Origin of the sequence: Salegentibacter sp. 24 (assembly GCF_004362395.1) — a bacterium.
GTDB lineage: Bacteria > Bacteroidota > Bacteroidia > Flavobacteriales > Flavobacteriaceae > Salegentibacter.
Genome location: NZ_SNWE01000004.1, coordinates 1 through 115343, shown reverse-complemented (window position 1 = coordinate 115343; position 115343 = coordinate 1). Strand labels below are relative to the sequence as shown.

Annotated in this window: 110 protein-coding genes and 2 pseudogenes; 58 read left to right on the top strand and 54 right to left on the bottom strand. The window is 36.8% G+C overall.

Annotation, left to right across the window (positions count from 1 at the left end; genetic code table 11):
• Positions 1-101 precede the first annotated feature (101 nt).
• The 3 genes from DET49_RS04030 to DET49_RS04020 all read left to right on the top strand — a co-directional run bounded on the left by DET49_RS04030 (position 102) and on the right by DET49_RS04020 (position 2254).
• Complete coding sequence (locus DET49_RS04030) at positions 102-281, top strand: hypothetical protein (RefSeq protein ID WP_133546815.1); 180 nt, start codon at positions 102-104, stop codon at positions 279-281.
• 96 nt (positions 282-377) lie between these two features.
• Positions 378-1154 (top strand): RNA polymerase sigma factor, encoded by a 777-nt coding sequence (locus tag DET49_RS04025; protein WP_133546814.1) that lies wholly within the window; start codon positions 378-380, stop codon positions 1152-1154.
• Between the two features lie 2 nt (positions 1155-1156).
• Entirely contained in the window at positions 1157-2254 is a 1098-nt protein-coding gene (locus tag DET49_RS04020) for a transposase (RefSeq protein WP_133546813.1), read from the top strand.
• Positions 2255-2464: 210 nt separating this feature from the next.
• Here the strand turns inward: DET49_RS04020 and DET49_RS04015 are convergent, their stop codons facing one another.
• The gene (locus DET49_RS04015) at positions 2465-3424 is read right to left on the bottom strand and encodes a hypothetical protein (protein WP_166636537.1); all 960 of its coding nucleotides are present in this window, start codon (positions 3422-3424) and stop codon (positions 2465-2467) included.
• Between the two features lie 825 nt (positions 3425-4249).
• Between DET49_RS04015 and DET49_RS04010 the strand changes: the two genes are divergently transcribed.
• From DET49_RS04010 to DET49_RS03995, 4 genes are all read left to right on the top strand, one after another.
• On the top strand, positions 4250-4597 hold the full coding sequence (locus tag DET49_RS04010) for a single-stranded DNA-binding protein (protein WP_133546907.1): 348 nt from the start codon (positions 4250-4252) through the stop codon (positions 4595-4597).
• Positions 4598-4699: 102 nt separating this feature from the next.
• Positions 4700-5149: a JAB domain-containing protein gene (locus DET49_RS04005; RefSeq protein ID WP_133546811.1), complete on the top strand. Its 450-nt coding sequence runs from the start codon at positions 4700-4702 to the stop codon at positions 5147-5149.
• A 437-nt stretch (positions 5150-5586) separates the two neighbouring features.
• Positions 5587-5979, top strand: a complete 393-nt coding sequence (locus DET49_RS04000; RefSeq protein ID WP_133546810.1) for a BfmA/BtgA family mobilization protein — start codon at positions 5587-5589, stop codon at positions 5977-5979.
• The gene (locus DET49_RS03995) at positions 5979-6659 is read left to right on the top strand and encodes a hypothetical protein (RefSeq protein ID WP_133546809.1); all 681 of its coding nucleotides are present in this window, start codon (positions 5979-5981) and stop codon (positions 6657-6659) included. The genes DET49_RS04000 and DET49_RS03995 overlap by 1 nt, the downstream gene beginning before the upstream one ends.
• Before the next feature lie 125 nt (positions 6660-6784).
• On the opposite strand, the gene DET49_RS03990 is transcribed toward DET49_RS03995, so the two are convergent.
• From DET49_RS03990 to DET49_RS03935, 12 genes are all read right to left on the bottom strand, one after another.
• A complete protein-coding gene (locus tag DET49_RS03990) occupies positions 6785-7153 on the bottom strand; it encodes a type II toxin-antitoxin system RnlB family antitoxin (RefSeq protein ID WP_133546808.1) in 369 nt (122 codons plus the stop codon).
• 4 nt (positions 7154-7157) lie between these two features.
• Positions 7158-8201: a type II toxin-antitoxin system RnlA family toxin gene (locus DET49_RS03985; RefSeq protein ID WP_133546807.1), complete on the bottom strand. Its 1044-nt coding sequence runs from the start codon at positions 8199-8201 to the stop codon at positions 7158-7160.
• A 101-nt stretch (positions 8202-8302) separates the two neighbouring features.
• Positions 8303-10318, bottom strand: coding sequence for a BREX system Lon protease-like protein BrxL (gene brxL / locus DET49_RS03980; RefSeq protein ID WP_133546806.1), 2016 nt, complete (start codon positions 10316-10318; stop codon positions 8303-8305).
• 11 nt (positions 10319-10329) lie between these two features.
• Positions 10330-12834, bottom strand: coding sequence for a BREX-1 system phosphatase PglZ type A (pglZ, locus tag DET49_RS03975; RefSeq protein WP_208109615.1), 2505 nt, complete (start codon positions 12832-12834; stop codon positions 10330-10332).
• On the bottom strand, positions 12831-14393 hold the full coding sequence (locus DET49_RS03970) for a S1 RNA-binding domain-containing protein (protein ID WP_133546805.1): 1563 nt from the start codon (positions 14391-14393) through the stop codon (positions 12831-12833). The genes pglZ and DET49_RS03970 overlap by 4 nt, the downstream gene beginning before the upstream one ends.
• A complete protein-coding gene (locus DET49_RS03965) occupies positions 14383-17328 on the bottom strand; it encodes a nuclease-related domain-containing protein (RefSeq protein WP_133546804.1) in 2946 nt (981 codons plus the stop codon). Before DET49_RS03965 ends, DET49_RS03970 begins: the two co-directional genes overlap by 11 nt.
• 68 nt (positions 17329-17396) lie before the next feature.
• Complete coding sequence (locus DET49_RS03960; RefSeq protein ID WP_133546803.1) at positions 17397-18260, bottom strand: hypothetical protein; 864 nt, start codon at positions 18258-18260, stop codon at positions 17397-17399.
• An 8-nt stretch (positions 18261-18268) separates the two neighbouring features.
• A complete protein-coding gene (gene pglX / locus DET49_RS03955; RefSeq protein WP_133546802.1) occupies positions 18269-21799 on the bottom strand; it encodes a BREX-1 system adenine-specific DNA-methyltransferase PglX in 3531 nt (1176 codons plus the stop codon).
• Entirely contained in the window at positions 21799-25302 is a 3504-nt protein-coding gene (gene brxC / locus DET49_RS03950; protein ID WP_133546801.1) for a BREX system P-loop protein BrxC, read from the bottom strand. Before brxC ends, pglX begins: the two co-directional genes overlap by 1 nt.
• A 2-nt stretch (positions 25303-25304) precedes the next feature.
• Positions 25305-25883 carry a DUF1788 domain-containing protein gene (locus DET49_RS03945; protein WP_133546800.1) on the bottom strand — a complete coding sequence of 193 codons (579 nt, stop codon included), beginning with the start codon at positions 25881-25883 and terminating at the stop codon, positions 25305-25307.
• Positions 25883-26485 (bottom strand): DUF1819 family protein, encoded by a 603-nt coding sequence (locus DET49_RS03940; protein WP_133546799.1) that lies wholly within the window; start codon positions 26483-26485, stop codon positions 25883-25885. The genes DET49_RS03945 and DET49_RS03940 overlap by 1 nt, the downstream gene beginning before the upstream one ends.
• A 320-nt stretch (positions 26486-26805) precedes the next feature.
• Positions 26806-27006, bottom strand: coding sequence for a hypothetical protein (locus DET49_RS03935; RefSeq protein ID WP_133546798.1), 201 nt, complete (start codon positions 27004-27006; stop codon positions 26806-26808).
• Between the two features lie 338 nt (positions 27007-27344).
• On the opposite strand from DET49_RS03935, the gene DET49_RS03930 reads away from it, so the two are divergent.
• From DET49_RS03930 to DET49_RS03800, 27 genes and pseudogenes are all read left to right on the top strand, one after another.
• Entirely contained in the window at positions 27345-28553 is a 1209-nt protein-coding gene (locus DET49_RS03930) for a site-specific integrase (RefSeq protein WP_133546797.1), read from the top strand.
• A 273-nt stretch (positions 28554-28826) separates the two neighbouring features.
• A complete protein-coding gene (locus tag DET49_RS03925) occupies positions 28827-29726 on the top strand; it encodes a helix-turn-helix domain-containing protein (RefSeq protein WP_133546796.1) in 900 nt (299 codons plus the stop codon).
• Positions 29727-29817: 91 nt separating this feature from the next.
• The gene (locus tag DET49_RS03920) at positions 29818-30615 is read left to right on the top strand and encodes an SDR family oxidoreductase (RefSeq protein ID WP_133546795.1); all 798 of its coding nucleotides are present in this window, start codon (positions 29818-29820) and stop codon (positions 30613-30615) included.
• Positions 30616-31113: 498 nt separating this feature from the next.
• A complete protein-coding gene (locus DET49_RS03915) occupies positions 31114-31617 on the top strand; it encodes a lipocalin-like domain-containing protein (RefSeq protein ID WP_133546794.1) in 504 nt (167 codons plus the stop codon).
• Positions 31618-31820: 203 nt separating this feature from the next.
• Positions 31821-32675 carry an RteC domain-containing protein gene (locus DET49_RS03910; RefSeq protein WP_243729514.1) on the top strand — a complete coding sequence of 285 codons (855 nt, stop codon included), beginning with the start codon at positions 31821-31823 and terminating at the stop codon, positions 32673-32675.
• A gap of 279 nt (positions 32676-32954) precedes the next feature.
• Positions 32955-33239 (top strand): helix-turn-helix domain-containing protein, encoded by a 285-nt coding sequence (locus DET49_RS03905; protein WP_072879973.1) that lies wholly within the window; start codon positions 32955-32957, stop codon positions 33237-33239.
• A gap of 3 nt (positions 33240-33242) precedes the next feature.
• Complete coding sequence (locus DET49_RS03900; RefSeq protein WP_133546792.1) at positions 33243-33962, top strand: hypothetical protein; 720 nt, start codon at positions 33243-33245, stop codon at positions 33960-33962.
• Entirely contained in the window at positions 33946-34608 is a 663-nt protein-coding gene (locus tag DET49_RS03895; RefSeq protein ID WP_072879969.1) for an ATPase, read from the top strand. Before DET49_RS03900 ends, DET49_RS03895 begins: the two co-directional genes overlap by 17 nt.
• The gene (locus DET49_RS03890) at positions 34605-35120 is read left to right on the top strand and encodes a hypothetical protein (protein ID WP_013073485.1); all 516 of its coding nucleotides are present in this window, start codon (positions 34605-34607) and stop codon (positions 35118-35120) included. Before DET49_RS03895 ends, DET49_RS03890 begins: the two co-directional genes overlap by 4 nt.
• Before the next feature lie 1333 nt (positions 35121-36453).
• Positions 36454-37044 (top strand): TetR/AcrR family transcriptional regulator, encoded by a 591-nt coding sequence (locus DET49_RS03885; RefSeq protein ID WP_072879965.1) that lies wholly within the window; start codon positions 36454-36456, stop codon positions 37042-37044.
• Positions 37045-37075: 31 nt separating this feature from the next.
• A complete protein-coding gene (locus tag DET49_RS03880; protein ID WP_133546791.1) occupies positions 37076-38131 on the top strand; it encodes an efflux RND transporter periplasmic adaptor subunit in 1056 nt (351 codons plus the stop codon).
• Positions 38132-38142: 11 nt separating this feature from the next.
• Positions 38143-41268, top strand: a complete 3126-nt coding sequence (locus DET49_RS03875) for an efflux RND transporter permease subunit (protein ID WP_133546790.1) — start codon at positions 38143-38145, stop codon at positions 41266-41268.
• Positions 41269-41275: 7 nt separating this feature from the next.
• Positions 41276-42580 (top strand): TolC family protein, encoded by a 1305-nt coding sequence (locus tag DET49_RS03870; RefSeq protein ID WP_243729513.1) that lies wholly within the window; start codon positions 41276-41278, stop codon positions 42578-42580.
• A gap of 173 nt (positions 42581-42753) precedes the next feature.
• Entirely contained in the window at positions 42754-43716 is a 963-nt protein-coding gene (locus tag DET49_RS03865) for an adenylate/guanylate cyclase domain-containing protein (RefSeq protein ID WP_243729511.1), read from the top strand.
• Between the two features lie 1202 nt (positions 43717-44918).
• The gene (locus DET49_RS03860; RefSeq protein ID WP_133546788.1) at positions 44919-45206 is read left to right on the top strand and encodes a hypothetical protein; all 288 of its coding nucleotides are present in this window, start codon (positions 44919-44921) and stop codon (positions 45204-45206) included.
• A gap of 36 nt (positions 45207-45242) precedes the next feature.
• Positions 45243-45527: a hypothetical protein gene (locus tag DET49_RS03855; protein ID WP_133546787.1), complete on the top strand. Its 285-nt coding sequence runs from the start codon at positions 45243-45245 to the stop codon at positions 45525-45527.
• The gene (locus DET49_RS03850; RefSeq protein WP_133546786.1) at positions 45514-47916 is read left to right on the top strand and encodes a TraG family conjugative transposon ATPase; all 2403 of its coding nucleotides are present in this window, start codon (positions 45514-45516) and stop codon (positions 47914-47916) included. The genes DET49_RS03855 and DET49_RS03850 overlap by 14 nt, the downstream gene beginning before the upstream one ends.
• 4 nt (positions 47917-47920) lie before the next feature.
• Positions 47921-48499 carry a conjugal transfer protein gene (locus DET49_RS03845; protein ID WP_133546785.1) on the top strand — a complete coding sequence of 193 codons (579 nt, stop codon included), beginning with the start codon at positions 47921-47923 and terminating at the stop codon, positions 48497-48499.
• A gap of 15 nt (positions 48500-48514) precedes the next feature.
• Complete coding sequence (locus DET49_RS03840; protein WP_133546784.1) at positions 48515-49360, top strand: hypothetical protein; 846 nt, start codon at positions 48515-48517, stop codon at positions 49358-49360.
• Positions 49361-49370: 10 nt separating this feature from the next.
• Positions 49371-49988 (top strand): conjugal transfer protein TraK, encoded by a 618-nt coding sequence (locus DET49_RS03835; RefSeq protein WP_133546904.1) that lies wholly within the window; start codon positions 49371-49373, stop codon positions 49986-49988.
• A 23-nt stretch (positions 49989-50011) separates the two neighbouring features.
• Positions 50012-50938, top strand: coding sequence for a conjugative transposon protein TraM (gene traM / locus DET49_RS03830; protein ID WP_133546783.1), 927 nt, complete (start codon positions 50012-50014; stop codon positions 50936-50938).
• A 31-nt stretch (positions 50939-50969) separates the two neighbouring features.
• Positions 50970-51671, top strand: a complete 702-nt coding sequence (locus DET49_RS03825; protein WP_133546782.1) for a DUF4138 domain-containing protein — start codon at positions 50970-50972, stop codon at positions 51669-51671.
• 12 nt (positions 51672-51683) lie between these two features.
• A complete protein-coding gene (gene tnpA / locus DET49_RS03820; protein ID WP_133546781.1) occupies positions 51684-51950 on the top strand; it encodes an IS66 family insertion sequence element accessory protein TnpA in 267 nt (88 codons plus the stop codon).
• Complete coding sequence (tnpB, locus tag DET49_RS03815) at positions 51950-52303, top strand: IS66 family insertion sequence element accessory protein TnpB (protein ID WP_133546780.1); 354 nt, start codon at positions 51950-51952, stop codon at positions 52301-52303. The genes tnpA and tnpB overlap by 1 nt, the downstream gene beginning before the upstream one ends.
• A gap of 42 nt (positions 52304-52345) precedes the next feature.
• On the top strand, positions 52346-53821 hold the full coding sequence (gene tnpC / locus DET49_RS03810; RefSeq protein WP_133546779.1) for an IS66 family transposase: 1476 nt from the start codon (positions 52346-52348) through the stop codon (positions 53819-53821).
• Positions 53822-53832: 11 nt separating this feature from the next.
• Complete coding sequence (locus tag DET49_RS03805) at positions 53833-54330, top strand: DUF6398 domain-containing protein (RefSeq protein WP_133546778.1); 498 nt, start codon at positions 53833-53835, stop codon at positions 54328-54330.
• A gap of 58 nt (positions 54331-54388) precedes the next feature.
• Positions 54389-54601 (top strand): annotated as a pseudogene (locus tag DET49_RS03800) (DUF4138 domain-containing protein); the annotation flags it as partial.
• Positions 54602-54639: 38 nt separating this feature from the next.
• Here DET49_RS03800 and DET49_RS03795 read toward each other — a convergent pair.
• Positions 54640-55554 carry a helix-turn-helix domain-containing protein gene (locus DET49_RS03795; protein ID WP_133546776.1) on the bottom strand — a complete coding sequence of 305 codons (915 nt, stop codon included), beginning with the start codon at positions 55552-55554 and terminating at the stop codon, positions 54640-54642.
• A 31-nt stretch (positions 55555-55585) separates the two neighbouring features.
• Positions 55586-56344, bottom strand: a complete 759-nt coding sequence (locus DET49_RS03790; RefSeq protein WP_133546775.1) for an SDR family NAD(P)-dependent oxidoreductase — start codon at positions 56342-56344, stop codon at positions 55586-55588.
• Positions 56345-56690: 346 nt separating this feature from the next.
• Between DET49_RS03790 and DET49_RS03785 the strand changes: the two genes are divergently transcribed.
• Entirely contained in the window at positions 56691-57056 is a 366-nt protein-coding gene (locus DET49_RS03785) for a DUF4878 domain-containing protein (RefSeq protein ID WP_133546774.1), read from the top strand.
• On the opposite strand, the gene DET49_RS03780 is transcribed toward DET49_RS03785, so the two are convergent.
• The 9 genes from DET49_RS03780 to DET49_RS03735 all read right to left on the bottom strand — a co-directional run bounded on the left by DET49_RS03780 (position 57053) and on the right by DET49_RS03735 (position 67633).
• The gene (locus tag DET49_RS03780; protein WP_133546773.1) at positions 57053-58123 is read right to left on the bottom strand and encodes a helix-turn-helix domain-containing protein; all 1071 of its coding nucleotides are present in this window, start codon (positions 58121-58123) and stop codon (positions 57053-57055) included. The two genes, DET49_RS03785 and DET49_RS03780, sit on opposite strands and share 4 nt — an antisense overlap.
• A gap of 2 nt (positions 58124-58125) precedes the next feature.
• On the bottom strand, positions 58126-60675 hold the full coding sequence (locus DET49_RS03775) for a sacsin N-terminal ATP-binding-like domain-containing protein (protein WP_133546772.1): 2550 nt from the start codon (positions 60673-60675) through the stop codon (positions 58126-58128).
• Between the two features lie 28 nt (positions 60676-60703).
• Entirely contained in the window at positions 60704-62563 is a 1860-nt protein-coding gene (locus tag DET49_RS03770) for a hypothetical protein (RefSeq protein ID WP_133546771.1), read from the bottom strand.
• 43 nt (positions 62564-62606) lie between these two features.
• Positions 62607-64181 carry a type IV secretory system conjugative DNA transfer family protein gene (locus DET49_RS03765; protein ID WP_133546770.1) on the bottom strand — a complete coding sequence of 525 codons (1575 nt, stop codon included), beginning with the start codon at positions 64179-64181 and terminating at the stop codon, positions 62607-62609.
• 15 nt (positions 64182-64196) lie between these two features.
• Positions 64197-65228, bottom strand: coding sequence for a MobB family relaxase (gene mobB, locus DET49_RS03760; protein WP_133546769.1), 1032 nt, complete (start codon positions 65226-65228; stop codon positions 64197-64199).
• Between the two features lie 11 nt (positions 65229-65239).
• Complete coding sequence (locus DET49_RS03755) at positions 65240-65641, bottom strand: BfmA/BtgA family mobilization protein (RefSeq protein ID WP_133546768.1); 402 nt, start codon at positions 65639-65641, stop codon at positions 65240-65242.
• An 812-nt stretch (positions 65642-66453) separates the two neighbouring features.
• Positions 66454-66903, bottom strand: a complete 450-nt coding sequence (locus DET49_RS03745; protein ID WP_013073400.1) for a JAB domain-containing protein — start codon at positions 66901-66903, stop codon at positions 66454-66456.
• Positions 66904-66978: 75 nt separating this feature from the next.
• Positions 66979-67329: a single-stranded DNA-binding protein gene (locus DET49_RS03740; RefSeq protein WP_013073401.1), complete on the bottom strand. Its 351-nt coding sequence runs from the start codon at positions 67327-67329 to the stop codon at positions 66979-66981.
• A gap of 37 nt (positions 67330-67366) precedes the next feature.
• A complete protein-coding gene (locus tag DET49_RS03735) occupies positions 67367-67633 on the bottom strand; it encodes a hypothetical protein (protein WP_013073402.1) in 267 nt (88 codons plus the stop codon).
• A 53-nt stretch (positions 67634-67686) separates the two neighbouring features.
• Here DET49_RS03735 and DET49_RS03730 point away from each other — a divergent pair, with 53 nt between their 5' ends.
• The 21 genes from DET49_RS03730 to DET49_RS03620 all read left to right on the top strand — a co-directional run bounded on the left by DET49_RS03730 (position 67687) and on the right by DET49_RS03620 (position 82765).
• Positions 67687-67917, top strand: a complete 231-nt coding sequence (locus DET49_RS03730; protein ID WP_013073403.1) for a hypothetical protein — start codon at positions 67687-67689, stop codon at positions 67915-67917.
• Positions 67918-68316: 399 nt separating this feature from the next.
• Positions 68317-68832, top strand: a complete 516-nt coding sequence (locus tag DET49_RS03720) for a DUF1440 domain-containing protein (RefSeq protein ID WP_013073404.1) — start codon at positions 68317-68319, stop codon at positions 68830-68832.
• A 162-nt stretch (positions 68833-68994) separates the two neighbouring features.
• On the top strand, positions 68995-69366 hold the full coding sequence (locus DET49_RS03715; RefSeq protein ID WP_037314308.1) for an ArsR/SmtB family transcription factor: 372 nt from the start codon (positions 68995-68997) through the stop codon (positions 69364-69366).
• Between the two features lie 42 nt (positions 69367-69408).
• Positions 69409-70032: a mercuric transport protein MerTP gene (gene merTP, locus DET49_RS03710; protein WP_037314311.1), complete on the top strand. Its 624-nt coding sequence runs from the start codon at positions 69409-69411 to the stop codon at positions 70030-70032.
• Positions 70033-70048: 16 nt separating this feature from the next.
• On the top strand, positions 70049-70411 hold the full coding sequence (locus DET49_RS03705; protein WP_229792233.1) for a heavy-metal-associated domain-containing protein: 363 nt from the start codon (positions 70049-70051) through the stop codon (positions 70409-70411).
• Between the two features lie 221 nt (positions 70412-70632).
• Complete coding sequence (locus DET49_RS03700) at positions 70633-71355, top strand: hypothetical protein (protein ID WP_013073410.1); 723 nt, start codon at positions 70633-70635, stop codon at positions 71353-71355.
• Between the two features lie 50 nt (positions 71356-71405).
• The gene (merA, locus tag DET49_RS03695) at positions 71406-73049 is read left to right on the top strand and encodes a mercury(II) reductase (RefSeq protein ID WP_013073411.1); all 1644 of its coding nucleotides are present in this window, start codon (positions 71406-71408) and stop codon (positions 73047-73049) included.
• Complete coding sequence (locus DET49_RS03690; protein WP_075325754.1) at positions 73039-73656, top strand: DUF2652 domain-containing protein; 618 nt, start codon at positions 73039-73041, stop codon at positions 73654-73656. Before merA ends, DET49_RS03690 begins: the two co-directional genes overlap by 11 nt.
• A gap of 19 nt (positions 73657-73675) precedes the next feature.
• A complete protein-coding gene (gene merB, locus DET49_RS03685) occupies positions 73676-74287 on the top strand; it encodes an organomercurial lyase (RefSeq protein ID WP_013073413.1) in 612 nt (203 codons plus the stop codon).
• Positions 74288-74393: 106 nt separating this feature from the next.
• Positions 74394-75740 (top strand): dihydrolipoyl dehydrogenase family protein, encoded by a 1347-nt coding sequence (locus DET49_RS03680; RefSeq protein ID WP_013073414.1) that lies wholly within the window; start codon positions 74394-74396, stop codon positions 75738-75740.
• A 13-nt stretch (positions 75741-75753) separates the two neighbouring features.
• Positions 75754-75960, top strand: a complete 207-nt coding sequence (locus DET49_RS03675; protein WP_075325753.1) for a GDCCVxC domain-containing (seleno)protein — start codon at positions 75754-75756, stop codon at positions 75958-75960.
• A gap of 62 nt (positions 75961-76022) precedes the next feature.
• Positions 76023-76397, top strand: coding sequence for a metal-sensitive transcriptional regulator (locus DET49_RS03670; RefSeq protein ID WP_011709211.1), 375 nt, complete (start codon positions 76023-76025; stop codon positions 76395-76397).
• A 158-nt stretch (positions 76398-76555) separates the two neighbouring features.
• Positions 76556-76828, top strand: coding sequence for a thioredoxin family protein (locus DET49_RS03665; protein WP_013073416.1), 273 nt, complete (start codon positions 76556-76558; stop codon positions 76826-76828).
• Positions 76829-77175: 347 nt separating this feature from the next.
• Entirely contained in the window at positions 77176-77388 is a 213-nt protein-coding gene (locus DET49_RS18390; RefSeq protein WP_156858131.1) for a hypothetical protein, read from the top strand.
• A gap of 172 nt (positions 77389-77560) precedes the next feature.
• Entirely contained in the window at positions 77561-78760 is a 1200-nt protein-coding gene (locus tag DET49_RS03655) for an MFS transporter (RefSeq protein ID WP_013073418.1), read from the top strand.
• A 506-nt stretch (positions 78761-79266) separates the two neighbouring features.
• Positions 79267-79614 carry a hypothetical protein gene (locus DET49_RS03650; protein WP_013073421.1) on the top strand — a complete coding sequence of 116 codons (348 nt, stop codon included), beginning with the start codon at positions 79267-79269 and terminating at the stop codon, positions 79612-79614.
• A 134-nt stretch (positions 79615-79748) separates the two neighbouring features.
• A complete protein-coding gene (locus tag DET49_RS03645) occupies positions 79749-80126 on the top strand; it encodes a heavy-metal-associated domain-containing protein (RefSeq protein WP_013073422.1) in 378 nt (125 codons plus the stop codon).
• A gap of 25 nt (positions 80127-80151) precedes the next feature.
• Entirely contained in the window at positions 80152-80550 is a 399-nt protein-coding gene (locus DET49_RS03640; protein WP_013073423.1) for a hypothetical protein, read from the top strand.
• Between the two features lie 11 nt (positions 80551-80561).
• A complete protein-coding gene (locus DET49_RS03635) occupies positions 80562-81401 on the top strand; it encodes a hypothetical protein (RefSeq protein ID WP_013073424.1) in 840 nt (279 codons plus the stop codon).
• 41 nt (positions 81402-81442) lie between these two features.
• Positions 81443-81928, top strand: coding sequence for a heavy-metal-associated domain-containing protein (locus DET49_RS03630; RefSeq protein WP_041579141.1), 486 nt, complete (start codon positions 81443-81445; stop codon positions 81926-81928).
• A gap of 306 nt (positions 81929-82234) precedes the next feature.
• Positions 82235-82765 (top strand): hypothetical protein, encoded by a 531-nt coding sequence (locus tag DET49_RS03620; RefSeq protein WP_013073426.1) that lies wholly within the window; start codon positions 82235-82237, stop codon positions 82763-82765.
• Here the strand turns inward: DET49_RS03620 and DET49_RS18910 are convergent.
• The 4 genes and pseudogenes from DET49_RS18910 to DET49_RS03605 all read right to left on the bottom strand — a co-directional run.
• A pseudogene (locus DET49_RS18910) lies at positions 82714-82929 on the bottom strand (hypothetical protein); the annotation flags it as partial. The gene DET49_RS03620 and the pseudogene DET49_RS18910 sit on opposite strands and share 52 nt — an antisense overlap.
• A gap of 173 nt (positions 82930-83102) precedes the next feature.
• On the bottom strand, positions 83103-83753 hold the full coding sequence (locus tag DET49_RS03610; protein ID WP_013073427.1) for an arsenic resistance protein: 651 nt from the start codon (positions 83751-83753) through the stop codon (positions 83103-83105).
• A gap of 12 nt (positions 83754-83765) precedes the next feature.
• Positions 83766-84053, bottom strand: a complete 288-nt coding sequence (locus tag DET49_RS18560; protein WP_013073428.1) for a sodium/bile acid symporter family protein — start codon at positions 84051-84053, stop codon at positions 83766-83768.
• A complete protein-coding gene (locus tag DET49_RS03605) occupies positions 84054-85961 on the bottom strand; it encodes a cytochrome c/FTR1 family iron permease (RefSeq protein WP_057482991.1) in 1908 nt (635 codons plus the stop codon).
• Positions 85962-86229: 268 nt separating this feature from the next.
• On the opposite strand from DET49_RS03605, the gene DET49_RS03600 reads away from it, so the two are divergent.
• Complete coding sequence (locus DET49_RS03600; RefSeq protein WP_133546766.1) at positions 86230-86481, top strand: hypothetical protein; 252 nt, start codon at positions 86230-86232, stop codon at positions 86479-86481.
• A 98-nt stretch (positions 86482-86579) separates the two neighbouring features.
• Positions 86580-86807, top strand: coding sequence for a heavy-metal-associated domain-containing protein (locus DET49_RS18650; protein WP_229792205.1), 228 nt, complete (start codon positions 86580-86582; stop codon positions 86805-86807).
• A gap of 437 nt (positions 86808-87244) precedes the next feature.
• On the opposite strand, the gene DET49_RS03590 is transcribed toward DET49_RS18650, so the two are convergent.
• The 26 genes from DET49_RS03590 to DET49_RS03470 form a co-directional block, all read right to left on the bottom strand.
• A complete protein-coding gene (locus DET49_RS03590) occupies positions 87245-88408 on the bottom strand; it encodes a PQQ-dependent sugar dehydrogenase (protein WP_198036139.1) in 1164 nt (387 codons plus the stop codon).
• Positions 88409-88657: 249 nt separating this feature from the next.
• Positions 88658-89725, bottom strand: a complete 1068-nt coding sequence (locus DET49_RS03585) for a PepSY-associated TM helix domain-containing protein (RefSeq protein WP_013073433.1) — start codon at positions 89723-89725, stop codon at positions 88658-88660.
• Positions 89726-89797: 72 nt separating this feature from the next.
• The gene (locus DET49_RS03580; RefSeq protein ID WP_041579150.1) at positions 89798-92182 is read right to left on the bottom strand and encodes a TonB-dependent receptor; all 2385 of its coding nucleotides are present in this window, start codon (positions 92180-92182) and stop codon (positions 89798-89800) included.
• 331 nt (positions 92183-92513) lie between these two features.
• Positions 92514-93038: a sigma-70 family RNA polymerase sigma factor gene (locus tag DET49_RS03575; protein ID WP_013073435.1), complete on the bottom strand. Its 525-nt coding sequence runs from the start codon at positions 93036-93038 to the stop codon at positions 92514-92516.
• 426 nt (positions 93039-93464) lie between these two features.
• Positions 93465-94718, bottom strand: coding sequence for a hypothetical protein (locus DET49_RS03570; protein WP_037317188.1), 1254 nt, complete (start codon positions 94716-94718; stop codon positions 93465-93467).
• On the bottom strand, positions 94690-95127 hold the full coding sequence (locus tag DET49_RS03565) for a ubiquinol-cytochrome c reductase iron-sulfur subunit (RefSeq protein WP_013073437.1): 438 nt from the start codon (positions 95125-95127) through the stop codon (positions 94690-94692). The genes DET49_RS03570 and DET49_RS03565 overlap by 29 nt, the downstream gene beginning before the upstream one ends.
• Entirely contained in the window at positions 95124-96332 is a 1209-nt protein-coding gene (locus tag DET49_RS03560) for a di-heme oxidoredictase family protein (protein ID WP_013073438.1), read from the bottom strand. The genes DET49_RS03565 and DET49_RS03560 overlap by 4 nt, the downstream gene beginning before the upstream one ends.
• 886 nt (positions 96333-97218) lie before the next feature.
• Complete coding sequence (locus DET49_RS03555; RefSeq protein WP_013073440.1) at positions 97219-98040, bottom strand: universal stress protein; 822 nt, start codon at positions 98038-98040, stop codon at positions 97219-97221.
• A gap of 57 nt (positions 98041-98097) precedes the next feature.
• Positions 98098-98454, bottom strand: coding sequence for an STAS/SEC14 domain-containing protein (locus DET49_RS03550; protein WP_008615606.1), 357 nt, complete (start codon positions 98452-98454; stop codon positions 98098-98100).
• 18 nt (positions 98455-98472) lie between these two features.
• On the bottom strand, positions 98473-98649 hold the full coding sequence (locus DET49_RS18385; protein WP_013073441.1) for a hypothetical protein: 177 nt from the start codon (positions 98647-98649) through the stop codon (positions 98473-98475).
• Positions 98650-98658: 9 nt separating this feature from the next.
• Positions 98659-99975 carry an APC family permease gene (locus DET49_RS03545; RefSeq protein WP_013073442.1) on the bottom strand — a complete coding sequence of 439 codons (1317 nt, stop codon included), beginning with the start codon at positions 99973-99975 and terminating at the stop codon, positions 98659-98661.
• Between the two features lie 18 nt (positions 99976-99993).
• Positions 99994-100179 carry a hypothetical protein gene (locus tag DET49_RS03540; protein WP_013073443.1) on the bottom strand — a complete coding sequence of 62 codons (186 nt, stop codon included), beginning with the start codon at positions 100177-100179 and terminating at the stop codon, positions 99994-99996.
• A 3-nt stretch (positions 100180-100182) separates the two neighbouring features.
• Positions 100183-101181 (bottom strand): sodium:calcium antiporter, encoded by a 999-nt coding sequence (locus tag DET49_RS03535; protein ID WP_013073444.1) that lies wholly within the window; start codon positions 101179-101181, stop codon positions 100183-100185.
• A gap of 2 nt (positions 101182-101183) precedes the next feature.
• A complete protein-coding gene (locus DET49_RS03530) occupies positions 101184-101864 on the bottom strand; it encodes a lipoprotein signal peptidase (protein ID WP_041579156.1) in 681 nt (226 codons plus the stop codon).
• Between the two features lie 45 nt (positions 101865-101909).
• Entirely contained in the window at positions 101910-102710 is an 801-nt protein-coding gene (locus tag DET49_RS03525) for a cation transporter (protein ID WP_013073446.1), read from the bottom strand.
• A gap of 1 nt (position 102711) precedes the next feature.
• The gene (gene nhaA / locus DET49_RS03520) at positions 102712-104061 is read right to left on the bottom strand and encodes a Na+/H+ antiporter NhaA (protein ID WP_057482990.1); all 1350 of its coding nucleotides are present in this window, start codon (positions 104059-104061) and stop codon (positions 102712-102714) included.
• A 97-nt stretch (positions 104062-104158) separates the two neighbouring features.
• Positions 104159-105562, bottom strand: a complete 1404-nt coding sequence (lpdA, locus tag DET49_RS03515; RefSeq protein WP_057482989.1) for a dihydrolipoyl dehydrogenase — start codon at positions 105560-105562, stop codon at positions 104159-104161.
• Between the two features lie 89 nt (positions 105563-105651).
• Positions 105652-106080 carry a Fur family transcriptional regulator gene (locus tag DET49_RS03510; RefSeq protein WP_057482988.1) on the bottom strand — a complete coding sequence of 143 codons (429 nt, stop codon included), beginning with the start codon at positions 106078-106080 and terminating at the stop codon, positions 105652-105654.
• Positions 106081-106115: 35 nt separating this feature from the next.
• Complete coding sequence (locus DET49_RS03505; RefSeq protein ID WP_057482987.1) at positions 106116-108668, bottom strand: heavy metal translocating P-type ATPase; 2553 nt, start codon at positions 108666-108668, stop codon at positions 106116-106118.
• A gap of 277 nt (positions 108669-108945) precedes the next feature.
• On the bottom strand, positions 108946-109707 hold the full coding sequence (locus DET49_RS03500) for a helix-turn-helix domain-containing protein (protein WP_057482986.1): 762 nt from the start codon (positions 109705-109707) through the stop codon (positions 108946-108948).
• 57 nt (positions 109708-109764) lie between these two features.
• Positions 109765-109983: an SHOCT domain-containing protein gene (locus DET49_RS03495; RefSeq protein ID WP_008615618.1), complete on the bottom strand. Its 219-nt coding sequence runs from the start codon at positions 109981-109983 to the stop codon at positions 109765-109767.
• A 30-nt stretch (positions 109984-110013) separates the two neighbouring features.
• The gene (locus DET49_RS03490; RefSeq protein WP_057482985.1) at positions 110014-110373 is read right to left on the bottom strand and encodes an STAS/SEC14 domain-containing protein; all 360 of its coding nucleotides are present in this window, start codon (positions 110371-110373) and stop codon (positions 110014-110016) included.
• 26 nt (positions 110374-110399) lie between these two features.
• Complete coding sequence (locus DET49_RS03485; protein ID WP_057482984.1) at positions 110400-110822, bottom strand: Fur family transcriptional regulator; 423 nt, start codon at positions 110820-110822, stop codon at positions 110400-110402.
• 24 nt (positions 110823-110846) lie between these two features.
• Positions 110847-111176, bottom strand: coding sequence for a P-II family nitrogen regulator (locus DET49_RS03480; RefSeq protein WP_057482983.1), 330 nt, complete (start codon positions 111174-111176; stop codon positions 110847-110849).
• Between the two features lie 95 nt (positions 111177-111271).
• Positions 111272-112522: an efflux RND transporter periplasmic adaptor subunit gene (locus DET49_RS03475; RefSeq protein WP_173636774.1), complete on the bottom strand. Its 1251-nt coding sequence runs from the start codon at positions 112520-112522 to the stop codon at positions 111272-111274.
• 22 nt (positions 112523-112544) lie between these two features.
• On the bottom strand, positions 112545-115343 hold a 2799-nt coding region (locus tag DET49_RS03470), incomplete at its 5' end, for a CusA/CzcA family heavy metal efflux RND transporter (protein WP_166636536.1).

The following is a 115343-nucleotide window of genomic DNA, read 5'->3' as shown; positions in this document are numbered from 1 at the left end:
AATTATCTTCAAAATATTAGTTTAGTTGATAATTATCAACTATATTTGGTTTTGTTCCGAAAAATGGAACAAATCAATGAACAGACAAACTTACGTAATTTATGAAGAAAACTTATAACACGGGGGTACTAAAAGTACTTGCATGCAAATATAAGGTTACTCCTCGTTACATACGATATTGTCTGAATGGTGATAGAACCCCGATATATGCAGATGAATTAATAGCAGAATATAATCAAAAATTGGAGCAGGTAGAAAAGGCATTAAATTCAGATAAATAAGTCAACTATCTGATTTTAAAATGGCTTTTTAGGAAGACCTCAACTTAGATGGAATAGTCTTCATTTAAATCACTAATAAAATTAATAGGGCACATTATGTTACAGCGTATTTTTGAATTATTACAGCAAGGCCATCCTGATGCTTTAGAGTTTATATATATTAAGTATAAACGAACTCTCTTCTGGGTTGGTAGGCAAATTCTGGATGATGATTTTGCCGTAGAAACCATGGTTCAGGATACCTTTCTCATACTGTGGGAAAAAAGGGACCGGATAGAACGACCAGAACATATTTACTATTTCCTTCGAATGGTAATGAAAAGGGAATGCTACACCTACTTCACTACCCCTAAAAATAAGTTTTTTAGAACCGTCAACTCGCTGGAAAGTTATGATAACTACCAGGAATATTTGCACGGTTATGATCCAGAAAAAGAGGATCCGCACCTACTAAGCCACCAGGCGCAACAAACAGCTTTTGATAGGATAAGTCGTGTTTTCCCGTTACTTAGCGCGGAAAGAAAGCGGCTGATAGAACTTTGTTTAAAATATGATTTTCGCTATAAAGCTATTGGTCAATTATTAGGAACGAGTATCACGTACACTAGCAACGAAGTAAAAAATGCTATTGAAGATATTAAGAATATCATCCACCAGGGTAGCAATTTGGATTCAAAACCAATGGTAGCGATAAAAATTCAGAGAAAAATGACCCAGGAACAGGAAAAGGTGCTACAGCTCCGTAATGAAAAGCAGTACTCCTTTGCTTCCATTGCAAAAGAGCTGAACCTTTCTCAAAAGGAAGTACACCAAGAATTTATGGCCGCCTATAAGCTAATGCAGCTTAAACACGAACAACAACAATCGGCTTAGTGATGGGAAAAGATACGCTAAAACTCACCCGAAAGATCCAATTACTGGTTGATCTGCCTACCAAAGCAGAACGAAAGGAGGCCTTGGATAAACTTTACCAGTGGCGCAACCGCAGCTTTAAGGCAGCAAACCTTATCGTTAGTCATCTCTACGTTCAGGAAATGATCCAGGAATTCTTTTATTTAACCGAAGGGATAAAATATAAACTGGCTGATGAAAAGAAAGATGAAGCTGGTATCTTAAATCGTTCCCGGATGAATACCACATATCGTGTAGTATCCGACCGTTATAAAGGGGAGATCCCCACCAATATCTTAGGCAACCTGAACAATACTATAATTAGCTCCTTTATTAAAAACAGGCAGGAATACTGGAAAGGAGAACGTTCTTTAATGAACTTCAAAAAGGATATGGCTTTTCCATTCGATATGGAAGGCATCAAAGGATTAACTTATAACGAGGAGAAAAAGGCCTTTTGCTTTCGCTTTTTTTCAATTCCCATGAAGACCTATCTTGGAAAGGATTTTAGCGATAAACACAAATTATTAGAGCGGCTTGTAAAAGGAGAAACCAAACTATGCGCTTCTCATATTCAATTGAAAAAGGGAAAAACCTATCTCTTAGGTGTTTTTGAAATTGAAAAAGAAAGACATACCCTTAAACCAAATATGATTGCAGAAGCTTCTTTGTCTTTGGAATATCCTATAATCGTTAAAGCCGGCAAGTCTAAACTAACTATTGGTAACCGGGAAGAGTTTTTATACCGAAGACTGGCCATACAGGCAGCCCGAAAAAGGGCGCAAGATGGAGCAACATTTTCCAAATCGGGTAAAGGACATAAAAGAAAAACAAAAGCCGTCCAAAGGTTCTACGATTTGGAAAAGAATTATGTAAGTAACCGCTTGCATTTATATAGCAGGAAATTAATTGATTTTTGCGTTAAGCACCAGGCGGGTACGCTGATTTTATTAAATCAAGAAGATAAAATTGAGATTGCCAAAAAGGAAGAATTTGTACTGCGAAACTGGAGCTATTATGAACTGATGACTAAAATAAAATACAAGGCTGAAAAAGCCGGTATTGAACTTATAACAGATTGACGATTTTATGAGGGTGCTTGTACACCCGCAAGGTGAGGTTGCAAAATACACTCACTAAATGCGCTTAGCATATACAACGGCGTGGGCTTTCTTATATTAATTGTACGAATTGGATTCAGCCAATATATGAAGGTATTTTAGGATGCGGAATATTCAAAGGTCTTAAATTATTTAAATTTAATGTATGTCATACTTTGATTACTAAATTTATCATTCTAATTCTTCAAGTAATTTAAGAGGATCTAAATCATGAAACAACTCATCTTTCGAAAATTTAAGTGGGTCCAACCAATCAACTTTTTTGAAACCAAATGCTACAAGTTCCTTCATTTCCTCAATCAGATTTTCATTCTCATCACAAGCGTTTAAAAAAGTTCTAAGCTTATTGGCCTCGTGCCAAAGATCTGATTTTTGCTTAATTAAACGTAGTTTTTGGATTTCTTCTTTTTGTATTTTTTTTCTTTCTTCTTCTTTTTTCTCCTCAATAGCCTGCTCCTTTCTTCGCTTCGCATTTTCAACCTGCCATAATCTTTCCTTTTTAGCGGTTTTCTCTAGATAGGTTATGATTATCGGCAATTTTTCAGCAAGTGACTTAGTAGGGGTTTCTTGCCATTCCTTTTTTCGGGAATATTCTCCCGTGATAATACTCAAAAGTCCGATAGGGACTAATTTACTAGATTGATAACTTGATTTCTCAGTTTCATAAACTCTCTTTGATCGCTCTCTCATCCGAATAGCGATCTCTATCCCCTCAATTACAATGTATGCCTCATTATAGCAGAACAAAAAATAATGCCCCCTTTCCTTCATCACCTTAATAAAAGTATTTAAAAAACAAAGAGCTCTTTTATATGGTTTTCTTGAGGCACTTACCCAAATTCTTCCGTAGTTATACCTTTTCGTGTAATCTCTAATATTATTTACTACTGGATGTTTCTTGGGATTATCAGATAACATTTCCTGGATAATAGGATCCGGATTTTTTGGCAATCGTTTAGGAACTTCTAAATCGTTTGACTTAGTATTAGAATCAATAGCTTTAAGTTTTCCGGCTGTTTTAAGCTTCTTTGAATTTTCTTCCGTTCTTTTTATCAGGTGAATTTTTCCCGTATCATTATAGGCTTGAGGTAATTTCGGTTTATTTATCTCCTTACCAAATTTCCTTTTCATCCAATATCCATTCGACGGCAAAGGAATTTGATATTCCGTACACAGATTTTTAAATTCCTGATACGATATTATATAGTTTTTACAAAACCATAAAATACTCTTTTCCCAGCATAGGTTAAAGAATTCCTTTCTATCAAATTCAGTTTTCATTACAATAAAATTATAAGTAGTACGGACTTTACCTGTAAATTTATAATGTTCCTGTTAATTTTGAAATAAGTTGAAGATGGATAAAGAGTGGAATTTTAAGTGCAAATTTTAATACCCGCTCAGCCCATTCCCCTGCATTTCGCAAAAGCTTCATTTCGGGGAAAGCGCTTCTCTATAAGAGTCTTGGGCATCCTTTTTATATACCACAAAATTCCTGGTAATATAATAATTCCCACTTCACAATTAAATTTAGATTGAGAATGGAACATTAAGGAAGCCCGCCTAAACGGATTTATATTCTTGCATTTACTTCGCTTCCGGTTGTTTTTCAATTTCACTATTTCCATTTACTTCCCGGCCGTAGCTGTCCCTACCTTTTTTGTAATGCAAAATACCAATATTTAGAAGTTAGTCCAGACTGCATAAGCCAGTCGCTTACTCCTTTTTATAAGTCTTCCCTAATTCTAAATATTGAAAATGTATCAGCATCAAAAAAGGTAACAGCAAACGGCTCTATAGGAAGTAAATCAATAAATAACAATTATGAAATCATTTCAAAACAACATAACCGGAAACGAAGTAAAAAAATCAAAAAAGGAAAACGCTTCGGATATAATAAGTAAATCAATGTTTAATCAACCTGCAAAGAAAAGCAGGTATCTAAATCTTTTAATTATGAGTAATCTAAGAAACCAAGTACAGTTAATCGGAAACGTGGGGAATGCCCCTGAAATCAAAAACTTCGAGAGTGGTAAAAAAGTAAGCAGTTTTTCACTGGCTACCAATGAATACTATCATAAAGAAGGAGAGAAAATCCAACAAACCGACTGGCACAATTTAGTGGCCTGGGGAAAACAGGCGGAGCTTATCGAGAAATATGTTGATAAAGGTAAAGAAGTGGCCATCCGTGGCAAACTAACTTCCAGATCCTATGAAACCCAAAGCGGAGAGAAACGATATGTTACCGAAATCCTGGTGAGTGAAATCCTGTTTTTGGGAAGTGGTGAAGCTGCCGGTAATTAAGCTATCCAGACTTTTAATTCTCGACTATCGAGTATAAACAAAGAGGGCGTCATCGTCGAAAAAGCGCCCTCTTTTAATTATTAATCTATTAAATCAATAATTATGAAAACCAAAGTTAGTGAAATAAAAATATCCTATCGCAGCAAAGTAAAGCTTAGTGAGACGCCAAAAATAAAATCTTCCGCTACCGCTGCAGAAGTCCTGTTTTCCAACTGGGATAAGGATGAAATAGAAGTCAGCGAGAGTTTTAAACTTTTGTTGCTGAACAACAATAACCGCGTAAAAGGGATCTTTGAAGTTTCCAAAGGCGGGATAACCTATACCCTGGTGGATTTACGCATAATTTTCGGGGTTATTCTAAAGAGCCTTAGTACTGCAGTTATCCTTACTCATAACCATCCCTCGGGTACCCTGTTACCCAGTAACCCCGATAAGGATTTAACCAGTAAAATTAAAAGGGCCGCAGAATTATTTGATATCAAGATTTTAGACCATTTAATACTTACCCCCGGTGGTGACTATTATAGTTTTGCAGATAATGGAATTCTTTAAACCTAAAGGCCTTTGATTGTTCAAAGGTTTTTTTGTAGCTGTTAAATTCATCTCGATAAAAATTGTTATATTTAAAACGCTAATCTTTAGCATTCAAAATTTATGCAGGGGTATCCTTTTTTGACTTTCGCCGATAGACCTGCACAGCAAAAAATTATTAATCCGGAAATTTTTTCCTGGGAATTGGCAATGGGCTTTGACTGGCTATAAAGACAGGCAACAGACCAAATTGTACGGAATTTTTGTCCCGCTGCGCGGGACGAAAAGGAGTAGCAAGAGGGTAACACGCTACGCGATGTTAAGCACTCCTCTTATTTTATAAACAACTGTAATTCAGTTGTTTAAAATTTATTTAGATTCCTGAGTTTAAGCAATTTGCGACAAATGCCCTGCCAGGGCCCAGTTTTAGGAAAGAATTTGCGACAAATCGGCGAATTATGGACTCATTTATCGGCATCAGGTTCAAAAAAGAAGCAGCAAAACGTTTCCAGGAATTTTCAAGAACACACTGCAAATCACACACCGAAGCCCTGGAAACAATGCTCGACTTTTTCTTCTATAATGAAATTTCTCCCCACGAAAAATTAGGCCCAACCGGGAGGACTATTGAAGCTTCTTTTAAGAAACGTATCAATGCAGTTATTGCCATTATGCGTGATATGGAAAAAACCCAAACCAAACCTACAGCAGCGATGATCGCCTCCCTTTTCCAAACCGAAGCACCCAAACAGAAACCCTTGATACTGGAAAAGAAAATCCTCCAGGAGAAAAAGGAAAATATTTCAAACTGGGAGGAAGATGGTTTCCGCGAAAGCAATAATTCAAAATAATGAAAGAGGTCAATTACATACGTCACCTAAACGGAGTATTGCGAAAATTCGCTGATGATGACAAAATCTCGTCCTCACACCGCAGTTTATACCTAGCATTTTTTGAACTATGGAATCAGAAACGTTTTCCGAAAACCATTATGATTAATAGTAAACAGGTGATGGCGCTAGCTAAAATACGTTCCAGGACGACCTACCACAAATTACTTGGGGAGCTAACAAACTGGGGATATCTTAAATACCATCCCTCCAGTAGTCCCCAAATGGGATCCCTCGTGGAGATGTCCAGATTTGATACACAACCTGATCAAAAAATGGACAGGACTTATCCAATTTCTGAACAGGTACCTGTCCAAAAATTGGTATCTTTTAATAAACATAAGAGTAAACATATAATAAACTCTTTTATAAACACTTGTCCAAAAAATGAACAAGAGGTTATTGAGTTTTTTAAAGGAAAAAATAGAAGTACCCTGGAAGCTAAAAAATTCTATAATTTTTATGAATCTATAGGCTGGAAATTAAATGGTAAAAATCCAATTACAAACTGGCAGGCCTGCGCCCGAAATTGGATACTAAAAGCTGACGAAATAAAAAAAAATCGAAAGTTTAATTCACCACCCCAGAACCGGGACAACTTGCATACTAGTAAGGATAAAAACTATGGGGAGCCGTTGTGAAAAATAAAATCACAAACCCTTCCTGCAAAATTTAAAATTTTTAATCAGGCATTTGTAAGAAGAATGACTTTTAATACATTTCATACCGCCGTATGGTGGTATTCAAACTAATAAAAAGTATATTTTCAGGATTGGCCTATAGCTCTTTTATAAAGGAATTTTTTAGTCTTTGGCAAATTACTATTGTCAATTATACTTATATTTTTAGCAAAATATTTATTTGAGGCACTAGAAACTACTCCAGGATTTTGAAGTGGTTTAAAAGAAGTCAAATTAAATGTTCTGCCATTAAAATCTGCTGAATAAAACCTATCCTTTAAACCATTCATCAATAAAAAATCAAAAGCAATTTTTCCCTTTACCTTTTTAGTTTTTAAACTAATTTCGATTTCACCCAACAGTTCATCTACTCTCGAATTACCAAGAGTCAATACCATCCAAGCAAAATCTCCTTTTGGAAGTTTCTTTACTAAATAAGATTCCTTTGGATACATTTCTTTAGCTTTTTAGTATAGTGTAACTACTTTCTATAACGTTAATTCCTGTATTAATAATATGCTCAGCCTCCGACCTATCTAAAGTTTTAGAAGTACTTACAGTTCCATCCATATGGAATAGCGAATGTCTTTGGGTTTTGTAAAAGCTATACAAATCGCAAACGGCTTTTTCAAATTCCCGAGATTTGATATCTTGTTTAACTTCTGAACTAAATGTAAGACTTATTCCTCTATCTTCAAAAAGGGGACCAAAACCATCTTTTGTAACTAATTTACCTTTTGATGCAAATAATTGTTTCATTACCCCTTCTATGCCCCTAAGAATTGGAAAAGCAAAAACTGCATAATCAGTCAAGGCTAAATCCGTTTTTCTTAATGCTATTGATGGACTGATTACACTTTTTATCTTTTCATCCAAATGATCACTGGAGACAGGAAGTCTATTTTCCAATTCTCCAATTATATCGTCGGACGTCAACTTTGTTTCGTAAAATTCTAGTTGAGTATTAATTACTTCTTTAAAAGGAAGAAGTTCGGAAAGAATCATTATTGCATCGTGAAATAGCATTCTTGGCTTACCTTGCGCTTGAAAAGCACCGTTTTTATAATGGTTTAAAACAAGTCCATCCCCTTGCTTGCCTTTTAATTTAATGTGCCTACCGATTTTATTATTTTTGTCAGATAAAATTTCAGCTTCACACTCCTCAGCAAGGAACTCCAACACAACCTGAAAATCCTCATCTCTAATAGCTTTCAGGTAAAAACTATTAGCATTGAATACTTTAACACTACAATTCTCAACAATAGTTGTTGCAATCGAAGTTGACCATTCTACATTCTTGCCTGTGTTAGGCTGTAGAGTCGTCGTTCCATCCCCATTAAAATAAATATTTAAACTAGCTGGATTATAGCCTGTAGAAATAAATTTATAGACATGAAATCCTTCGGCTTTTTGTGTTAAGGAAATATCCACAGATGATTCTAGAAAATTTTCCAGAGTTTCTTGAATTTTGGCTCTATTTAGATTTAACTTCTTAAATGACATAAAAAAATTTAAGTGTGCTATATTACAAATATTAAGAATAACAATTACATCATTGGGTTCAATTGAACGGAATAATAGTAAAAGATCTAGTTCCTATTAAACTAGCTCTTTACAAAGGTCACCTCACAACTCTTACAAGATCGTTTTTCCTGAACATACTCATTGATATCATACCATCCACCAGTTTTCTGCCAGATATCCAAACCTCTGCCAAGAATAATTTTCCAGCCATTATTCAACTTTATATATCGATCATGAATAAAATCATCAAATTCATACTCCAAATTGATTCCCATACTTTCTAAAGAATATCGCATCGTGTTAAAAGCTTCTTGAGCATTTTCAATATATTCTTCACTATTGCTAGTAATCAATTTTAGCTTAATTTCTTCATTCGGATCTTTTTTCTCCGAAAGTAATTTCACGAACTCCATGAAGTTCCTTAGTTGGTATGGTAATCTTATATACGGATCAACCAAGGTTATTTCGTTGGCTCCTACCAGATAGGCACCGAAAAGATTATCATATGATATACCTGTTTGGTTGTCTCGAACAACCTTTTGTTTACCTTCAAGATTTTCTAACCTATTCTCTTCATTGTTATATACGGGAACCTCCACAGCATCTTTCCTTTCGTCTTTTTTCTCCTGAACCTCCGGCACACCAAATTCCAGCATTTCTAAGGTCTCAACTTCAATGCGTTTACCTGAACTTTTAATTGTATAGCTGAAATCTACCTCTTCAAAAGTTTCATCCATTTTCTGAAGTTGCTGCTTAACTCTTTTTCGGTTTTCAATTGCAAGGTCTAATAACTCCTTTGCGTTTTCTTCTTTTAATTCCCCATCGGGATAAACAACCTTTGCTAAACCAGAGAAAGTTTTTGAAATGCTATTTTTATCACGGGTTGTAATCGAATCGGATAAATCAAAAAATTGGGTATAGTCATGAGTCCTATCCTCCTTTCTTAAATCTCGTAAAACTTCGGCCAGGTAATCAACTATAAAACCGTAATTAGAAGTGAACATTTCGTTTCTCAGCTTCTGAATCTCCCAACCAGGTATATAGGCATGTAAACGATCTAAAAAAGCTGAATCATAATAATCCCTCGGCAATGCATCAAAAAGATCACTGTGCTTAAGCATATAGGGAACTGAATGATCTGTATTACCTACGAAAACCATGGAAGCTGAGGCACCGTATACTTCTGTACCTCTAGAGAATGACTTATTTGCCATATAGTTTTTCATGATGTCAACTAGTCCTGTATCTGCTCGCTTAGTTTTACCTGCAAATTCATCATAGGCCACCACATCCCAATAACCAACAAGACCTATATCTCCAGTACTGTTGTTCACGAATAATTTCGCTTTGGATACTTCTCCTCCAGATATAAGAATTCCATGAGGTGATAGCTCCGAATAGATATGGGATTTTCCAGTTCCTTTCGGACCTAATTCTATTAAGTTAAAATTATTTTCGACGAATGGTATTAATCTAATTAGTTGGAGAAGTTTTGTTCTTAAGGTAAATTCATCTGGGTTCAATCCAATGGATTGCATTAGAACATCAATCCATTCTTCCTTAGAAAATTTAGCTCTTTCTACTTTAAACTCGCTTACATCAACATTAGAGATTTGTATTGGCTTCAAGGATTCGATAAGCCAGGGAATATGATCTCGTTCATCAGATGGAAAATAAGCCAATGTTAGAATACACCATACACCGCTAGAAAGAAGTTTCTGATGTTCCTTTATGATCTCGTCAGAAATTGGTATTTGTTTCAAGCCAAGATTTGCAAAACTTGCTTCATACCGGTCCCGCCTATCGTTAAGCTTTACAGAAACTTTATCGATAATCCTATGAGATCCTTTTTCTCTTATTGTAGATTTAATTATCTGAGCTTCATCACGATGTACAAAATGTTTGGAAATAATATTCTTGACGGTCTCAACTCCTTGATTAATCGTTTCTTCATCATCTGTTGCACAATATTGACCTAATAAATACTCAAGAACATAGGTTGGAACAATTGCATTTCCTTTTACAAGTTTGGTAAGATCCTTACGAACTACTTTACCACCGAAACTTTGATTTAGCTTTTGATCCAGTTCTACCATTTTATTTTGATTTAATCGAAATCGCTTGAAAAAGTAATATTTAGTGTGTAATAGAAATCTTTATAATTTCTCCATTTATTAGTATTTTCCAACGGCTCCTCAAGGATTAATCTTACCCTCTGATTTTTATATTTTCCGCTGGCTTTTTTGCTTAAGTGAAACTGATGTTTAACTTCCCTTTGCCTCTCACTGCCTTCTTCTATATCGAATTGAAAAGTAAACTGATCACTTAAAAGCTCTTCATCTTCAGCATAAATTCCAGCTCTAATTTTTCTTGCTAGGACGTTTTCACCTACCAAGCTTTGTTGAATAAAAGATACTGGCAATATGTTAGTAGTAATCCTGTCGGTTGATTTAATAATATCAATTTCTACTTTCCAAACTGTGTCCTGACGTTTCTTAGAAACCTTAATCAAGGGGATGATGACCTCCTGAGGTGTTGTTCCTCCATGAACAAATCTACTTCCTGCACCTTTAACCCGTAACCTATTAATAGACTTAGGAATCAGCACCTCTAAATTTGAATTCTGCAATCCTAATTGATCATGGGTAAACACTTTTGTTGAAGTGTCCCCTTTAAGGTTTGTACCAATTACAAATCTTCTGTTTTCCTTCCATATTTCTCCCTGATGGTCTGAAATACTAAAATCACTTTCTTCTAATTTCTGATTCTGGTAAATAAATCCATGATCAGAAGTAATTAGAATATTATTCCCATTAAGACCTGCAATTTTTCTTAACAGATCAACAATGTAACTCAACTCTTCCTCAACAGCATCGAAAACTCTTTCCTCGCTAGCCTTATCATCACCTGTTTTATCTATTCGATTGTGGTATATGTATATCAAATCATACTGCTTAGCAAATTCACGGCCTTCCCCCCCAGATTTGACACTCATCCGCATCAGTTCATCTGCCTTAATTGCAGTCGCCCTTACACCAGAATTAACTTCAAGTATCTTTTTTCTACCCTGAATCCCATTTGCAGCCAATCCATCTACTAAAACACTGTCACTATTCTCCTTAATTTCAATCTTTTCATGTGGAAGTAAAGCTCCCATCCCTAATTGAGTATAAGAAGGCACGCTACTAATTAAATGGTTTAAAGAAGAGTCAAACCTATTTTCAGACTTTAATATTTCATTTAATTCCACTCCGCATTCATATCGAAAAGCATCCGAAATAATAACAAATAGTTTTTGCCCCCTATCCAAAAAAGGCTTTACATGATTATTAAAAAACTTGTGCTGACTTTCTTTTCTGTCAACAGGCCACATATCCATTTTGTCGATCACTTTCTGCCAGTCATTATTATAAGGAAGTAGCCATGAATTACTATAGTTTTTTTCAACCTGATGAGATAGTTCATTTAGAACACTATTATTCTTTGTTTGACGATAATTCCATATAAACTTTCTGTAGGCAAGATCGACCTCATAAAGACTAATCGTATATTCTTTTACCGCTGCTTCAAAACTACTGGAGTCGAAAGTATTGTATTTATTTACCAGATCAATAAGCCGGGCCCCAGATTCTATTGTATTATAGAAATCAGAATATTCTTTATACCAAAATTTATTTTCACGTCTTTTTATAAAAATTGCAAGCTTATCATAATTTAGATTATTAGAATTTATCTGGGAGACTAATTCATGAATAATCTTTTGATCAGTTAATCTGAAAATATCATCAGAGATAAGTTCATCTAATTGAGCATGAATTAACTTTTCCTCGATTTGTAAATCTTCTGCAATCTTTTCTGATATCTCTCCAAAGTAATCTCGAAACGGAAGTGTATTCTTCCAGGTACTTAATACTAGTCTGGACTCATTACTTAGATTTTTATTTTTACCCAGGACAAAATTGTGTTCAAAGAGATCAAGTAAAAAATCATAGATTGATGGCTTATCAGAATGGTAGTTATACACTTTCCCTATCTCATTCCAAAAGAATCTACTCAAACTGAAACGATCTAAAGACTTATCAAAATTAGTAGTTTTTGAAACCGCCAGTAACGCATACGACTGAACAAACTGATCTAGGTTGGTAGTTTCAGTACCAAAAACAACTGTTAGCATCTTGCATCTTATAGCATGATGTTCATCTCCCTTAACCAATAGAGCTTTTAACTTTTGCTTTCTTTCTTTTGACCTAAAGAATTCTATATGCTCGGCTACTAAATCCTTGAAGTGATAATCCAGTCCAAGCTCTTGAAGAAACATCGCTTCTTTATCCGTATGAAATACATGATTAGCTAATTCCAAGTCTAATAACCAATTATCTTCATTAGCAGGTTTTTCATATGGCAGGTAAAGAAGAAACTTGTCGGTTTGGGAACTCTTCAAAATTTTATACTTGACTTCAAATTCATTTCCAGCTACCTCTAACTTATTTATATTGGTAATATTAATATCTGAAAACTCATCTACAAATTCTTTTTTGCCATCATACCAAAATATTACTCTATGATCAACAAAGAGTTTCTTTAAGGAACCTAAAATATTTTCTATACTCATTCTATCAATTCTAATTGGATACCCTTATCGGTTACCTTTATAATCTTTACTTCTATTTCTTGATCTTCTGTAAAAGCTTGTTCAAAATCATTTTTCAGATGGTTTGGTAATTTAGATTTGTGAAGTAAACCATCCCCTAAATCTTTAAATTTTACAAAAACACCGAAAGGAACGACATTCTTCACTTTGCCTTTTAATTCTTTTCCTACATTTTCCTGTTTTTCCCTTCCTTTCTTAGTTGGATTATCTAATATGGAAATATTCTCAGCAATTGGAGAATCATCAAAAGATGGCATTTCTATGTAGGAGACCCTGGCTCCATTTAAATCGTGAAGATTCCGTTGCCTTCTTCTAAAATCCTTTTTATTAAAATTTATTACTTCATTACTTCCCAATGATTGAATCTTCCCAAATTTTCCTCTTTGATGAATCCAGACTATTTCACCCTCAGAAACAGGTTTTCCTTTATATCGCTCAGAAATCCAAAAATCTTCAGCTTTTCTGTAGATTTTTTTCAAAGGCTCAACATCATTCTGATCAATACTGTAGAAATCAAATAGCTTATTATATTCCTGCTTGTTTCTCCAACCTTCTTCCTGGAGGATTCCAGCAATTAATTCGGCTAGCAATTTACCATCTTCAGGTCTATCTAGTTTATATAGAATTTGTGCTTGAAGAAGATAAAGTCCAATTAGAAACTTAGGTTCGTTACCATAAAAGGCCGCATCTACTGCGAATTTCCAGGCCTTACCATAATTTTCCTGTTCAAAATATAGTTCGGCAATATCTCGATAGAGGAACCACTTACTACTTCCAGCTTTTGAAGAAAGTAATTTCTTGAACAAGTGTTCACTTGCTTCATAGTTGCCTAATTTTTCTTCACATAGAGCAATTCTCATTTTGAACCAAAGATCATTATCGTAATGAAATCGATCTAGCTCCTCTAAGGCCTGCTGAGATAATGATATACAGTCTTCAAATTGATTTTGTTTTAATAGAGCTTTGGTTTTTAGGGCGAAATACTTTTCCAGATCGGATGCCTGTTCTTTTTCTCCAAACTTTTCTGTAGTTATGGTATTAGGAATTATTGATAAGTACTGAGCATTAATTACATCTAAGATCCTATTCACTTTAGGAGCATTAAACATGTTATGAGAAAATGCATCTGCGAGTTTAAATGCTATAATAGAAAAAGGGCATGGATAACTATTATCTTCCCTTAGATTTTTCTGTGATATTTTATTTAATTGTTCGGTTATTGAAGTTTCGTAAGATAATATCTCAGCTTCCGATTTCCCTTTTATAAACCTGTCAAAAATTAACCAGCCAAATATTCCATTGACCATATCTGAATCTGGAAACTTACAAGCTATCTTGCTTGGAAAATCAATATCTACATTTGGTATTTTCCTCCCAGCCTTTAAGGCAAACATTCCATTATAAGCATTGAATTGTTCTGGATAGTTGTCCCATATCTGCCTATAGATTTTCAGAGCTTCCTCAGGTTGAGAATCAATTAAGGCCTTAGCCCGAGTATCTAGATTGCGTTTATCTTCCATTTAAAAGGATATTTTCAAGTTCCTGACTTAGCTCTTCATTGGACTTTCGCAAAACCGTAATAACGCTTATAAAGCCCCGATCATTAAAATATGCTTTGAATTCTACCTTTTCATTATCTCTATTATAAATAAAAACATCATCATATTCATGAGATTCAATTAAGAAGAGATTCCCCCCTTTAGTTTTACTTTGCTCGATCCATTTATAATATATTTCAAATCGAAAATCCTGAGGGATATTTTTAGATTTCGATTGGCTGTCGTCACCCGAAACTTCTCTAAGTTTTTCAAGCCCTTTCTCAAATTCACCATTTAAAATCTCTCCATTCCTTTCTGTTCGAATAGAAGTAACCTTAGATTTAGCATTACTATTGAAGGCAATCACCAGCTGTTTTTTATCATCATCGGGAATAGAGTAAAATGCCTTCGCTAAATATTGATTATTAAATGCTGTTTTTTCAAGTAAAATACCTGAGTGTCCCAAGTGAGATGAAAAGATTGAAATAGCGGATTTTACATTATGATTAATTTCATCCTCAATTTTCTCATCTAAACTCCGAGGGATCGTATAATTCGGAAACTCCAGTTCTTTTTGATTTTTATTAGACCATCCAACTTCATCTATGTCAACAAACCGACAATCCATAAGAGGATCTATTTCTACAGGATTTAACAGATAAATTTTGGAATGGGATATCGTAGCAGCAGAATATAACCAGCGAAAATAGGCTTCATTTGTATAGCCTCTATTTTCCCCTTGGGAACCGTTAATACATATATTTTCGAAACGGCTACCTACGGCCTTATGAACAGTAATACACCAGCCATATTTAGCTAGAATGGAATTTAAAAATGGATCTTCAGCATATATTTTACGTTGAACAAATTCTCGATATTCTCTTCGATAAGTCTTTTCAATTTTATTAGCCTTCCTTTTTTCCTTCTCCAATTTTGTTTTTACTTTCTCACCATTATCTAAAGCTTTCTTCCACTCAAAAATTTTCTTATGATGATCTAAAAACTTATTATCCTGTTGAAGCTTTCTATATTCTTCGGAATCTTCAAAAGGATGTTTTTTTAAATATTCCGCTATTTTCTGATTCACATAAACTCGGAATGCAATCTCTTCTTCCTTACTGAGTTTATCTTCCCCATTAAAATAATTGGAGGATAACCAAACAATGGCCTCAGGCCTATTATCTAAACTCAAACAACGAATTTTAAGCTTCTGAAATTTTAATTCTACAGGATGTTTAAACGATTTTGAATTGACTGTCTCGATATGATCTTCCAGGACTTCCTTCACCAAAAGATACATACCATTGGTTATCGAGGTTGGGATTCCGAGACCAGTCTCGTCTGGAGTTTTGATGTTATTATTCATCAACAACAAATCGCCTGGAGAAAGGTTTGCAGAATTCTTTAAATAATGCTGTTTTATAAAAAGATTAATTTTTTGTGCATCTTTATTGGAAAATACCAGCATCGAATTATCCGGTTCTGAAGTTACAGGTTCCGAAAACCATGCTTTCAAAACCTCCAAAGTTTGAAGCCTATCCTTTTCGGTAAAATTCATTTGATCAAAAGGGTAAATTAAGTTGTTAAAACAACTTGCATCTATAGAATTCGCCAAATGCATTCTAAAATCAACAATAGGTCCTGAAATCTTTTCACTAGGAAGGTTCCGATAAACATCTATAAAACCACTGTATAATTCTTTAAGTGTTTCTTGGGCTAGAGCTGATTCATTTTCATTCCCGTAGGAAAGTGAGAATGGATCACCGATACATATTAACTTTCTATTGGTTTCATCAAGTCTCATAAAGCTTAAGAAATCTTCCAATAATCTTCCTGAACCGAATCTTAATAAGGGACTTTGGTTTAAGCTCCTAGTAACTAAATGCCCTTCATGAAGAATTATCATACCTTTATCATCAAGAATGTCATCAGACTTCAACCCAATTATCTCACGTTCATCTAGCCCTTCTTCATTTTCCTCTTCCTGATCATCCTCCTTTGATTTTTTTTGTTTCCCTCCGTAAATGCTTGTGTATATACTATGCGATTGGATTCCGGAGCGTTGCTTAATTTTTCTTTTAATCCTGGATGAATGTGACCATACTTCGGTTTGGGGAATACCGTGATTGCTAGCTTCTCTTAAAATATAATTGACCCATTCGTCACGTTTCTTATATTCCATGGATTCTAGTACAAGAATCCCACTTTCATCCTTTTCCAAGAATTCGGTAATTTCACTCTCAATGTCAAGGTCAATTTGTTTTACTTCAGGTTCTTTGGGCTTTTCTTCTGGTATTTCAATTACTTCCTCCCATTTCGAAGCCGGAAAAATCCCTTTTAATGCTTTAGCCGAATCTTCGGCAAACGTGTTGACGCTATTATAATCATAAAGAAAATTAGCTAAGCCCTCTTCATCAACAATTTGATAATAAGGAACACTTCTAGGCGCTCTTCGATTTAATTCTATTGGGCCTGAAAACAGATTTATAGCACAGACCCGGGACGGATTTAAATTTGCTTTAAGTACAGTACTAGTATTAATAACCTCATACATTACCTGCCTATAGGATTTTAACTGCATAAAGGGATTAATGAAGCTGTTACCACCCTTTATTTCTATTCTTTGCTTATCCTTTTCAGTTTCAGAATACCATTTAGTAATTGCAAAATCATCATCCTTTTTTGGAATTTGAATTTTGCCATCGTAATCTTTTAAATCAATTATAATTAAACCATGATTATAGAGTAAAATAGCATCAGCCCTAAACCGACTAAAATCATCTGAATCTGGATTTCCGATTAACAAACCATCCCAACCTTTATGGTCAAAAAGCTGTATTAAGTTCTTCGCAATTCTTCGAAACTGATAATTTTCATGTGAATGTTCTGCTCTGTTGTGTCGGACTTCTAATGCCATTTTAATTTTACTGTTTCATCTCCACCTCAATCAATCCTTCTTCATTAATTATTTCTGTAGCTTTCTTATTAACTATGATATTCGTGTTTTGCTTTTTCTACTAAGTCTTTCAGCATCTCTATATTCGATGCTAAATCCTTATCACTTAGTCTTACCCTATATTGTTTCCACTGCTTATCATAGGATAAAATATCAAGATCTGAACTTTCTAAAAGTTCATCTATTTCCTCGACCCGCTCGTGTTTAATATTCATGATAACCATGGTCTTCCTGGGAACAAAAGTGACAAAGTTATTAGCCATATTATTACGCTCAATCCCAATATAATGCTTATTGTATTTAAGCTTATATTCATCGGTTATATCTCCCAATTCCGCCAGAATTTTTTGAGTTAATTTTACCGAAGATTTTGAAGCTTTTTTCTCCCAGTAATTTTTATCGGTTGGTTCTGAAATTGTGTCTTCATCTAACAAATCAAAAGTTACCTCATCCAGTACTTTGGTGAAAAATAACGAGATATTGTCCTGAAATTTTACTGCTTTTACCTGAATAGCAATTAAAGGTATAAAACCATTAAATAGAGAAATTACATTTAGAAATCTACTTGTTATATCTTCAGCGATAATCACAGCACAGTGGTTATATTGTGGGTTCTTTTTACGCTCTAAATCCCAGTATTCAATAGTCCTGATTACATGAGTTTCATCAGTCTTGCCCAGCTGAATCTCCACTTCATATCGCTTCTTATCTTCAGGATCATATAAGATAGTGTCTAATCTACCACCACCAACCATGATTTTTTCTGTATCACGAAATTCAAGGTCTCCAAGCCCTAACATAGAAGGGTCTTCTTCGATCCTGGCTTGCAGCCATTTTTCATTGAATTCCTGGCTGTTCTTCAGACTAATAATCTCTGGTTTAATATAATTCATGCTCTTCTTTAAATTATCGCTTCTGTTTCTATCCAATCAAACTTCTTTACCTTCTCCTTGGCCTTCTTATCGTTTAAGCCTTTTACTTCCTGAATGGCTTTCCCAAACTTGTTATAATTTACAAGCACCCCGTCATCCAGGTTTATAGAGATACGCTCTGTGGCTAATGGATACAAAATCTCTCGTTCATATTCCTGTAATTCTAACAGAACACTTCTTAACCTGTCTTTTTCTTTGGCTGCTTTAGTTTGCTCAACGGAGCTACCGGTCTCAATTACGTGATCCAGGTGTTCAATTCGGGCTTTTAATTTTTCCCGGTATTCCAGCAAGTATGCATTAAGGATATTATTGAGGGTATCCGGTGTATAACGGTGCATATAAATTAGCACATTGAAAGACCCTTTTGGAGAAGAGAACATCCAGTAAATAGGTCGTTTTTTATAGCGTTTAATATGATCTTTATAAAAATCTCTTACGAAGTATTTACGTATATCTTTACCAATACACTCTTCCACAAAGGCCAGGTTCTTATCAAAGTTTTCTTTCCCAAATGAAGCTTTTAAAAACTCATAAAAACGCCCTACAATATCATCTTCAAACCACTCATCATCCAGAACAGGAATAATATTATCATCATCGGGCAGGAATTGAACCTCCGCTTCTCCTTTGCCAACTTTTTCTAAATATTCCTCCAGGGTTTCTCCCTGGTTGGCTAAAATTAAACCTTCTTTATCCAATGAATACCGGCCAAACATGCATCCGACAGCATAACTTATAAACTGGGAAAAAACTTCCTTTTGATCGAACAATAATTCTCCATTTATAAAGTCTGCCTCATCTTTTAAAATCGTAATGTCTCCAATTGGCACATCTGATGTTACTTCTTCTTGAAGACCATAAAGGTCAATAAACTGCCGATTTAATTCTTCTTCATTTTGGTGCTGTTCAAAAAAATTATTTTTCCAGAATTGTTTAAAGAGATCATAAGATTCTTCTATGTCTTGCACGTTTGCAAGAACTAGTTCATTTTTCTTAAAATCCCATGAAGTTTCTTTGAGGTCCCAATCCAATTTACTTATCTGAACGTTATCCTTAGCAATTTTTGAAATATGAGGAAATATTTTTCTATCGTAGGAAATAGGTATTTTTGCTATTTCTCCAGGGGAAAAATTAAGGGTGTTACTGATACAGCCCAATAATTTACCCGATACCTTTGTATTTAAGTAACCTAAAAGGTAAAATATATCATTTTCATTAATCACAGGACATTGACAAGCCGCATCATCATATAATCCCCCTATTTCACCTATACGTAAAGAAAAAGCACCTGAAACCTTAGACCAATTTAATTGATTTAAAAAATAGAATTGAGGACTTCTTTCTCCGTAATCAGAACTTTTTAGTTCCCTTCCATCATATTGAAAATTAACTACGTTTTCACGATTTCCGTACCATTTCCTGTATCCTCCTCCTTTAAAATAAGGATACCATTTTCCTGAAGACTCACGAGATTCTGCATGAGATCCTATTCCTCTTATAAAATTATTCTCTTCTACCTCCCAAGAAAAACGAATAAATCGATTACCATTGCCCGTCATCATTCCCTTTGAAGGGTGTGCAAAATCTTTGAGTTTTTTATTTTCCTTAAAAATGTTTACCAAAGAGTCGCTTATCCAAAACGATATTGGGTGACCATTAATAACTTTAAAATCCTTTTTGTTATGCTTGTATCGGTTAGTATGATCCAATTTCTCTAAACACTTCAAAAGTATTTCTCTCTTCTCATTAGTAGTTTTACCATTCAATAAATCGAAATAAACTCCTTCTAACTGATTTTTTTCATTTGTTAAAACAAAAGAAGCATTTTGCACAACTTCCCCACCAATTTCAGGAAAAGTTCGAGGTCCCAAATGAAGTAATGTATCAAAGGAAAAATCATCTATTAAGTTTCTTCTGAGTTTTTCATAGCTACTTAAAAACATCCAGGAATGTTGATTTATCATTCCTAAAAAACCATTTGGTTTCAAGGCAGCTAAACCAGCTTCCATAAAGCAAGCCATTAGATCTGCTTTACTCGCTGGGTATGTATTTCTAACAAAAGAAGAAAGCATTGGATTCATTGCTCCACTACCCATATAAGGAGGGTTATCAACCACGCAATGATATTTCCTGGCTAGATTGATCAACTGGGTAACTCCACTTTTCAATCTAACCAATAGATCCTGTAGAAAAAGATCTGGATTTTTCCTCAATTGCTTCTCAATCTCCTCTAGGCCATTTTTAAGAAACTTAAGGGAACTTTCAGGCTGGATAAGAGATCCAAAGTTTGTGGCGTTTTCTATCAATTGAAGGTCGCGCTGGAACTCTTTGGATTTATTCGTGTAAACCTTCGGAAGCACCTTAAGCAATTCCTCCGTGGTAAAACTTACATCTTCAAATTGAAGAATATTTGGTTTTAGGTCTTTTCTAAATACCCTTCTATGATAAGATCTTGCTTTCATCATTAAAGCAAAACCTGCAAGTTGGGCAGCACGTTCATCTATCTCAAAGCCAAACAGGTTTTTCTCTATAATAAATTGGGGAATTTCACTTGGATTATATCCTTCTTCTTCATAAATTTTAGACAGCAATTCAAAACCATAAACCAGAATATGACCACTCCCACATGCTTGGTCTAAAAGCGTAATTTCTTCAACAGAATCTATCTTCAGGTAATCTTTAGCTTCAACCGATGGAGATTCAATAAAATACTCCATATGCTCCCTTAGCCTGGAATTTGGATTGTTTTGCAACCACAGCTTGCCAACGGTATTCTGCACCATATATTTAACGATCCATCTTGGAGTAAATAACTGAGTCGCCGCTGGAATATCTTCTTTCTTAACCTTAGACTTGGAAGCAAATACCTCATCCTTCTTTTCCGAAATATAAAACTGATATAACCAGCCAATAACCTCAACCTCCTGACAATCTTCCTGGAGCATTCCTTCCATAAATTCATTTGTCATGGAAAATTCACTGGTGAGATCATCAGGTAAAAGAAGCTCTGTATAATCATCAATCTTTTCAAATAAAAATGGAAAGATGGAATGTAACTGGTTGCAAGCACCAATCAATAATTCCTTATACACCTCATTTTGAGCATTGGAGCTGGGTATTTTCCCATCAAGAAGGTCATAAATTCGCTCTTTGTTTACAGGAAGCTCATCGGGAATTTGTCCCTGCCTGGCATCTTCCAGAATTTCAGGTAGTGTATATCCATCCTTTGGAGTTACTATTTTCACCCCTGTAGGCTGGTATTCGTTTACATCCATAAACCTCAGCGCCATTAACCTGTTAAACCAGGTATAGGCCACCTTATCTATCACCTGTTCTTTAGAAGAATCTTTAATAGCATCTTTCAGGCTGCTTAAGGCCACAGCTTTTTCCCTTAATTCAGCAGAATCGGTAGTCAATACCAATTCCATTCTGGAACCTACTTGTTGTAATAACTTTCTTCTGGCTTCCTGAGCAAATCTTTTGAGTCGGTTGGTATTCATTAAAGCGAAATTCTTTTATTGTCTTTAATATGCTCTTTTAAGCATTTACGAAGGGTTTCCACATAATCATCAACATCTTCTTCGGTTTTAAGCTCCGATTTTTCAAATTGTACTCTAATGTTAGATCGCTTAATATATTGCGCTGGTGGCTCCCCTGCACCTCCGCTATCTGAATCATCATCAGCAACAAGTTTCAACATTTGGTTAAGCTGTTGCTCAAAATGATAATTTTCCGCCCGATCTTTAATTTGCCTTATCTGAGAAATATATCTTTCCCTATTGATATTTTCCTTAGCATTTTTGAAAGGCGCTAATACCTGATTTTTTTCTTCATCATTGAGCTGAGAGAATTCGTCTTTCGATTTAAAATCAGAAATCAACCGATCAATTTTACTGTTAGCCTTTGTTCTTTCAGTATTAAAAGTTTCCTTAAGCTTTTCCAGCAACCGATCCTTAACTTCTTTACCTTCCTTGATTACATTTCCCTGATAAGGTTTAGAATTATTATCTATCAGATTATTTAAATAGTCCAATTCTTCACCCTCTACATATAGAAAATTGGAAGTATCTCCTTTTACCAGTTGTCTTATATCATCATAGATCTTTTTTTGATCTCCATTCATAAACCTTTTTATAGGCACTAAAAGATCTTCTTTAGTATCTAAAAGCTCATCTTCAATTTGGTTTAAATCATTCAAAAAATAATTATAATCCTTACGAACCCAAACTTTCAATTTCTCTGAAAAGGAATTTAGACTGGCTAAAAAAGGATACTGTCTTTCCTGCACCTGAAGCTGGCTAACTTCCGTTAACATTGCCTGTAGCTTCTCCTTAAAAGCCTTGGCAACTTCCTTGGCTTCATTAACTGAACAAGTTTCATCAAAAGCATCGTGATAGGCTTGCTTTAAAGCTTTTACCTGTTTTGGGTCTACCTCTTCCAGGGGCTCTAATAAGGTATTACTATGGTAAGAACTATTGATTAGAGCATTAACTACGTCCTGATCCTCCAGAATATTAGAATCCTGCTTTAATTCAATTTTTCCTCTGCGATAAAGTTTTGCAACTACCGTCCAGATGGCATTAGGATACCAGCCATAAGGTTTCTTGGTGAATTCATCCTTCAAATCTGATAGTGCCGTACGTTCTGAACGTTTTTTCCTCCTGTTTATCAGACTAAAAATTTGATTTTCGGCTTCAGACATTGTAGAATCATCTGCACCAAAAAGGTCATCTTGCGGGTTCTTTACCACGCTTCTGATGGTCTCCTCACTAAACTGAATATTCCCAAGCATTTTCAGGTTAGAGTACACATTCTTCACCAAATCCTGAAAAGCTTTTACTACTCTAGTTTTCCCATCAGATGTCACACTCATTTCGTGCTTATTCCCATTCAGGTACACTGTAGATTCTGACAAAAGTTTATCGGCAAGTTCTTTCAAATTAGATTTCCTGCGAACATTTAACTGACTTTTCTCAGCCAGAATCCTGCTCACTTCTGGTCGATTAGAAGTGGATCGATTTTGCTTCACATACTTATCGGTCTTCAGATACATTTTCAAGTCCTTGATAAAATTAGAATCTGAAGCCAAAACCATTTTCATCCCGGTACTTCCCATAGTTTGGGATTGCAGATAGGTCGTGTTTGTATATTCCGGATAGTTTTCTGTGATTAATTCTATTTCCAGTTCCTTTTCACGCCCTAGAATTGAACCATCTATTTTACTGGTAAAGTCATAATCCTGTTTGTTCTCCAGGTATTTTATCCTGTTATCCCTGATGATCTCATCAAATAAGATTTCTCTAAGCAGCTGAGTTACCTGCGAATCATCTACCTCTGTATTCTTTATCTCCTGTTCAACATCCTTTTCATCATCGGTTAGAAACTCATAAACATCTCCGTTTCTTTGGATATAACTTTGATTTTCGAGTTGATTTAAAGCTATTTCTATATCCTTCTCATGCTCTTTTAGATCAACATCCATATTGTCCAGCATTAGCACCGATAAATTTCTCTTGGTAGTTTTGAAGTTATTGAAGTACTTCACCAGGAAGAGTGCTTTTAAAACCTTAATCGCAAATGGATTTTCGAGGTTTTTTTCCGCAAGATTAATAGAGCTTTGCATTTCACCTCTTAGCTCATTCTTGATCCCGCTGTACATTTTGTCAAAGCTCACCAGGGTACGATCATCTCCATTTTCGATTTGTTGGATCACTTGTTGAAAAACTCCTAGCATAGAGCGTTCTCCGACAGAAGAATGCCTACCCTGAAATGCATTGTGAGAAGACAGGGCACGTCTACATTGTTGAAACAAATCAAATTGATAGGGAATAAATGGATACTTATTAGCAAAATCTCCTTCTCCTTTAAATCCTTTAAACTGAACTCCAGATTCAGAGAATGATAGTAAAGTATCTAAATGAGCATTCTCTTTCTTATATAATGCGATAAGTTGATCTTTAGCATCATCCTTTTTCTTTAATAAACGCTTTTCAATTACCTCATCTACGTTGGCTGAAGTAAGTGGTACTTTAAGCTTGAACCTTGCTTGAATCCGAGAGAAGTCATTCTCCTGAGCTTTAGTCATATCTCCAATTACCTTTTCCATATCTTCCTGAGAGGTAACTAAAATCCACGACCTCCCTTTTGTCTTGGTAGCTAATGATTCCGCAATAGTCTGAAGGTTTAGCATCAATTTAGTGTTGTCACTGATATATTGACCTACCTCATCGACAAAAAAGTTTAATTTAAAACCAGAAGGCTTAGTATTAATGTATTCATTCACCCGATAACTAAAATCCTCGATAGACTGCTTTTGCTTATCTTCCATTTCATCCAGGATATCTTCATATTTTGAAGCGTCTTTACCAAAGATTTCACCTAACACTTCTTCAAGATCATCGGTTACCATTGGGTCAAAATAATCAGTACGAGCTTCTTCCCAGGATTTACCATGTAACTTCTCAAATCTGGATTTAAAATCGGTATATTTTTTTTGTTTATCCAACCACATTTCAAATTCAGCCACATGAGGCTGGAATCCGTAATAACCTAGATGATCAAAAAACACTTTATAGAAAACCGAAAGAATGGCATTTTCATCCGCCTTTGATGTAATTTGAGCTTGTTGGTCTATGTTGAACAGAATTGCTTCAGAAGGTATCCGAGTAGCGGATAATACATCACCTTTTAGCATTTCGTCGTTTTCGATCTTTTCAGCAAATAACTCTCCACATTTATAACCTTCCACTTCCTTATTTTCTAATACATAAGAAAGAATTTTAAGTAAATGGGACTTACCCGATCCAAAAAAACCAGAGATCCAGACCCCGTTTACACCATTGTAGTTATTATAAGCCTGGAAAAGCTCCCGGATTTTCTTGGAGATTTCATCGGTAATTACATATTCTGCAACTTCTGTTGAAATATTATCTCTGTCATCAGCTTTAATCACCGTTTCAATTGGTCTGTCTACAGGCTTAGCAAAGTATTCTTTTATTGTCATGGTTAGGCTTTGATTGTATTGATATTAAAAGCTCGATAGTAGTTGTCATCTTTTAGCAAACCGAAAAGGTTTAAGGAATGCCCATTATATTCTCCAGGAAAAAAAGCAACTGTAGGACAGTCCTTAGCCACATTCTGCAGATTATTAAGAACATTATGGGATCGAATAAAAGGGTAGCAAGCCCCTATTCCAGTCAGGAAATAAACCTTAGCCTCCGATTCTCTTATCATTTCACTAATCTTAGGCATTAGCACCTGGTGAATATTAAGTGAAGACTGTAAAGCTCTCAAAAATTTGTCCTTGGATTTGCGTTGTTCCACCCTAAACATCTTTTCAATACCTCCTTTATTCTCTAGAATTTCACAGGCAATATCGTAAAGATTCAATTCCAGAACCGTTACACCGGCATTATTTAATTTATTCTTCAATAATCTTATGGCTTCTTCTACTTCGTTTTGATCCTGGGCGTCATATGCTGAGATAAAGAAAGGAATTTCTCCGCCAAGACTCTGTTTTTTTAAAAAATTAGAGGAAGAGATCACCCGGTATAGATGATCAAAATTTTCGGTTAAGTTCGACATTATTGGTTAATATAATTTTCTATATCTAAATCGCTAATCAGGAATATTTTAAGCCATTCTGGATTATCCTTGCGAATAGCCTGAATTAATTCTGTTTGCAATATTTGGGGTTGTATTAATTTCTGTTTTGTATTATTAATTAAACCTGATTGTTCCAGAATTCTGAATGTCACCTGTTTGATTTTCTTCAAGCTACTTTCAGAAAGTTTATCTATCTCCTCATGCAACTCCTGTTTTCTTCTTAGGAAAGAAATATAATCTCCTTCGCTAATCTCATAATCAAAAACCAAATATTTTTCCCTTAATACCTCCACTGTAAAGTCTCTAATAAAAAGATATGTTTTACAAGCGGCATAAAACGCTATTTGCTTTTGAACTTCCAGACTTCCGTTAACTAATAATAAAAGCTGGGAATTATTCAGATAGCCCAAGCGTTTTATTACCTCTCGATAAATACGCTTTCCTGTAGCTGTTTTACCAGCTCCTAAAACATTTACATAGTCGGTTTCGGTCTCCTCCAAAATATCAGTAGCCACTAACACCATCTCATTTAATCTCAGAGAAGATGCTGTGTATGCAAAGTCATATTTTTCAGGATTCATTATTTCAAAAATCAAAAACTGGAATTTGCTTTTTGTTTATTAATTGACAATGAATATAGTAGGGTGAGGTCATTGCCTAAAATACAATTGTCTAATATTACGATTCCTTTAAGACTTTTGCAAGAGTTATTCCCTATTTAGAACTGGCTCCCTCCAATCCTTTATCTGAACACAGCTCCGATTCTTTCTTGGTTAGAATTGCATTATCGGCTGTTTCCGTGATTGATTACGAATTCATTTTACTTCTAACCCTATTTCTATATTATTTGTTTGGACTTATTTTCCAACAATAAGTCAATTTGAATAATTGAGGTTAAACATTAGTTTAAAAGATCATTATATATAGTGAACCTATAAAGATCAGCTACCTCCTTTAAATAAGGGCTAGTCTTAATATCGATTATATCGGGTAAAATACTTTGGTTAATTTCAGTTCTTGGATGTTCGTTATACTTTTCGAGCATCTCTAAGGTTTTTATCCAGGAAAAGAATCTTAGGGTAGGCCTAAGTTTAAAATCCATTGGAATCAATATTAAATGAAAGCAATTAATACCAATTAAAAATTCACTTATGAAAAAGGAGTTATTCTGTACTTATTCTGTACTATAGGAAATAAAAAAAGGCTTCACATTTCTGTGAAGCCTTGTCTTTGCTAGTAGCGGGAACTGGACTCGAACCAGTGACCTTCGGGTTATGAGTGTTTTACCACACAACACCAACAGTATATAAAAATACTGATTTTCAATATTTTAATTGAATTTTAATAGCATTTGTATTCAAATAATATCAATTAAATACACAAAATGTTGTACCTATGTTGTACCTGTTTTTATTATCTTTATAATCTAAAACATTTATTATGGCAACCGTTAAAGCAGTACTCCGAAAAAAAAAGAATCCTGAAGGCCAATATCCAATCGCTGTAAGGATTACAAAAGATAGAAAAAGCTCTTACTTAGGAACTGGACAATATATTGAAGAAAAATATTGGGATGAAAAAAATAGATGCGTTAGGAAATCTCATCCTAATGCGAATATCATTAATAACTTTTTACTTACTAAAATTACCGAAGCAAATAAAAAAGTCCTAGAAGCTGAAAATAATTCTGATTACCAGACCGTAACTACAATTAAGAAAAATATTAGACAGAATAAAAAAGTTGACTTTTTTGTAGTAGCGGAAATGCACCTGAAAAATCTAAGGGATAGAGAAAAACATCATCAATATGATACTGAACTTGGTCGCCTTAAAAAAATTAAGAGTTTTCTCAGAAAAAATGAGTTATCATTTAATGAACTTAATGTTCCCCTTCTCAGGAAATTTGAAACATATTTACTCCACAATAAAAAACGCTCGCCAAGAACAGTTGTAAATTATCTGATCTTAATAAGAACTATTTACAACCTCGCCATATCTGAATCTCTAGTTGACCGAGGCAGATATCCATTTGGTAAAGGGAAAATTCAGATTCGTATTCCCGAATCTCAAAAAATTGGACTGAACCGCAAAGAAATTATGAAGTTAGAGAGCAGTACAGATTTGACAGAGGCTCAGCAAAAAGCAGTTGATGTATGGCTCATTAGTTTTTATTTTGCAGGTATAAGAGTAGGTGATGTTTTAAAACTAAAATGGTCTGATTTTTATGATGGTAGATTAAGATACCGGATGAATAAAAACAGTAAACTCGTAACGCTAAAAACACCTGATAAGGCTATTTCAATTTTTAAAAAATATCGCCAAAAAAGTCCATTAAATAATGATTTAATTTTCGATTATTTAAAAGGCACGGATTTGAATGACACTCAAAAGGTTTCTATAAGAACACAAACTGTAACTCGAAATCTTAATAGACATTTGAAAAAAGTTGCCACCAAACTAGGCATTAACAAAAAAATGAGTATGCATATAGCTCGACATAGTTTTGGTAATATTTCCGGTGATAAAATTCCAATTCAGATGCTTCAGAAACTTTATCGTCATTCTTCGGTTACCACTACGATAAATTATCAAGCCAATTTTATTCACAAAGATGCAGATAATGCCCTAGATACTGTTCTTAATTTTTGAAAACAATAATTAAATTACGAGCATTTTTTATTTTTCTAAATCCTTAATCTTCAATTTTAGATGAAAAGAATGACTTTTCTATCGAGTTTTTAATATCATACTTTTTCCTTGTCGCATAACTTTTACCCGAAAAAATTCGATATAATAATTCTATGCTTATATACTATCCCCTCTAGAATTAATTGTAATACTAAATTTTCAAATAGTTAAACTAAATCAAAATTAAGTTTGATTTTTATAAATTTACATTTATCTGAATCAAAACACATTGCTATGAGCAGTAAAATTCTCCAAAACGAAACCATTCGGGATTTCTATCTCAGACACGATATCACACCCACTAACGAATTGGGCCATTTCAATATATCATTTATTGAAGATTTAGACAATTGTGTTATAGAACCCATACCTTTCATTCGAAGGAGTTATTATAAAGTAAGCCTTTTAAAAGGAAAGTACAAAGTACATTATTCAGATAAAACATATTCCATTAAAAAACAAGCCCTAGTATTTTCAAATCCTTCAATCCCATACAACTGGATACCGCTTGAAGGGAAACATAGTGGAGTTTATTGCCTATTTACACCCGAATTTTTTCATCAATTTGGTGCTATTGATGATTATGCAGTTTTTCAGGCTAATGGTAAACACATATTGGAATTAGAAGAGGATCAATTTCTGAAAGTGGAGAATTGTTTTAAAAAAATGGAAGAAACATTCAATTCCAATTATTTACACAAATTTGACCAATTGCGCAACCTAATTTTTGAAATAGTGCACTTGGGGACCAAACTTGCTCCACAAACCAACAATTATAAAACCAATGGTGAATCGTCAACACGTATTACCGAAGCATTTTTAGAATTGCTAGAGCACCAATTCCCAATTGAAGCAATGGATCAAAAATTAACCCTGTCCTCACCCTCAGATTTTGCCAGTAACTTATCCCTGCACGTTAATTATTTAAACAGAATATTAAAGAAAACAATGGGTAGTTCTACTTCGGAACTGATTCGGGATCGTATATTAAGAGAAGCCAAAATCTTGTTGAAGCACTCTTCTGCTACTATTTCCGAAATAGCTTACCTGCTAAATTTTAAAGAAGTTACTCATTTTTCGAATTTTTTTAAAAAATCAGAAGGAATAACTCCTTCTGATTTTAGGAAGGTTTGATTTTTGTAAATATCGGTTTGATCTTCATTAAGCTCCACTAGTGTTTTTGGCTTTAATTTGCCCTATAATTAATTTTCAAAAATATTATATTATGCACAAAAAATGGTTAATCACCGGAACTTCAAGTGGGATTGGACGGGTAATGACTGAAAAATTATTATCCCAGGGAGATTCTGTTTTTGCAACCTCGCGAAATACAGAAACATTGAATGATCTTAAGAAAAAATATCCTGAGCAACTTAAAGTGGCACATTTAGAGTTGACAGATAAAATTGAGATCCAATCTGTTGTAGATTCAGCCTTTAATGAATTCGGAAAAATAGATGTAGTAGTTAGTAATGCTGGCTATGGATTATTTGGAGCAGTAGAAGAATTAAGTGACGAGATGATTTCACATCAGATCGAAGTCAATCTTTTAGGTTCTATTCGATTTATTAAAGCAGTGATTCCGCATTTGAGAATTCAGAAAGGAGGTCATATTATACAAGTTTCGTCTGAAGGTGGACAATATGCTTATCCTGGTTTTAGTTTATATCACGCTTCTAAATGGGGAATAGAAGGTTTTGTAGAATCGATAGCTAAAGACCTGGAGCCCTTCAATATTTATTGCACCATTGCCCAACCAGGACCGACAGGAACTAGTTTCGGAACAAGTATAAAGACAGGAAGATCTATGAAAGCATATGAAAACACACCAGTACACGAGCTATTAAAATTGATTGAAGAAGACAGCTTTGGAGAGTTAGATGATGTAAATGATGTTTCGCAGGCTATTATCGATATTACAAATAAGCACCTCCCTCCACTTCGTCTTACGATAGGCAATGTCGCCAATACAAATGTAAAAGCAGCACTAACAAACCGTCTGAATTGGCTCAGCTCAAAATAAACCAACACTTAAGCTTAGAGGCAAAGGAAACATTGTCGGTTGCTACAATTAATTTAATAGGTTTAACTAAAAACAAGTACCTAAACAATAAGCAATGGACAATAGGAAAATTTCATTTAACCCTCCGCATTTAGAGTTTAAAAATTGGTAAAAAGGATGGAAAGTGAGTAAAAATTGCAAAACAAGATTGACTTATAACATTCCCTTATAGTGTAATATTCACCATTTGAGATTATAATTTTAGCAAAATAACCGATTTCAAAATGGCCTGTGAATCTAAGGAAATAATAAAATCAATTTTTTAGGCTTATTAAAGAATCACTATTTCAGAAAAATTGATTAAAGCATTTCATTTTTATAACTACTTCAAAAAAATGGAAGCTTTGTATTCTTAGGGATTCAGAAAAGTTTGATTCCACAATATCTAGTTAAAAAAATCAATTTCAATTTTTCATTTTCCATCGTTTCGCCAATAAACTAATTTTTTAATCTGATTTTATGAAGAAAATATTACTTGTTGTTTTATTGAGTCTGGAAGTCCTGTTTTTCGCTTGTAAACATAGTGATACTCCAAAGAATAATGTTCTAGGAACTTGGAAACCGGTTAAAATAGTAGTCGAAAAAAATAATATCAAGACCTTCCCCTATGGACCGAAACCAGCGGGCAGATTAACGTTTACCAAAGAGATGCAGTTTTTAGAATTTATAATTGACTCCAGAATTCCTCCATTTGAATCTGAAATTCGTGGAGAGGGTACTGATGAGGAAAATCGGAACCTTTTGAATGGGAGCTTAGCTCTCTTTGGAAGTTATACTGTAGATGAAGAGGGAAATTTCTCAGGTAATCAAGTTGAAGGTTCAAGCTTTCCTAATTGGGTGGGGAATGTTAGAACCACAGATGAATTAAATTTGGTAGTCAATGGCGATACTATGACTGAGCTGTTTTACCGTCCCAGTGGTGCTAAAGTTGAAATTATATGGAAACGACTTAAACTTAAATAATTAGACTACTTATTTCGAGTTCATTAGCATATACTTTTCGTAAAAATATAGACATCTATTTTTTTAAAAATTTCTTCAGTATTATAATAATTATTGTGGAAATAAACGTAGCTCCAAATAGTTAAAGATAAACATCAGTACTCATCTCCAATTGGGAATAGTATCTGTAACGAACAACGGAAATAAATCAACAGGCCAATTAATTGAAACCTTCATTAGTGACAAATGAAATACAACATATACTAGATGAATGTAGGTTGGCTCTTGAGGACGTTAATGACAAAAACCTAAATGAATTTTCAAATGTCGAAAAAGGCATTCAAATATCTCGAAAATATTTACAAAAATTAAGGATTGTTTTACGAGAAAAGAATTTTATCAATAAAGAAAATGAAATTCTGTTTTTCAAAAAGCAAAAACCATTTATCTATGGGCAACTTAAATTTTATGCCAAATTATATAAATATCTACTTCAGAAACCAAGGGGCACCGATAAGTCAAAGCGTAATTACTTAGATGCAGAAATAAAAAAACTACAAGAATATTATTACTACAATAGTGAGTTTATTAAATATTACAGACAGAATGCCACCTTTCTAGATGAGTTTTATTTTTTACGCGGTAATGATAACATAGGTTTACTTTCAGATACATCTCATTTTTATACCGATGCCGAATTCTCTACTAGCCACGATAATGCTGTTGCAAAGATTTTGGCATATGATTTATTGTTAAACCATTACACCAATGAATTAAATGACTTGAAAAAATCAACAAGAAAAATTTCAAACAATGAAAAATTATTAGAAAGTTTGAGTCTTACGTGGACTTCAAATAAAATTGATTTAATTGAACTTATTTACTCATTAATAGCATCTGGAACTGTAAAAGGAGACATTAAGGATTTAGCGACCGCTTTTGAAAAAATATTTGACATTAACTTGGGAAATTACTATCGAAGCTTTTTGGAAATCAGAGGACGTAAAGAAGATTACGCTAGATTTTTAGATTTATTGAAAACAAGCCTCCTGAAAAAAATTAAAGAAGCAGATAATTAAATTCAAAGAGATTATTTATAAAGCAAACACCCAAGTTGGTTTCAACTTGGGTGTTTGCTTTAAAGTAGATTTTAGCAAATTCTATATAATAAGAAAAGCCTTTTATTTATTAAACCAATTCAAAAACCACTAAATAACAGAATGTTAAATCTTTACACAACTTGGGTTCGACTTGTGAAGAAAACCCAATAAAACTCTCCAAATTCGTAGAACGAAAGTTAAATCAGGTAAAAGCTAACTATTTAAATTTATTAAAGCTTTTCCATAAATCGTTCTATTATGCCAACAAGTATTATTACCACCGACGATCTTCAAGAATTCAAAATGGAATTACTGGATGATATCAAAAACCTTCTAGCCAAACAATCTTCCGGAAAAATCAAAAAGTATCTTAAATCTTCTGAGGTGATGGACTTACTTCAAATAAGTCCTGGAACACTTCAAAATTTACGGATTAATGGTACCCTTCCCTACACAAAAGTAGGTGGTATTATTTATTATGATGCTGAAGAGATCCAAAACGTAATGGAAGAAAATCGTGTTCAGCACGATTTAAGTTCTTAAGAGATGAACTACATTAAGCTATTGAATTCGGCTTTTTCAGCGTTCTATTTCGATGACCGTTTAAATCCTACCCACATCAGCCTTTATATGGCACTGTTTCAAGAATGGAACAGTAGCCGTTTTGCTGATGAGTTTTTTGTGAACCGTAGAGATTTGATGCGCGCGGCCAAGATTGGTTCTAAATCTACTTATCATCGTTGCGTAACTGACCTTAACTCGTGGAATTACCTCACCTATTTTCCATCAAATAATCCTTATAAAGGAAGTAAAATTAAGATGTCCATTATCGGGACAAGTGATGAACCAGATCTGGGACACTACGATCCCAAATTAGAACAACTTGCGGAACAGTACCATCCCATACGTGAACCGGTAGTGAACCAGCACCGTCCCACCAGTGGACAAGCATTGGTATCTACTATAAACAATAACAAACAAGAAAACAATAATAAACAGCCAAAGGCCAGGCAGGCTGTTTTAGATTTTTTTATTGAAAAAAATTTTGATGCAAATGAAGGAGAAAAATTTTTCGATCATTACGAAAACAAAGATTGGAAAACGAGCGATGGAAAAGCCATACGTGACTGGAAAGCCTTAGCCGTGAACTGGATGGATAGAACCGAATTGTTTGACCAGGAAAACAGGCCAAACAAAAAGCAAGCGTATCATAAAGAGGATAACTTGCGTACCACTAAAACCAAAGACTATGGACAACCCCTCTAAAATAACCGAAGGTGGCGTGGAATATTCGCTAGGTGAATTTGACGGTAAAAACGTAACATACGATTTTCTGAAAATCTTGATTTACCTGGATGCAAAAGGTAAACTACTTTTCGGTAAAAGATTCAGGATTTATGAAGAGGATAAAAAGATACTTTTGAAATTATGCTCATATTTTATCAGAGACCGTGAGTCTTGCAGCAAATTTGATATCGATTTAGAAAAAGGAATCCTCCTTTCCGGTCCGGTAGGTTGTGGCAAAACCAGTTTAATGAAGTTGCTTCGACATTTAGTTCCTTTTCAACGCCCCTATGAAATGATCCCTTGCCGTAATGTAAGTTTCAGTTTTAATCATTTAGGTTTCAAAACTATTGAAGAATATGGCAATACTAAATTCTTCTGCTTTGACGATCTGGGCGTAGAACCCGCCGGTAGGTTTTACGGAAAAGATTTGAATGTTATGGGAGAAGTGCTTTTATCTCGTTATGATTTATACTTGCAAACCAAACATAAAGTCAAGACTCACGCTACCACCAACCTAAACGCTGATGAACTTGAAGAACGTTACGGAAATCGAGTGCGAAGCCGGATGCGAGAACTATTTAATTTAATTGCTTTTGATAAAAAAAGCAACGACAAAAGAGTATGATAGATTCGAAAAAAATATTGTATTCCAATGGTAAAAACGATGAATGCCATACCCCTGCGTATGGAGTACTTCCAATTTTAGAATATATCCCTAAAGGCAAAATCATTTGGTGTCCTTTTGATACTAAAGATAGTTGGTTTGTCAAACTTATTTCTCTTCAAAGTCCAGTGGTATATTCCCATATTTCAAATGGAGAAAATTTTTATACCTACGAACCTAAGAATTGGGATATCCTTATCTCTAATCCACCCTTTACCAACAAACGTTTAATTTTTGAACGCGCCCTTTACTTCAAAAAACCTTTTGCTCTTTTAATGACCAATACTTGGCTAAATGATGCTGCTCCAAAGCAATTATTTAAAGAGAGGGATTTACAATTATTAATGTTTGATAAGCGCATGAAGTTCGACAACCGTAATAAAATTACTTTTAGCAGTAGTTATTTTTGTTGGAATTTTTTACCGAAGCAGATTGTTATGAAAACATTGAATAAAAACGATCTAAAACCCTAATATGGATTATGGTAATTCATTGAGAACATTAGAAAATCCCAAGAATTTATAGGGATGGGGGCGATTTAAACTATCATCACCAACCTTAATGATGATGAGAAGATGAACGCTACTGAAACAGCGTAAGCAGCCAAATGCAGCAGCTGTTTAAGTTAGTCGCGTTTGATAAAGAAGTAAAGACAAAAGTGTAGTATAAAATCTTAGAAATTACTGGTTTCAGGATGAAAAAAATTCTTTACCATTTTTTGGTCGCTCTCTTTGCCAATAGAATTTAAGGTTTCTCAAACCGGAAACCATACTTGCAATACATATTTAAAACCAGAAACAATGGATGATTGGTATACAAAATCAAGCTGTGCAAATTCATTTCTTGAGTTTTTCCAAGGCTTTATTCGTTAACAACTGTCGAATCCTTAATTCTCGGAAATCTGGTTTCAATTTCATCTTGACCAAGGTGTATTCTTTGTCCGTAACTCTTTCCAACCCAATAGAAACAACAATTTAATTTTCTAGAGAAGTATAGAAAATATATTCCTTTTATATAGGATTTCTTTTAGAGAGCTCTCAAAAAAAGATTTGTCATATTAGTGTCTTCAAAATATTAGATAAGCTATTGGTAATGAATATCCCTACAGGCATCCCCATAGGAATTTTCATAAAGAATTATTTGTACGTTTATCTTTTCTTTTTTAATCTTAAAAAATATTCTAGAGATTTTTTTTATTAAACAATTCTAAGTTCCATCATTATTCCATTAAGTTCTTTATCCAGTTTTTTAAGCACAAAGCTCAGATGCTTAAAAAAACCTTTTTGAGGGATGTAGCAAGTGGCTTTGATAAGTTTTTTTTGGATAATTCTGTTTTATTTTTTCAATCAAATATTTTGCTATCCTTTGATATTTCCACTTCTCCAGCAATCTAATAGTATTTTATTATTATTTTATCTTCCCTAACATGAATAGCGGTATACCCCGATGTTAAGACATTTATACTAGCCAGGTAATAAATTTTTGACATCTGTCAAATTTGGAATAATTTCTTCGTGAACCAGATGCGAAAATATTTCACGCTCTATGGCTTTATCCAAATTTATAATAAATTAATTATCGCATCTTTCTATGTTAAACACCCCGGCTGCTTTAAAATTTGGTGTGCTTTTTCATTGAACCTTTCTAATATGGATTTTTCATTCATTCTCGTCTCAAATTCAGTAAGGGAAATAAAGAGGTTATGTGGATTGGTTGTCACTTTAGATAATCATATTATTCATATTTTTTATTTCGATATTATTTTGGTTTTTGTCTATAATTAAACATTTTAATTATATTTGTCCAATGAAAGACGATTTAGTTAAAGATCACATTATTAATTCTTCCGTGGCGGTATTTAAAAAATTGGGGTTTGATAAAGTCACAATGGATAATATTGCCAAAGCCGCAAATAAAGGTAGAAGCACACTCTACTATTACTTTAAAAACAAACATGAAGTTTTTGAGCAGGTGGCCGAAATGGAGTACTTTTCTATAATAGAACCTGCCAAAGCGAAAATTAAAAAATCTAACACTATTGAAGAAAACCTACGGTTATATAATGAGATTAAACTCAAAAGTCTCATAAATAAAACCAAAGAGTATACTTTTTTGCTAGAAGACATTAAGCAAAACTTCAACATTGCTCATTCCCTATTTATGAAGTTAAGACATATAGAGAATAGTATTTTCCAAGAAATACTCACGTGGGCAATCCATAAAAAAGAAATCGCCCCCATTAGTCAGGAAAATATGCAATTTTTAGCAATGACTATGGTAACCGCCTATAGCGGTTTAGAAAAAGAAATGCTCCTTTACGGTTCCATAGAAAATATGTCAGTAAGGCTCGATTGGCTTGTCAATATTCTTATTAAAGGTTTAAAATACGATCAATAACTAAAATCCTCACAAATTAAAATTATAACATATGCGCAAGTTTCATTTCATCCTTTTGTTTTGTTTGGCAACGTTAACGCTTCAAAGTTGTAAAAAAGAAGAAAAAGAAAGGGAAATTCAACCCATCGAGGTTAAAACCGTAATGGTAGGCAACACTTCTTTAGAAAGTAGTGGAGCCCTTTTTTCTGCCACTGGTAGAATTGCTGCCGATAAAAGCGTAAAACTAAGTTTTCAGGTATCCGGGACCATTGAACAATTTCCGGTAGGTATGGGCGATTTTGTACAAAAAGGAAGCCTAATTGCCAAAATAGATGGTACAGCCTATCAAAAACAGTATGAAGCAAGAAGAGCGCAAGCTGAAATGGCAAAAGACAATTACAATCGTGTAGAAGAAGTCTATAAAAAAGGAAGTATTGCTGAAGTAAAAATGGTAGAAGCACGCTCCAATTACAAACAGGCCGAAGCAGCCGCGCAAGCCAGCTACCAAAACGTGAAATTCACCCGTATTACCGCTCCTTTTACTGGTTATATTGGTGAAAAAATGATGGAAACCGGAGATCTGGCATCACCCGGCCAACCCATCGTCGATTTTTTTGATATCGATAAGCTTAAAGCCATCATTCCAATTCCAGACGATCAGGTAAACCAATATCAAACCGGAGATAAAGCCATTGTAAAAATAGAAGTCTTAGATACCGAATATGAAGGTGAAATTACCGAAATATCCGTACAATCAGACAGTAACACCCCTAGCTATACCGCAAAAATTACCATTAACAATAAAGACAAAAAAATAAAGCCCGGGATGGCCTGTACCGTTACACTTCCCGAAAAAGAAAATACTTCAGAAGAAGCCTCTAACACTTTCATTGTTCCTGTAGAAACCGTATCGGTAACCGAAAAGAATGAAAATTTTGTCTATGTAGTAAACGAAAACAAAGCAGAAAGACGCATTGTAAAAACCGGAAAACTATACAACAATGGCATCGCCATCACTGAAGGTTTACAAAAAGGAGATCAACTTATCACTTCAGGCTACCATAAGCTCACTCAAGACACTCCGGTTACAATTATAAACAAACAATAAGTCCTTATTTTATGAAAAAACAAGGTTCGATGATAGAATGGGCAATGAAAAACAAAGCTTTTCCACTGGCATTAGCTTCTGTTTTTGTGGTGATTGGCTTGTTAGGGCTTTTCAATATGCCCCGTAACGAATTTCCTGAATTTACGATTCGGCAAGGATTGGTAATGGGGTTTTATCCCGGTGCCAATTCACAAGAAGTAGAAGAACAACTTACCGCTAAAGTCGAAAAATTCCTGTTCAGCTATAATGAAGTAGACAAAGAAAAAACCTACTCTTATACCCGTGATGGCGAAATGTACATTTATGTGGAAGTAGCCAACCGTGTAGGCCACAATGAAACTGAACAATTTTGGAACAAGCTTAAAAACGACCTATTAATCTTTCAGCAACGTAGTGTCCCTCCCGGCGTTAAGGGAATTATAGTGAACAGTGATTTTGGAAGTACTGCCGCGATGATCCTGGCCGTAGAATCTAAAACCAGACCTTACAAAGACCTGCAAAAACACGTAGAAGAAATAGAAGATCAACTTCGGCAGGTGAAAGGGATGGCAAAAATTAGCCACTCCGGCGGACTTACCGAGCAAATTTCGGTTTACGTAGATCAAAATAAACTGGCACAATACGGAATTAGCCCAGGCACTTTAATGCAAAGCTTGCAATCGCAGGGAACCATACGGCCCAACGGCACTTTAGAGTCGCCCACTTTTGACCGTCCTATAAATATGGAGGTGTTTCTTAAAAATGTGACCGATATTTCCAACCACATTGTAAGCACCGATCGGGACGGACGTGTGATCCGTATAAAAGATATTGCCAAAGTAAAAAAAGAATACGAAGATCCAGACTCCTTTATTACCGCCAATGGAACCAAAGCGATGATCATTACGCTCGAAATGGCTTCCGGTAACAATATTGTACAATTTGGAGACCGAATTGATGAAAAACTCGACACCTTTAAAGAACAACTTCCGCAGGATATTCAGTTAAGAAAAATTGCCAACCAGCCCGAAGTAGTTCATCATTCCATAAGCCACTTCCTTAAAGAATTCGGCTTTGCCCTAGCCGGGGTAATTATTGTAACGCTACTGCTCCTACCCTTTCGTGTAGCTTCAGTTGCCGCAGCCACCATTCCTATTACCATTCTCGCCACCCTTGCGTTAATGTTTATGCTGGGAATGGAGCTAAATACCGTAACCTTAGCCGCCCTAATTATCGTATTGGGAATTGTGGTAGATGATCCCATTGTGGTCATAGATAACCACGTAGAGAAACTAGATGAAGGACAATCGGTTTGGAAAGCCGCCCTTAACAGTGCCAAAGAACTTTTCCCATCGGTATTTACAGCAACCCTTGCCATATCGGCCACCTTCCTGCCTTTAGTATTTTTTATGACAGGAACCGCGAAAGACTTTTTAAGTACCTTCCCCTATACTATAATGCTGGCATTATTCCTTTCACTCGCCATTTCTGTATTATTAGTGCCCTTCTTCAATACCATATTCATTAAAAAAGGATTGCACCATAACAAAAAGGAAGAAGACAAAGAGAAGAAAAAATCGATGCTAGAAAAGTTACAGCACTTCTTCAATAAGAGTGTTGAAAGCGCAATGAAGCATTATAGAATTACAGTAGGTATTGGTGTACTTTCCATAGTTGTGGGAGTATTCTTTTTCTCTAACCTATCGCAGGAATTGTTTCCGGTAATTGAAAGGAACCAATTTGCAGTAGAAGTTTATCTTTCTAAAAACAGCAGTCTCGAAGAAACCGAAAAAGTAGTAAAAGAGTTTGAGAAGATTTTAGAAAAAGACGAGCGTATTCACGACTATACCAGTTTTATAGGCGAAAGTTCACCGCGTTTCCATATGGTTTACGCGCCCAACCTTCCCGCTAAGAACTATGCCCAAATTTTGGTCACCACTACCTCAGACGATGCTACGGAAGAAGTGCTGAAAGAATATGATAAAAAATACGCTGAAATGTTTACCAACGCGTATTTAAGGATGAAACAGCTAAATATGATTGCCAAACCCGCACAGGTAGAAGTGCGCCTTTTTGGTGATAATATCGACACCTTAAAAAGCTACGGAGATAAAATCATTGACCTGGCAAGAGAAACCCCAGAAACCATTTGGTCCAGAACCAATTATGGGGAAATGCAGCAAACCGTTGCCATTGATGTTAATGAAGCCGAAGCATCACGCATAGGCCTTACCCGTGAAAATATCGCCAACACCATAGCGATGAATATGGAAGGATTAAATGCCACACAGATTTGGGACGGCGATTATGCCATTAACGTAAAAGTAAAGGCTGAAGATCATAAAGATCAATCAGTTTCCAGCCTAAGGGAATTATCCATTATCTCACCTAATACCGGTAAAACAGTACCACTACGTCAGGTAGCCAAGATAATCCCGGGTTGGGAACAAGAACAAATTGTAAGACGTAACGGAATGCGCTGCTTAACCGTACGTGTAGATATTGAAAAAGGAGCCGTAGCCAATGTGATATTAGGCAAGCTTCGTCCCAAAATCGAAGAAATGGAGCTTCCAGACAGTATCACTGTAGGCTATGGAGGTGAACACGAAATGAGTCAGGAAAACCTGGTACCTATGGGAATCTCATTATCCATAAGTGTCCTTATTATTTTCCTTATCCTGCTTTGGCATTTTAGGAAATTTAAACAAGCCCTATTAAGTTTCATCACAATGCCACTTAGTATATTTGGTGCAGCCCTAGGACTAATGTTAATGCAATATCCTTTTGGATTTACTTCCTTCTTAGGGATATTGGCACTTTGCGGGATCGTGGTAAGAAACGGTATTATTTTGATCGATTTTGCCAATGAATTAAGAGTTCATCACGACCATTCAGTTTACCGAGCTGCCGCACACGCCGCCAAACGAAGAATGCGTCCTATTTTCCTTACCTCCTCTGCCGCTGCCGTTGGAGTAACGCCAATGATTATTAGTAGATCAAGTTTATGGGGACCATTAGGAACCGTTATCGCCTTTGGTTTAATGATGTCTATGATACTTACCCTATATGTTTTACCCGTATTATACTGGTTGTTTTTTAGGAACGAAAAAGACGAAGAGGAAAAAGAAGAAACAAAAGAAAATAATGCAAACGCCTAGAAATAGTATGAAAAAGATGCTAATAAAGAACAGTACACCCCTTGTTATTTGGTGTATGCTAAGTTTTTTGTCCTGCGGAAGTTTACTTGCACAAGAAAAACTAAATTTAGAAGAAGTTAAGGAAGCCGCATTATCGTACAGCAACGATATCAAAAACGGAAAAATAAGAATAGAACAAGCTGAAGCCGCCAAACAAGAAGCTATTGCCAATTATTTTCCGCAAATTAGTGCAACCGGAATCGGCTTATATGGGTTTAAGGACTTTGTCCCGCCCATCCCAGAAATACTGCCCGATGGAATCGATAATTTTTATCAGGCCGGAGCCACAGCAACCGAAGTTGTTTACGCCGGAGGAAAAATAAGAAGCGCCAGTGCCCTGGCAAGTCTTCAGGCAGAAACCCGAACCATACAAGCCGAGCAGGCAACAGATTCGGTAATTCTAAATACCGAACAAAAATACTGGCAACTGGTACAAGTACAAGAACAACTTAAAGCCATACGCGCCAGCAAAATGTACCTGGACGAATTACTGAAGCAACAACAAGATTTGCTTTCAGCCGGACTTATCGCTAAAAATCAATTACTTCGGGTAAGGACCAACCGCAGTAGAGTACTTTTACAACAAAGCAAACTCGGCAATCAGCGTAAACTGGCATTACTTGATTTAGGGCTTTATGTAGGGAAAATTTACGATACAACCACCGTCGTTGCCGATACGTTAAAGCAAGTCACCCCACCCCGACTTAAATACCCTAACCCCGATCTCGATTTTCAAAACAACAATAATTACAAGCTGCTTGAAAAATCGATAAGCGCATCGCAATTGCAAACGAAAATCACAAAAGCCGACTTATTACCACAGGTTTCTGTTGGAGTAAATGCAGGTTATTTCGGAACGTTCAACGATGCGATTGACAGTCAGTTTATGCCGGTGGCCTTTGGGATGGTAAGCATTCCCATCTCCGATTGGTGGGGAGCCGGTCGCCATAAAGTGAAGCAAAAAGCGCTGCAGGAAAAAATTGTACAGAATAATTTCGACGATCGCAAAGACGAACTTAAAATAGGGATTATGAAGTCCTGGTACGACCTGATGGATGCTTATAAGCAAATTAATTATGCTAAGGACAATCTGGAGTATGCCAATGAGAACCTAAAGGTTCAACGGGATAATTACAACAGCGGACTGAACAACCTTACGGATCTATTAGACGCGCAGCAACAAGAAGAATCGGCAGAAACTGAATACGCTAATGCTTATGCGAATTATAAGATTGCAGAATCGAAGTATTTGTTTGTAACGAACAACCTATAAAATTCGCAAGAAATTAATGGGTCCCATTTTCATTTTAATAGAGTAATTATAAAAAAATGTTCATACTAAGTCTTGTCTACCGATACCCACTTTTGAGGTTGTTTTTAAGGCAGGTAGTTTTTTGGTTGATAGCTTATGGCGTACTTTCAGTTATCCTCTATTATACGGCCCACATGGTTAATATACCATTGAGCATTAGTTGGAATATTAAATTTCCTAACCTCTTTCTTTTTTTTATGGCCTTTGGGCTCTTAACAGGGACAGTACTTTCTTTAATGGAAGGACTATTGAAAATATTGCGATTTAAAAGTAGCTCCTTAGTCTTCGACAGTCTGGTCAGGACTATTTTTTATTTTGTTGCTCTATGGCTTATTTTGAATATTATAAAAAATTTATTGAATGATTATAGTTACTTATTTATAAGTGGATATATGGCCACACCTTCAAATACAAGGAATTTTGATATCATTATCCTCACCTACACTTTGTTTATGATTTTTATTGTGAGCTTTATAAATGAAATGGTAAGTAAAAACAGTCCAGGTTTTACCATGCCCTTGATCCTTGGCAAATACCGATTCCCCCGGGAAGAAAACAGACTTTTTATATTTTTGGATCTCAAAGGTTCTACCCATTTGGCGGAAGAACTGGGGCATCTCAAGTATAGTAGTTTTATACAGGAAAGCATCATGGAGGTCAATCAGGTAGCTAAAAAATTTAAAGCCCACATCTATCAATATATTGGTGATGAGATTGTAATTACCTGGAAATTAGAACATTTCAATACATTAAATTCCATTAAATTCTTGTTTGCCTTAAATCAAAGGTTAAAAAAAAAGGAAAAGCAGTTTAATTCCCATTATGGATCAATACCTGTTTTTCGTGCCGGCATCCACGAAGGGATCGTTACAGCTATTGAAATTGGTGATCTTAAAAGGGAAATTGCCTTTCACGGTGACACCATGAATGTATGCTCCAGAATACAGGGGCTCTGTAAAATTTTTAATAGAAAAATACTCATCTCCGAGCAGGTAAACCAAAACAAGGAAATTTCCCAAAATTTTAAGGTTACTCCGTTAGGGTCACAAATACTGGAAGGAAGGAAACATAGTGTAGAAGTCTTTGCTGTTGAGTAGTTAGAATAAGGGAACCGCCCTTTTATTAAAATTTCAAAAAATAAAAGAAAAAATTCATTCAGGCATAAACCCCACAATACCATTAAAATGTTTCCAATTATTGATTTTCAATCCTTCATAATATAACATGTTGCTAATAGTTTCATTAATAAAAAACAGATTGGCTACCTTCTATACAGTTTTGATCCAAATCATATAATGGTTATAGCTAAGGGATCTTTGTTCAAAAAGCACCCTATTTTCCATTTATAAGGATAATAACTGATAACCCAGATTCATCAGTTAATAAGCGTAAACGATGCCGATGACAAATAACATACGCTTTAAAAAGGCGATGCTAGATAAATTGCAATGGGATACTTACTTTTACTTCACCTATATACAAATGATTTTTTGGAAAATTTATATAGATTAAATTCCCTTTAGAACATTAACTCTAATAGTACGCTTACGTAAGGAAAACTGATCTACGGTTAAAAGGAAAAGCAGTCCTACTATAAATATAAGTCTAATTATTTCAAAAGTATTTTATAGGGAAGTTGAAATCGGATTATCCTTTCCTTTATTATAAAATATTAAAGTATACAAAAATAAATTCTGAGTTTTTAAGTAACTAATCTATATAAAAATGGCAACAGCTATATTTTACAGTATACCAGCCTAGAAAAAAATAAACATAGAGTAAATTGAAACGGATAAATTAGAGAATGATTACAGAGTGTAAAAAAACAAATCATTATTCAGTTTTTCTCTTAGATAAGTAAATAAGAGTATGTCTATTGCAAGTTAAGTAAATATATATCGTTTTCTAACTTTATTTGAGCTATAAAGTTTCAAAGGCGATATCAAATATCCCATATTTTTTAATGCAATTTATTCAGATGCACCGTTGTCTTTTCCGACGTGGCCAATATCAATAAGAATACGTTTTCTTGTTGCCGGTTCTTATCCAAAATCACACACATTTCTAGAAGCAAAATCACAAAACTGACGTTTTTGAGCATCTTTTTCCTTTCTACATTTCAAGTTATCAACAACCTACTTTCCAGATTTCATAAAATTTGATATGAAATAACACTATTAAAAATCAATTGATTATAAATGATATTTTATCAACAAATAATTGATTTACAAATATTTAAATAAGTAAATTATTACTTTTTTCATAACGAAAACGAATCACAAATTTAAACCGTTCCGTTATGAAAAAATCAATTTACCTGACAAGCTTTCTTTCGCTGCTATCCACTTCTCTTTTCGGACAAATTGGAGGTATTGAAGATTCTGTTGATGATGTATCCAATACCATTAGAACCATTTTCCCCATCATCCTAGGGGTCATTTTCTTGATCGGCTTTCTTTTTAACGCCGGCCATTTCTTCGGGGAAAATGCTGACCTCAAAAAAGGGATCACCCGTGTGCTCGTCTTTGTCCTTATTGCCGGTGCCGTAGTGGGCATTTTCACCTACCTCATTGGAATCGTAGTCTAAGTCGCTAAGCGACATTTGGCAGTTAATGAATCTGTTATGAAGAAGTTCGAGGTCTATAAAAACATCAGGAAAAGGGCAGTTATTTTTGGACTGCCCCTCTCCCTCTTTGCGGTGATGATAATATCCATCATAGCTTCTTTACTCATTATTATTTTCTCGTTCAGTTTTGGAATGATCATCGGCGTATTGGTTTTTAACGCAGCCTTGTATATCGCCCTGACCCAAATCACAAACAATCCCCAGGTCTTCCAGCTAGCGCGAACCTTCCCAAAAAGCATCAGTAACAAACGAAATTCCGGTCTCGATTATGAACACAATTAATCTTTCTACTTATCAGCCCATTGCGGATATCCAAGACAATATCCTATTTGCCAATAATGGCAATGTTGTGGTATGCTATAAAGGAAACCTACCAGAAATCTATTCCTTGTCTGAAAAGGATTTTGAGGATATGCACGGGGCTTGGTTTCAGGCATTAAAATCATTGCCTGTTGGTACAGTGGTTCACAAGCAAGATGTCTATCTCAAAAAACATTATACCGCTGAAGAGCTTCCCTATACCACATTTTTGGAAAAAGCTACTAGTGATCATTTTAAAGGCCGAAAATATATCAACCACAACTGTTATCTCTTCTTTACCCTAACCAAAAATAAAGCGCTGAACAACTCTAAATATGTCAACCCTTTCCGCAAGGTCTCAAAAACGATAATTCAGGAATTAGATGACAATGTTCAGCATTTTATAAGTGCCGTAAGTGATTCCGTTTCCTTTATCAACAACAGTCGGAAAATGAAATTTTTTCCGCTTAACGCAAAGGAAATTCAAGCGATAACCAAAGAATATTTCAATGGATTTAATGAAGGCTTTGATACCGATATCATTCTGGATAAGAAAAACGTCAACATCGGCGAAAATTATTTTAATGCCCTGGCTATCAACAGCGAACTGTGCTTTGGCGAAAGTGTACAGACTAGCAAAACCAATGATAAATTCACTTCAGACGATTTTGTATTTCATCAAGGGTTTATTGATGGCTTAGGGCTTACGCTAAACGAGAATCATATTGTCAATCAAATCTTATACCTGGACGACAAACATAAATGGCGCAAGCTACTTGATAAGAAAATCGAAGAGCTTAACAAAAGTTCCAATTTCGGCTCGCAAAACAAAGTGGTTCTTGGAAAAATCCAGCACATCCTGGATCAAATCAATGCCGATGACAATGCCCGGATTATACGCGGACACTTAAACATCATTTTCTGGGATCGGGAGGCCCGGAGCCTTGATAGAATTGCTTCCAAAATAAAAACGGAATTTAAGGAACTGGATATTATTCCCTACTATCCACGAGGCGAAGAGCGGAAGAATTATATCCTGAACAGCTACTGCGGTTTTTCTTCTAATTTCTCCAATAATGATTTGTATGTAACGGATTTAAAACACGCACTTTGCCTGTTGATCAATAACAGCAATTACAAATCAGACCCTACCGGAATTATATTCAATGACCGGGAACATAATATACCTGTGCTTAAAGATGTTTGGGACGAGCACAAAAAACGCATCAAAGCACGAAACTTTGCTATTTTTGCTCCAACCGGTGAGGGGAAATCTTTTTTGGCCAACAATATACTGCGTCAATATTTTGAAAGCGGAGTTCGCCTGGTTATTATCGATTTGGGTGGTTCCTATACCAAATTTGCCAAGCTTTATCCTGAGAAGTATACTGTACTCCGCTACGAAAGCGGAAAAAACTTGGGCATCAATCCCTTTTACATCAGCGATACCAATGACCTGAGCCCAGAACGCTTGGAGGATTTATCGGTATTTCTGTTTGAACTCTTTGCTTCTGATTTAAAAGTAACCAAGGCACAATCGGTTGCCGTAAAAAAGATTCTACGTCATTATTACCATAGTATTTCTGAAAATCACTCGCTGAATGGTTTTTACAATTTTATTGAGAACAATCAAAAAAACCTCTTAAAGCAACTTAAAATCCATCCCGACTATTTCAACGTTACCAGCTTTTTACACGTAATGTCTGAATACGTCGGCGATGGTCTATATAGTTTCCTTTTTGAAGTCAGTGAAGACCAGACCTATAAAATAGAAGATAAGCGTCTTATTGTATTTGAACTGGACGAAGTCAAGGACAATAAAGAAATCCTCTCCGTAATGCTCAAGCTGATTAAATCGGCCATTCAACGCACAATTTGGAAGAACCGTGCTGAAAAAGGGATTATTCTTTTTGATGAGTTTGCCAAGCAACTGAAGTTTGAAAACGTACTGGAAAGTGTGGAATTTTACTACCAAGCCATTCGGAAACAAAATGGTGCAATCGGCATCATTTTACAATCCATCAATCAACTTCCAAACAATTCCACTTCCGCAAGCATTTTGGAGAATACCCAGGTCATTTATAGTCTGAACAATGAAAAAGGCTATAACGATCTGGCGGAACGACTTAGCCTGTCTAGCCACGATCTCAATCAATTAAAGTCTATAAAGAACAACCTTTCCGGTCCAAGAAAGTATACCGAAATGTTTATCAAAATTGGAAAGGAAAGCAACATTTTCCGCTTGGAAGTTCCCAAAGAAGTATATGCCGCATACCTCACCGATGGACAAGAAAATGAGTCCATAATGTCCCTTTATAAAAAGAGCCAGGATATGGAAAAAGCTATCAAGGAATTCATCGCTAAAACATAATACTATGAAGACAAAAATTTTAATCGTTGCAATAGCTCTGATTTTTATAGTGCACAGCCGTGCTACGGCCCAGGGAATGCCCGTTTATGACAATACCAATTTTGTAAGTCTGGTAAAACAACTAGTAGAATCCGGGAAGCAGACTGCTCAACTTATCAAGTCCGTGAAATTCCTGAAAGATGCAAAAGATAGGATTGAAAAAGTTTCCAGTGTAGTACGGCAACTTAGAGCTGTACAAGAGATTGGGCAAAACAATCAACGTCTCATTAACGTAATGCAAAATGATTTGCAGGATATTTTAAACTCCCCGTATATCAAGCCGGAAGAAATTTCCCGCGTCACAGTATCGTTTGAAAACATTGTTCAAAATTCTTTGGAAACAATGGATTTTATTGATCAAATCTTATCCAGCGATTACCTAAAAATGAGCGATGCCGAACGTGCTACTATATTAAAGCAGAAAGAAATGGAATCGAAGGAAATGGTCTCCGCTATCAGGGTAAGAACCAAACGTTACCGGGACATTATTTCCTTTCGAAAAATGCAGGATAAGATCAATAACCGTCCACTAAGTGGGATTTAACAAAACTTAAATGAAATGATGGGAACTATAATAAGTTTAAGTTTTGGTCTTGAATATGTGGATACTGTTTTCCAGACCATTCAAGACAGCGATTTCTCTCAGTATACCATTGGCGGAATGAAAACCCTTGCGGTGCTTTTCTTCCTAATTAATATTCTAAAAAAATATAATGAGGGAGTGGCTAATAAAGACGGATATACTTGGGGATTAAGCCCGGGGGAACTCGCTAAAAATTTTGCGGTGGTTGTCCTCGTTATATTCTCCACACAGGTATTAGGATTTTTTGACAGTATTCTGGTTTCCATTGAAAGTCAATATCGGGACACCGCTCCTGCTTTGCTCCCCTTGCAGATGCAGGATATTCCTATCGAAGAAGAAGTCAACCTTATAGATGCTGCTAAAAATGCAATGACATTGCTTTATGAAGCTTTGGTCACCCCGCTTTATGGATTTAAGATACTTGCCTTTATTGGAGGGGTCATTTTGTGGATTCTTGATTTATTTATCTATCCATTGTTTTTAGCGGAACGTTTTTTCCTTCTCGGTATAATGCAGGCGTTTTTTCCGCTGGTAATTAGCCTGGCCGTATTTGAAAAATTCCGTTCCCTGGCCTATACTTTTTTCAAACTGTATGCTGCTGTGTATATGTTGGTGCCGGCCTTCTTCCTGGTCAATGTTTTTGTTAATGCACTCTTTACGGAGATCAATACCAACTTTTGGACAGATCTATTCGGTACCGATACGGGAAGCGGATTTTTTGCCCCGGTGGTACAGCTTGGCACCATAGGATTTATTGTTTTTCTGAAGTTCAAACTGTACCGACGCGCCACCTCTTTCACTTTACGATTATTTACCGCCTAAAACCGCTATGATGAAAACACCTTACAAGAATATTTACGCCGTCCTTAAAACAAATCGGTTCATTGTTTTGGCCGTTGTGATCTGCTGTTTACTCTCCAGCTGTTTTGCCATTTGGATGGTATTCAACATCAACAAAAAAGCCCTGAATAACGCTTTTGCCATTAACACCGATGGCAGTATTATCCCTTTAAAGTTTGTTACCCAAAAAGAGAATTTTAAAGTGGAGGCCTTGGCACATTTACAACTCTTCCATAATTATTTCTACAATATTGATGCAAGCAATTATGATAAGAACTTAGAAAAGGCACTGTGGCTGGGCAATAGCTCAGTCGATAATTTATATCGTCAAAAAAAGGCAGATGGTGTTTATAATCGACTGCTGCAATATTCCCTAGTTCAAAAAGTAATGAGCATCGATTCGCAGATCGAAGAAAAAAACGGGGTGTATACCTTCAGGACAGTAACCATATTTGAAATCAACCGCGGATCAATCATCGACACCTATCAATTGATCTCCACCGGAAACCTGATGACCGTAGACCGGAACTTCCCCAACAATCCACACGGATTGCTCATCACGAATTATTTCGAAAAATCCCTTAAAAAATTAAGTATTGAAAACCCATAATGGGCCTTTAAAAGACAATAAATATGAAGCTTGAAAAAAATAAAATAGTCTTTGCGTCAGTACTCGCCGTAATGGTACTTTTCCTGATCTCCTATTCTATGATGGTAATGGGCGATGATGAAAGTGAGGATACGAACCTCAAAGAAACGTCCGTTCCCGCACTAGAAGAAGACCAAAAGGAATATGATTCCAAACTGGATGCCATCAATGATCTAAAAGAAGTACGTGAAACCAATGCGCCCAGCATCTATGACGAAAAACTGATCGATTCCCTTGGTTTTTATGATGAAGACCTTCCGGAAAAGGAAAAAGAACGTATAGTGGACAGTATCTACGCCGCAGGTAGGATTAAATATTCCGAAAGGGATGATCCGCATATTGGCAATAGAGAAGCTGAAACCAGAGTTGAAAGGGTAATTGATTCTACGGAGATAAATGCAGAACAAAAAATTGCTGCTAAAGAAATGGGACTGGAACACCAATTATTCTTTGCTTCAGATCCAAAAGAAAGCGATAATTCGATTTCTAGTACTACCGATGACTTCATTTATGCCGTGGTGGATGGCGACCAAGTGGTCAAAGCCAATTCCCGTTTGCGGATGCGCCTGACCAAAGCCGCTACCATTAACAACAAACACATTCCAAAAAATACGCCTATTTACGGCTTTATCAATTTTCAGCCCAACCGGGTTTTGATAGAAATCGAAAACATCAAGAATCATCCAACCAAATTAAAAGCCTTTGACCTTCAGGATGGCAGTGAGGGGATTTATGTGGAAAACAACTTCCGCGCCCAGGTTTCCACCGAGGTCATCGGGGATATGGTGGATGACATCAATATTGCCGGGGTACCACAGGTCAGTGGTTTCAAAAAAATATTCCAGCGCAATAACCGAAACGTAAAGGTAACTGTGCTTAACAATTACAAGCTCATCCTGAAACCTAAATAATAGACTCTAAACAACATTTAAACCTATTCTTATGAAGCATTTAATTTTTATCTCACTATTGCTGTTTGTTTCAATTCTAACGACAGCACAACCATCTTTTCGCTTGGATACCATTTATGCAAACGATCAAAAAAATGTAGCATTGTTCTTCCCCGAACCGATCCGTCAGGGAATAACAGGATCTGAAAACTTTGTCTTTACCTATAATCGTGAGAAAGGACAATATTTTGGCTTGCTTCAGGCAGAGCCCGGAAAGGAAAGTAATCTGTTGGTCGTCAATAGGAATGGTTCGGTCTTCTCGTATATTATAAAATACAGGGAGCAGCTCACGAAGCTCAATTATTTTATCCCGATGTCAAGTAGCATCGGGAATGAAAGACCGATAGCGAATGATTCATTAGAAGTTGCCAATTCTAAATCCAGTATTGCAAACAAGCATAGGTATTATGATAGATTCTGCTCCTATCTTCTGGATAGAAAGCAGCGAATTGGTCGGCTTAAAAAGCGAAAGGAAGGAGTTGCTTTGAGTGTTGAAAATATTGTTTTTGATAAAGATGAGCTTTATTTTGTAATCCAAATAACGAACAATTCCAGCTTGGATTATGATTTGAATTTCCTGAACCTCTCCATTGAAACGAGACAGAAGGGCAAAAAGAAATCATTACAGAAATGTAAACGTCCGTCTAAGTGCATCTTTTATGAGAACCGTGTAGGTTATAATTTAGCAGTCTAAATATACTTAAAAATGACTCGATCTTCTACCTCAGAAATGTTTGAACTGGTCACCAGTTATTATGAATCAGGACAAAGCCAAACGGCTTTTGCCCGTGCCCATGGAATTAGCAAAGGAAAACTTTGTTATTGGATTAAGAAATTTCCCAGAAAGCCTGTATTGAAACCCGAAAAAAGCAATTTTGTTTCTTTATCGGCCACTCCTTCTACCGCTCCAACATCCTCCAGGAGTATGCACATCCGTTTAGGTAATGGTGTAGAAATTGAAATTCCCTTGTAATGTTTGCCTTGAGCAGTTGCCTGAATTATCGGTTATACCTTCCCGGTACCGATATGCGCAAAAGTTTTGACGGGCTATGTGGTTTGGTCCTTGGAGAACTGGGCCATAGCCCCCAGGATGGTTCGGTCTATATCTTTATCAATAAAGCGCGCAATAAGGTCAAGTTATTGCACTGGCAGTCCGGGGGCTTTGTGCTGTACTATAAACGCCTGGAGCGTGGCACTTTTGAGTTGCCCGGTTACGATCCATCCGTGGGAGGGCTCCAATTGGATTACACCCAACTGGTGATGCTCATCGACGGGGTAGCCATCACCAATATTAGCCGAAGAAAACGCTATAAAAAAGCCGGTTAAATATTGGTATATTTTTAACAAGGGCAGTATTTTAGCTGCCCGATGACGCATCAGGAGCTACAAAGAGAAAACGAGAGGCTTCGGGCCTCCAATGAAGCCTTCAAGGAGAAGATCTCCGCTATGGAGGTACAACTCGGGCAGCTCTATAAGCTGATCCAGGGCTTTAAATCGGAACGTTTTATTCCTGAAATTCTCGAGCAGCAACTATCGCTTTTTTCTGAAGATTCAGATAAAACAGGACAAATAGCCAGCCCCAAGGAAACCATCACCTATAGCCGGGAAAAACAAAAACACCCGGGCCGTGGAAGCTTGCCGGAACACCTTCCGGTGCGGGAAGTCATTCTTGAACCAGAGGAAGATGTAAGTACGCTCAAAAAGATTGGTCAGGAGGTCAGTGAAACCCTGGAATATACCCCGGCCAGCCTGGTGAAAAGACGGACCATCCGTCCTAAATATGCCAGGAAAGACGGACAAGGAGTGTTAATCGCACCACTTCCCACGCGCCCTATCGAAAAATCCATTGCCGAGGCCTGTTTACTGGCCTATATCCTGGTGAGCAAGTATATTGACCACTTGCCATTCTATCGCCAGATCCAGCGTTTTAAACGGGAGTTTGGCTGGGAACCGGCCTCCAGTACCTTGAGTGACTGGATGGGAAGTTGTTGCCAGCTGTTGAAACCCCTTTACAACACCTTGAAGCAAAAAATCCTTGAACGCGGGTACATCCAGGCGGACGAGTCGCCGATCAAGGTGCTCGATAGTGATAAAAAAGGCAGCACACATCAAGGGTATCAATGGGTCTATCACGACCCCTTGCAAAAATTGGTGCTCTTTAATTACCGCAAAGGACGCGGGCAACATGGCCCCAAGGAACTCCTTGCCGGTTATAAGGGGTACGTCCAATGTGATGGGTACAGCGTGTATGATAAAATCGGGTTAGCCCCGGATATTACTATGGCGGGCTGTCTGGTGCATGCCAGACGAAAATTTGTGGATGCCCGGGACCAGGATAAAGCAAGGGCCGAAAAAGCATTGGCCCTATTCAGTGAAATTTATAGGGAGGAACGGGCGATCAAAGAGGAAGCAGCTGGTGATGCGGATATCCGAAAAGAACTAAGATTACAAAAGGTGCTGCCGCTACTGCAACAGATCAAAACCTGGATCCAAAAAGAACAGTTTAAGGTCTTGCCTAAAAGCGCCATCGGAAAAGCCATGACCTACTTCTTAAATCAATATCCTAAGTTCGAAGTGATCTTTGAGGATGGTAGGATCGAATTGGATAACAACCTCATTGAGAATGCTATCCGTCCGTTAGCCCTTGGCCGAAAAAACTTCCTGTTCGCAGGCTCTCACAAGGCTGCACAAGATGCTGCTATGTTATATTCCTTCTTCGGGAGTTGTAAAATGCAGGGGGTGAATCCCCAGGAGTGGTTAGAAAATACCCTGAGAAGATTACCCGATCATAACATCCAAAAACTAGGGGAACTATTGCCCGGGTACCGTGCAGACAAACCATAAAAGATAAAACAATGACCAAAGACCAGGTTAAAGAAAGACAAAAACAACTTCTAGAGCTTACCGGGACCTTTTGCGCCCAGAAACTTGATGGGGAATATTTTGAACTCTGCGAAAAGCTCGTCAAAAAAATGGGCAGAAAAAGGGAAGTCCCATTTAAAAGAGGGAAAATGGAAATATGGGCTGCCGCAGTAATACATGCTATAGGTTCTATCAACTTCCTGTTCGATAAATCTTTTGAACCCTATATTCCTTCCAAAGAAATCCACGATTATTTTGGTACCAAGCCTGCAACAGTATCCAATAAAGCCAGAATCATAAAAGAAATGTTTGATATGTGGCATTTTAGCCCAGAATTCTCTACTTCCAGGATGGAAGAAGACAATCCTTTTAATAATATGGTTGTGGTTGATGATCTTATCGTTCCTGTTGACTCCCTTCCTGAAGATATGCAACAAATGGTACACCAAGCAAGGGCTGAAGGCAAAGACATTACTTTTACAACAAAATAATAAGATGATTAATCTAGCCCAGCAAATGGGCTAAAAACAGATATAAGGCGTAGTTGCTCGGACGGATACACAGAAATTGTATCAAGAACCTTTGTTCCGATATAATGTGCCTTCCAGAATTGCTAAAGGCGAAACGGTAAGATTGGTGTATGTTTTGCCCAAATTTTCGTTATCTAACGAACGAAGGGCAGTTTTGGAGCTGAACGAGAAGGGTGGCGAACGGAATATAGAATTGAAAGTATCGCATCGGGTTATTAATAATCCGAATTAGTTTTAACTTATATAGCGGATAGGTGGTAGCATAAATCATCAGTTGAACTTTGCCCTAAACTCCATTGGACTTTGGTTTGTCTTGCTTTTGAACAATCTACTGAAAGACTGTGAATGCTCAAAACCGAGTTCATAAGCAATTTCACTTACTGATAAATGAGTGGTGGAAAGTCTTTCTTTCGCTTTTTCAATAAGTCTGGCCTGTATATGCTGCTGTGCATTTTGTCCAGTTAAATTGCGGAGCATATCACTTAAATAACTGGGCGAAATATGCAGTTCATCTGCCAGATATTGAACTGTAGGAATGCCGTTCGTTAAAGCCTTTTCGTTTTTGAAATAATTATCAAGCAGGGCTTCCATCTTTTGTAACAAGTTAGCATTGACCGCTTTTCGGGTAAGGAATTGTCGTTTGTAAAAACGATTGCCGTAATTCAATAACGATTCAATTTGTGAAATGATTACATCTTGGCTGAAATCGTCCAACCGGCTTTGCAATTCTTCCTCTATATTTTTAAAAATAGAAATGATAATTTCTTTTTCTTTTGCAGATAGATGCAATGCTTCGTTGGCGGTGTAAGAAAAAAATCCGTATTGTTTTATTTTTACTGCCAGCGGATAGGTCAGTAAAAAATCAGGGTGAATAATTAGGGTATAACCCGAATGGTCGCCATTATTATCGCTATTAGCCGTGACCTGATTGGGCGAAACAAAAAACAATCCGCCTTCGTCAAAATCATAATATTGCTGGCCGTATTTTAATTTTCCTTTCAGGTTTTTCTTGAAAGAGATTTTATAAAAAGCAGAGATACGCGTATTGGGCAAAAGACTTGTATCTAATTGGTTTTGGTTGTTATTGACCAAACTTATCAAAGGATGCAAAGGTTTTGGCAACCCGAGCATCCTATGCACGTCTGACAATGAATTGTATTTGTAAGGTATGGCATCCTTTTTCATTGGATAAATTTATAAAAATCCGGTTGTTTATTTACCACGGAATTTCACCTGTTTCAGTATTATTGTCCAAACAGAAAAATTTACCAGTTGGTCCATCGTTGTCAAGAAGCGTAAACCTAAGAATATGTTCAGCACCTACTTCCACACTAGCTTTTCCCAGATGATGGTTGAAATCGGTGGCGGTAGATGGCGGACTAACGGCGTTTACTTTAAAGTTGGTATTGCGCAGTTCAAAGGCCAAAGCAATGGTATACATATTCAGTGCCGACTTTGAAGATTGATAAACGACCCCTTTCATTTTATAGTATTTATAGGTTGGATCGCTGTGCAAGTTTAGTGATCCCTGACTTGAACTTACATTTACGATACGAGGTTCGGACGATTGTTTTAATAAACCTATAAACGCTTGTGTGGTGCGGATTACGCCATACACATTTACCTCATATACTTCTTTAAATTTATCGATGCCCGTTTCAAGAGCGCTGTGCATTAACGGTGTGTCTCCATTAAATTCAATTCCGTTGATACCCGCATTGTTGATTAAAATATCCAGCACATCTGTTTTGCTACCAATTTCAATTCGAGCAGCATTTACAGATTCTTGATTTGTTACATCCAATTGTATGGCTTCAATATTTTCAAAGCCCTCTGCATTCAACATTTTTACGGCCTCCAATCCATTTTTCAAATTGCGGCTGCCCATAAAAACATAATGTCCATTTTGGGCTAATTGTCTCGTCATTTCAAAACCAATTCCTTTGTTGGCTCCTGTAATCAATACATTTTTCATTTCGTATTTGTTTTAAATTTGAAATACAAAAGTCGGTATGCCAATAATTATTACTGTAACTGTATCGCCGTATTTTGTAACAGAATCCGGGGTGAACTTCTCCATAGAAACAAGACATAAATGGAAAAAGAAATCATTACCGGGATTGTATCAATAACCACTGTTCCGACATAATGTGCCTTCCAGAATTGCTAAAAACGAAACCGTAAGATTAGTGTATGTTTTGCCTAAATTTTCATTATCGAATGATCGTAAGGCTGTTTTGGAGCTGAACGAGAGGGTAGCGAATGGAATATAGAATTGAAAGTATCGCATCGGGTTGTTAATAATCCGAATTAACCTTGTTATGAAAAAAATAGCAGTTTTTTCTTTAGTAGTATTATTTCTCTCTTGTGCCGAAAAACAAGATTTATCACCTTCGGAAACCGCCAAAATCGTAGCTGAAAGTTTTTATCACGGTGATAAGGCAACATTAAAGAAATATACAACAGCCTCTGGATATGCAAATCTTTCCAGTATACAAAAAATGTTTACTGAAGATAAAAATTCAGAATCCGACTTTAAGGTCGTGGATGAACAAAGAGAAGGTGAGGTAACCTGGGTTAAATATTCAACATCCTACGACCCGAAACCCGGTATTTTTAAATTAGTCAAGGAAGATGGCCAATGGAAGGTTACGCATAATGTTTCAAGGGATAGAGGGCTTTTTTAATTATTTTGCGATAGGTTGTACTTATCTATAGCGCTAAGGTCTATTCTATTTACTACATCTGTCAGGTAATCTAATTTCTTGAATATTTTCTTAATAGGCATTTGGTGTTCAGAACCAATTGTAAATTCGTCTGAAAAAAACTGAAGGAATTTCTCGTCAACTATCCCATTACGGTGGGCGTATAGATGTCTGATTTGCAATATTTTTTCAATTTCGTTTTGCTCATCTTTATCCAATACTTGTAAGTCTCTTATCTGTTTGGTATCTTTTATGAATCCTCGGACACTACCTTTTTGAAGTTTCCCTATTTTTTGTTTTGCCCAAAACTTCACAAAGTCTTGTAAGTCAGAACAATTGAGCACTTCTTCAATTGTAACAGTTTGTTGTGATTTCAAGGTTTCAGGATAGGCTAGAAAAATTTCATATAATAAGTCTGAAAGATAGGTCTCAAAGTTGTCTACCACAGAAGAAAACAAAATCCTGCTGAGAATTTTACCCTCTTGATTGGTTGTTGCATTTTCAGGACTTTCAGGATATAAAATATCCCCTAAGTCATCTACAATCTTTAAAATACTCTGATAATGCTCTATAAAACTAATTTTAGCATAGGTGGCATCATTCTTCAACTCTTCTAAATTAGAATTGATTTGCTTTATTCTTTCGTAACCACCTGTATTAAAATTTACGGTGATAGGGTCTGCAAGCTGTGTTCTATCTCCTTTACGGATGTATACTTTGCCCTCAACGGAAACAATTGAATCAGATTTATCTACTTTTATAGCATATAGCTTTTTTTCTTGAATGCTTACGTATTGGTATTCAATTTTCGGTTTAGGGGTTAATAAATCTAAAGCCTTATGAGTAATTGTATTGGCGTGAAAATCCTCGCTCAAACCATTAATCTTTGAATCATCCGTAACACCTAAAATGAGAAATCCACCGTTTGTATTAGAAAAAGAACATAATATTTGCGCTACATTTCTAGAGGGCGGCAAAACTGCCTTGTATTCTAAGGTTTGGCTCTCTGGTTGGCCAACCATTTTTTTTATATCTTCAATCCAATCCATATTCAAACTGGGATTTTATTAATACCCGTAGTTTTAAGAATTGTACCCAAAGTTAAATGTCTAGGGTTATCCTTACCATTGTCAATCCACAGCTCTGCATTAGTGTAATCTAAGGTATCTTTCTCTGAAGAATAAAAGAGTATTACTTGTCCATTATCTGAGGGTCTTATTACAATATGAATATCTATACCCATTTTCTTTACACCACCTAAAACTGTAGTTGCTAATTCGTCAATATCTGTACAATCATAATCTTTGTGGCTCTTCAAATACTCTATGATATTCTGCTTCGAGCGTTCGATCAAGTGTTGAGCATATAAAAACATATTAGCATTTGGTCTAGAAGTATGATTAAATAGAGCTGCCAAATCTTTATCCTTTAAAGCTTCTTCCAATTCATCCATTGAGGTTACGCCAAGGCCAGCTAAATCTTCTTGAGTGATTTCTGCCTTTTGATGACGTGTATTAGAACTTTCCAAAACTGTTTTTAATTGTTCAAGGGTATTTACATTATAATCTCTTAAAAGCATTGATAATTGCTCAGCTTGATTAAATGTTTTGAGTAAATTAGGGTCATCTTCCAAGGCCTTAGCTACTTTGGATAATTGCTCTAAATTCGTTTTACTTCGCATTACTTTATAAAGACTCTCTTTATCCGAGATAGTATTCATAAAAAGTTGAGCCTTTTTTCGATACAATTCTGGCATAATTTCTTTAGCCTCTTTGTGATTGATTTCAAACCATCCCGACAATAAACTAATAGCTGAAATAACATTTCCATCTGTAAGTAATGGATTTTTTAAACAATCAGAAATCTCATTTGCTATATCTTTCTTTTCTTTGACTTGATAACTGCCAAACCCGACTTTGGAATGTAAAAGAAGATTATCCCAATCACTACCTAAAAGGGTTAAAATTGAAATCAACTCATCATCCTTAATCTTATCAATAAATACATCTTTTTTTAGCCTAAAAATCCCTTTTTTGTTGGGTAGTATTTTTCTATTTTGAAAGTAAATGATATTAGTTTCTACCTCAAGTAAAAATTTACATACTTCATTATACCATATAAAAGTTTCTGTTTCATCCGTCTCAAGGGTTTTACTCAATTTTTGAATACTTTCTTGCTTCTCAAGATCTTTTGCTAGTTCTTCATAGTCAATTTTATGCCAATCCGACCAATATACTTCTACCCAATATTGTATATGACTTTCTTTGCACACAGCTTCATTATATAAATCATATGTATATTTCCATAATTTTTTCTGCACTTCTTTGGTGTAGCTTCTTGAAGGAAACCACACATCTTTAGGAAGCTTTTTTTCTTTAGAATTGCTTTCGAGTTCTATGATCGGTTTTTGCAACAAAAATGTTCTTAATGGATCTTGAATATTTTTTGAATACCAATATTCATCAAAATACTTTTCGTTGGTTTCTGGCATTTTAGAATTTGCCATATTAAAAAGATGGTTGAAATTTTGAGATGACACCTTATCCATTAATATTTTATAAAGCTCAAACGCTTCTTCTAGCAATGACTGGTTTTCCATTACTTCTGGATCTTCGTTTCCTTTAAGCCATATTCCATCTCTTTCTATTTGAGGATTAAAGTAAAAACTATTTACAATGACAGGAAAATGAAAAGACTCTGTGCCTATTAGTGGAAAGTCACAAAATAATTTAGGAACGTTCTTGTGGCTTTTTATGATAAAAGCATCATCCTGTTTTTCAACTTCTGCAGCTATAGTTACTTTCTCACTTGAAGTATTTAAAATATAGATTTGAGAAATTGTTCCATTGCAATCCTTTTCAATCGTAAAAACAGATTTATCATTATTTGATTCCGGATTACTAAACGACAAGGTTCCATTTTCAACATTATCGATAATCTCAACTTTATCAATATTTGGGATAAAGGTTAGAACAAAAGGAATAAGTTGCATAAACTCTTCCATTCCAGCTCGCGCAATCTTCTTTTGCTCATCGGTATTTAAGTGGTACTTGAATGACGTATTATAGTTATTCAATTCGTAATTATCTTGAATTTGAGTAGTTGAATTGTGAAACTCTTGCCAAGCATTTTCAATTTTAGGAACCAACTGAGATATTGAACTTCCTTCCCTATCGAGAGGAAACTGAAAGCGAAACAACTCAAAATCATTAGTTTCAACAATTCCAGATATGTCTATTACTTTAGATAATAAATGCGTAGTTAAGAAGCCTGTGCCAAAACGCCCTGTTCTTTTAGTTTCTTCACCTTCTTCAACTTCTTTGGATGAGATTTGATTGATAAGACCTCTGATGTCCTTTTCAGTAAAATGAATACCATTATGTCTAAAAATCACTTCGTTATCATCCAACTCAATTTGCACAGATATTTTCCTGTCTGGATAGTTAGCAATACTGTCCTTGGCATTTTGTAATAGTTCCCACGCCCATCGTCCTTGGTTATTTTCTACTGTTTTATCTAAATTATGTAATCGTTTTTTGATTTTATCGGCAATAGACCTGTTACCGTCTTCTTTTCTGCCTTCTTCAATTGATTGTATCATATTTTTTTCAGATCAAGCCTGATTGAGTTTAATTTTTGTATAAATATTTCATAACCTCTTTTTTAAAATTACGTGCGAGCACTCTCGATAGCCAATCGATTATTCCAGATATTGTTTTTTTATGCTCGGGGATTTTTGTTTCTTCGAGTTTAGTCTTCCACATTTCCAAAGAATCCATTATTTTACTAAAGACAACTAAACTACTAGCCTCTGCGGAAACTCCCGCTCTAATACTGGTGAAATGCAGTCCCCAAAAAATATAGATGTTATCATCCTTGGTACTTTTTGGAATCTCAAGAGCTTTATTCAATGATGACAAAACTGTATTTTCAAAAATGTTATCGTAAAAAACCTCAGCTGATTTTGTTGCTATTGAATTATCAATATTCCAGAGCGTCCCGATATATCCTCTCGCACCGACACCTAAAAATGAGTCCGCAACATCGGACCAAGACCAACAGGTGTTGTTGAAAATCACAGGGGAATGCATTGCTGCCAGATAATTAAACATTGCTTGATAAACGGAATCCACGCATTTTATGTGGCAAGACCCTGGAACATTAACCTCTCTTGAACTCTTTTGATTTTTTTTCTCGCCAAGTGCTTGGAACATTTCTGAAAAGACATAATTCGGAAAAGAGGTTCCCTTAAATTCCTTACTACCCCAAGTGAGACCATCGAATTTGCGAGGTAATATCTTTGTTGCAACAGGATGTGAATCTCGATTAGGATTCAATCCAAAACTAAAAACCTCATCGTACTCTACGATATGTTCATCACCAGTACTATCTATAAATTTTTCTGTAATTCTAGTTCCTTCTACTTCACCACCGTGACTACACAAATGTAAGAGACTAAACGGATAATGTTGGATATGGTTATCTAAATTAAAATAAGTGGCTTCATTATCTACAAGTGGTTTTACTAGTAGATTATTTTTCAACAGCTTGTCTATTACAAATTCCGTTTCTTCATTCTCAAATTCTTTAGGAGAAAAAACAACCGCCGAATAGGTTTCAGAGTAAGATTCAAAATGAATACTATTAAAAATGAAAAAATCTGGATTTATTCGCAAGTGTACGTGTGAAATAGGAACAATATTTTTTAAAATCAGCGAGTAAGGAACTCCATCAGTGAAAAAAGTAACAAATTCTCTACCTTCAAATTGAATATGCTCTATATAGGGAAAAATAGACGCACTAAGATTATTGTAGCCATTTGGCTCATCGTTCTTCCATTTTTCAATTAATTCTTTGATATCATAGCTACTCAAACCTTTAGTCGTTATTAATTCTACATCTGTATCGATGGAATGGGCATATAATATTCCAAATACACTTGATACCTTATTGTTACACTCTATAACGACTAATCCCGAAGAATCCTCGGCAGATTCGGATATGTCATTTGCGTTGTTATCAATAGATATGTATAGATTTTTTCTGAGCGCATAGTGTAAATATTCAAGAACCTTAGTCTCTTTACAATGTAACGCTCCCACCTTTGGCACAATACCGTTTAAAAGTGTATTTACATCATTTTCATTATCAATATAAATTGAATTGTAATTATTCCGGAATTTTAAATAGCTTAATTGTTTGTCAGTAAGACCAGCAATAATAAGGTATTCGCATCCACCTAAACGACCTAAAGCATTACCGACTTTGACATTAAACTTTCTTGCCCTTGACCTGCTAAGTTGATGCTCATCTCGCATCTCAGCTGGTTCATTTTCAAAGTCTTCTGATGAGACATAAGGGAATTCAAAAGTTGGGATATATCCATCCGATTGGTCAATATAGCTTAGAATTAGGGCCGCCAATATTGGCTCATCCCTATTAATGATACAGAAAAATTTTGAAGATATTTTTGGAGGATAAAATTTCATTAAATAAAATAAATATCGTCAATAAATTAACATTTTTAAAATCTTAAACAAACAAATTTTTAACCTCCTCATAAACTCTTTCAAAATTAGTTTCCAAATCAGCCTGAGAAAACTGCTTTGATTCTTCAGGTAATCCCCTTTTAATCTTGGCTAATTTAAACTGCACTTTTTTATCTGTTCCATCCGCATACGTAATAAACTCGCCCTGTTTCAACCGAAAGAAAACATCCGCCCTGATTTTTGGAATTTCCTTTTCCCCTGTGGTTATACGGGTATCAAAATCGAGGTTATGGCCACGGCTTATACTTTTAGTCGGGTCTTTAATGATTTCAAAAAAACGTTCATAATATTTTGCGGTGTCCGGGTCGTTGACCTTTCCAAAAAACTGATAGGAAAGATTGCTCAATATCGCCTTGCTTGCCTTATCTCCGTACATCATATCGTTCTGGATCTTATCCTGCATCACATAGACCGTAGAAATATTATAGCTCCGCAATGTTGCCGGAATACGGTGCATATTCAATAATCGGATAGTCGGTGCTTCTTCCATTAACAGGAATGAGGGTTTGGAATTCCGCACACTCATTTGTTTGGTAATGGTATGGACAATGGTAGCAATCACCGGAGAATACGAACTTTCAAATTTTGGATTATTTACGACTGAAATCACCGCAGGATTTTCTTCACTATTGATATTGAGCGGTACTTCATCAGCAGACAATACCATAAAAATCCGTTGGGTACTGATGCGTTTCAGTGCATTGGCCAGAGTACTTTTTACACCAGCGGTTTGGCGTTCCGAATCCTTACCACTAATAAACGCATCTGCCATAGCCCTTGAAGTCGTGTTGGTTTCCAAAAACTGAATCAGGCTATCGGTGTCCAGGTACTGATAAATAGCAATTAAATGCGGAAGTGTACAGAATTGAGGATAGGTCGTTTTCAGTTTCCAAATGAGTCCACCGATCAAGCCTTCCGCAGCATCATTGAAAAATTTAGTTGTTCCCCTGGTTCCCGATTCCCGTTGCTCTAATAAGTTCTCGATGAGTACCCGGGAAACCTCGTTGACACTTTCCTCGTTCTCCAAATATCGGGGCGCAATAGGATTGATCCGATGGATAATTTTATCAAAGGAAATCACCTTAAATGGGATATCGCCATTTTTAAAAAGTGGATAGGCTATTTCCGTCAATTCAAAATCTTTATAGTCGTGGATGATACCACAAAAACCTGCTTTTCGGAAATGCTTTAGGAATCCATACACCACACTTTCGGTTTTTCCGCTTCCTGCAGAACCGATGACGGATGTGCCACGTTTGATATTGTCAAGCTTAAAATTTCCTTTGGTAGTCTTAAAATCGACCTGGTACCTATAGTCACTATTTTTTGAATTTTCCTTTTTATGCAGAAAAACATACAATGCCGTGTTGATTAGCAAAAGCGGACAGACGAAATTTAACAAAACCAAATTATTGGAAGCTTGTAAAAAATAAGACAATGCAAACAACAACAGGTTGTTTACCCAAAATGCATAGTTGGAAATCTTATACCCACCATAAAACAACGCACTGGTCAGCCCAACGATGGAAAGAACGGTAAAGAGATGATCTACATACATACTATTAGAATTAAATTAAATACCTATGGAACTTGATTTGATGGCTACTTCCACGCCCCGGCGTAGGCGGTTAAAAGCTTTCATTGCCAATTGCGCCTGAGAAACCGGAATACTGGGCAGCATTGGAACCCCGCTTTCCCTCATCATTTTAAAGGCAATGGCCTTTTCATTGGTGGGCAGTTTCATCAATGATGCAAAATAGACTTTCGGATTCTTGATGAAATCCTTTCGAGCTTTGTAGGTCTCAACGAAGTTCCGTTGATAGCCAAAAGTTTTGTCAAAAGTCTTTTCCGCACGTTCAAAAAACTGGTCACGGTCAAAGCCCCGTTTTACTTTCTTTCCGTGCATCTCCACTTCCGATGCCTTATGTTTGCTCCCCGGGGAAAGACTAAACGTATTAGAAGCATCCTTTCGGCTTACGATGATATGAATATGGCTTTGGTTTCCTGCTTTTGGCATTCCCTGAACGATTCGCTTCCCATCCTGCTGATGGGGCGCTTCCCTTTCTAATTTGGAGATCTTTCGTTGCAGGGATTTAATTTCTCCTTCCCTATCCTTTGCTTTCAACTGTCGAATCTCATTTTTGAGCTGAAGGATTTGAGTGGCATAAGGCTGGTTTTCTTTAATCTGCCAATCTGTTCCTTTAAAGCGGCGTTGGTGTTCTATTTTTGCATAATACTTAATATCTTCAATACGAATAGGTCGCCCATTGATTTCACGGTTAAAGGATGCCACATAATCCTTCATCAGTTCACGGGTGTATCTTTTTAAATCTTCGCTACTGTTCTGTAACCGGTTCAATTCATATTTGGAAGGGCTAACCGTAATAGAATAGAATTTGGGTTCGGTTTTTTTGAGTTTAGCGGTGTTGTCATCAATTTCTTTTACAACTTTCTCTGCCGATATTTCATCATCATATTGATTGAAAAAATGTTCCATTTCAGAAGACTTTAGGCCTTCATTTTCTTTTTCCAGGTAGCAAACAAAATCGCCTGAACTTTGTGAATAATTGCCTCCCAGTTTTTGAGGTGTGATCGTGATGTACATAGCTCAAAAATTTAGTGTTCGTTATGATGGTTTTGCTTTTCCTGAAATCCTGCCTCACCGGCAGGCAGGCTTACTTTAGGTTGTTCTTCGGCATATTTCTTTTCCACCATCAAGGGTTTCTTTTTGGGTTCTTCTATTTCAAAGAGCGATTGAATCATTGCCACAGTGGGTTTAGTTTGTGTCTTTTCCACGTCCCGCATTATGGCGATAACGGCATTGATCCTTTTTAAAAGTTTCGCTTCTATGGTCCTCCCGGTAGGACCTAGTTTTTCTTTTGGGGAGATCTCATTGTAGAAGAAAAAGTCGAGCATTGTTTCCAATGCCTCGGTGTGTGATTTGAAGTGTGTTCTTGAAAATTCCTGAAAACGCTTTGCCGTTTCTTTTTTAAACCTAATACCGATAAATGAATCCATAATTCGCCGATTTGTCGCAAATCCTTCCCTAAAAATGGGCGCTTGCAGAGCATTTGTCGCAAATTGTAGGAAGTGAGGAATTTTATATTTTTCCAAATTACTAAATATCAGTATTTTGCAAATAAAAAGCAGTCCTAAACATCGCATCGCGTGTTACCCTCTTGCTACTCCTTTTCGTCCCGCAGCGCGGGACAAAAATTCCGTACAATTTGGCCTATTGCCTGTCTTGATAGACAGTCAAAAGCCCCTTGCCATTTTTCAGGAAAAAATTTCCGTTGTTAATTATTTGATTGCAGGTTTATCGGCGAAAGTCAAAAATGGATACGCCTGCGTAAATTTGAATGCTGAAAGTCAGCGAAATAAATATAAGGATTTTTTTAGTACCAGGTTGTAATAAACAAATATTTCCTATTCAACAGGGTGAGCAAATTCAGGAATTTTTTTATCTTTATTGAATAGGTTTCAATGACCTAAAAAGAAAGGGGAAATTCAGGTAACAGCGAATTTTCCCTTTTTGTTTTCAAGGAATTGGTTTATATAAAAAACTGCCGAATACATTTTAGAATAAAATACTTGGGAGCTTCTTGAATGATTAACCTATTCAGATATTAAAAATATAGGTATAGGAATATAAGTTTTTTAAGCCTTCCTCCTCGATTATTTTCTTAAAATCGGATTGGTGTTCCCTTGCATACCTTTGGATCGATTTCCCGTATTTTTGGGGTTACTTCTTCCCGGGAAATTTTGATTAGCCGTTTTTGGGGTTTTTTGTTCAAATCGTTAAAATTCAGATAAACCATGACTTTCGGGTTTTAAAGCATGCCATTATCGGCAAAACTATAGTAATCTCCACCGGGCGTTAAAATCAAATGATCCAACACTTTGATATCAAATAACCCAGCGGCATTTTTAATTTTACGGGTAAGGTCTTTGTCGGGGTTACTTGGTAGTAGCGTTCCCGAGGGGTGATTATGGCAAAGGATAACCGCTGTACTAAGGCTCTTTAGGATAACTCCGAAAATAAGGCGCAGATCCACAAGGGTATAGGTAATCCCGCCTCTGGACACTTCAAAAATCCCTTTTACACGGTTATTGTTGTTGAGCAGAAGGAGTTTAAAACTCTCGCTCACTTCTATTTCATCTTTATCCCAATTGGAATAAAGGACATCGGCAGCGGTAGCGGAAGATTTTATTTTTGGTGCTTCACTAAGTTTTACCCTGCTGCGATAGGCTATTTTTATTTCACTAACTTTGGTTTTCATAATTATTGATTTTCTTAGATTAATAATTAAAAGAGGGCGCAACTTTGGAGATAGGCGCCCTCTTAGTTTTAAAAATTACTGGTCTGCGTTTTCCTTGTTTCCAAGGAATAGGATTTCATTCACCAAAATTTCGGTAACATATCGTTTCTCCCCGCTTTGGGTTTCATAGGACCTGGAAGTTAGTTTGCCACGGATGGCCACTTCTTTACCTTTATCAACATATTTCTCGATAAGCTCCGCCTGTTTTCCCCATGTCACAACATTGTGCCATTGCGTATCCTGTACTTTTTCTCCTTTTGAATTTTTATAGAATTCATTGGTTGCAATTGAAAAGCTGGCTACTTTTTTACCACTTTCAAGATTTCTGATTTCCGGGGTTTGTCCCACATTTCCGATTAACTGAACTTTGTTTCTAAGCGTACTCATAATTAAAAGATTTAAAAATTAATAATTGATTTACTTATTATATCCGGGGCGTTTTCCTGTTTTTGATTTTTTTTACTTCGCTTCCGGGTATGTTGTTTTGAAATGATTTCATGAGATTTTTATTTGATTTACTTCCTATAGAGTATCCTATGATAAATCCAAATTTCCTTTCATAATTTTCTTCTATAGTTCTGCTTTTTATCCACAAAGCCTTTTTGATCGACATACTTTTTATATCCAGAGCATTTTCCTTTTTTTGATTCTTTTGTGCCGTTGCGATATTTTGTGGTGGATTTGATTTCATCTTTTTTTGTTTTCGACTTACTTCCCATAGAGCCTTTACATTACCTTTTTTTGATGCAAATAATTTTACAATATCCAGACCTGCATAGGGCGTATAAAAAGCGAAGCGGCTTTATGCCGCCCGCAGGAATGGATGTTGTTATTTCGCCACCAAAAAAAGTTAATGTGCTATGTGGACGGCCAGGAAGTCGAAGGCCTGAAGATGAAGAGAAGCTACCTTCAACGCTAAGGCATAAAATGAGGTATGAAGGAATTCTATGCAGAATTTGGAAAATAAGTTTCTAACCGCTAAAAATGTTCACTTGGATTGAACCTTCTTGCAGTACATATGAAGAATAACTGGAGCGGTGAATTAGGAAAAGTAGCCCATTGTATTCACATAAGGTGTCCCTCGCGCAATCACCGCAAATGCCCGGGCCACCAACTTATTTCTTATTATATTGATTGTACTCATTTTGCTCTTACCCATTTCAAGCCTCCTCTCATTGTATATATTATGACAATATCCCGTTGTCCCTACAGTAAAACCTAAAAACTTAATCATGAAATAAGTAGGGAAATCTTCAGAATATCCATGAGAACTAATTGAAATTTAAACTTTCTTACCAATACTTTAAAACCTATTTAACTAATTGCGTAAATAATTATATATAATTTGAAGTTCTAATAATAAAAATTAGAGCTATGAAAATATCTAATATTTTATTTGCATTCGCAGGCAGTATGGGAAGTGGGTATTTAGCCACTAAAGTGATGGAGAAAGTGTCCATGAAGCTGTTTGAGTTAGGACCTCAAAAAGATCAAGAGAAAGAAGAAGAGGTAAGGCCAGGTCCTCCCTTTAAAATCGCGGCAAAAAAAACTCTTAAAAATTTGGGATTTGAATTAAATGAGGATCAGGAAAAAATGATGGGACAGGTTTTCCATTTTGGTCTGGGTATGGGATGGGCAGGTCTATATCCTATTTTAAAATACACCAATTCCTTCTCGACTACTTCTAATGGCTTGATTACGGGTGCTTCCCTTTCTCTAATTGTAGATGAAGGGATTACCCCTGCACTAGGTTTTAGTGCTCCAAACAAAAAATATCCTACATCTACCCATATACGCGGTTTTCTTGCACATTTGGTTTATGGTGTGGCAGTGGCGGTGATTTATGAGGGGATTTCCGGTATAGTGAGTAAAATTGATGAAAGGAGATAATTCAGCAGTATAGGACCTTTTCGGTTGGAAAATTAAGCAGTCTCATCTAACATTCAAATTAAACCAAAAGGGAGGCTAGAGAATTTGCTAATTTTTATATTTAAGTTTTTGCTTAAATAATATATTAATGATACATTTGTTTCGTAATTAAAAATACTATTTATGAGTTTAGAAATAACCTGTACCAGAAATGAAGCTGATCATAAGCAAATATTACGCTGTAAGAACACTATTGACAAATCTTCTTCCAGCTTTCAAACAATGAGTAAAATTTTAACGCTTGCGGGAAATGAGGTACGTTTAAAAATCCTTTTCCTGTTAGATATGGAAAATGAACTTTGTCCTTGTGATATCGCTGATATTTTGGAAATGAGCGTGCCGGCAGTTTCCCAGCATATCCGGAAAATCAAAGATGCCGGTATCATTTCGTCACGACGGGAAGGTCAAACCCTATTTTATTCTTTAAACGATGGAGGGGAAAAAATCCTTTCTTATATATTTCAAGGAATAAAACAATCTAAAATAGCCGTTTAAATAGTTTAATAAATAAATCACAAAAATAAAATAGCTTAAATAATGAAAACGAATTCTAAATCACCTAAAAAAAATGAATCCAGCGGACTTTTAGGAGCTGGATTGCTTACAGCGGCGGCGGCCTCACTTTGCTGTATCACACCGATATTGGCCTTGATTTCAGGCAGCGCCGGCATCGCCTCCTCTTTTTCCTGGATGGAACCCTTCAGACCATATCTTATTGGTATTACCATCTTAGTACTGGCTTTTGCCTGGTATCAAAAATTAAAACCAAAAACCCAGGAGGAGATAGACTGTGCCTGTGATGAAGACGAAAAGCCTTCTTTCTTTAAATCCAAAGCTTTTCTGGGTATAGTTACTATTTTCTCCGTGTTAATGTTGGCTTTTCCTTACTATTCTGAAATCTTTTATCCTGATAATAAAAAAGATATTGTAGTGGTGAGCCAGTCAGATATTCAAACTATAAAGTTTGATGTTGAGGGAATGACTTGTGCTGGTTGTGAAGAAAGCGTAAAACACGCAGTAAATCAATTGGATGGGATTTTAGATGTAATCCCTTCTTATGAAAATAAAAACACCGAGGTTAAATTTGATAATACAAAAACTTCTAAAGAAGATATTGAAAAAGCGATTAATTCTACCGGATATAAAGTGGTACATAAGTAAATTCAAACAAAATATTATGAAAAATCTATTAGTAATAACAGTTCTAGTTTTATCATTAACCTCATTCCAGGTTAAAGCGCAACAATGTTGCCCTACATCAAAAAGCCAAACAATAATGGAAGCAAGTATCAACCAGCAAACAACAAACACAGTTAAGTTTAAAATTGACGGAATTACCTGCGCGGGTTGTTCTAATGCTATTTACAATGCGCTTAAAGAAGTAGAAGGTGTTGTGGAACATTCGGTTGAATATCCCGGGGATATTGCCATTATTAAATTCGAAAACTCTAAAACAAATATCGAGACCTTAAAAAAGATTATAGAAAAGAAAGGCTATAAAGTTGAAAAGGTAATAGAGACTACCCAAAACGAGTCATAATTTTTTATTTACTCATATACTTAAGAAGTTACTTATATAATTAAGGAACAATTTACCTTTTTACATATTCAAAAAAAACAAAATTAAAATGGAGTGGTGAATCGTTATTTTATGCCTTCTACAATTTTAAAACAATATAAAGGAACTGAAGCTGTTGCAGGTGAACTTGATGGGTTAGTTAGTAATATTATTGCAGAAGTAACAAAATAAATCTATAAGCTATGTTGAATAAAAAATCTTTTTTATCCTTATTAGCCTTGTTTACAGGAGGATTTGTGCCTATAAACTTAATTGTGCTTTCTTTTGGCTATGCCCAATATTTCAAGGGAATCACAATGGGACCGAAAGTCATTAAAACAGCCCATGAATTTGGTGAGCCATATATGCTATTTGTATATATCCCTTCTATGCTCATCTTAACATGGATTATTTTTTACAGCAAGAAAAATTTCCCTGATCTATATAAACGAATTGTCGTGGGCCTCTTAGCAGGGGCAATAGCTACTATAGGTCTGGACTGGCTTCGTCAGATGGGGGTGATAGCCAGCTGGTTACCGGGAGATACTCCGGAAATGTTCGGGAAGATGGTAACGGGTAGTTCCGACTTTAATTCGTATTACTGGATAGGTCAATTGATCCATTTTATGAACGGTGCAAGTTTTGGATTGATATTTACCCTGGTATTTGGAAACTTTATCTCATATAATAAAACGGTTTTATGGGCAATAGGCTGGATGCTGATTATGGAGTTAGGCATGATGACCGGCCCTCCTATGGGACCGATGGTTGGGCTTTTTGGCATCAAATATATGTGGCCTCAATTATTTTTGATCACCCTTGCGGCCCATATTGTCCACGGTACCATTTTAGGATTGTTGGTACACCACTGGCTGGGGATTAACCATACCAAATGGCTAATTCCATTTTTAAAAGATAAATCATAATCAAAAATAAATTGGGTAGTAATTACCCTCAATATAAAAATAAAATAAATATGCAGAAAGAGATCACTTTGCCCATTCAGGGTATGACCTGTACCGGTTGTGCTACAGGCATCGAAAAAAAAGTAAAGCAATTAGAAGGAGTTATAGCATTAGATGTATCTTATCCTAAAGGCGAAGGAAAATTCATCTTTGATTCCAGCACCACATCTCAGCAAGATATTATTGATAACATAGAAATGTCTGGCCAATATAAAGCTAGTAACGGCCAACAGGTTTCAGATAAAAATAATTTTGACCTTATCATTGTTGGTGGAGGGTCAGCCGCATTTTCAGCAGCCATAAAAGCTGAAAGTTTAGGTCTTAAAACCCTTATGGTAAACGCGGGCTTGAATTTTGGCGGCACTTGTGTTAATGTAGGCTGTGTTCCTTCAAAAAACTTAATAAGAGCTGCCGAAACGGCATATCACGCAACCCATTCTAATTTTCAAGGGATCAGGCCTAAAGGTGTAGATATAGATTTTAGCCAGGTTATTAAAGATAAAAAAGACCTGGTAGCGGCCCTGCAGCAACAGAAATATATGGATGTGGTAAAAGATTTTAAGAACCTGGCCATGTTAACAGGATGGGCTGAGTTTGTGGATAAAGGTACCATTATTGTTGATGGGAAAGATACTTACACAGCCACAAACATTCTTATTGCGACCGGAGCTACCACCTACATCCCTAATATTGAAGGATTAAATGAGGTTGGCTATCTAACCAATGTATCCTTATTCGATTTAGAAGAAAAACCGCAAAGCCTGACCATTATGGGTGCGGGCTATATCGGGTTAGAAATTGCCATGGCATACAATAGATTGGGCGTAAAAGTGCGTATCATAGAATTCACCGACAGGCCTTTAAGAAGCCAGACCAAGGACATAACAGATGTGCTCGAAGCACAAATGAAGAAGGAAGGAATAGAAATCCTGCCTAATTTTCGAGCCTTTAAATTTGAAAAACAGGGAGCGGATACTATTATTCATTGTAACTGTCCCGACGGTACTACCACACAAATTATTGAAAAAGGCAAAATAGTGGTTGCCACAGGAACAAAACCTAATACTTCTAAACTAGGACTGGATAAGATCAAAATGAACCTTTCAGCGGTGGGACATGTTTTGGTGAACGAAAAGATGGAAACCAATATATCCAATATTTTTGCTGCCGGGGATGTTACCCAGACCCCTCCTTTTGTTTATACTGCAGCCACTGAAGGAAGTACTGCTGTAAGCAATGCGTTCTCACTTTCAAAAACCGGTATCGATTATTCTTCATTGCCTTGGGTAGTATTTACGGACCCTCAAGTTGCTGGGGCAGGTATGGACGAAATAGTAGCCGAAGAAGCCGGCCTTCCCTTCGAAGTGTCTAAATTAGACCTTAGCCATGTTCCCAGGGCTTTGGCCGCACAGGATACCAGAGGGTTTATTAAACTCATACGTAATACTGAAACCGATAAATTAATTGGCGCCAGAGTAATCGCACCCGAAGGAGGTGAATTGATACAACAATTAAGTATGGCCATAAAGTTTGGTATAACCGTAAAAGATTTGGCAGAAAGCTTTTATCCTTATTTAACCTTAGGAGAAGGGATAAAACTGGCAGCTATTACTTTTGGAAAGGATGTTTCTAAATTAAGCTGTTGTGCCAGCTAATAGTATGGGAGTTTCACGATGTATTCAATTGAAGAAAGGGATCATGCCGGGATTATTGCTAATCCCGGATATTACTGGCTTTACTAAATATATTAACGAGGCAGATCTACAATACAGTCAGATTACTATCGCACTCTTGCTGGAGGCAATACTTAAAAACAACAAATTAGGGCTTCAGGTTTCAGAAATAGAAGGTGATGCCATACTGTTTTATAGTTTCAAAAAAGATTATACTGTAGATGAAATTATAGAACAATGTTTTTTAATGCATCGAGCGTTTCACCATCAATTAAAGCAAATAATTGAAACAGATTGTTCGTGTGGGGCATGTACGCTTTTAGGAGAGCTTAGTTTAAAGTTCATTCTCCATTATGGAGAATTGGGATCTGTTATGATCAATGATTTTTGCAAACTCTATGGTAAGGAAGTAATTATAGCCCATAGATTATTGAAAAATGATTTGGCACTCAAAGAGTATATCCTTGCTACGGAAGATTTCTTTACCCAGTACGGAACTAATTATATAAGAAATTTACAATTTGAAAAAACATCTCAGGTTATTGATGAAGTCGGGATTATAAATTATCGATTTCTAAAATTTTATTAATTGTAATTATTAAAAGCATATGAAGAAACAGGAAATAATATTTGACGGTCATCAATTTGTGAATGGTTTTGAAAAGATGCTCAAGGAAATGAACCTTCCCAATAGTGATAAAGTGTATTGGGAATTACTTAAGGGAAGACCCCTGCCTCGAGGTCGCTTTTCTGAAGTGATGGATGTCCCTATAGATAAAGCACATCAAATAATACAGCAATACGGAGAGGTCAATAAAGAAGGTGAAATTGTGGGTTATTTAGGACTTTCTTTAAATAAAACTGTACATCAACTAAACTTTGACAATAAAACTTTGTATGCCTGGTGTGCAATGGATAGTATTTTATTACCCCGGTATCTAATGCATAGATGGGAAATAATATCAATAGATCCTATAACCGACATTCCTGTAAAATTGTCTATTTCAGATAATCTTCTAGAATGGACCAGGCCTGTTCCCCTCTTTATTTCATGGGTCGAAAAGGCCGATAGTTGTGATATCAAATCAAGTTTCTGCCGGCACTCCTTCTTTTTTGGTTCAGAGGATGCCGCAAACAAATGGTTAGAAAAAAATCCATTAGGAAAAATTTCAAAAGTAGAAGATTTTTTTTCCAATTCTAGCGGGTTTAAATGTTGTTAATTCTATTTGTATGTATATCATAAAGTTATTCTAAACCTTCTTTGGTTTTTAGGAAAGAAAACGAGATTTATATAAATTAAAAACTAACCAATCTAAAATTTAAATTATGAAAAAGTACGATGTATTTGTAATAGGTTCTGGTATGTCAGGTATGACCGCTGCCAATAAATGTGCCTCCAAAGGCCTTAAGGTAGGCATTACCGATGAACTTCCCTATGGTGGAACCTGTGCCCTAAGAGGCTGTGATCCCAAAAAGGTGATTATAGGCGCAACGGAAGTACGTGATTTTGCAGAAAGGCTTAAAGGAAATGGAATAGATACAGTGCCTAAAGTCAATTGGGAAGATATTATGGCATTTAAACAATCTTTTGTGGATGCCATGCCTCCTAAAATTGAAAAAGGATATAAGAATAAAGACATAGACACCTATCATACTTCAGCTAAATTTTTATCTGATAACACCTTAGAGTTAGGTGATGAAGTTATTGAAGCCGATAAATTTGTGATCGCAACCGGAGCAAAACCCCGGGTACTGGATTTTGAGGGTGGAAATTTGGCTCTTTCAAGTACAGATTTCCTTAACCTGAAAAAACTACCTGAATCGCTTTTATTTATTGGAGGTGGCTACATTGCCTTTGAATTTGCTCATATCGCTGCACGGGCTGGTGCCGATGTTACCATATTGCATCGTGGTGATCACCCATTAGAAAACTTTGATCATGACATTGTACAACATCTTGTGAATGCAACCCGAAACCTGGGAATTAAACTTGTTTTGGAAACTGAAGTCTCTAAAATTGAAAAGAAAGAAGATCATTATGTAGTTACAGGAAAATCAAATGGAAAAGAGGCCACTTATAAGACTGACTCTGTCTTTAACTCGGCCGGTCGTCCTCCCGCCATATTTGATTTAGATTTGGAAAAAGCAGGGATATCTTTTTCAAAAAAAGGAATTGCGGTAAATGAATACCTTCAAAGTACCTCTAACGCCAATATTTATGCAGCGGGAGATTCGGCAGATTCAAGAGGATTACCCCTTACCCCTGTTGCAGTAATGGAAGGGCATGTTGTGGCATCAAATATCATCAAAGGGAACAAGAAAAAAGTTAATTATCCACCAATGCCTTCCGTAGTTTTTACTTTGCCTACCCTGGCATCAGTAGGATTAACCGAAGCAGAAGCCAAATCAAAACAGATAGAATATCAGGTCAATTATAACCATGCGGAAAGCTGGTTCAATGCAAAAAGACTGAATGTTAAGGAATATGCCTACAAAACTATCATTGATAAAGAGAATCAGACTATTCTTGGCGCACATTTAATAGGACCTAACACGGAGGAAACCATCAATTTATTTGCCATGGCGATAAAGACCAAAATGAAAATCAATGAGTTAAGGACGATGATCTTTACGTATCCAACTTTGTCATCAGATATCCCTCATATGCTTTAAAAATAAATAGATTATGGAAATAGAACTAGTTTCTACCATTACATGTCCTGGTTGCGGACACACAAAAGAAGAGGAAATGCCCACAACAGCCTGTCAGTTTTTTTACCAATGTGATAATTGCAAGCATTTATTAAAACCAAAAGAAGGTGATTGCTGTGTTTATTGTTCTTATGGTAATGTTGCCTGTCCACCCATTCAGGAAGGAACAAATTGCTGCTAAAAATTTAAAATACTTTTGGTGACCTCCCCCACTCCAGATGTATCTTGCTGAAAATTAAAAGTATGATTCCTAGAGATCTAAGTAAAGATATAAAAACTCGCTTGCAGAGCATCAGCGGCCAGCTTAACGGACTTATAAAAATGCTGGATGAAAATAAAGATCCAGAAAAGATTCTGATCCAGTTCAAAGCGGCGCAAAAAGGACTTGATAAGGCGCATTTTCTTCTTTTAGATGAAGTGTACCGCAAAGCGCTGGCGATCACAATTTCAGAAACTGTGGAAGCCTGTCCCGGTAATTGCGGTAATGAAGAGCGAATTGAATTTATTCGCAAACAATTTCCCGACCTTGAGCTTAACAGCCTTACCGATAAAATGAAGGAGATTGATGAACTTAAACGAAGGCTGGAATCTTACATTTCCGAAAATAGATCAGAGTAAAACATTCAAAAATTTTCCATTTAATTTTAATACTAATAAAAATCTGTCGTAAAAAAGCAGGTTTTTTTATTTGGAGACCACCCCGGTTCCGCTCTTATCTTTGGATTGTTCTTTAATAAGAAGGATAAAACTGATTGTTAATTTAAATTCAAAAAAAAATGAAAAGACAAATAGAAATATTTACGGCAAATTGTCCGGTTTGTGATCCGGTTGTAAAAATGGTGAAAGAGTTGTCCTGCGATAGTTGCGAGATTACCACCTATAACCTGGTGGAACAATGTGAGGATAAGACCTGTATAGACAAAGTGCAGGAGTACGGTGTAAAGAGAATTCCCGCGGTGGCGGTTGATGGAAAATTGCTTGAGTGCTGTACAAACAATGGTATAAGCAAAGAAAAACTTATCGAAGCAGGAATAGGAAAAGCCAGTTAGCAAAACCATCGTACTGAAATTAAAATCTGAAACTTTTTATGGCAGCCATTTTTGGCTGCCTTTTTTTTTAATCAAATTAAAATGTTAAATCTTTATTAATCGGCTTGCCTACCCCCCGGGCTATGAGTCGATATTTGAAAAGAGGTTCGGCTCTTAATCTTTTATTTCTGATTTCCGAGCAAATCAGGAAGTAACTAAAACCATTTAAATTATGAAACCATTAAGTTCAGAAATGCAAAAATGTATCGATGATTGCAACGCCTGCATTACTGCGGCGAGAATTTGCCTTGACCAACATTTGGGGGAACCAGACATGAAAGAATGCCACAAATTTTGTCTGGATTGTATTGCTTTATGCACAGCCTGTGTTCAACTACTTGCAAGCCAGTCTGATTATTCAAAACGCCTATGTGCCATTTGTGCCGACTTATGTAAAGCCTGTGCTGATGAATGTGCAAAGTTTGACAGTGAAGTTTGCCAGCAATGCGCAGAAAAATGTCGAACCTGTGCCGAAAGCTGTAAAGAAATGGCAGCTTAAAAAAAATGTAAAAAAATTTTAAAAGGAGCGGCTAAAAAGTTGCTCCTTTTTTTTAATAAAGAAAGCTAACATTAGGATACCACCCCAGGTTAGATTTTATGTTTGACATCTTTATAACTGTGAGATGGCAGTTTATTCAAGAAGCCAAATAAATATAACAGCTTTAAAATTCCCAGTAAAAATAATACAGAGTAATGGAAAATCCCAATTCAAATAAACCCTTAAAAACCATTTTTGCTCCCCTGGCCATGGCAGCGGGCTTAATATTTTTTCAGGCGTATATGATAGCGCCACTTATTCCTAAACTGGCAACTATTTTTAATGTATCAGAACAGCGGATTGGTCTTATAGTACCAGCTTATATGCTGGCTTACGGAGTTTCAGTCCTGTTTTATGGTTTCATATCCGATAAATTTGGAAGAAAACGCATACTTCAAATATCCCTACTGGCTTTTATTGTATTAACAGCGATAACCGCCCTGGTGCAATCTGCTTCACAACTCATCCTGTTACGATTGCTAACGGGTTTAGGGGCAAGCGGTGTGGTGCCAATGTCCCTGGCCCTTGTAGGAGATATGTTCAAACCTTCAGAGAGAGGGAGACCCCTGGGACTTTTATTTGCCGCTATGGAAGGGGGAATGGCTTTAGGTTCTACCGCCGGGGTAATGTTGGAACCTTATACAGGCTGGCGTATGTTATTTTTGGCAACTGCCCTCTTGGCCGCTTTGGCTTTGTGGATACAAGTAGCCCGAATGGGCTGGAAACAGGAACCTCATAAATCCAATCGTACTTCATTCAAAAAAATGGTAGGTGGGTTTTACAGGCTACTTGCTTTCCCACGCGGGTTAAGGACCTATTTATTTGTATTCTGGAATGGGATCTTCCATTCAGGTATTTATACCTGGTTAGGGGTCTATTTTGTACAAAAGTATGATCTGGGGCCAATAGAAATTGGTTTGGCCATTCTGGGTTATGGCCTGCCAGGATTTTTCTTTGGTTCCCTTATAGGGCGCGCAGCCGATCGCAGGGGGCGATATCCTATTATTTTAACAGGCTTGGCAACAGCGGCCATAGCAACAGCCAGTCTCGCCCTGGAAATACCCGTTCTTGTCGCGGCCCTTGCAGTCACCTTGATCTCTTTGGGATACGACCTCACTCAACCTCTATTTGCAGGTATAGTAACCGAATTGGGTGGTAAAACAAAGGGAGGCCAGGCCATGGGACTGAATGTTTTTGCATTGTTTACCGGCTTTGGCCTTGGGAGCTTATTGTTTGGGGAATTATTGAAATTAGGATTAGATCAGGCGTTAATTATTTTTGCGGTTGTACAGGCAGTATTTACGATTGTAGCCGCAAAACTTTTGCAGACAGAAATGAAATTATCAATAAAATGATAAGCTATAACATCCATTTAGATTCTGGTAAGGCCATAACTTTTTTAAGGTGGAGCATTGGCATAATTTTCATCTGGTTTGGGATGGTTAAATTTTTTATTGGTCTGAGCCCGGCAGAAGATTTGGCTTCCTCAACCATTTGTACCCTGAGCGGCCATTTCCTTCCACAAGGAAGTTGTATGCCTATATTGGCTATTTTTCAAAGCCTTATTGGCATATCCTTGTAATTGGGGAAGTTTTTGAAATGGGCTTTAGGCTTATTTTTCCTGCATATGTTAGGAACTTTTTCAACCTTCTTCATTTTTCCCGAACAAATGTTCTCCCATTTCCCATTTGTATTAACTATGAAAGGTCAATATGTAATGAAAAATATAATCATACTGGCAGCAGTGACCAGTATTTGGGCCTCAACAAGAAAAATGGTGTCAATAAGGGATGATCCCAAAAAATAGAATGTGCTGCAAACAATTTTTTAAAGCCTATTTTAAATATAAAATTTTTAGCCTATGAGAACTACAGAAGAAGTATTAAAAGATCATCTGGAACTTTCTAAAAAGGGATCTATAGAAGAGGACCTGCATAGAAACTTTTCCAAAAATTTGATCCTTCTTACTACGCATGGTATTGATAAAGGACATGAAGGACTAAGGGAATTAAATAAAATGCTGATAAAGGATTTCCCCGAAGCGGAGTTTAACTATATCAATTTTCTTTTTGAAGATGAAATAGCTTTTCTGGAATGGACTGCATATTCAGACAGTTCACAAATAGATGACGGAGCAGATTCCTACATAGTGCGCGAGGGGCTGATAATTGCCCAGACCATTCATTATACTATCCGAAAGAAAAAATGAAAAAAGAATATTTCAGATTTTTAGAAGATTAAGCAGTAGGATTTTTTTAAAGAAAAAAATAAAATCTAATTTGGTTACCACCCCCCTGCTGCCCCTAATTTTGACATAGTTAATTTTTAAAAATCAATTATAAGATGATAGGTTTACATAAAGAATTATTCGCGGTATTGTTAACCGGAACGACCCTTGCGTTTTCTGGAAATACCGCTAGCGCTATGGATCAGAAAAATGAAAATCAAATTGAATTTAAAATCCAAAAGGAGATGACGGAAAAAATCTTACACTTAAAAATTAAAGGCATGCATTGCCAGTCCGGTTGTGCTAATGGTATCGATACGATGCTGAAGGAACAAAAAGGCATTATAAAAAGTGAGACAAGCTTTGATAAAAGCTCCTCGATAATTGAATATGATCCAAAGCAGATTTCAGAAGAAAAGATACTCTCCCTTATCAAAGACCGTGGGTTTGAAGTGGAAGTTGTAACCGAAAAGGGGGCTTCTGTAAACGGATAGAGATACCTGTATAAAAACAATAAAGATGTTTGCTAAAATAAAAGAAGACTTCGTAAGTATAGGATCCCTTTTTACCTCGGTTTCCACCTTACTGTGTTGCGCCCTGCCTTCGCTACTGGTTGCCCTGGGAATGGGAGCTGTGGTTGCGGGATTGGCTTCTGACCTGCCCTGGCTCATTACCATGAGCAAATATAAAGACTGGACCTTCCTGATTGCCGGGATTATGATAGGCTTTAATTTCTGGTTGTTCTACGGAAGAAAAAGAAACCAAACCTGCGAGATCGATGAAAACGGAAATGAGACCGCATGTGATACAGCAACAAGATGGAGCAAAGCCATTCTTTGGTTTTCCTTTGGCCTTTATGTCCTTGGATTGTTTGCTGCTTATTTACTATTGCCCATTCAAAGATTTTTAGAAGTTTAAATTTACAAAACATGAAAAATTATTTTTTGATCCTATTCATAGGGTTATCGACACTGTATAAAGTAGAAGCCCAGGGGCATGGCCCAATTTATGGATTACAAACCCCCACCCTGGCAAAAGGCGGTATAAACATGAACGCTTCCGGAATGAGTATAGCGACCGAAGACGAGGCCTCTTATATGCTTCGGTATACATTTTTCTATGGCATTACGGAAGATTTACAGGTTACCCTTACCACTCCTACTGTGATTGAGCGTCTGGAAAATGCTCCACGAACCCGTGGAAATAGCATGATGCCTTCCAATGGAGATATCGAGGCTGCTTTGTGGTATCGTTTTTTTTCAAATGCTTTTGGGGTAGGAAAGAGGTTTGAATCCACAGCAATTTTAGGTGTATCTGCCCCTACTGAGGATGTTCGCGGACAGGTGAATGTAGGGAACTCTATCCATGGGGCCATTTCTACGGGATATGCCTCACGTACCTGGTACGCCTGGTTAGGTGGCGGTTACCAATATTATTTTGAAAAGGACAACGAGCAATTAGGCGATTTACCCTATGCAAGCATGGTGATAGGTTATCGTCCCGATGTTTTTATGGGGGATTATCCTAAACCCGACTGGCGGATATTTGTAGAATCACTGGCCGAATTTCCCGGAGATAATAAAGTTAACGGACAATTTTTTTCTACAGATGAACGGAGTAAAAAAGTATTGGTTGGTCCTTCAATTTTAGGACTTACCGGTCCCTGGGGAATTTCCTTCGGGGCATTGTTCCCGGTATACCAGGATCTTATTCCGAATACGCCCCGTGAAAAATATAGGGTCTCACTGAACATAAGTTATTGGTTATAACAGATATTAAAGAAGAATTTTAAACATAAAAAAAGAGTAAAATGAAAAGAATAGCATTAATTATCGTAGTGACAGTGTTTGGAATCATAAGTTCCAACGCCCAAATCACCAAAGTAGATCAGGAAGTTTTTGGAATGGATTGCGCACCTTGTGCCTATGGCCTTGAACGCGGACTCAAAAAAATGGATGGTATAGAAAAGGTACAAGTAAGTCTGAATGAAGGCAAAGCTTATTTAGATCTGACTGCAAACAATAATTTAAGCTTGAAACAAATTCAGGAAGAAGTGAAAGTGAATGGTTTTTCAGCTAAGAATGCCGAAATAGTTATAAAGGGCAACTTCGTTGAGCAGGATGGCACTTATGCAATACAAACCGGGAAAGAAACTTTTAAGATAGCTGAAGCAACTTCTACCAACTTACGTTCCAGGTTAAAACCCGGAGTCCTTACAGTTAAAGGGATAGTTCAGGATGAAGAAGACGGGGAGCTAACCACTAAGTGGGAAATTGAGCTTACTGAAATCCTTTAATTAAATGAAGATTAAAAAATACAGCTTATTGGGCGCAAGTTTTCTTAGTGCAGGGGTTCCATTTTTATGTTGCTGGACCCCTGCTATATTAACTGGAGTAGCGGGAGTCACCGGTATTTCCTCTGGTTTTGAATGGTTACATCCAGTAAGACCGTATATGTATAGCATGTCTTTCTTATTCTTAGGTGTCGCTCATTATAGGGTGTATAAGGATACCAAATTCTCGACTTTAGAAAATAACAAAGATGAAAACGAATGTGGATGTAGTCAAAATCCTGAAAATTCAACAAAAAACAAATCGATATTATGGCTAACCACTTTTTTGGTCTTTTTTATGATGATAATAAACTACTTTCTGGAATGGTGAAGATTTCCGGGAAGAATATTATTATTACCTGCTTAATATTCATATTGGGTTTTAATATGAATGCTCAGGGCCCGCCTATTTTTACGGATACACCTATCATATTAGGTGTGCAGGGACGTGGAGTGCGTACTTTTGGCAATATAACTTCTAAGGAAAATGCCAAGGCTTACGCGCAGGTACTTATTGTTCCTTATAACATTACCAGTAAATGGCAGGTAGATGCGGTAATACCCTATGTCTCAATTTCGCCCGATGGCTTGGATTCCCAGTCGGGATTTGGAGATTTAAAAGTATTTACAAAATATCAACTCTTTCAAAAGGATGATAAAGGAGAGGCCTTAAGAAGTTTAATTAAATTAACCGAAACTTTTCCTACGGGAAATTCCAGTCAAATGCCTGCCCTGGGTGCCAGTGCTTTTCAAACTACCATAAGCCTTGTATTGACGCACAACCTTCCCGTTCCCCTGTAAAACCTTCCTAAAAGTTCGATTAACCACGATCTGATCACCGGGACATGATTCCAGGTATCCAGTATACCTTGTATATCAAGCTTTTCGCGGAACTGTGAAAGCAAATCTGTATCTTCGTCGATAGCCTGTAGCATACCAAATTCAATCCCATTGTGCACCAGCTTAGTAAAGTGACCTGCCGATGGAGGACCGGCATGTACATAACTCTACCAGTAGCAACAGAATAGCTGCCTTACGATAATCTTTCGCACATATTGTTCATTGAATCTCGAATGGTTTGTAATACTTCATGTGTATAGAATATGGTTATCCTTAAATGGGTATAATCCAAATCCCGCTAAATTACTTTCTTTCTTATTTTCAACAACAGTTGCGAGGTTAAAGCCAAAATTGGCAATTCAATTAAAGGACCTATAACTAATGACAATGCAACCAATGGTTCATAAGCAAATGCGGAAACTGCAATGGCCAATGAAATAGGTGAATTTCTTGCCATTGTTGTCAATGTGAGGCTTACCCTGTTTTGATAACTGAATTTAAAAAACCTGCTGACCAGCTGTGCCAGTAAAAAAGTAATGATAAAAAATATAATCACGGGAAATAGCAATTTGTAAATAACATCAGGATTTTCCAGTAGATTTCTTCCTTCTGAAGCAAACATTGCGACTACTGCCAATGATAAAAACAACACCTGGGATTTTACAAAAAAGCCGGTAAAAGACGTCCCTGAAGTATTGCTTCGGCTAACTATTTTTTTGGTAACTAATACTAATAAAAAAGGAATCAGGAGCACCAGAAGAATACTTTCAACCAGTGACCTGAATTCAACATTTCCTGATCTTCCAAAGAATAGTAACAAAAATATTGGAAGTAAAAGAATCTGCAATATCAGGTTGATTGGAAGAATAGAAGTAGATAGCGGCACATTTCCTTTTGCAACACCGGTAAACACCAGGTACCAATCTGTACAGGGAGTTACCATAAGCATCACAAACCCTATCTAGATGGCCAGCTCGTTATCCAGAAACAAGTATCCCAGCAAATAAGCAAACAGGGGAGTCCAGATAAAATTAATAACAAGGCTGCTAACTGAAAATTTGAGATTGAAGAAAGCACTTTTAAGCTCGCCGATGTTTATACTTAAGAATAAGCCGTAAAGCATTACCATAAGCAAGAGTACAATAAAGCTCGATGCATATCTCTCCAAAATAGCCAAATTCCCCAATAATAATCCCAGTACAACTGCCAATAAAATGACACCTGTTTGGTATTTATTGATTTTTTCCATTTACTCTTCTGTAACCAATTCTTGTGAGGACTTGTCTGCTTTTTGATTCAGATTCCTCCATTGGAAAAAAACTATAATACCAAGTACGAGGAGCTGCGCCAGGATAGACTGTAAATTCGGGTAAATCCCCAATAGTTCTATACGGGGAGCAAAATCTATGGGTGAAATGGGGATGTAACCTGCTTCCTGAAAGGCCATAATTCCTTTGCCTGTTAAAACAATTGCCAGGGCTGCTACCATATAGGAAGCCAATTTGAAGAATTTTCCTACAGGTAGTTCTTTAGTAAATTTCAGAAACACGATTGTTATAATGGCTATTATAATAACGGAAGTCAATAAGGCCCAGTTAATAGCAGAATTTGCGACATCGGGATTGCTCAGTTTCAGTGATGAAAGAAACAGAACCACTTCAAAAGCTTCCCTAAACACCACGATGAACGAGAAAATCAACAAACCTATCATATTTCCGGTTTCAGAAATGCGGTTTATTTTATTTTTTATGAAGTGTTTCCACTTCGATATCTCAGAATGGGAATGAAGCCAAATACCTGCAAAGAGCAATACCAGTACAGCCAGAATAGCTCCAACACCTTCCATCAATTCTCTTGACGCACCGCTTAAATTGATAAGTTTATCTACAAAAAACCAACTCACCACACCAGTTAGTACTGCGAAAATCCATCCGGAATGGACGGCTATCACTGCGCGTTTGATTTTCATAGGTCTTAGAACACGGAGAATAATGAGGATAATAAGCAACGCTTCCAAGGCCTCCCTGATAAGGATTGATAATGCAGCACCATATATAAATGCAAAGGAATAATCCTTTTCTGCTAAAACAGTTTTGGCAGAGGTTATTTTTTCTTTAAGGGCATTATAATAATTTTCCGCACCTATTTTGTTGTTGTTTTGAAGTGCTTTTCGGTAAGCAATCATATCCCGCTCAATACCCCTCACTAATGAAGGCGCAGATGCACCCAATATATTCTCCACCAGCTCAACGCCTTCAAGGTAGGATGTCAAGGCATATTTTTCGGCAATTTTATTATTGCCTTTTTGAAATTCCTGATATGAAAGATCAAGGTTGGTCATAGCAACATTTAGAGGTTCAGGCCTTTCAGGTTCATAATTCCGCACCTGGCCAACTGTTATATTGCTGAAAGATTTATTCAAAAAATGTTGCAATTCTTCATCGTTCCATTTGCTGATGCTGTCAAGATGCAAATTGGAAGGCAATGGAGCTCTTGAAATTTCTTCATTGTGCTTTAGTGACAGCACGTAAAAAGATAAGTCCCAAAGCTCTTCTTCTGTAAGACGGTTGTAAGAAGCCATCCCCGTGCCCTCAATCCCCAATTTGATGACATTGTAAGCCTGAAGTGGGGACAACTGGGCTTCGTGGAAATTGGTCGGTGCAGGATTTAAATTTCCGGCTAAAGCTCCGTTCCCATATCCTTTGCCTCCGTGGCAGGATACGCAATTATTCTGGTACAGGGTGGCTCCATTCTTTAACGAGGGATAACGATTAGGTGTAATTTTTAAAATTCCAAGATCGAGAATTTTGTTTTTGATATTTAAAGCAATTGTAGAAATCGCTTCTGGATTTTTTTTGTCCGCAACAGCTTGTTGCAATTCCCGCAGGGGTTCATCAAGCTTTTCAAACCTGGTATTATTAATTGTCGGCAATAGATCCTGCTGAAGTGCAATGGATTTTTTTGCAAACTCGCTCATTTCGGCGAATTCAAACTCATTGATTATTTCGCCATTCTCCACCGCTACTGGATAATCCTTGGAAATGTAATCCAGGAGAGTCACCAAAGTGCGCAAATCTGTGTCATTAGCCGTATTTTGCGAAAACGTATTTATTGAAATGAAAATGACAAAGAAGAAGAATACCCTATATTTATTCATACTAAATCTAAATAAGGGCAAATATACAGTTCTGTGATTTTATAAAAAAATTTATAATCACTAATACAGATTTTTTTTTTCGTTTAGCTCCAAAAGGATAATGGGATTCCTTTCGGTGCCTTAATCCGGTGGTACAAGATTTAATCCCTGGGGTTGTTAAAGAAAACTATCGGGTATTTCTTAATTTAAGTTATTGGTTATAGTATAAACAAACTTTAAAAAATTAACAGATGAAACATCCATGACAAGGGACTTGACACAAAGAAGAATGATTATTAACTTTGAGACAATTCCAAAGGGCGATTTTTACTGGAGGTTGAAATATCTTATTCAGGCCTTGAGCCATAGAAACCCCGAAGATGAAACTGCCCTCACACAGCTAAACACAAAGAAGTATTGCCTTGAGAAGGAACCTGAAATTTTCAAATTCTTAGCTGTATTTTTCTTACCAATTAGAGTTCCTGCTTTAGTGGGTAAGGGTACTTTTGTGATGGTTCCAGTTAGTAAAAATCCTACTTAATTGAAAAACTTCCGGATGGGAGTGTAATAATAGTTATTGTATTTGGAAGTTTTAGTTCCAATGCTCAGATTCAGAAAGTAGATCAGGAAGCGTTTGGAATGGACTGTGCCCCCTGTGCCTATGGTCTGGAACGCGGACTTAAAAATATGGAAGGTCTGGAAAGTGTAAAAGTGAGTCTTAATGACGGTAAAGCTTATTTAGATTTGGCAAAAAATAATGATTTGAGCCTTAGGCAGATCCAGGAAGAAGTGAATAAGAATGATTTTTCTGCTAAAAAAGCCGAAATTGTTATAAAAGGTACTCTCGTTGAACAGGATGGTAATTAAGCCAATTCAAACCGGGAAAGAAACTTTTACAATAGCTGAAGGAACTTCTACCAGCTTAAAACCCGGAATTGTAAAAGTGAAAGGAACAGTTCAGATGAAGAAGATGATAATTTGACTAATGAGTGGAAATTAAATATCATCCAGATTTATTAGCCACTAAAAACGTAGTAATAATGAACACTAATTAATGGCGGACTCCACATCGAGTCCGCCATATTTTTTTAAATTTTAGAAGTAGAATATTCTTTTCTGGTAACAATCTGATACACATAAAAGGAAAATATGTTTGGAAACTATAAAAACTAACGGATTACTAATCATTTACTTTATATGGCTATTTGTTATCATTTCTGAAAGTTAATTTAAATCATTAACCTAAATCTACCTGCCGGCTGGACAGGCTGGCTTTACTATTTCAGAGTTCAGTAAATCGATTATTAGTTATACGATACTCGGTAAATTACGCCATTGGTATCATCACTAACTAAAAGCGATCCATCGGGCAATTCTACCAAACCGGCTAACCTGGCGAATCGGGAAGTACCTTCCTCCATTAAAAAACCTTTTACAAAATCTTCAGCCTTTACAGGCTTCCCATTTTCGAAAGTTACTTTCATTATTTTGTGTCCGGAAGCTGGCCGTCTATTCCAGGATCCCCGAAAAGTTACCAGGGCAGTATTTTTATATTCCGAGGGAAACATTTTCCCTCTGTAAAACTTTAAATTCATTGGAGCGCTATGGGCTGTAAATAACATCTCCGGTTCTGTAGCTTTCTGCGCGTATTCTTTCCAGGTCATTTTTGGCGGTTCATCTGCCTTATTATATTTACCATCGTCGTAGATATACGGCCACCCATAATCAGCTCCCTCAGTGATACGATTTAATTCTTCTTTTTGTTCATCATCTCCCAGCCAGTCAATTCCGCTATCCATCCCAAAAAGTTCCCCCGTCTCAGGATGCCAGTCAAAACCAATGGTATTTCGCAGTCCCGATGCAAATATGGTTCTATTGCTCCCATCAGCATTAGTCCGTACTATAGTGGCATTTTCTTCCCGTGTTTCATCACAGGCGTTGCAGGTGCTTCCAATCGATATATATAGCATCCCATCTGGGCCAAAACCAATCGTGCGGTTGGGGTGCTGACCACCATCTGGTAGGTTCCCTATAATCTTTTCCAGTTCTCCAATAGTACCATCTTCTTTTAACTGTGCCCTGAAAACATCATTTACCGTAACAAGGTAAAACATATCTTCATGAAAAGCTACCCCATGCGCTCCTTCTTTAGTTACTACCGTTTGTTGATGGTCAGGTTTCCCGTCATCATTAGTATCCTTAAGCATCACTACGTCTCCCTCCCTTCGAGAAACATATATATTTCCCTGGGGGCTTACAGCCATCATTCTGGGTTCTCCCAGATTATCTGCGAATTTTTCTATTTTAAACCCCTGCGGTAATTGAAGTTGCGATATCCTCTCTTCGGTGGCCCCAACCATCTTAGGTTTATAAATATGTCCCGTAATATTTTCTGAAATAAGGCTATCCTTCTTTTGTGCCATGATTATACTCGTTGAAAGAAGGAGAAACAGTAAAGCTTTTTTCATAAGTGATTGATTTTCAAAATTTAAACTCATTAAAAATATAACATATGGTTTCGATGGATTGTTAATACATGGTTAAATGAAACTTATTTTTTTCATCATATAAGATTCTAATTGAGCTGTTCGACAGAGGAAAAAAAAATTTAAAACCAACTATATCCGCCTGTCCGGCTAGCAGTACCGTGGCGAAGCTATCGGGGAATTTTTAAGATTAAAAGTTTAAAAAAATTGAAACTAAACACCTGTTCGACGTTATCTTACCGTTCTAAAATAATAAAATCTGAGACCGGTAATAAATAATATTAGGGGGACAAACCCGGAGATAAAAACTAAAATTCTCCCCAGCATGCCTGCCATTTCTCCAATATGAATCGGATAAAATTGTGCTGCTATCTGTTCGCTAACCGGGTCGTCGTTAAAGGATGAGGAATAAATGGTATTACTATTATTATCTAATTTTAATTCCCTGGTTTTTCTTAGACCGGGGTTTATAAATCGGTTTTTGATATATCTAAATTGATACACTTCATTTCCATCTTGAGGAAAATAAATTGCCCGGAGTGCATATTGGTTGTCTGGAGTCTCCAATAAGTGCAGTATATCGATCCCGGTACCTGCTTCAATCTTTTTTTCAGGTTGTTTATTGCCTATAAAACCATCTATTAACTTCAAACCATCCTTATAGTAGCTGTTATAAGTAAAATATCCACCAGAAAAGGCCATTACAGCCAAAGGAAGGGAAAAAAATATTCCAAGTGACTTATGTACATCGTAGTTAAATCTTTTTCTATTTCGTTTCCATTTAATTTTAATTCCCTTTTTAAAATTTGATTTATACTTTTTCCACCATAGAAATAAACCGGAGGTAAGAAGAAACAAGAAAAATATAATAGCACTACTACCTACAATGTATTTGCCAATCTTAGGAATTCCAAGGCTTCGATGGATCTTCAACAAATCTTCAAACAATTTTATGGAAGCTGATTTTTTTCCTAAAGGTACTCCCGTCTCCGGGTGATAATAAAGGGTTTGACCATTCTTATAAATAATGGAAACCGTCTCCTGCTCTCGATAAGGTAGGAATATCTTTGCTATAGTATCTTTCTGACTCCTATAAAGTTCTGAGGAAGTTTTTAATAATGTCTTTTCCGAAAGAGTATTAGTAGATTCCCTTTGTAGTAAGCGTTGATTTAAGGCCGACGTTATTTCCGGCTGCCATACATACATGGAACCAGTAAGACCTGAAATGGATGCCAAAACCCCACATGTTATTCCTAAAAAAAGATGTACTTTCTTAACTATGTTTGAAAATGCTTTCAAGCAATAAATTTTAGTGTAAAATGGTAGTCGTTACTTCTGAATATCAATTCTTAATAACGACTACCACCCCTTTTAAAAATTATAAGTTACACCAAGACGGGCATTCGCTCCCTCCCCAGCTGTAGTAAAAGACCTTAATGGCGCCGCCCATTGAGATCTTGCCGGTAAATAATACTCATTAAGAAGGTTATTGATACCCAAGAAAACATCAATATTACTCTTAATTTGGTAGGTGGCCGTTAGATTTACCAGGGTATATCCATTTACAGGAAATTCCGTATGCCTAAAAGCATAATTTCCTTCCCCATCCTGAAAAGGAGAAAACCTGTTTCGATCTCCTAAACTCATAACATTCAATGAAGTATTAAACTGTTCTGTTGGCTTCCAGGTAACATAAGCCGTTAATTTTGGAGCAGAAATGACATCACCACCAACATAACTTAAATTATTTTCATCATCGTTTGGGTTTTTAAGCCCTTCCACATACGAATAAGAAGTCCCAATAAGTAGTTTATTGCTTGGGAGAGCATAATCTATTGCTACCTCTCCACCGAATATTTTCTGAGGTTGTTCAGAAGGTATAAACGAGTTTAGTTCATCACTAAATACAACACCAGTACCTAAATTAGAGGTACTGTAGTATCCTACAGCCTCTAAACGAAAATTATTAAATTTTGAAATAAACCCGAATTCATAGTTATTGGTAACTGCGGGCTCCAGTTGAATGTTGTCTATACTTTCAGCTCTTGCAGATCTTAAAATAGAACCTAAATCAGCTATGGAGAAACCCTGGGAATAACTAATGTAGGGAATGAATTCCTGATGTTCAATATACCGGACTCCCATATTAAATGCCAGATTATCGAACGCCAACTCTCCGCCCTGAACGGAGACCGAAGGATTAAAGTTACCATCTCCTTTAGGTGAATAGGGAAGTGTATTATAATTGGCAATATCCATTTTTAAATCATCGTATCGTAATCCAGCTTTAAAGGCCCATTTTTTATCTAGTTTTAAAGTGGTTTGTAAATACGGTGCTACGCTCATCAGTTCGATATTCGGCACCCAAAGCCTTCCATCTAACAGCCCCTGATTAGTCTTATCCCTTAAAAGATCCAGTCCATAGATCAGAGATATATTCATATCGCCATACAAATTGAACTGAGTATTAAAATTAGGTCTTAAGCCATACTTTTCTGAATTGATCACGGATTGCCCTCCGTCTTCGAATTTATCAGAATAAAAGAAAATACTTTTGGCTTTGGAATAATATAGATCGGTTTCAAAATCTGTGGTACCGGAGAAAATATTATTTAAATTGTATTTTAACCTCCCATTTATCAATTCGGAACCAGTTGGTTCCTGTCCAGGAATTGATCCTTCGATACCATAACCCGGTTCTAAAGAGTAATCCCCTTGGTCATTAAACACCTGAATATTTGCAAAAACCGGAATAAAAGGAGAATCCTGAAGTGATTTATAAAGATTCCCGTTAATGGTTATTTTTTGATTAGAAGAAAGGAGATATTCCAGTTTTCCATACGTGCTGTAAATATCGGTATTATCTAATCCATAAGTAGGAAGTAAGGGAATCCCTTCAGCATCGTATTTATTCCCGGTATGTTCTATACTTCCGCTTATATAGTAACTAAACTTATTAAATTGTCCGGAAAAGGATTGATATACCCCATATCCCAAGGCATCTTGGCTATTGGAAAGTTGGGAGGTTCCCCAAATATCAGTAGTGCCGCTCAATTTTTCTGAAGTGGTTGGATTTTTGGTGATATAATTGATAAAGCCTCCACTACCACCATTTCCAAATATTGAAGTAGCTCCTTTGATTACTTCAACTCTGCTTATATCGTTAGGATTAATACTTTTAATTCCCAATTGTCCATTACGTAGCGGGGTGGATTGAGGGATTCCATCTACCATAACGAGTAATGACCTACCTCTTAATGTTTGTCCCCAATTGGAAAATGTTCCTGTGCTTACAGCAAGACCGGGCACTGTATATGCTAGAATCTCGTTAATATTGGAGGAGATTTTAGTAAATTCCCGCAGCTTTTCTGAGTTCACCACAGTAACAGAAGCTGGAATTTCTGAAAGATATTCCGGGTTCCTGCTTGCAGAAATCACCACTTCATCCAAACTTCCATACGTATCCTGAAGGTTCACACTATAGGTTGTTAAGGAATCTCGTCCAATTTCTATAATTTGCTCTATAGTTTGATAACCCAACATTTTGACCGTTACCTTCCAGTTTCCAGGGGGAACCTCCTGGAGTTTATAAAACCCGTCAAAATTTGTAGTAGTTCCTTTTTGTAATTCCTCGATATAAATAGAGGCACCGGCAATAGGTTCATTTGTTTCATTTTTTATTTCCCCTTTTAATCCTGATTGGGAGAAAGCAGAGAGGCTTAAGGCCATTAAGGCGAGAAAAGTAATGTGTTTCATTATTCTTATTTAGATTTATTAAAAATAAATGCAAATATAGAAGCCTCTTTTAATTACACCAAGAAAATTTGATTTTTTTCAATGGAGTGGAGTGGAGTGATCACAGCCCTCTTGAAGATAATTGGTAGATTATTTTTTGATTTAATATAATGATTAAAAGCAATTTTTTACTCAAAAAGGATTGGCATAAAAAATATGATATTGGGAAACAACTAAAGTTACCATTCTATCCCTTTCTCAGTTTTTAATCGTTTCATTATGAAATGCTAAAATCCTATTATTTAACAATACCTGTTATCTGCGATGGATTTGTGGGCGGATGTATTTTTAATTATGATTTACAAATAGAGCAATTGGATTCTCCAATTAATTTGCCATCTTTATCAAACTCGTATTTACAACATTCATTGAATTTTTGTTTTAAAATATCTTTAGCTCTTCGTGTTCTAGCCTTGACATTTGTAAGACTTATTTCTAAGATTTCAGCCGCTTCCTTTTGTTTTAGTCCTTTGATATAAATCAATTCAATTATCTTTTTATAAATATCTGGTAGTTCATATACGAATTTATCAAAACAGCATATTGACTGATATTTTTCTAAAGCAGTTTCATTCTGTAAATTAACACTCGGTAAATAAACAGATTCTTTATTGAAGTAGTTTGCTATCTCGTTTCGAGCAATTTGAAAAATCCAGGCTCTTACTTTTTCATCATTCTCAAGTTGATGTAATTTTTTATGGATTTTTAAAAATGTATTTTGAAAAATATCATTTGTAGCACTTTCATTTTTTACTTTTTTGAGAATAAAGAAGAATAACTCTTCATTGAAATTGTGCCAAACTTTTTGAGTCTCCATAGTTCAAAAATAAATAAAGGTTAGCTTTTAAACCAACCTTTATTCAATTCAGCAACAATCGCATTTACCACATTCACATTTTGTACAAGGGCAATTGTTATCTAAACAATTTATGCAATTACATTTAGTGCAATCACAATTAGTACATTTACAATCATTCATACTTATAAATTTTATTGTTTACTACGGAGACCTTTAATTTTCTAAAAAGATACATTTAAATTGAATTTTCTTTTAAAATATGGCTGCAGACTCATGTTAAGCATTTTATTGACTAAGCTTTGCGCCTGGAACATTTTCTCCAACTTCTCTAAAAAACTGAGAAATTTTAAGCCTTCTGCTTCGTAATATTGTAATTATCCGAAAGATAAACTAATCATGCTACCCCGAGCAGCCCACTCCATTAGTTAAAAAAGCATATCATTCTTAAAAATAGGTGCTAAAACCTAGGTACCAGGTGGCCGTTTTTGTGGCTGGATTATTTAAAATGTCATTCTGCCACTGATAACGATAATTCAACCTTAAAACCGTTGCAGGTGACGGTCTAAAACTTATGGAAGGAGTAACCGCAATTAAATCATCCCCTATATTTGTATTAGTTTGAGTGAAGTTACCAATATTAAAATCAACATAATCTGTCCGAGCGGAGACGTTTAAGGATGCATTTTCCCAACCGAACATTTTCTTTTGCAACACTGGTTGAACTACATCCAGAAAAAATCCTGCTTGTTTATTTCCAAACTGTTGCGTAAATGTTTTTGGCACATCCACCCACACATAAGCGCCTTCTCCAACAATATAAGTGCCGGTTGATTCAATAGTAGTGCTAAGATCAATAGCGAAGACATCCACCCTCCTATTCTTTTCATCTATCTGTAGTCCATCTTCCATTACACGATTGTATGTACCGCCCATATAAGAAAAACCAACCTCACCTATATTTCTATTTCCTATAGCGAGTTTTGTAGTAATTAAAGGGTCACCGCTGAAATTTTCTTCAAAACGCTCTTCATTTTCTTTAACGGATGAAAGAGAGGTTCGATCTTTTGAATTATTAATTATACTATTGTCAAATCCATTTGAGAGGTATGCTTCATATCCGATAATCCAATCTCCAGTATTTGTTTTACCATACATTCCAAAACCTGCATTAGAAAAAGTGGCGGGTAGTAATTTTACTGCCACATCAGGTCTTTCTACAAACTCCCATTTAGGACCATCGTGATTTTGATTAAAAGCACCGATTGGATTCAAGATTATTCCACCTCGTAAATTGAGAAGAGGATCAAAGGAGATATCCATAGCAGCAAATTCTATGGCAATCTCTTTACCTCCCTCTTCAAACTCTACTTCCGTTAAAAATTTAATTCTTTTGTTAATTGAGGCAGACAGAAATAATGTTAAACGTCGTGCTTGAAAAGATAATCCTTCTGTCAATCCATCTTCCACTGCATATATCGAATTGGCTTCAAGATATCCCCCAATAGATACCGGAGCTTTATTTATTGTTAGAGCTGGTCGATTGTATACCGCATCCATGTTAAGTTGAGTATCTGTTGTATCTGACTTCGTTCTTTTAAGTATATCATCCTCGTTTTGGGCTATTAAATTTCCACTGAGGGTGAACAATATTAAGGTAATGATCAAATAATTAGGAGAATAAAATATAGATGTTTTCATCGTCTGTTTTCGTTGGAAATGTTTTTAGTTTTTGTTCAGCAGGTCCTTGTAATACGGTTCCTTCATTGGAAAATTGGCTTCCATGGCAAGGACAACTATAGATACCCCCACCAACATTAAGCTCGCACCCTCGATGAGTGCATTTTAGTAAGGAAGCTATATAGTCTTCACCAACTTTATATAGACAAATAGGGAATCTGTATTTGTTATTTTGTATAAGGACAAACTCTCTTTTAGACACCTTGTTATTTTTTTCAAGAATAAACTCATGCTTCGCTATGGTTAACTTATCTACCTCTTCCTTTGCTGTAGCATAGTAAATTCCACTGCATGAATGTAAAAAACCTAAACTTGGTATTGTTATTGCAACAGAGGAAAGGGTTTGGATAAATTTTTTTCTTTTCATCATAATGAATTTATAAATTCAAGTAGTTGCTTTTTTTCCTGATTCGATAGGGCATTGAACTCATCCCTTGAATTTTTGGCTTCACCGCCATGCATCAAAATGGCTTCCTCAATACTTCTTGCCCTGCCATCATGTAAAAGAAACAAACCTCCTCCTTGTGAGTTTTCAGAAAGGCCAATTCCCCATAGCGGAGGGGTTCTCCATTCGGATGTTTCAGCAAAACCTTCGGTATATCCATCGTCCAGACCAGGACCCATATCATGAAGTAGTAAATCTGTATAGGGATGAAATCCTTTATTAGATAGTGCTTCGATAGGCGAATATCCCGTTTTCATGCTTGGGGTATGGCAGGCAGCACATTGAATTCGGGAAAAAATTTGTTTGCCAGATACAACATCAGGATCATTTTGATTTCGAGGTATCGGAGCTTTTAAGGTTTTTAAATAAAAAACCACCTCGTTAACTACCTGAGTACTGATTTCCGGGTCCTCTTCCAGCCCGCTATAAGGATCTATAGGTTCAAATAATGATGTAATACCTATATCTTGATTATACGCACCTACTGTTTGATGCAATAAGTCATAACTAATTGCCTTTTTACCAAACCTAAAAATATATTTACCTCCACGTGAAATACTATTTGGCCGAATTTGAACATATTCAGGAGGATATGCGAAATGAGCTCTACCACTTATTCCGTCGCCATTCTCATCATAAGGATCGGCTAGAGAAAGTATACTTTCATCTGGAACAGCATCCAAAAAACCTAATCCTGTGACCGCAGGCGCAACCAAGGTTGTGAAGGGTGCTCCTGGAGGTAGCTTTTCAGGCTGAAACCCCTGAATTGCTTTATTCTGTAATTGATTTTTACCATCCCCAAAGTCTGCAAAAGGATTTCCTAAAGTATCACTTTGACCGAATCTTATAAATTGATTAAACGGGTGACCTTTACCATCCCCAGAATGACAACTAACACAGCTAGTACCTACGAAAACGGGGCCGAGTCCAGTTTCTGCGGTAAATACTTCATCATTGAACGCTATATCCCCATTCAAGAACTGAATCTGCTCTTCAACTGATAATCCTTCTACAGGGCCATCAAGAAGTTCATTTTCCTTTGGAGGAACAGGACCATATTCATCAGCTAATTTTTCACAGGATGTAAAAAAAGCGATAAAAATAATTAGACTTAACCATTCTATTTTCATTACCTAAAATATTATTTAGACAAATCTAAAATTTATTTTTTAATAATCTAAATATTGAAAGTTATTATCTTAAGAATATATTTTTAAAGTTGTAGGAATATATAGTATTAAGCTTCTTAAAAGATTTACCAACGGCGAAAACCTCGTTTGTACGTTTAAAGTTTCTAACTTGGAAGCTTTGTATTTACTCCTATGAGACAGCCTACCTATTAGGAGTATTATGAAGGTTCTCAATAATATGAGTATAATTCTGGTCGCCCCTCCTTTAGAAGTACTTGAATTGAAATACCAGAGAACTCCCGATTCCTTATATTACAGGGAATCGGTTTTTAATTGAAGTATTTTGTTTACAAAAGGTCAATTTTCTACGCCTCTTAAAACTTCAACTTTTAAAAAGAAAAATAATGAATTCCATAGAATCATTAGATTAAGAAAAAGTTGGTAGGTAAACATTTTTAAATAATCAGGGCTTATGAATAAAGTCTTTTAAGACAAAAAAATACAATAAAAATGATGCAATGACCAAAAGGATTAATGAAAAAATTCCAAAAAGCTTTTCTTTTTTAGTTATTTTATTCCGGGAAGATTTTTGACCCTTCTTCTTTCTTCTATTTCTCCTATATTTTGACATTTTTCTTCTACACTTTCTTTTGGGTAAATTGCAAACTTATCGCTTTAAAAAGGGTTTATTCCCTCTAATTAGATAAAAATTCATTGTACTGTAGTCTTACAATTGCCTTAATTTAGGGCACCTAGGATACCATAGGAATATTTCACAAATAATTCTGTGGTCTTACTGAAGGTATGAAGCTCAGGAATTCAGTTAATTTCTAAAAAATAGTGACTTCATAAACTTAAAAATGCAGATTTGTTTTCAATCCTACTATCATTTTAAAATAAGTACAGGAACTTCTGATTTGAAAATCATTTTCCGTCTCAGCCCCAGTTCAGTTAGTTTTTCTATAAAGGCATGTTTCCTGTAAAGTAGCGCCAAAATATCTATGGCATTATCTTTCAAAAAACCGGTTATTTTATCTTCAGTTTTCCCTTCGGAAAAAAGGTGAACAGAAATATTCTGTAGATTAAAAAACTCCTCATAATAGTTTTTTATCTCCTGTTCTTTAATAACTTCATCTTTACTTTTAGCAAAATGAAATATAAAAAGGCGCGCGTTAAATGCCTTTAATAGATCAGCCAGAACCTTTAGTTCCCTATCAGGTTTCAGATTATCTGAATCCAGCGCCAGACAAATTCTTTTTAAACCAAAAGTTTCTAAATCTTCAGGTACAACCAGCACAGGGCAGGGTACATCCTTGCTCACTTTTTCACTGGTAGTTCCTGCAAGGTAACCTTCTACCTCACCTGCACCTTCTGTCCCCATAATTATCAAACCTGCTTTTTCTTCTGTTGCTAATTGATAAATTATATCTGAAGGTCTTCCTGGGGCTACCATACTCTTATATTTTATTGTCGCCAGACGTGGAAAATTTTCGAGAAATTCCAGCATTTTTTCTTTGTACAATTTCTGATAAGAACTAAAGTTGTCGGGAACCGGATAAACTATAGCCCCGTATCCGGCATATTGATAACCTTCAGAATAGGCATGAACAAAGATAATTTCTGAATTTAAAGATTCGGCCACCTTTATGGCATACTCAACTCCAATTTTGGAACTTTGACTAAAATCAATCGGAACTATTATTTTCATGGTTTTTTAATTTTAATTATACATTCAGTTTTTCAATTAATTGTTTAAATAAAAGCTTTATTGTTTAATCCACTTTTTGGCAATCTCCTTTTCCTCTAAGTCAAAATATTTTACTTCAGCATTGGTAAAAGGTTTCATGAACTTTGTAATCCAGTCCTGCCATTTTTTATCACCTACCATGGCGATTTTTTCATAATCTTTTGCGTGGGCAGTATCCATTTTTAGATCTTCCCACAGGCCTGGAAAATCCCAGCCGGTAAAATTCTCCATTTCAAAATACCAGCGTACGTTTAATCCTTTGTCCAAAATAGCATGAATAATGGGATGTACCTTCTCAATATCCATTTCGGATAAATCTCCCGATGCTCTGGTTGCAATAATATTATCTCCTGAAATCTCTATAATTTGTAACATATCTATTTTTATTAATTATTAACCGCCTAAATCGTAAAACCATTCTTCAGCTTTCATAATTCCTTCTTTTATGGCATTTCCCTTAGTATAATTCTTTTCTATAACCAGACTTTTAGCAATTTCCAGGGCTTTTTGCTTCACTGCAGGATGGAGGCCATCCAAACTGGTTTTAAATTCTTCAAAGGTCCATTCCATAGCTTCATTTTAATGGTTGAACAGTTCTTTTTCTTTTTCGGGATCCATCTCATTCTTTGACTTTTTGTCCAAAAAATAATCCAGCACGATGCCCACTATAATTGCTCCCACAAAAGCAACATACACCTGCCAGTTAAACTGAACTACCAGAGACAGGCTAATAATTATGGCCAAAATGGGTAGGATAGGTACTTTCCCTATGGAAAGGGGAACTTTAAAAGGTCTTTCTTTGTCAGGTGCTTTATAACGCAAAACGATGAGTGCAATATTCACAGCTACAAAAACGAGTAACGCCCCTAAAGAGGACATTCCTGCGACAATTTTAATATCTCCCAATAACAAAAATGCCGCTACCGCAGCCATAACCACCAGTGTAGTTACCCAGGGTACTTTCTGTGCATTGGTCTTGGTCATAAATTTTGGAAGCTCGCCCACGCTTGCCATACCGAAAAGCAACCTGCTAATGGAAATAATGCCACTAAAAGCCGCATTAGCCGTAGCAAAAAGTGCCGCAACTGCCAGGGCTACGGGCAACCAGGAATTTAAATTTGAAGCGGCCAGCGACAATGGGGAATTTACCTTTGCTATTTCTGCGGGGTCACTTATATTGAGTACCGTAAAAGATATTAGTAGGTATATAATTGTGGTAAACACCATTGTCAATAAAAATGCCCTCGGAATCGTCTTGCCCGGATTTTTTACCTCGGAACCCAATGCTGCCATATGCTCAAAGCCGGTATAAACAAAAAATAAGGTAGCAGTCGCTGCCAGGGTGCCGGAAAAGGACTCCACTTTAAAAAATTCTGATTTTGGTGGTCCTGTTTCCAAAAGTCCGACCGCAATAAGAATAAACAATCCCAATAGCTGAATACTGACCATAATGATATTGGCGGTAGATGATTTTTTGATGCCCGTAATGCTTATAAATGCAAGAATCAGTAGCACAGCATAGCTAACCAGTAAGGAAGGGATGTTAAAAAACGTATTGAAATACCCTGAAAAAGCAAGTAGCACCGCGGCGATGGTGGCCGAACTGTGAAATGCAATCGTCCAACCTGTTAGAAAAGATGGAATGTCGATTTTTGGAAAAGCTTTCCGTACAAAAATGAATTCTGCACCGGCATTAGGATAGGTAGAGGACAGCTCTGCATACGACATTGCCGAGACACTGGCCGCAATGGCGGCAAAAATAAAACTCAACCAAAGGTCTGTTCCCGCCTGTCCAGCGGCTGCACCAATTACAGTATATATTCCAGCACCAACAATGGTACCTACACCATAAAAAGTAAGGCGAAGAGTACCCAGAGATTTTTTTAATTCTGCCATAATACTATTAGTAATATATTATCCATTTCTATCTAAATTCCTTTTTTCCATCTCTGCCTTTACGATGCCACGCTCAATAGCCTCTTCTTTTGAACAATTTTTGTTCAAATAGAAATCCCTTGCATATTTTAATGCTACTGCTCTAATATTTTCATCCAGCACATTAAGCCTCTCCTGGTAATCCTTAAATAAATCCTCCTTCATTTTTTAAAATAGTTTTAGAACAAAAAACACCATAGTTAAAAGATATACAATATACGCTGCATCGAAAACGAATATCTGCCATCTGCTGAACCCGTGAAGTTCCTTGCTTTGATGGACAAATACTGAATATAAAAGCGGCATCAGTCCTACAAAAGCCAGGTTGACCCAAAACAACTGGAAATCTTCGATTGGGGTCGTTACCAGTGCCAGGGGGAAAAATGCCACTGTCATGGTAACGGCATTATCTGCAATCACACTGGTGGTACCCGCAGTCACTTCACCTCCCTTTACCACACTCCATGTTTTGAATATTTCAGGGGCGGTAGTCATAATTCCGGTGATAAACAACCCTCCAACAATTTCGGAAATATTCAGTGCCGAAACAATATTTTCGGTAGCTTTTACAATAAAAAAAGCCCCCACGGCTATGGCCAGGGCCCCTGCAACCGAAAGCCATATTTTCTTTTTATCCCATTCTACCTTCTGACCCTTTTCCCTGCCTTTTATAATGGCATGCGTTAAAAAAGCCGCATAGGCAGCCAGCATGATCCACCCATCAATGGGTTGTAATCCACGCCAGGCTTTGGGAAGCGTTAATATAGCCACCAACCCGATAATTACCAGATAGGGGATAGATAATACCGAGACGGAACGTTTGTTCAGGGCCAGCAGGTTGGCATCCAAATGTTTTTGATGCTCCTTATTGTTTTTAAACTTTCTTCTGGAAGCAAAGTATGCAATGGTTACCATGAGCGGAATGGAAATGATATTGGAACCAAGCAAATTCCCCAACCCGATATCAGATACCCCACGGGCGGCGCTCGTAATATTTATCGCCACTTCAGGGCTCGCTGTTACAATAGCCAGGAAAGCTGCCCCTGCAGAAGCAGTAAGCCCCCATTGTTTGCGCAGCATCTTTAAAGGGGTAAGGAGTTGATCAGCACCCCAATGGGCAGCCCAAGCTGCCAATCCCAATACTACTACCCAAAGCCAAGCGTTCATAACTAATCGATTTTTATAATTGTCCTGTTACTTTCAGTATATTTCAACTTTTTCTTATCCGATATTTTCTGGTCTTTTTTTTGTTGGCTTTGAAAGATCAGGAGTAAAATCACTCCCGTGCTAATCCAAACATCTGCGGTATTGAATACAGGGTCGAAAAAAGTAAATTCATTACCTCCCCATAATGGCAGCCATTCCGGAAGCCTTGTATCAATAATAGGGAAGTACCACATATCCACCACATTGCCATTTAAAAATCCGGCATAACCACCGCCTGAGGAGAATATTTCTGCAATATTGCGAAGTGCGGGATCACTTTTTTCAAAAATCAGTCCGTAAAATGCACCGTCAATCAAATTGCCCAATGCACCTGCGTATATAAATGCGGCACAGATTATAAAGACTTTTGCATATCCTTCACGTATCATCTTTTTGATATAAAAGGTCCCCCAAATAACGGCTACGAAGCGAAATAGTATTAAAACAAATTTGGCCAGATAACCTTCGCCAAATTTAAAGCCCCAGGCCATGCCGGCATTCTCCAAAAAATGTAAGCGAAACCAATCCAGGCCAAACACAAAATATTCCTCGCCATAATAAAAATGGGTCTTCACATAAATCTTTATGGCCTGGTCTATTACCAACAACAGTAAAATTAATAATGCTACACTACTTTTATTCATAATTTCCTTATTCTTGCCCAACGTCTTGTGCAACATATATTTGCATTATTTAGATAATTTTAAAATTCTTATGGCGCCCCGCATTACAAACGTGAAAACGATGCCGCCAATTACCAAATCGGGCCATTTGCTATCCAGAAAATAGACCAGCACCCCGGCCAGTATCACCCCGCCGTTTACGATGATATCATTGGACGTAAAAATAGCACTGGCCTGCATATGCGCCTCCTTACTTTTGGCCTTATTTATCAACCAGAGCGAAATAAGGTTCCCCAGTAAGGCTAAAATGGAAACTATGATCATCCATTCGAACATTGGTGTTTCACTACTTGTAAAAAACCTTCTTAATACCTCTGCAAAACCAAGTGTTGCCAATGCAATTTGAAAGTAGCCGCTGAATTTTGCCACCTTCTTTTTTCTGGAAATGGCACCACCTACTGCAAATAAACTTAGCGCATATACTATCGAATCTGCCAGCATATCCAAAGAATCTGCAATTAGGCCCATAGAAGAAGAAATCCACCCCGTGGTCATTTCGATAATGAAAAAGCCGAAATTTATCCCCAGGACCCACCAAAGGATTGTTTTCTGTTTGGATTGGTCTTCTATTACGGGAGGCTCGGCTTCTTCGGTCCCCATAAATTTATCACCTAATTTTAATTCTGAAATCGAGGCTTTGATTTCCTCATTCCCTTCAAGGTGATATACTTCAAGTTTTCGATTGGGTATATCAAAATCCAAATATTTCACTTGAGCATAAGATTCCAATTTCATCCGGATCATCTGTTCTTCTGAAGGACAGTCCATTTGACTTACTATAAAAGTACTTTTGTTCATTTCTCCCATATCACTTAACTATATTTTTCCTTCCTTTATTGGAAGTTAATAAGAGAATTACCGCACCGCCAATAGCTGCAAGTAATGAAGCTATCAAAATGCTTATTTTCGAAATTTTAATCAATTCCTGATCATTAAATGCGAGATTGGTAATAAAAAGGGACATGGTAAAGCCAATTCCCGCGATCATACCAATTCCAATTATATGTTTCCAGTTTAGTGTAATATGTAATTCGGAAACTCCAAGTTTTTGCCCGATCAATGTAAAAATACCAATCCCTGTTACTTTCCCAATAGCTAATCCCAAAAGGATCCCCAGCCCTAAAGAACCGGAAACAACCTCAATTAAATTTACATCGAGCTTTACTCCCGCATTCGCGACTGCAAAAATTGGAATGATAAAGAAAGCATTGAAATCAACAAGGGAATTTTCCAGTTTGAGCAAAGGAGGCCTTGAATTCTCAGTATCTGTTTTAATAGCTTTTAAAATTATTTGTTGTTTTTTATCCTGAAGAGGATTTAATTTTTCCAGCTCTGTTTTCTCAAGATTAGTAACGTTTGTGGCGGTCCTTTCTTTTAATATTTTACTGTCTAATTTGGGCACTATTGGAATGGTAATGGCAAAAAGTACTCCCGCAATAGTTGGATGGATCCCCGAATTAAGGAAGCAATACCATAAGATGATCCCAATAATAATATACCAAATCAAATTTTTGATCCCAGTCCAATTCATTAATAATAATAACCCAAATGCCCCCATGCCCGATCCAAGGTATATCCAGCTCAACTCGTTGCTATAAAACAATGCTATCACCAATATGGCACCTATATCGTCAGCAATAGCGAGGGCTATTAAAAATGTTTTTAACTGCCTGGGGACATTTTTTCCCAGTAGGCCAATAATCCCTAGTGAATATGCGATATCGGTAGCCATAGGGATGCCCCAACCCTTTATATTTTCAGTGCCTAAATTTAGGCTAATAAAAATGAGGGCCGGAACTGCCATGCCACCTAAAGCTGCCAACAATGGGGCTGAGGCTTTTTTAATTGAAGATAATTCCCCCACCATAACCTCCCTCTTCAATTCAAGGCCGGCAACCAAAAAGAAAATTGCCATTAGGCCATCATTGATCCATTCTTCAATTGTTAGCCCAAAACTAAGATGCTCGGAAAATTCAAAAAGCAATTCATCGCCAAGAAAATGATGATAGGCACCTGCCCACTTTGAATTAGCTAAAAGAAGGGCAACTATAGTAGCAATTATTAAAAAAATCCCCCCAGCTGTTTCCCTGTCGAGGAACTTTGTTGCCGTTTCCCTGATATACCCAATAGTGGATTGATTTCGAACTGATTGCCCCATTTTATCTTATCTGTTTTTTGAGTTCATTACTTAAACCTTAATATTTCAAAAAGCTCAGTAGCGTCTTAATTTTTAAGAACTTACTGTTAGGTCAACTTTAAATATGCAACGCCCTGTCTTCGGTAGCTGCCAGACAGGCCTCCTTAAAGGTCTCGGAAAATGTGGGGTGACCGTGTGACATTCTTGCAATATCCTCGGCAGCCGCCCTAAATTCCATCGCTACCACCGCTTCGGTATAACTGTCTGCTATGCGAGGGCCTATCATATGCACGCCCAATATCTCATCGGTTTCCTTATCTGCGATTACCTTGATAAAACCATCCGTATCCATACTTATCTTCGCCCGTGCGTTTGCCTTATAGGGAAAAGAGCCCGTTTTTATACTTCTATTGGTCTTCTTCAGTTCTTCTTCCGTCAAGCCTACACCGGCGACCTCAGGCTGGGTGTACACGATATTTGGGATAAGGGAATAATTGATATGTGGCTTTTGACCTGCTATGCTTTCGGCTACAAAAACGCCTTCTTCACTGGCTTTATGGGCAAGCATTGCCCCCCGGATTACATCCCCAATGGCATACACACCCTTGACATTGGTTTCAAGGTTTTTATCTACCGTTATCTGTCCTTTCTCATTGGTTTCCACTCCTATATTTTCAAGCCCTAAACTGGCGGTGTATGGTTTTCGGCCAATGGCCATAAGACAGTAATCGCCATCTAAACTCATTTCTTCTTTATCGGAAAGATTTTCCGCTTTCAATTCTACTTTATCCTCAGTTGCCGTTGCGTTTGTCACCTTATGTTCCAAATAAAAATCAATTCCCTGTTTTCTAAGGGAACGGTGCAATTGATGTCCCAGTGCGCCGTCCATAGTGGCGATAAGGCTATCAAAATATTCTACTATGGAAACCTTTGAACCCAGGCGGGCGAATACGGAACCTATCTCAACACCGATAACGCCACCCCCAACGACCATTAAGTGCTTGGGGATTTCCTGTAGGGCAAGGGCTTCGGTGGAAGAGATGATACGCTTTTTGTCTATTTTAATATTGGGCAGTGAAGCGGGTTTGGACCCTGTGGCAATGATGATTTTATCGGTTGTTATGGTTTCCGTTTTGTCCCCGCCCTTAATCTCAATCGTGTTTTTGTCCTTGATGGTGCCGTGGCCTTGATAGACGGCAACCTTGTTCTTTTTCATCAGATAATCAACACCATTGATGATTTCCTGTACCACATCCTGAACCCTTTGGTTCATTTTCAGGATATCGACATTGGCCTCTTTAACATCAATCCCAAAATTTTCGAATTGATGCTTGAGTTTGTAATAATGCTCAGAGGCTTCCAACCAGGCTTTTGACGGGATACAGCCCACGTTAAGGCAGGTGCCGCCAAGCGTGTTGTACCTTTCAATAATGGCTACTTTTAATCCTAATTGGGCGCAACGGATCGCACTTACATACCCGCCCGGGCCAGATCCTATTATAGTTACATCAAATTTTTCCATATTCACATTTTTTTAAGTTAGTTACGGTGGAAAAAACCTTAAGCTTGACCATTGGGGGCTGGGATTCAGGCTTAAGGCACTCCCACCTATTATTTTTTACTACAGTTTTTACATATCCCTTTTAAAACTAGGTTCACATCGTTCACCTCATACTGGTTTGGCAAACTCTCTTCCGATATTTTATTTGGTAAACAGATTGTTTTCTTACAATTGGTACAATGAAAGTGCATATGTAAATCTGTACTGTGTTTACCTTTGGCGTTTTCATCGGAAATCGCATATTTTGCAAAAGCAGTTCCATCGTCAATTTGGTGCACCATGCTTTTTTTCTCAAAGAGCTTTATCGCCCTGTAGAAAGTGGTCTTATTGGCTGTTTTGATATTTTTATTGATAAAGACTTTTTGCATTTCATTTAAACTTACTGCATAAGTTTTCCTTTTGAGGTATTTGTAAATTTTCAACCTCATTTCAGTGGGACGTATCCCTTTTGACGATAATTTTTTTTCCGTTTTTGTCATTTTATATTCTTTCGAAAAACAGTCTAAGTCCGGATCTAATCTTTTTTATAAGCCAAAAGCCTTAACGCATTAAAAACCACCAGAAGCGTCGAACCTTCATGGATTACTACCGCCACTCCAATATTTGCCAAGCCGAATATGGTTGAAGGTATAAGCAGGGCCACAATACCAAGGCTAACCCAAAGGTTTTGCCTGATAATCGCCTTTGCCTTCCTGCTTAAACCTATGGCAAAGGGCAGGGTTTCCAACTTATCGGCCATTAGCGCAATATCCGCCGTTTCCAGGGCTACATCACTTCCCGCAGCACCCATAGCTATTCCTACAGTGCTGTTTGCCATGGCAGGGGCATCATTAACGCCATCGCCCACCATTGCCACCTTGGATTCCTTTTCTTTTAATTCTTTTATAGCATCCACTTTTTCTTCCGGTAATAAACTACCCCAGGCATCGGTCAATCCTATTTCTTCTGCTACTGCGTCTGCTACCTTCTGGTTATCACCAGTAAGCATGATCATTCGTTTAATTCCTATTTCTTTTAATTTTTTAAGGGTTCCCTTGGCGGCTTCACGAGGGGTATCCATTAATGCAATGATGCCTATATATTCTTCATTTTTTCGTATAAGCATTGTTGTATTTCCACCACCTTCAAGACCACGCACTTTCGTAGCTATTTTTTCGGAAGGTGTACTCTCATCAAGCCCTTCGTACAGGTCGAGGTTACCTATATAGATTTTATCATTGCCAAATGATGCTTTAATCCCTTTACCCAGAACTGCCTCTAAATTAGAGGCATTTGGGATTTCCTCGCCTTCCAGACGCTCTTTTCCATCACGAACTACAGCTTTGGCCAGGGGGTGATCACTAAGACCTTCCACGGCTACTGCTATTTTGAGAAGTTCATTGTCTGAAATATCCCCAAGTGGCACCACTTGGGTAAGTTTTGGCTTTCCTTCCGTTAGAGTTCCGGTTTTATCAAAGGCTAGGGCGGTAATAACCCCCAGGTCCTCCAGAGGGCGCCCTCCTTTAATTAATACCCCGCCACGGGCAGCTCTGGCCACTCCACTTAATACAGCACTTGGGGTCGAGATTGCCAACGCACAGGGACTTGCAGCTACTAATACGGCCATCGCCCTGTAAAAGCTGGCGCTAAAGGGTTCGTCAATAACTAAAAAAGCAAACAAAAGAATCCCGACCAAAATAAGGACGGACGGCACAAAATATTTTTCAAATTTATCGGTGAGCAACTGGGTAGGCGATTTTTGAGTCTGAGCTTCGTTAACCAGTTTCACCAATCGGGAAAGCGTTGAATCTTTGGCTGCTTTGATAACTTTAATCTCCAAAGTATTGTTCCCATTGATCGTTCCGGCAAAAACGCGGTTTTCATCTTTAATATCATCTACCTCTGAGTAATCCTTCTCAACATCTTCTACGGGAACTTTATCTACCGGTACACTCTCCCCGGTTATTGGAGCCTGGTTAACACTACTCTGCCCATCTACCACTACGCCATCTGCAGATATTTTACTATTTGGTTTCACCACAATGATATCCCCAATATTGAGTTTTTCGATACCAACTTCTTCCGTTTTACCATTTTTCTTAACCAAAGCTGTTTTTGGCGCCAGTTCTGCCAGTGCAGCTATAGATTTTCGTGCTTTGTTCATTGCATAATGCTCCAAGGCATGCCCCAGGCTAAAGAGAAATAATAACAAAGCTCCTTCAGCCCATTCCCCAAGAATAGCTGCTCCTATAGCTGCGACCAACATGAGAAAATCAATTTCAAATCCACCTTTGGCTACGGTCTGTATGGCTTCTTTTGCTGTAAAGTAACCTCCAAAAAAGTAGGCACCTATGTATAGGGATAAGCTGACCCATTCCGGTATTGATGTTACGTAGGACAAACCAAAACCAATACCCAAAAGAGCACCACAAATAATAGCAAAAATAAGTTCGGTGTTTTTCCCAAAAATACCTCCGTGGGCGTGGGAATGTTCTTCCCCGGCCCCGTGGCTATCCGCTTCTCTATGATTCTGGAGATCAGTATCTTTATGCTTTTGTTCTTCTATATCCCTTACCTTTTCTTTATTTAAATTTTGAGGATTCTTTTCGGCAGATTTAAAGCCCTTATTCTCAGCAGAGGAGCTTTTTTTAACTTGTAGGTTTTCTTTTTCGAGCTTTGTAGTTATCTCATCAAAACTTGTTTCCCGTTTATCATATTCTAAACGGATCATTCCTCCGGCATTGGCGGAAGCTTCCAAAACACCATTGATATTCAACAGACTCTTTTCTATAGTCCTTGCATGCCGGGTATGTCTAATCCCCTCAACCTCTATAAGCAAATGTCCATATTTCGCGGTAATTTCAGCCCCGGTTCTTTCTGCCAATGATTGAATGCGGTCAATAGAAATTATATCCGGATCGTAATGAAAGCACAATTGTGGCACCGTATCTTCCTGATCATCCGCTATGTGGACTTTTTCAAGGCCATTTTCGGCTTCCAGTTCCTTAATTAGCCTTTCCACACAAGCGTCTTTTTCATTAGGTACCTGTGGAAGGATTACGGGAATTTTGATTTTTAGTTTTTTCATATCCTTAGTTATTTGTATCCAGTTTTTTGCTTGTTCCTTATCCTGAAGGTCAAAATATTTGACTTCTGAACCGGTAAAGAAATGAGTAGCTTTAACGACCCATTCCTGCTATTTTTTTCGCCTACAAATTTTATGACTTTTTTCGATGATATTGTGGATTAGCGGATGGGTTTTTTATATCCTTCTTCGTGATTCTACCATTGATTTTAGCAGCAATCAAGTTTTCTTTTTCTATGTCCAATACCTATATCATTTTTTCAATTTTATAGGGTTTATATTAATTTAAGTGTATCTCCAAATACTCCAGAGCCTCAGGCATATCCAACTCGCGGGTTCCGTTCCCGGTTCTGATAAAGAAATGCGAACGATCGCCCAAATTCAAATACACAGGTTTTTGTGATTTGTGAACCCTTACATAACAGATATCCTTTTCTTCGAATTGGTAAAAGGCCACTTTAACCAAAGGGCAAAAATGAGTGCCGAACTTGAGGGACACCAATTGCATTATATATTGCTCAAACCCGTCCTTGCCAGGTTTTTTTAAAGTACCGCAATCCTGTTCCAGCCCCAGAATACTACCTTCATCATCAATTCCGATAATTAAATGCCCTTCTTGGGTGTTCATAAACCCGGCAATTGTTTTTGCTATTACGTCCTCCAAAGCCTTATTCGGTTTAAACTGCCTCAAATCCCATCTCAAGGTAGATTTAAATTCTACTTGCTGGTTTTCTCCTGCCGCAATCAGCTCCCTGATCTCCTCCAGCTTATCTCTTCTTCCGGTCAATTGAAATATTCTTTGCCTGACCATAAACATAAGCGACAAGGCAATGCCCAGCAGTCCAAATAGCAATTTGATGATGGCTTGATCCAAATCCCATGAACTAACTTCCTGCTGATATGAAGCAAGCAGAGATTTCCACCATTCGCCATTACCTCCCTGCATGTCATACATGTGGAGTGAAATAACCAGGGGCTGTATTATAAATAAGCCAAGGGCTAATCCAATGAATATAAAAACAAATACTTTGCGTTTTTTCATTTTTACCTTCTTTTATAAGCCATAGGTGCCATCGCTTTCGATGCCTGTGCCTTATAACTACTTCTTCTTATCCTGAAGGACTTTCTTCTTTTGTTCAAATTCCTCATCGCTTATCTCGCCCCGGGCGTATCGTTCTCTCAGGGCTTCCATAGCCTTATCCTTCCGTCTATTTTGTCCCGGGGTGGGATAAGGAATTAAGAATATCCAAAAGATGAGGATTATCCAAAGCCCCCACCATATCCAGTGCATTCCCCCAAAATTCCAGTTGTCCATCATAATCTTTCTGTTTAAATTTATTTAACTTTTTTAATGATTTCCTTTCTCCATCCATTCCTTGGCCAAATGTTTTTCTTCAAGGCTAAAGAATTTAATATGTGCCTTTGTAAAGGGTATCAAAACTTCGGTAAACTGTTCCTGCCATTTTGTAATTCCCACCAATGCAACCTTTTTAACGCGTTCTTCATTCGGAAGTTTCAGTTCAATGCCCTTCCAATACGCACTTGCAGTCCACCCCTCAAAATTTTCCATTTCAATATACCAGTATACTTTATGGTTTGCCTGTATATGGTTTTTTAATTGAGATATCAAATTGTCATAATCGGTAGCATCCAATCTATTTTGAGCTACCATATATACCTTGTTTTCTTTTTTATAAATTTTCATCATTGTTCCAATTTTTTAAATCAAAAAACTTAATCCAAGTCATTGCTACATTTCTCACAGACTCCCTTAGCCACCAGATTAATATCCTCTGCCACGTAACCTTCGGGCAGATTTATCTGAGGGATTTTATGTTCTGTAAGGCACACGGTTTCCCCGCAACTATTGCAATGAAAATGTAAGTGAAGGTCGTTACCCACCTCGCATTCACAATTGTCTTCACACAGGGCATATTTAATGATGCCGGTGCCATCCTCAATTTGATGCACAATTCCTTTTTCTTCAAATGTCTTCATAGTACGGAAAAGCGTACTCCTTTCCGAGCTTTCGAAATCTTTCCCAAGGTCGCCTAAACTAATGGCCACATTCAATTGTGCCAACCGTTTATAGGTCATCAGGCGCATTGCCGTAGGGCGGATGCCTTTGCTTTCTAACTTTTTTACTATTTTTTCCATTGGGCGTAAAAGGGTTTAGAAAATTTAACGCTTTAAGGATTCCCCGGTTTTTATCTTGAAAGCATCTTCAATGTCAGACAAATAAATGATGCCATCACCTGGATCCGGTGTTTTCCCGTTTTCCAGGATGATATTGATAGCCGATTGTGCTTCTTCATTTTGACATACCAGTTCTAACTTTACCACCGGGCTGTCGGTTACACGGAAATCTAAAGAAGGTGATGCGCCTTTTGCTTTAAATGCTCCGGTACCTTCCCCCTGAGACAGCGTCATACTTTTGAATCCGCTTTCGCTAAGGGATTCTATCACTATTTGAACCCGTTTTGGCTTTATAAATGCTTTTATTTCTTTCATTACTGTGGTTTTAATTTAGTATTAAGGATGAACCCTCTGGAATTTTAATCAAGACAAACATTTAACAGAGAGTCCATCCATCTATTTTTTTTAATTTAATGACCATGGGAAGTCTGGCTTTTCTGCATTTCAGAGACCAGATAATAGGCATTATTATAAGCAACCAAAGTACCTTCAGGCAGAGGCTCCAGCAGTTTAATTTCAACCCAACCATCTTCAGTTATTCCCGTTCTTACCTGCACCGGTTTCAATTCCCACTCGGTTTCACCATCTTCCTGGTGTTTTTGGGCCGTAAAGATGTAGGGATTTCCTTCTTCTTCAATTATTGCTTCTTCCGGTAAGGCAGGAACAGCTTCTTCACCCGTCCTGATTTTTCCGTTTATATACATCCCCGGAATTAGAAAATCTTCTTTATTATCGATTTCTGCATGCACATGTACCGCTTTGGGGTTTTGTTCAAATTGTTTCCCCACTGAATAAATTTCCCCGGTTAAATTACTGCCTGGAACCGATTCCAGTGTAAACGCAATCTTTTGGCCTTCTTTCACCTTATAAATATCTTTTTCAAAAACCATTAGATCGGCATGAACATGTTCATTATCAACTACCATAAACATGCTGGTTTGCGGCTCCACATACTGTCCTATCTGCACCAGTACTTTTTCTATATAACCTCCAATTGGGCTTACTACCGGAATATATTCATATAATTCACCGTCTCTAACCTGGGAAGCATTTAGGTTTAACTGGCGTAATTGTGATTCGTACCCCCGTACTTCACCTTGTACAGACTGGTAATCGGATTGGGTCTGTTGAAAAGTTTTTCCAGATCCTACCTCTGCTTCATATAAACGTTTCTGTCTTTCAAATTCCTTTTCCAAAAATTGCATCCTACTATATGCATTAATATAATCAGACTGCATTCTGGTTAAATTTGGGTGAGAAAGATAAGCCAACACCTGACCTTTATTTACCTTATCCCCCTCAATAACCTTTATAGAAGTTATATTACCGCCTAAAATTGCCGTAACGGTAGCTTCATATTGTGGCGGCACTTCTAACTGGCCATTGGCTTCCACAATACCGGACAAAGCTTTTTTAGGTAAGGTATCTACTTTGATGCCCAAACTATTGAATTTCATCTCTGAAAGATGTACTGAACGCATCCCGCCTTCTTCTTCACCGTGTTCTTCATCTCCTTCCTCACCGTGATTTTCACCTTCTTCGGTATTAGTAGTTGCAGTTTCACTGGAAGCGTCATCCCCTTCCTCAGGATTTTCTTTACATCCAAAGAATATGCTGAGCGTTAAGGCAAGCATTAAAATATTTATTGATCTTGTATTCATATCGATTTTCTTATTTTAATTTTTAATTTGAATTCTTAAGGTAATATTCCAGTTGGTAACGGCTGTCGAGATAATCGTTAAAAGCACTCCAGGCATTTACTTCGATTCTAATGGCATCTCTTATATTTTGAAGGAAGGTTACGTAATCTATAGCACCTTCCTTAAATGCTAATACCGACCCATCCTGTTGTTCCTGTGCTAAAGGAAGCGCTTCATCCCTATAATAATTCCATGAGTTTCTCCATTTGATGTAGTCTTCCCGCATATTTTTATAGGCGATTTCCAGTTCGAGTTTATCCTGGTAAAAGTTTTGCTCTGCAATCTTTCGATTCACTTGTGCTTCCTGGGTACGGCCTAATTCCGGCCCAAAAAACAGTGGAATTTGAATTCCTATTTGATATTGAAAGAAACCCGATTGCCCGGCTATTTCCTGCCTACCGTATTGACCCTGAAATTTGGGCAAAAATTCAGATTTTCGTTCTCTGGTAACCGCTTTTGCCACGTCAATTCTTTGTTCTGAAACCTGTAGTAAGGGATGATTTTCAAGAGACTCTACCAGAAAGTTTAAAGGTTCATCCAATGCTTCAGCAGGCAAATCTGGTACATCGTAAATTGTGTCACTAACAAACCATAGGTTTAAGCGCTGTATTGATTTCAGATAATCTCGATAAGCTTGTTCTAACTGTATTTTCACCTCATTCCCCTGATTTGAGGTGGCAAGATATTCCAGTTTAGAGGTAGCTTCTGTCTCATACCTGATTCTAGCCGCCCTTTCAATATCTTCGAAAATAGAATCCATTTTCTTATATACCTGATACCTCTTTTTACTTGTATAAACAGATGTCCAGGCCCTGCTTACTTCACGTTCAATTTCAATAGTAGATAGCTCTAAGGCATTTTCAGCAAGTGCCACCCTTTCTTTCTGTAGTTTTAACCGGGGCACTATTCCGAAAATATCGATGCCTTGTTGTTGGACGCCAATTTGGGTATAGATCCCATCAGAGCCATTTCCTACTTCTTCTTTTCCTGTAAAGATTTGGGTGTTTCCAAAATCAAAGGCGGTTTTGCGCAATACTTCCTCACTTTCAATTTCGAGCTGGGCAGCTTGGAGCTGTGGAAAATTTTTGATTGCCATTTCTTTTGCATCCTCCAAACTAATTGTTTGTAAAGAATCCTGTTGTGAATATTCAGATGACATTGCATCAGATTGTGCATTTACAGAAAAGGTTCCGCCTAAAACTAAGCCAATTATCAAAATCGTAGCTAAAGATCGCGAATTGGAAGAACCTAGTTTATTCTGTTCTTTTTTCTCTCGTTTTCTTTCTACAAGGGTATATAGTACTGGTAATACAACCAGCGTAAGCAGTGTAGCTGTAAGCATCCCACCTATAACCACCGTAGCAAGTGGTTGTTGAACTTCTGCACCGGCTGATGTGGAAAATGCCATTGGTAAAAAACCGAAAATATCTGTTGTTGCTGTTAACATAATAGGTCGTATTCGTTCTTTGGTTCCTGTAAAAATTCTATCTTTTATACTGGTTACTCCTTCTTCTTTTAAAGAATTGAATCTATTTATTAGTACCAGCCCGTTTAAAACTGCAACCCCGAATAATACAATAAAACCTACCCCAGCAGAAATACTGAATGGCATTCCCCGCAACCAAAGGGCAAAAACACCTCCAATGGCAGCGAGGGGTATGGCTATATAGATCATGACAGATTGGGAAAACGATTTTAGGGCAAAATATAGAAGAACAAATATCAAGAAAAGGGCAATGGGTACAACAATTATCAAGCGGTCCTTAGCACTCTGAAGATTTTCGAATTCCCCCCCATAAGTTATATAATACCCGGGAGGTAATTCTAATTCTTCATCTAATCTTTGCTGAATATCATTAACGACTGACTCTACATCCCTTCCCCGGGCATTTACACCCACATAGGTTCTTCTGTAGGTATCATCTCTCGAAATTTGCATAGGGCCCGGAACATATTCGATATCTGCTATTTCTTTTATCGGTACCTGAGTTCCGTCGGGAAGATCGATATACATTCCACGCAAGTCATCAATATTCTTTCTATGTTCTTCATCAAATCTTACTACTAAATCGAATCGCTTTTCTCCTTCAAAAATGACTCCTGCGGTTCCTCCCGCAAAAGCAGTACTTATATAATCATTTGCTTTTTGGATATCCAGGCCATATTGAGCAATTTTATCACGGTTAAATTTCACGGTCATTTGTGGCAGCCCAGATGTTCGTTCAGGATTAACATCTCCTGCTCCAGGTACGGTCTGGATAATATTAGCCATTTCCTGTACCTTTTCCGACAACACCCCCAGGTCCTCTCCATATAGTTTAACCGCAATATCTTCTCTAACCCCCTCTAATAATTCGTTGAACCTTAATTCTACAGGTTGCGTAAACACAAGGTTTACCCCAGTAAGTTCTTTATTGAGTTTTTCCTTGATTTGCGCTATAAGTCCTTCTTTAGTTTCAGCGGTTGTCCAATTATCCTTATCTTTTTCAAGAATCAGGTACATATCTGCGATATCCATCGGCATTGGATCTGTTGGGATGTCCGCTACTCCAATTCTTGCTGTTGCTGTTTTAATTTCAGGAAAATTTTCTAGAAGGATATTTTCTATTTTTTTGGAAACTTCAATAGACTCTGTTAATGAACTTCCTGGTCTGATTAAAGCCTGCATTGCAATATCCCCTTCATCCAGTTGAGGCACAAATTCTCCTCCCATTCTGGAAAAAAGGAAACCGGCTAATACAAGTAGAACAGCAGCAGCACCTACAACAATGAGCTTCAGTTT

Excerpts from the sequence above, each read along its gene's own strand:
- DET49_RS04030 (WP_133546815.1), top strand. The coding sequence starts at position 102 with ATGAAGAAAACTTATAACACGGGGGTACTAAAAGTACTTGCATGCAAA.
- DET49_RS04025 (WP_133546814.1), top strand. The coding sequence starts at position 378 with ATGTTACAGCGTATTTTTGAATTATTACAGCAAGGCCATCCTGATGCT.
- DET49_RS04020 (WP_133546813.1), top strand. The coding sequence starts at position 1,157 with ATGGGAAAAGATACGCTAAAACTCACCCGAAAGATCCAATTACTGGTT.
- DET49_RS04015 (WP_166636537.1), bottom strand. The coding sequence starts at position 3,424 with ATGAAAAGGAAATTTGGTAAGGAGATAAATAAACCGAAATTACCTCAA.
- DET49_RS04010 (WP_133546907.1), top strand. The coding sequence starts at position 4,250 with ATGAGTAATCTAAGAAACCAAGTACAGTTAATCGGAAACGTGGGGAAT.
- DET49_RS04005 (WP_133546811.1), top strand. The coding sequence starts at position 4,700 with ATGAAAACCAAAGTTAGTGAAATAAAAATATCCTATCGCAGCAAAGTA.
- DET49_RS04000 (WP_133546810.1), top strand. The coding sequence starts at position 5,587 with ATGGACTCATTTATCGGCATCAGGTTCAAAAAAGAAGCAGCAAAACGT.
- DET49_RS03995 (WP_133546809.1), top strand. The coding sequence starts at position 5,979 with ATGAAAGAGGTCAATTACATACGTCACCTAAACGGAGTATTGCGAAAA.
- DET49_RS03990 (WP_133546808.1), bottom strand. The coding sequence starts at position 7,153 with ATGTATCCAAAGGAATCTTATTTAGTAAAGAAACTTCCAAAAGGAGAT.
- DET49_RS03985 (WP_133546807.1), bottom strand. The coding sequence starts at position 8,201 with ATGTCATTTAAGAAGTTAAATCTAAATAGAGCCAAAATTCAAGAAACT.
- brxL (WP_133546806.1), bottom strand. The coding sequence starts at position 10,318 with ATGGTAGAACTGGATCAAAAGCTAAATCAAAGTTTCGGTGGTAAAGTA.
- pglZ (WP_208109615.1), bottom strand. The coding sequence starts at position 12,834 with ATGAGTATAGAAAATATTTTAGGTTCCTTAAAGAAACTCTTTGTTGAT.
- DET49_RS03970 (WP_133546805.1), bottom strand. The coding sequence starts at position 14,393 with ATGGAAGATAAACGCAATCTAGATACTCGGGCTAAGGCCTTAATTGAT.
- DET49_RS03965 (WP_133546804.1), bottom strand. The coding sequence starts at position 17,328 with ATGGCATTAGAAGTCCGACACAACAGAGCAGAACATTCACATGAAAAT.
- DET49_RS03960 (WP_133546803.1), bottom strand. The coding sequence starts at position 18,260 with ATGAATTATATTAAACCAGAGATTATTAGTCTGAAGAACAGCCAGGAA.
- pglX (WP_133546802.1), bottom strand. The coding sequence starts at position 21,799 with ATGAATACCAACCGACTCAAAAGATTTGCTCAGGAAGCCAGAAGAAAG.
- brxC (WP_133546801.1), bottom strand. The coding sequence starts at position 25,302 with ATGACAATAAAAGAATACTTTGCTAAGCCTGTAGACAGACCAATTGAA.
- DET49_RS03945 (WP_133546800.1), bottom strand. The coding sequence starts at position 25,883 with ATGTCGAACTTAACCGAAAATTTTGATCATCTATACCGGGTGATCTCT.
- DET49_RS03940 (WP_133546799.1), bottom strand. The coding sequence starts at position 26,485 with ATGAATCCTGAAAAATATGACTTTGCATACACAGCATCTTCTCTGAGA.
- DET49_RS03935 (WP_133546798.1), bottom strand. The coding sequence starts at position 27,006 with ATGGATTTTAAACTTAGGCCTACCCTAAGATTCTTTTCCTGGATAAAA.
- DET49_RS03930 (WP_133546797.1), top strand. The coding sequence starts at position 27,345 with ATGGCAACCGTTAAAGCAGTACTCCGAAAAAAAAAGAATCCTGAAGGC.
- DET49_RS03925 (WP_133546796.1), top strand. The coding sequence starts at position 28,827 with ATGAGCAGTAAAATTCTCCAAAACGAAACCATTCGGGATTTCTATCTC.
- DET49_RS03920 (WP_133546795.1), top strand. The coding sequence starts at position 29,818 with ATGCACAAAAAATGGTTAATCACCGGAACTTCAAGTGGGATTGGACGG.
- DET49_RS03915 (WP_133546794.1), top strand. The coding sequence starts at position 31,114 with ATGAAGAAAATATTACTTGTTGTTTTATTGAGTCTGGAAGTCCTGTTT.
- DET49_RS03905 (WP_072879973.1), top strand. The coding sequence starts at position 32,955 with ATGCCAACAAGTATTATTACCACCGACGATCTTCAAGAATTCAAAATG.
- DET49_RS03900 (WP_133546792.1), top strand. The coding sequence starts at position 33,243 with ATGAACTACATTAAGCTATTGAATTCGGCTTTTTCAGCGTTCTATTTC.
- DET49_RS03895 (WP_072879969.1), top strand. The coding sequence starts at position 33,946 with ATGGACAACCCCTCTAAAATAACCGAAGGTGGCGTGGAATATTCGCTA.
- DET49_RS03890 (WP_013073485.1), top strand. The coding sequence starts at position 34,605 with ATGATAGATTCGAAAAAAATATTGTATTCCAATGGTAAAAACGATGAA.
- DET49_RS03885 (WP_072879965.1), top strand. The coding sequence starts at position 36,454 with ATGAAAGACGATTTAGTTAAAGATCACATTATTAATTCTTCCGTGGCG.
- DET49_RS03880 (WP_133546791.1), top strand. The coding sequence starts at position 37,076 with ATGCGCAAGTTTCATTTCATCCTTTTGTTTTGTTTGGCAACGTTAACG.
- DET49_RS03875 (WP_133546790.1), top strand. The coding sequence starts at position 38,143 with ATGAAAAAACAAGGTTCGATGATAGAATGGGCAATGAAAAACAAAGCT.
- DET49_RS03870 (WP_243729513.1), top strand. The coding sequence starts at position 41,276 with ATGAAAAAGATGCTAATAAAGAACAGTACACCCCTTGTTATTTGGTGT.
- DET49_RS03865 (WP_243729511.1), top strand. The coding sequence starts at position 42,754 with ATGGTTAATATACCATTGAGCATTAGTTGGAATATTAAATTTCCTAAC.
- DET49_RS03860 (WP_133546788.1), top strand. The coding sequence starts at position 44,919 with ATGAAAAAATCAATTTACCTGACAAGCTTTCTTTCGCTGCTATCCACT.
- DET49_RS03855 (WP_133546787.1), top strand. The coding sequence starts at position 45,243 with ATGAAGAAGTTCGAGGTCTATAAAAACATCAGGAAAAGGGCAGTTATT.
- DET49_RS03850 (WP_133546786.1), top strand. The coding sequence starts at position 45,514 with ATGAACACAATTAATCTTTCTACTTATCAGCCCATTGCGGATATCCAA.
- DET49_RS03845 (WP_133546785.1), top strand. The coding sequence starts at position 47,921 with ATGAAGACAAAAATTTTAATCGTTGCAATAGCTCTGATTTTTATAGTG.
- DET49_RS03840 (WP_133546784.1), top strand. The coding sequence starts at position 48,515 with ATGATGGGAACTATAATAAGTTTAAGTTTTGGTCTTGAATATGTGGAT.
- DET49_RS03835 (WP_133546904.1), top strand. The coding sequence starts at position 49,371 with ATGAAAACACCTTACAAGAATATTTACGCCGTCCTTAAAACAAATCGG.
- traM (WP_133546783.1), top strand. The coding sequence starts at position 50,012 with ATGAAGCTTGAAAAAAATAAAATAGTCTTTGCGTCAGTACTCGCCGTA.
- DET49_RS03825 (WP_133546782.1), top strand. The coding sequence starts at position 50,970 with ATGAAGCATTTAATTTTTATCTCACTATTGCTGTTTGTTTCAATTCTA.
- tnpA (WP_133546781.1), top strand. The coding sequence starts at position 51,684 with ATGACTCGATCTTCTACCTCAGAAATGTTTGAACTGGTCACCAGTTAT.
- tnpB (WP_133546780.1), top strand. The coding sequence starts at position 51,950 with ATGTTTGCCTTGAGCAGTTGCCTGAATTATCGGTTATACCTTCCCGGT.
- tnpC (WP_133546779.1), top strand. The coding sequence starts at position 52,346 with ATGACGCATCAGGAGCTACAAAGAGAAAACGAGAGGCTTCGGGCCTCC.
- DET49_RS03805 (WP_133546778.1), top strand. The coding sequence starts at position 53,833 with ATGACCAAAGACCAGGTTAAAGAAAGACAAAAACAACTTCTAGAGCTT.
- DET49_RS03795 (WP_133546776.1), bottom strand. The coding sequence starts at position 55,554 with ATGAAAAAGGATGCCATACCTTACAAATACAATTCATTGTCAGACGTG.
- DET49_RS03790 (WP_133546775.1), bottom strand. The coding sequence starts at position 56,344 with ATGAAAAATGTATTGATTACAGGAGCCAACAAAGGAATTGGTTTTGAA.
- DET49_RS03785 (WP_133546774.1), top strand. The coding sequence starts at position 56,691 with ATGAAAAAAATAGCAGTTTTTTCTTTAGTAGTATTATTTCTCTCTTGT.
- DET49_RS03780 (WP_133546773.1), bottom strand. The coding sequence starts at position 58,123 with ATGGATTGGATTGAAGATATAAAAAAAATGGTTGGCCAACCAGAGAGC.
- DET49_RS03775 (WP_133546772.1), bottom strand. The coding sequence starts at position 60,675 with ATGATACAATCAATTGAAGAAGGCAGAAAAGAAGACGGTAACAGGTCT.
- DET49_RS03770 (WP_133546771.1), bottom strand. The coding sequence starts at position 62,563 with ATGAAATTTTATCCTCCAAAAATATCTTCAAAATTTTTCTGTATCATT.
- DET49_RS03765 (WP_133546770.1), bottom strand. The coding sequence starts at position 64,181 with ATGTATGTAGATCATCTCTTTACCGTTCTTTCCATCGTTGGGCTGACC.
- mobB (WP_133546769.1), bottom strand. The coding sequence starts at position 65,228 with ATGTACATCACGATCACACCTCAAAAACTGGGAGGCAATTATTCACAA.
- DET49_RS03755 (WP_133546768.1), bottom strand. The coding sequence starts at position 65,641 with ATGGATTCATTTATCGGTATTAGGTTTAAAAAAGAAACGGCAAAGCGT.
- DET49_RS03745 (WP_013073400.1), bottom strand. The coding sequence starts at position 66,903 with ATGAAAACCAAAGTTAGTGAAATAAAAATAGCCTATCGCAGCAGGGTA.
- DET49_RS03740 (WP_013073401.1), bottom strand. The coding sequence starts at position 67,329 with ATGAGTACGCTTAGAAACAAAGTTCAGTTAATCGGAAATGTGGGACAA.
- DET49_RS03735 (WP_013073402.1), bottom strand. The coding sequence starts at position 67,633 with ATGAAATCAAATCCACCACAAAATATCGCAACGGCACAAAAGAATCAA.
- DET49_RS03730 (WP_013073403.1), top strand. The coding sequence starts at position 67,687 with ATGCAAATAATTTTACAATATCCAGACCTGCATAGGGCGTATAAAAAG.
- DET49_RS03720 (WP_013073404.1), top strand. The coding sequence starts at position 68,317 with ATGAAAATATCTAATATTTTATTTGCATTCGCAGGCAGTATGGGAAGT.
- DET49_RS03715 (WP_037314308.1), top strand. The coding sequence starts at position 68,995 with ATGAGTTTAGAAATAACCTGTACCAGAAATGAAGCTGATCATAAGCAA.
- merTP (WP_037314311.1), top strand. The coding sequence starts at position 69,409 with ATGAAAACGAATTCTAAATCACCTAAAAAAAATGAATCCAGCGGACTT.
- DET49_RS03705 (WP_229792233.1), top strand. The coding sequence starts at position 70,049 with ATGAAAAATCTATTAGTAATAACAGTTCTAGTTTTATCATTAACCTCA.
- DET49_RS03700 (WP_013073410.1), top strand. The coding sequence starts at position 70,633 with ATGTTGAATAAAAAATCTTTTTTATCCTTATTAGCCTTGTTTACAGGA.
- merA (WP_013073411.1), top strand. The coding sequence starts at position 71,406 with ATGCAGAAAGAGATCACTTTGCCCATTCAGGGTATGACCTGTACCGGT.
- merB (WP_013073413.1), top strand. The coding sequence starts at position 73,676 with ATGAAGAAACAGGAAATAATATTTGACGGTCATCAATTTGTGAATGGT.
- DET49_RS03680 (WP_013073414.1), top strand. The coding sequence starts at position 74,394 with ATGAAAAAGTACGATGTATTTGTAATAGGTTCTGGTATGTCAGGTATG.
- DET49_RS03675 (WP_075325753.1), top strand. The coding sequence starts at position 75,754 with ATGGAAATAGAACTAGTTTCTACCATTACATGTCCTGGTTGCGGACAC.
- DET49_RS03670 (WP_011709211.1), top strand. The coding sequence starts at position 76,023 with ATGATTCCTAGAGATCTAAGTAAAGATATAAAAACTCGCTTGCAGAGC.
- DET49_RS03665 (WP_013073416.1), top strand. The coding sequence starts at position 76,556 with ATGAAAAGACAAATAGAAATATTTACGGCAAATTGTCCGGTTTGTGAT.
- DET49_RS03655 (WP_013073418.1), top strand. The coding sequence starts at position 77,561 with ATGGAAAATCCCAATTCAAATAAACCCTTAAAAACCATTTTTGCTCCC.
- DET49_RS03650 (WP_013073421.1), top strand. The coding sequence starts at position 79,267 with ATGAGAACTACAGAAGAAGTATTAAAAGATCATCTGGAACTTTCTAAA.
- DET49_RS03645 (WP_013073422.1), top strand. The coding sequence starts at position 79,749 with ATGATAGGTTTACATAAAGAATTATTCGCGGTATTGTTAACCGGAACG.
- DET49_RS03640 (WP_013073423.1), top strand. The coding sequence starts at position 80,152 with ATGTTTGCTAAAATAAAAGAAGACTTCGTAAGTATAGGATCCCTTTTT.
- DET49_RS03635 (WP_013073424.1), top strand. The coding sequence starts at position 80,562 with ATGAAAAATTATTTTTTGATCCTATTCATAGGGTTATCGACACTGTAT.
- DET49_RS03630 (WP_041579141.1), top strand. The coding sequence starts at position 81,443 with ATGAAAAGAATAGCATTAATTATCGTAGTGACAGTGTTTGGAATCATA.
- DET49_RS03620 (WP_013073426.1), top strand. The coding sequence starts at position 82,235 with ATGGCTAACCACTTTTTTGGTCTTTTTTATGATGATAATAAACTACTT.
- DET49_RS03610 (WP_013073427.1), bottom strand. The coding sequence starts at position 83,753 with ATGCTTATGGTAACTCCCTGTACAGATTGGTACCTGGTGTTTACCGGT.
- DET49_RS18560 (WP_013073428.1), bottom strand. The coding sequence starts at position 84,053 with ATGGAAAAAATCAATAAATACCAAACAGGTGTCATTTTATTGGCAGTT.
- DET49_RS03605 (WP_057482991.1), bottom strand. The coding sequence starts at position 85,961 with ATGAATAAATATAGGGTATTCTTCTTCTTTGTCATTTTCATTTCAATA.
- DET49_RS03600 (WP_133546766.1), top strand. The coding sequence starts at position 86,230 with ATGATTATTAACTTTGAGACAATTCCAAAGGGCGATTTTTACTGGAGG.
- DET49_RS18650 (WP_229792205.1), top strand. The coding sequence starts at position 86,580 with ATGGACTGTGCCCCCTGTGCCTATGGTCTGGAACGCGGACTTAAAAAT.
- DET49_RS03590 (WP_198036139.1), bottom strand. The coding sequence starts at position 88,408 with ATGAAAAAAGCTTTACTGTTTCTCCTTCTTTCAACGAGTATAATCATG.
- DET49_RS03580 (WP_041579150.1), bottom strand. The coding sequence starts at position 92,182 with ATGAAACACATTACTTTTCTCGCCTTAATGGCCTTAAGCCTCTCTGCT.
- DET49_RS03575 (WP_013073435.1), bottom strand. The coding sequence starts at position 93,038 with ATGGAGACTCAAAAAGTTTGGCACAATTTCAATGAAGAGTTATTCTTC.
- DET49_RS03570 (WP_037317188.1), bottom strand. The coding sequence starts at position 94,718 with ATGAAAACATCTATATTTTATTCTCCTAATTATTTGATCATTACCTTA.
- DET49_RS03565 (WP_013073437.1), bottom strand. The coding sequence starts at position 95,127 with ATGATGAAAAGAAAAAAATTTATCCAAACCCTTTCCTCTGTTGCAATA.
- DET49_RS03560 (WP_013073438.1), bottom strand. The coding sequence starts at position 96,332 with ATGAAAATAGAATGGTTAAGTCTAATTATTTTTATCGCTTTTTTTACA.
- DET49_RS03555 (WP_013073440.1), bottom strand. The coding sequence starts at position 98,040 with ATGAAAATAATAGTTCCGATTGATTTTAGTCAAAGTTCCAAAATTGGA.
- DET49_RS03550 (WP_008615606.1), bottom strand. The coding sequence starts at position 98,454 with ATGTTACAAATTATAGAGATTTCAGGAGATAATATTATTGCAACCAGA.
- DET49_RS18385 (WP_013073441.1), bottom strand. The coding sequence starts at position 98,649 with ATGGAATGGACCTTTGAAGAATTTAAAACCAGTTTGGATGGCCTCCAT.
- DET49_RS03545 (WP_013073442.1), bottom strand. The coding sequence starts at position 99,975 with ATGGCAGAATTAAAAAAATCTCTGGGTACTCTTCGCCTTACTTTTTAT.
- DET49_RS03540 (WP_013073443.1), bottom strand. The coding sequence starts at position 100,179 with ATGAAGGAGGATTTATTTAAGGATTACCAGGAGAGGCTTAATGTGCTG.
- DET49_RS03535 (WP_013073444.1), bottom strand. The coding sequence starts at position 101,181 with ATGAACGCTTGGCTTTGGGTAGTAGTATTGGGATTGGCAGCTTGGGCT.
- DET49_RS03530 (WP_041579156.1), bottom strand. The coding sequence starts at position 101,864 with ATGAATAAAAGTAGTGTAGCATTATTAATTTTACTGTTGTTGGTAATA.
- DET49_RS03525 (WP_013073446.1), bottom strand. The coding sequence starts at position 102,710 with ATGGGAGAAATGAACAAAAGTACTTTTATAGTAAGTCAAATGGACTGT.
- nhaA (WP_057482990.1), bottom strand. The coding sequence starts at position 104,061 with ATGGGGCAATCAGTTCGAAATCAATCCACTATTGGGTATATCAGGGAA.
- lpdA (WP_057482989.1), bottom strand. The coding sequence starts at position 105,562 with ATGGAAAAATTTGATGTAACTATAATAGGATCTGGCCCGGGCGGGTAT.
- DET49_RS03510 (WP_057482988.1), bottom strand. The coding sequence starts at position 106,080 with ATGACAAAAACGGAAAAAAAATTATCGTCAAAAGGGATACGTCCCACT.
- DET49_RS03505 (WP_057482987.1), bottom strand. The coding sequence starts at position 108,668 with ATGAAAAAACTAAAAATCAAAATTCCCGTAATCCTTCCACAGGTACCT.
- DET49_RS03500 (WP_057482986.1), bottom strand. The coding sequence starts at position 109,707 with ATGAAAAAACGCAAAGTATTTGTTTTTATATTCATTGGATTAGCCCTT.
- DET49_RS03495 (WP_008615618.1), bottom strand. The coding sequence starts at position 109,983 with ATGATGGACAACTGGAATTTTGGGGGAATGCACTGGATATGGTGGGGG.
- DET49_RS03490 (WP_057482985.1), bottom strand. The coding sequence starts at position 110,373 with ATGATGAAAATTTATAAAAAAGAAAACAAGGTATATATGGTAGCTCAA.
- DET49_RS03485 (WP_057482984.1), bottom strand. The coding sequence starts at position 110,822 with ATGGAAAAAATAGTAAAAAAGTTAGAAAGCAAAGGCATCCGCCCTACG.
- DET49_RS03480 (WP_057482983.1), bottom strand. The coding sequence starts at position 111,176 with ATGAAAGAAATAAAAGCATTTATAAAGCCAAAACGGGTTCAAATAGTG.
- DET49_RS03475 (WP_173636774.1), bottom strand. The coding sequence starts at position 112,522 with ATGAATACAAGATCAATAAATATTTTAATGCTTGCCTTAACGCTCAGC.